Here is a 114246-nt window from a genome sequence, read left to right as displayed (position 1 = left end):
CGATAAAGGCCGGCCCGCGCCGCCCGGCCGGCATCATCAGATAGCCTTCGCCGCGCAGTTCGTGGTCGGGAAACGCCTTGCCGCCCACGCGGGTCACACCCAGCGCGGCCCAATCGGCGATACGCCGCCCGCGATCGGGGCCTTCCAGCGCGCAGGAAACATTCTGAGGCACCATCACCTCGAAGCCCCAGTCGCGCCCTTGTTGCCATCCATGGATAGCCAGGTAATTGGCGATCGAGGCCAGCGTGTCGGGCACCGAGTTCCAGATGTCGGCGCGCCCGTCGCCGTCGAAATCGACGGCATATTTCAGATAGGAGGAAGGCAGGAACTGCGGCTGGCCCAGAGCGCCTGCCCAGGAAGAGCGCATCATGCGCGGCGCCACGCCCCGCTTCTCCACCATTTCGAGCGCCGCCAGGACCTCCTCGCGGAACATTTCCTTGCGCGTGGCGAGGAAGGCCTTCGTGCCCAAGACCGCAAAGGCGTCGTGCGGGATGTCCGCATTGCCGAAGCCCGACTCGCGCCCCCAGACCGCCACCACGATGCCGCGCGGCACGCCGTAGCGCTTCTCGATCGCCGAGAGCGTCCCGGAATGCTCTTTTGCCAGCCTTCTGCCGCCGGAGACGACGCCGCCGATGTGGTCGAAATAGGCGGCCGGCGCGCGGAACTCGGCCTGATGCTGCCGCGTCGCTCTCGGCGCGCTTTCGCCGGGCATCACCAGGTCAGGCAGTTTCAGGTTGGGGGATACGCCATCGAACGCGGCGTTGAAGGTTTCTGCCGAGATGCCGCGCGAACGCGCGGCAGGCCAGAGGTCGGATCGAAGCCATTGCGCGAAGAGGTCGTTCACATTCTGCGCGGTGGCCGGGAAGGGGAGGAGAAGGAGCAGTACGCAGGGCACCGCGAAGGCAAGCCGTATCAATTTCCAAACTCCCCTCAAAACGCCGTCCGTGACTTCAGAGCCGCGGCAAGCGTGCCCTCGTCGAGATAATCCAACTCGCCGCCCACGGGAACGCCGTGCGCAAGCCGCGTCACCTTCACGTCCAACCCCGCCAGCTGGTCGGTTATATAATGCGCCGTCGTCTGGCCCTCGACCGTCGCGTTCACCGCCAGGATGATCTCCGAAACCCCCCCTTCGGCCACCCGGGTGACCAGCCCGGCGATGTTGATGTCGTCGGGTCCGATGCCGTCGAGCGGCGAAAGCGTGCCACCGAGAACGTGATAGCGCACGTTCATGGCCGCCGCCCGCTCCAGTGCCCAGAGATCCGCGACATCCTCCACCACGATCAGCGTCGCCGAATCGCGGCGCGGATCCGTGCACACGGTGCAGGGATCGGCGGTATCCACATTGCCGCACACCGAGCACACCCGCACCTTCTCCAGCGCCTCGTCCATCGCAGCCGAGAGCGGAGCGAAGAGCTGTTCCTTCTTCTTGATCAGGTGAAGTGCGGCGCGCCGGGCCGAGCGCGGCCCCAGCCCCGGCACCTTGGCGAGAAGCTGTATCAGGCGTTCGATTTCGGGGCCGGCAGTGTGCTTGGACATGGCAGGATTTACCGGAAACGTACGAATTGGATGGCGGCTGCGCCACGCGTGTTAATATGAGCAGGCACAGCCGATCAGAGTATCTCCGCTATGCCTGAAATTGCGATTCGTGTCGCCACGCCTGACGATTTCGAGATGTTGTCAGGCCTCATCGCGGCTTCCTATGCAACGCTTGCCGACGGATCCTACGACCCCGGAAAGCTGGCACGTGCTCTACCCACTATATCTCGCGCAAACTCGAAGCTGCTTTCAAGTGGTACCTATTTCGTCGCCGAAGCGAACGGTGAGCTGGCCGGCTGCGGCGGATGGGCATTCGAAAAGCCCGGTACCGGCGAAGTCGAGAAGCATGTGGCGCATATCCGCCATTTCGCGACCCACCCGAAGCACCTCCGCAAAGGCATCGCGCGGCTGATACTCGAGCGTTGCCTTACCGAGGCCGTCGCGGCGGGCGCACGCCTCATGGAAAGCCGGGCCACCCTGCAGGCGGAAAGATTCTACGCATCGGCCGGTTTTTGACGCGTCGGCTTGGTGGAAGTCGAGTTCATACCCGGCGTTCTCCTGCCGGCTGTCGAGATGGAACCGAAGCTTCCGTAGCATTCAGAACGGCAATTTCATCCCCGGCGGGATGGGCAGGCCGGCCGTCATTTCCTGCGTCTTCTGCTGCATCGCCGCCTCGAGCTTCGCCTTGGCGTCGTTGTGGGCGGCCAGGATCAGGTCTTCCAGGATCTCGACATCGTCCTCCTTGAAGAGAGACGGGTCGATGTCGAGCTTCTTCATCTCGAACCTGCCCGACAGCGTCACCTTCACGGCACCGCCGCCGGCCTGGCCGTCGATCTCCAACGCGGCGATTTCTTCCTGCACGGCCTGGAATTTTTCCTGCATCTCCTTGGCCTTGCCCAACATGCCCATCAGGTCACGCATTGTCGTCTCCAATCAAGCTCAAATGTCGTCGTCGTCATCCGCGTCGGGCTCGGGCAGCGCGTCGGCGCCGGGCACCTCTTCCACCGCGTCCGGGATGCGCACGTCGAGAATGCGCGCACCAGGGAATTTCTCGAGAATGGCCGCCACGGCCGGGTCGGCGCGCGCGTCGGCTAGCGCCATCTCGCGGCGGCCGCTTTCTTCCTCCGCCAGCGTCTTGCCGCCGCCTTCGCGCGAGAGGGAGACCATCCAGCGCCGGCCGGTCCACTTCTGCAGCCGGTTGGTCACGTCGTTCAGAAGCGTCTTCGGCGCATCCTCGGTCAGGTTCACCGTCAGCCGCCCAGGCTCGATACGCACCAGACGGACGCAACGCTTGAACTGCACCTTGAAGGCCATGTCGCGGTGTTTTTCGGCAAGCTGCGCGATATCGGCCAGCGAGGCGAGGGGGACGGCGTCCACCGCCGCTTCTGCCTCGGGCGCAGCCTGCGGCATCGCCGCTTCGTGCTCGCCGGGGGTCGGCTGCACGAGGCGCATGGTCTGCCCGCCGCCGCCGCTTGCCGGCATCTGCGCCGAGGCGACCGCCCGCGCCCCGTCATTGCCGGAGGGCGCAGCGCCCGGCCCGTTGGCGGAGGCCCCGCCCGCCGTCCCGGCGGGCATATTCTCGAGCGCCTTCAGCGCTTCGTCCGGTGTCGGCAGATTGGCCGCATGCGCCATGCGGATCAGCACCATCTCGCCCGCGGCAACCGGTCTTGCAGACGATTGCACCTCCTGGATGCCCTTGAGCAGCATCTGCCAGGCACGCGAAAGCACGCGCACCGAAAGCGCCTTGGAGAATTCAAGCCCTCGCGTGCGCTCGGCTTCCGAAAGGGAGGCGTCGTTCGCCGCATCGGGTACGAAGCGCAGCCTTGTGACCAGATGATTGAACTCGGCGAGATCCGTCAGCACCGTGGCCGGATCCGCACCCGTATCGTACTGGGCGCGGAATTCGGCGAGCGTGGCGGCGACATCGCCCTTCATCAGGTGCTCGAAAAGGTCGATCACGCGTGCCCGGTCGGCAAGGCCCAGCATGTCGCGAACGGTCGCGGCCGTCACATTGCCCGACGAGTGGGCGATCGCCTGGTCGAGAATAGAAAGCGAATCGCGCACCGAGCCTTCCGCCGCCCGCGCGATCATGGCGAGCGCCTCGTCTTCGACGCCGACACTTTCCTTGTCGGCGATAGCCCGCAGATGCTCTGTCAGCACGCCGGCGTCCACCCGGCGCAGGTCGAAACGCTGACAGCGCGACAGCACCGTGATGGGCACCTTGCGGATCTCGGTGGTGGCGAAGATGAACTTCACATGCGGGGGCGGCTCCTCGAGCGTCTTCAGCAGGCCGTTGAAGGCCTGGTTCGACAGCATGTGAACCTCGTCGATGATGTAGACCTTGTAGCGGGCCGAGACCGGCGCATAGCGCACCTGCTCGATGATGTCGCGGATATCGTCGATGCCCGTATGGGATGCGGCGTCCATCTCGACCACGTCGACATGGCGCCCTTCCATGATCGCTTCGCAATGTTCGCCCGGGGTGCCGAGCTCGATGGTGGGCTGGTCGACGGTATCGGTCTCGTAGTTCAGCGCGCGCGCCAGAATCCGTGCCGTCGTGGTCTTGCCGACGCCACGCACGCCGGTCAGCATCCAGGCTTGGGCGATGCGCCCCGATGAAAAGGCGTTGGTCAGCGTGCGCACCATCGGCTCCTGGCCGATGAGGGCGGTAAAGTCGCGCGGGCGGTACTTGCGCGCCAGAACCCGGTAGGCGCCGGCCTTGGCCTGTTGCATCTGCCCGGCGTCGTTCATCTGGTCGTCGCGCTCCCTTGGTCGGCGTTGCGGAGAAATATCCGCCGCCAGTACGCCGAGTTTCCTCTTCGAGGCGGCGCCGCGTCAATGGTGCAGCGGGGAAAAAGGTGGGAGGCTGGCACGATGACCCGTGCCTGGCTCGTTAGGGCTGCTTCCTTCCGGACCTGACCCAGTTGGCGAGTGGCGCGTCCACCACCAACCTCCCGTCCCCCATATCGTCAATCGCATGCCCAAATGCAAGTGGGGTTTCCTTGAAGGAAACGCTTGCAGCAGCTCCGCCCACAATCTAGCTTTCCGCAAATATGAGGAAAGACGCCATGCTGCCCGGCGGCAAGGGAGGATTCGAGCTCGACCCGCGCCTGGAGACCGAAAGCATTCCGGTCGCGTGGCTGGGCCTTTGCGAGTTGCGCCTGCGCGATGATCGGCGCTGGCCGTGGCTGCTGCTCATCCCGCAGCGTCCGGAGATCGAGGAACTGCACGACCTGACCCCCCTTGACCAGGCGATGCTGAGCTTCGAAACAAACCTGGTCTCCAAGGCGCTGAAGGAAATGACCGGCTGCACGAAGATCAATTGCGCGGCCCTCGGAAACGTCGTGCGCCAGCTCCATGTGCACGTGATCGCCCGCAACGAGGGCGATCCTGGCTGGCCCGGTCCCATCTGGGGACATGGGGTGCGCGAGCCGTACCGCCCGGAGGAGTTGCGCCGCTTCGCCGAGAAGATACGCAGGCGCTTGTGAGGCAGGCCGCAGCAAACGAGGACTGGATGGACTCCATCACCCACGGACAAGCCGCAAACGAAGGCGAGCCGATCGCCTTCACCCGCAATCTCATCGATCCCCAATCGGAAAGGCGCCCCGACGATGCGGCCGAGACCGCACTGAAGAGCCCGCATGCGCGGCTCTTGCTCGTGCGGGAGAACAGGCTGTGCCTCAAAGCGGGCGAGGAGCGATTCGCGTCGTATTTTTCGCGCCAAGAGGCCGAAGACCTCGAAGCGCGTTTCACCGAGGCGGTACTTCTCGGCCAATCGGTCGAAGGGCCGATCCTTGCCTTGCCTTACGACCGTGCGCCCGAGGCGCTGCCGGAAACTCTCAAGGCCGTCGATTTCCGCTCCATTTATATTCAGGGCCTTCTCGCTCCGGAGGATCTCGGCGCGCTGGCGCAGGGTGCGGCCCTCCTGTCCTGGCACAACAACCACCGCTTCTGCGGCCGCTGCGGCAGCGAAACGGTGATGCGCGCGGGCGGCTACCGGCGCTACTGCGCGGAATGCGATCGCGAGCATTTCCCGCGAACCGATCCCGTCGCCATCATGCTGGCGGTGCGCGGCGACCATTGTCTTCTCGGGCGAAGCCCGCACTTTGCACCGGGCATGTATTCCTGCCTCGCCGGCTTCATCGAGCCCGGCGAAACCATCGAGGCGGCGGTGCGGCGAGAGACCTTCGAGGAGTCGGGCGTCCGGATCGGCCAGGTCACCTACCGCGCAAGCCAGCCCTGGCCCTTTCCCTATTCGCTGATGATCGGCTGCATCGCCGAGGCCGTCACGGAAACGGTCGACCCGAACGCGGCGGAACTGGAGGACTGCCGCTGGTTTTCGCGCCGGGAGGTTCACCGGATGCTGGCAGGCGATCACGAGATGGGCCTGACCACACCGCCCAAAGGCGCCATCGCACGGCACCTGATCGCCGGCTGGGCGGGGCCGGAATAAGCGGGGCTTGCGCGAAAATGCTGTGCGTGCCTCGACCCTCATCCTGAGCTTGTCGAAGGACGAGGACGGAATGCCGCGCGCATCGCTTTGCCCCCTGCTGCTTCCACTCTTAATCCTCGTCCTCGCTCTGCATGGCGCGGAAGGGATGCGCTTCGTAGACTCCGAGAATCCGCACCTCGCGTGAGAAGAAGCGCAGTTCCTCCAGCGCCAGCGCCACGTTGCGGTCGTCGGGGTGGCCTTCGACGTCGGCATAAAAAAGCGTGGAGAAGAACTTGCCGCCGAGCTGGTAGCTCTCGAGCTTGGTCATATTGACGCCGTTGGTGGCGAAGCCGCCCATGGCCTTGTAGAGCGCGGCCGGCACGTTGCGCACGCGAAAGATGAAAGTGGTGACCATGGCCTGCTCCGGCGTGCGGCGCTCCGCCCAGTGCTTCTCCTTCGACAGCACGACGAACCGGGTCACGTTGTTGTTCGCGTCTTCGACATTCTCGGCCACGATGTCCAGCCCGTAGAGCTCCGCGGCAAGCCGCGGGGCCAGCGCCGCGCTGGCGCGTACCTTCTCTTCGGCCACCATGCGCGCCGCGCCGGCCGTGTCGCCGGCCACCATCGGCTTCCAGCGGTGCCTGCGGATGATCTTGCGGCACTGCCCGAGTGCATGGATGTGGCTGTAGACGGCCTTGATCTCCGAAGCGTCCACTCCCGGCAGGACCATGAGCTGGAAATGGATCGGCAGAAAATACTCGCCGACGATATAAAGCCGCGAATGCGGCAGCAGGTGATGGATGTCGGCCACCCGGCCCGCGATCGTGTTCTCGATCGGAATCATGGCGAGGTCCGCCTTGCCGGTCTCCACCGCATTGAAGGCGTCCTCGAAGGTGGCGCAGGGCAGGGGCTCCATCTCGGGAAGCATGTCCCTGCACGCGGTATCCGAATTTGCCCCCGGTTCGCCCTGGAAGGCGATCTTGTTGGTTCTTTTTGGCCCCATTTTCACCCCGCCTGGCTGGACAGAATTTTTCTGGCGCGCTCCAGGTCGGCCGGCGTGTCGACGCCGAGCGGGACCGAACGCACGATCTCGGCATCGATGCGCATGCCGGCTTCCAGCGCGCGCAGTTGCTCCAGCCGCTCACGCCGTTCGAGGGTGGAGGGCGCCAGCGCCACGAAGCGCTCGAGCGCGGCGCGCCGATAGGCATAGATACCGACGTGGTGATAAAGGGGCCCCCCGCCCCAGGGCGCCGTCGCGCGCGTAAAGTAGAGTGCGCGCAGCCGCACCGCCGCGGTTTCCAGCGGGGTGCCGACGATCTTCACCACGTTCGGATTGGTCTTCTCCTCCTCGTCGGTGATTTCGACGCCCAGCGTGGCGATATCCACCGCGGGATCTTCCAGCGGTCGCAGGACGGCACGGATATCTTCCGCCGGTATGGTCGGCAGGTCGCCCTGCAGATTGATCACCACCTCCGCCTCGCCTGCCGGATCGACCTTGCCCAGCGCCTCGTGAATCCGGTCGGAGCCCGATTCGTGATCGTCGCGCGTGAGCACCGCCTCGATGCCCTCGGCCTGAACGGCGGCAGCGACGTCCGGGGTGTCGGTTGCTACGACGACGCGGCCCGCCCCGCTCTCGACGGCCCGCGCGGCCACCTGCACGATCATCGGTTTTCCGGCGATTTCGGCTAGCGGCTTTCCGGGCAGACGCGTCGAAGCCAGGCGGGCGGGGATCAGGATAATGCTTTTCATGAACTGGCGTAGCGGTCTATGAGGGCGGCAAAAGTGGCAAAAGGTCTCACTCAGCCCAGTCTTATATGTGTTGCAACGCCGGAGCAAAAGACATAGTTTCCGCGCGATTTTACCGGCAGCGGTCGAACGCGGGGGACAGGCGTGCGGTAGAGGTTGCCGCCACCATGCCGCGGGCGTCCGGAAAAGGGAGCCTCTGGGCGAATGGATTCGTTCGAACTCAACAAGATCATTGGTGCGCTTCTCGGCGTTGTATTCGTCGTTTTCTCCGTCAGCATTCTGTCCGACGCGCTGTTTCATTCGCCCGCGCCGGCAACCCCTGGCTATGCCATCGCCGTGCCGGAGGATAGCGATGCGGAAGGAGCCGGTGAGGAGCCGGTCGAAGAATCGGTCCTGCCGCTGCTGGCCGAGGCCGACCCTTCCGCCGGCGAAAGCATCTTCAAGCGTTGCCAGGCATGCCACACGGTGGAGGAGGGCGGCCCGAACAAGGTCGGCCCGAATCTCTGGAACGTGGTGAACCGGCCTATCGCCAGCCACGAGGGCTTCAGCTATTCGGCGGCTTTAAAGGAATTTTCGCAAGGCGGCGAAGTGGTCTGGGACTACGAGCATCTCGACCACTTCCTGAAGGATCCGAAGGGCCTCGTGCCGGGTACGGCCATGTCCTACGCCGGCCTCAAGAATGTCGAAGACCGCGCCAATCTGATCGCCTATCTGCGCAATCTGTCCAGCGATCCGGCACCCTTGCCGGAAGTTTCGGGCGAGGATGAGACTGCCGCAGAGGGCGCGGAGAGCGAAGCCGCTCCGGCCGAAGAGGCATCCGAGCCGGCAGAGAAAGCCGCGGAAGAAACCCCGGCGCCGGAGGAAATGGAAGAAGGCGACGGTGGTGCGCCTGACACGACTGCGTCCCCCGCGTCATCCGCAAATTAGAAGCGCTCTCCGCAGGGATCACAAAAAAGCCGGGCTGCCCGGCTTTTTTGCTATTTGCGGGGATCTGGCCGTATGCTTGTCTTCAAGCCGTAATGAGCTACCTTCGCGGCAAGGCAGAGGCGAAGGATAATGAAAAGAATGACCGTATGGGAGAGAATGAACGGATATAGCCTAAACGCGGCGGCGCTGATCGCCGGCCTGACAATGGCGTTGATCACGGTCGCCCCTCCGGCCGTGGCCCAGGAATGGCGCACGGCAAGTTCCCTCATCGATCCGGATGTCGAAACGGAGACCTTCGAGCGTTTCGACTACGTCAATTCCGACGCGCCGAAGGGCGGGACGCTGAATTCCGTTGCGGTCGGCACCTTCGACAGCTTCAACCCCTTCATCGTCCGCGGCACGTCGGCAGCGGGTTTCACCAATTTCGGCGGGCTTCTCTGGGACACGCTCATGCAGCAGTCCCCCGCCGAGCCCGGCACGAGCTATCCGCTTATCGCTGAGGCGTTCAAATATCCCGAAGACTACTCATCGGCCACTTACCGGCTCGATCCTGACGCGCGCTGGCACGACGGCGAGCCGATCACGGCGGAGGACGTGGTCTGGTCGTTCAACGTGCTGAAGGAGGTCAGCCCGCTCTATAACCGCTATTTCTCCAGCGTGACCGAGGCCGTGGCGCTCTCCGACCGCGAGGTGGAGTTCCAGTTCGACCAGACCGGAAACCGCGAGCTGCCGCACATCATGGGCGACCTGACGGTGCTGCCCAAGCACTGGTGGGAAGGAACGCGCCCCGACGGAACCCAGCGCGACATTACCGAGCCGACCCTGGAGCCACCGCTCGGCAGCGGTCCCTACCGCATCGCCAGCTTCAATCCCGGTTCGGATATCGTCTGGGAGCGCGTCGAGGACTACTGGGCGGCGGATCTGCCCGTGAACATCGGCCGCCACAATTTCGACCGTCGCCGCTACACCTATGTCTTCGACGAGAACGCCGCCTGGCTCGCTTTCACAAAGGGCGGCGCCGAGGACATCCGCGTCGAGAACAGCTCGCGGCGCTGGATGACCGCCTATAATTTCCCGGCTTTCAAAGCCGGCGACGTGGTCAAGCGGGAATTTCCCAACGGTGGTCCCCACGCCATGCAGGCCTTCGTCTTCAATCTGCGGCTCCCCCGTTTCCAGGATCCCAGGGTGCGCGAGGCGCTGACCCTTGTCTACAATTTCGAGGAGCAGAACCGCACCCGCTCCTATGGTCAGTACACGCGCACCGACAGCTATTTCGAGGGCACCGAACTGGCGGCCGAGGGGCTGCCGGAGGGAAGGGAGCTCGAGATTCTCGAACAGTTCCGCGACGAGATTCCGCCGGAAGTGTTCACCGAGGAGTTCCAACTGCCGGTCTACGATGATCCGGAGGATGAGCGCCGCTACCTGCGCGAAGCCGTCTCGCTGTTCCGCGAAGCGGGCTGGGTCATCCGCGACGGCCGGATGGTGAACGAGGAGACCGGTGAGCAGTTTCGGATCGGATTCCTTGGCCGCACCGAAACCGACGAAATCATCACGAGCGGCTACATATCCAACCTGCGGCGGATCGGCATCGACGCTTCCTTGCGCATCATCGATACCTCGCAATACATCAACCGTGTCAATTCGTTCGATTTCGAGGCAATTACGAATTCGTTCCTGCAGTCGCTCTCTCCGGGCAACGAACAGCGCGAGTTCTGGGGCTCGCAGGCGGCCGACATCCCCGGATCGCGCAATCTGGCCGGGATTCAGGATCCGGTCGTCGACGCACTCGTGGAAAAGGTCGTCTATGCGGAAGACCGTGAAGATCTCGTGGCCGCCACCCGCGCCCTCGACCGGCTGCTCTTGTGGCGCTACTACATGGTGCCGCAGTACCACCGGCCGGTCCTCTGGGTGGCCTATTGGAACAAGTTCGGCGTTCCGGAGGAGCAGCCGGAAGCCGCCGGCGTCGATATCGAGTCCTGGTGGACCGATCCCGAACGTGCCGCTGCGCTGAGGCAGAAATACAGGGATCGGAACTGAGTGACGACGGGGTGTTCCCTGATCCGCAAGGCTCTTCAACATGCGATATCTTGACCATTCCGCCCTTTCGCGGCGGCATTTCGTGAAATTGGCAGGAGCGGCTGTGGCCGCGCCGCTCCTCGGCCGCCGCGCTTTTGCAGAAGTGCCGACCGGCACGTCGCTTCATGGGCTCTCGGCCTTCGGAGATCTGAAATACCCGGCCGACTTCACGCATTTCGACTATGCCAGCCCCGAGGCGCCGAAGGGTGGCACATTCGTCTTCCAGCCGGGCTACTGGCTCTACAACCAGAATGTGCAAACCTTCAACACGCTGAACAGTTTCGTGCTCACCGGCGATGCGCCGCCGCGGATGGAAATGTGCTTCGACGCGCTGATGTCGAGCGCGCTGGACGAGCCGGATGCGGTGTACGGCCTCGTCGCCGAAAGCGTCACGCTTTCGGAGGACCGCAACACCAGCACCTTCAGGCTGCGGCCCGAGGCGCGCTTTCATGACGGATCGCCGCTGACGGCCGAGGACGTCGCTTTCAGTTATCGCCTCCTGAAGGAAAAGGGCCATCCGCAGCTCTCCCTGCCGCTTGCCGAGATGGTCGCGGCGGAGGCGGTGGATCGGCACGAGTTCCGGCTTGTCTTTTCCGGCAAGCAATCCGAGCGCACGATGCTCGGCGTTCTCGGCTTTCCCATCCTTTCGCGCGCGACGCTGGAGGGGCAACCCTTCGACAGCTCCAAACTCGAGCCGTTGCTCGCCTCCGGGCCCTACAAGGTCGGCCGCTTCTCGGCCGGCCGCTACATCGAATACGAACGTGTGGAGGACTATTGGGCGCGCGATCTTTCGGTTCGGCGCGGGCTCTACCATTTCGACCGCATTCGCGTCGAATTCTACGGCGACCGCAATGTCGCCTTTGAAGCCTTCAAAAAAGGCGACGTCTTGTGGCGCCAGGAGTTCACCTCCCGCGTCTGGGCCACCAGCTATGACTTTCCCGCCCTTCAGGCAGGGCGCGTCGTCAAGCGCGAATTCCCCGACGAGTTGCGCCCCAACTTCTACTGCAAGGCGCTCAACCAGCGCCGGGAACGCTTCAGCGACCGCCGTGTGCGCGAGGCGGTTGCGCTGTGCTTCGACTTCGGGTGGACCAACCGCAACATCTTTTACGGACTCTACGAGCGCTCGCACTCCCCCTTCGAGGGCTCGCCCTACAAGGCGGAGGGCCTTCCGTCCGAGGAGGAGCTGGCGCTGCTCGAGCCGCTGCGCGGGCAGGTTCCCGATACCGCCTTCGGCGAAGCGGTGATGCAGCCGACCTCGGATGGTTCGGGGCGCGATCGGTCGAATCTGCGCCGGGCGCGTCAGCTCATGGAGGAAGCCGGCTGGCAGGCGCGTGATGGCGTCCTCCACAACGCTGCGGGCGAGCGCTTCACGCTCGAATACATGGTGAACGACCCGACATTCCTGCGGGTCGAGCCGAGCTTCATCGCGAACCTCCGCGCCATCGGCATCGACGCCCGTATGCGCCAAGTGGACCCTGCACAGTTCCAGCTGCGCCGGGTCAGCTTCGACTTCGACATGGTGGACGTTGCCGTCTCGCTCGGCGCCACACCCACCTTGGACAGCCTGATGCAGTTCTTCCATTCGCGGTCGGCGGCGCTCGACGGCTCCTATAACTTCGTCGGCATGGCCGACCCGGCGGTGGACACGCTTGTCGAGAAAACGGGTGCTGCAAGGGACCGGGAAGCGTTTACCGTTGCCATGCGGGCGCTCGACCGGGTCTTGCGCGCCCGGCTCGATTGGATTCCCAATTGGGATTCACCCAGCCATCGCGTCGCTTATTGGGACATGTTCGGCTTCAAGGAGCCGAAGCCGGATTACGCCTTCCCGGTCGAGGCGCTCTGGTGGTACGACGAGGAGAGGGCGAAGGCGATTGGCAAGGCATGAACGGCCGGCGGCGGCGAGGCAGGGCAGTTTCCCTCAGTGCCCGGGAATGCAGCATAGGATAACGGGAACCATGGCCACAGGCTCGCGATCTCTTCGGCGCGGGGAGCCCATTCGCTGATGGGCGCCTATATTCTCCGCCGGCTGCTTTTGATGATTCCGACTCTGCTCGGCATCATGGCCATTACCTTCATTATCGTGCAGTTCGCCCCCGGAGGCCCGGTCGAGCAGGTCATCGCCCAGGTTACGGGCCAGGGTGGCGGCGCCGACGCGCGGCTGGGCGGTGCCGGAGCGGATCTCGGCTCCGAAAGCTTCGATACCTCGGGCAGCGAATCGCGCTATCGCGGTGCCCAGGGGCTCGATCCGGAGTTCATCGCACAGCTCGAACGCGAATTCGGCTTTGATAAGCCGGCGCACGAGCGCTTTTTCATGATGCTGTGGAACTATATCCGCTTCGACTTCGGCGAGAGCTATTTCCGCGACATCTCCGTGGTGGATCTCATCATCGAGAAGATGCCGGTGTCGATCTCGCTCGGCATCTGGATCACGCTCATTTCCTACGGCATTTCGATCCCGCTCGGAATCCGCAAGGCGGTGAAGGACGGTTCCACCTTCGACGTCTGGACGAGCGGCGTGATCATCGTCGCCTACGCCATCCCGAGCTTCCTCTTCGCCATTTTCCTGATGGTGCTTTTCGCCGGCGGTTCCTTCTTCAACTGGTTTCCCCTGCGCGGGCTGGTGTCGGACAACTGGGCCGATCTTTCCTGGCCGCAGCGCATCCTCGACTATTTCTGGCATCTCACCCTGCCGCTGACGGCGCTGGTCCTGTCGGCGTTCGCCACGACGACGCTGCTCACGAAAAACTCCTTCCTCGATGAAATCCGCAAGCAATATGTGATCACCGCGCGGGCCAAGGGGCTGGGCGAGCGACAGGTACTCTACGGCCACGTCTTCCGCAATGCGATGCTCATCATCGTCGCCGGCTTTCCCGGCGCTTTCATCTCCTCCTTTTTCACCGGGGCGCTTCTCATCGAAAGCATCTTCTCGCTGGACGGGCTCGGCCTCCTGGGGTTCCGTTCCGTCGTCGACCGAGATTATCCGGTGGTTTTCGCCACGCTCTACATCTTTTCGCTGCTCGGACTCATCATCAGCCTGATCTCCGATCTCACCTACACGCTCATCGACCCGCGCATCGATTTCGAGCGGAGAGACGTCTAGATGTCTGAAACGCAGTCAAAGGCCCAGGTGGAGCGCGTGCGCCGGAAGGTCTCACGCCCCTGGCTCTCGCCGATCAACCAGCGGCGCTGGCAGAACTTCAAGGCCAACGGGCGCGGCTACTGGTCGCTCTGGATCTTCCTGGTCCTCTTCATCCTTTCGCTGTTCGCGGAGTTCCTCGCCAACGACAAGCCCATCCTCGTCTCCTACAAGGGCGAGGTCCTCGTGCCCGTGCTGGTCGACTATCCGGAGGAGATGTTCGGCGGCTTCCTGGCGGTCACGGACTATCGCGACCCCTTCATCCAGGAGGAGATCAAGGCCAATGGCTGGATGGTCTGGCCGCCGATCCGCTACTCCTACCGCACGGTCAACAGCGAGATCCCCGAGGCGGCACCCGCAAAGCCCTCCTGGCTTTATACGAAGGAGGAGCGCTGCCAGCGCTACACTGAGAGCGTCGACGACCCGCGCTGCACGCCGGGCAACTGGAATTGGCTCGGAACCGACGACCAGGCGCGCGACGTTCTGTCCCGCGTCATCTACGGCTTCCGCATCTCCGTGCTCTTCGGCCTGATCCTCACCGCGGCTTCCGCCGTGATCGGCGTTTCCGCGGGGGCCGTGCAGGGCTATTTCGGCGGCTGGACGGACCTTCTCTTCCAGCGCTTCATCGAGATCTGGTCGTCCATTCCCGTTCTCTACCTGATTCTCATCATCGCCGCCGTGCTGCCGCCCGGTTTCTGGATCTTGCTCGGCATCATGCTTTTGTTCTCCTGGGTCGCCTTCGTCGGCGTGGTGCGGGCGGAGTTCCTGCGCGCGCGCAATTTCGAATACGTCTCGGCCGCGCGCGCGCTCGGCGTGGCCAACCGCACGATCATGTTCCGCCACCTTTTACCCAACGCCATGGTCGCCACGCTCACCTTCCTGCCCTTCATCCTCAACGGCTCGATCACCACGCTCACCTCGCTCGACTTCCTCGGCTTCGGCCTGCCACCGGGCTCGCCCTCACTCGGCGAATTGCTCAGGCAGGGCCAGCGCAACCTTGACGCGCCCTGGCTGGGCATCACCGGCTTCCTGAGCCTGTCCATCATGCTGTCGCTCCTGATCTTCATCGGCGAAGCCGTGCGCGACGCCTTCGATCCGCGGAAGACGTTCAAATGACCGCCGCGCCCCTCCTCTCGATCCGCGATCTGTCCGTCGCCTTCCAGCAGGGCGGGGAAGAGATGCTGGCCGTCGACCGCGTCTCATTCGACATCGCCCGCGGCGAGACCGTGGCGCTGGTGGGCGAATCGGGATCGGGCAAATCGGTGACGGCGCTTTCCGTCCTCAAGCTCTTGCCCTATCCGGCGGCCAGTCACCCCTCCGGCGAGATCCTCTATGGCGGGCGCAACCTGCTTTCCGCCGACGAGACCGAGTTGCGCCGCGTGCGCGGCAACGAGATCACGATGATCTTCCAGGAGCCGATGACCTCGCTCAACCCGCTCCACACCATCGAGAAGCAGATCGGCGAGGTGTTGAAGCTGCACCAGGGCATGGGCGACAAGCGCGCCAAGGCGCGCACGCTGGAACTCTTGAACCAGGTCGGCATCCGCGAGCCGGAAAAGCGCCTCGACGCCTTCCCGCACCAGCTCTCCGGCGGCCAGCGCCAGCGCGTGATGATCGCCATGGCGCTCGCCAACGAGCCGGACCTCCTGATCGCCGACGAGCCGACGACGGCGCTCGACGTCACCGTCCAGGCGCAGATCCTCGAACTTCTCGCCCGCCTCAGGCGCGAGAACGACATGGCCATGCTCTTCATCACCCATGATCTCGGCATCGTGCGCAAGGTCGCCGACCGGGTCTGCGTGATGACCGGCGGCAAGATCGTGGAGAGCGGGCCGACGGCGGAGATCTTCGAGAACCCGAAGCACGAATACACGCGCCACCTGCTCGCCGCCGAACCGAAGGGCGAGCCGCCGAAGGCCGACCTTTCGGCCGAGAAGGTGATGGAGGGCGACGGCGTCAAAGTCTGGTTCCCGATCAAGAAGGGCTTCCTGCGGCGCACCGTCGACCACGTGAAGGCCGTCGACGGGGTGGACGTCACCGTGCGCGCCGGCCAGACGCTCGGCGTCGTCGGCGAATCCGGCTCGGGCAAGACGACGCTCGGCCTGGCACTGTCACGCATGATCGGCTCCGAGGGCGCGATCCGCTTTTCCGGCGGGCGCATCGACGAGAAGTCGTTCCGCCAGATGCGGCCCCTGCGGCGAGAGATGCAGATCGTCTTCCAGGACCCCTTCGGTAGCTTGAGTCCGCGCATGTCGGTCGCCGAGATCATCCAGGAAGGCCTGCGCATCCACGAGCCGAAGATGTCGGACGAGGAGCGCGACGCGGAGGTGGTCGCCGTGCTCAAGGAGGTGGGGCTCGACCCCGAGGCCCGCTTCCGCTACCCGCACGAGTTCTCCGGCGGCCAGCGCCAGAGGATCGCCATCGCCCGGGCGATGGTCCTGCGGCCCCGCTTCGTCATGCTCGACGAGCCCACCTCCGCGCTCGACATGAGCGTGCAGGCGCAGGTGGTGGATCTCTTGCGCGACCTGCAGAAGCGGCACGACCTCGCATACCTCTTCATCAGCCACGACCTGAAGGTGATCCGCGCGCTCGCCAACGAGGTGATCGTGATGCGCAACGGCAAGGTGGTGGAGGCCGGCACGGCGGACCAGATCTTCCGCGCGCCGAAGACGGACTACACCAAGGCGCTGATCGCCGCCGCCTTCGAGATCCAGGCGGTGCCCGGCGGCGTCGTGAGCGAATAAGGGGGAGCGACAGATGACAGACAAGCCGGCCGCCGGCCGCGTCCTGCTTTCCATGACCGGCATGCATCCGAAGCGCTGGTACGACCTTCTGGCGAAGGAGCGCACCGTGGTGCTGGAGCCGGACGGGCCGGAAGACCCGACGATCGACTATGCGGTGGTCTGGAAGCAACCGCCCGGCCTGCTTTCCCGCCTGCCCAACCTCAAGGCGATCTTCTCCATCGGCGCCGGCGTCGACCACATCCTCGCCGACCCGCACCTGCCCGACGCGCCGATCGTGCGCGTGGTGGCGGAGAACCTGACGCAATACATGGTCGAATATGTCTCCTGGCGCGTGCTCGACCATCACCGGCAAGGCATCACCTACCGCGCCCAGCAGGCGGAAAAGCGCTGGCACGAGCCGCCCCAGCCGCCGGCAAACGAGGTCGCGGTCGGCATCATGGGCCTCGGCGTGCTCGGCCGCGCGGCGGCCACGGCGCTGAAAGCGCTGGGCTTCACCGTCAATGGCTGGAGCCGGCGCGAAAGGCGCCTCGACGGCGTGAACGGCTTTTCCGGCGAAGCGGGGCTCACCCCCTTCCTCGCCGCCACCGACATCCTGGTGGTGCTCCTGCCGCTGACGCCGGCGACGACCGGCATCATCGACCACGGCCTCCTTTCCCGGTTGAGGCAGGACGGCCCGCTCGGCGGCCCGTGCCTCATCAATGCCGGGCGCGGGCCGCTGCAGAAGGAGGCGGACATCCTGCGCGCGCTGGAGGAGGGAACGCTCAAGGAGGCGAGCCTCGACGTCTTCGAGCGCGAGCCGCTCGACAAGCAGAGCCGGCTTTGGACGCACCCACGCGTCTTCCTCACCCCGCACGCCGCCGCCAGCTCCGACCCCGCGCATCTGGTGCCGCCCATGCTCGCCCAGATGGCCGCCTTCGAGCGCGGCGAGCCGCTGAAAAACCTCGTCGACCGCGAAGCGGGGTATTGAGGCGGGCGGCGCGCCTTCTCCCCGCCCTTCCTTCCGGCCGGGCGGCAAGACCGCGCCGCGCCGGAGCCTGCCGGGTGCGCGCGGCGGGTCATTTCCGCGCCGCCTCCGCGCTTGCCGCGGCATAGGCCTTCAGCGCGCTGTCGACCTCGGCCTTGAGCGGCGCGATCACCTCTTCTTCGAGCGGGACGCAGGGCGGCACGAAAACGCCGAGCATCAGCGCCCGGTCGTGCGGGTTGCGGCGGCCCGCGCAGCGGCCCTTGCGCCGGCAAAGCCGCACACGGCAGGTGCGGTGGTGGCCGTAATAGGTGAGCATGTCCTGGAACAGGCCGAGATAGACCCCGCAGGATTCATTGTAGGTTTCGGCGTCCTCCCGGCGCCGCGCATAGGAGGCTTCCGGCTCGTCCGGCCCGCGCGGCGGGCAGGCGTAGTCGAAGACCGGCCAGGGATCCTTCTTCAGGTTCCGGGGAACGTATCCGCGCTTCTTCCTGCCTGCCATTGCCGCGCTCCTCTTCTCCGCGCCGCCCGCACGGGCGCGCACCAACCCTCCCGCGCCGCAAGGCCGGGCTTCGCCAAATCCGGGGAGACGGGCGGCCGAAGGGATCGCTCGTCAGTATGTTGTCGCGACCCTCGGGCCGCCCGTCCGGCGATTTTCGTCTCCGCCCGTTCCGCTTCCAGGGAGCCGAATCCGGAAGCGCCAAGCCTTGCGGCCCTTGCACTTCCACGACGGGCGGCCCTTCGACAAGCTCAGGACACCGCTTGCCCGTCCTTCCTCGGCTCCCCTTTAAAGTGCACCGTCCGGCACGCGCCGCTCGTAGTGGCGGCAGGGGAACCCTTGGGCGGAGCCTCCCCGGGCAAGCCGCCACGTTCGCGGCCCGCCGGAGGCGCCGGCCCATCCTCACGAGATCACCGTCGCGACCTGCGTCCCCGCGGGATGGGCTGGGGTAGAATAGGGTATCTGTAATGCGGCGTGGACAACTTAAGGCAAGTGAAATTAGGAAGGCAACTGAGATCAGTTGGTTAGCGAAATGGCCAGCGAAATTATATCCATGCGGCAACACCACATACTAACATCGACACACTCAACTGCAGAGCCGCGTCGGTACTGCCAGTCGCAACTTAGTATCCGCTGGCCTCGCCTCTTGGACTGAGCAGCAGATCGCCCTATGATGCTACACGACTGAGTGCCTCAGAATCGAGTTCCTGGTTAGAAGTATTAAAATGATAGAAGTAGTATATGGCGAAGAGTCTCTGACAGAGACCCAAAAAACACTCGTCTCCGAGATGAAAAAACTGACACTTAACGGGACTTTATTCATAGGCTATCCGATTTTAACTTCTAGCAATGGATCTGTACAGATAGACGCACTCCTTACTAGTTTGGATAAAGGTATAGTTGCATTTGATCTATCGAATTTGCACCTAAATTACGATAGCGGAATTCCGGAAAAGGTGTTTGATGCGCAGGATAGAATTTTTTCGGCGATTACCTCCAAATTAACTGAAGATAGACGTCTTGTAAGTCGTAGGCGACTTAAAATCAATATAAATATAGTAACAATTTCTGAGGATTTTGATGGAAAAGAGGAGGAGGTAATAGTCAGCACAACAAAAAATATAACAAATGCACTAAGTGAATTCCAGAAAATTGATATAAGTGAATATGAGATTTTAAATTCTGTAATTGAGCGTACAACAACACTTAGGCCAAGAAAAAATCGTTCAGATATTTCCAAGCCGAATTCAAAGGGTAGCCAGATAAAGATACTCGAAGGAAAGATAGCTAATCTTGATGCAGCACAAAAGAGAGCTGCAATAGAGTTTCCGAACGGACCCCAGCGCATCAGAGGATTGGCAGGTAGCGGTAAAACTATCGTATTAGCAATGAAAGCATCTTATATTCATCTTAAGAATCCAAGATGGCGTATTGCATTAACTTTTTATACTCGTTCGCTTTACCAACAGCTTACCGGATTAGTTCGACGATTCTCTTTTGAATTTGTGAAGGATGAGCCCGACTGGAATCGACTCACCATATTGCATGCCTGGGGGAGCTCTTATACCCGTGGAATGTATGCGGAGATGGCTGAGTCTGCTGGTGCCCCCGTGCGCACATATCAGTATGCAAGAGATCGCTTTCCGATGGGTAAGGAGTTCGAGGGAGTTATAAACGAGCTTTATGACTTTATTAAAAAGAATGGCGTCAATGTAGAGCCTATATATGACGCTGTTTTGGTAGACGAGGCACAGGATCTGCCGCAAAAGTTCTTCGAGCTTATATATTTGTTTTCAAAACCTCCTCATCGTATCGTCTATGCATACGATGAACTTCAGACCTTGAACGATACAGAGATGCCATCCCCTCAAGACTTATTTGGGCGAAAGAAAAACAATCATCCTATAGTTAATTTGGTGAACGAGGACGATCAGCCAAAACAGGATATAGTGCTTCCTGTTTGCTATAGGAACACGCAATGGGCTCTGACCACTGCGCACGGGCTCGGATTTGGGATTGAACGTGAGAAAGGTCTAGTCCAGATGTTTCAGAACCCAACTACCTGGAGGGATATCGGGTATGAATTGATGAGCGGACAACTGGAGCTTGGGAATCAAGTGGTCCTAAGGCGTTCTCCATCTGCAACGCCTTCGTTTTTTACCGATATATTGGAAGAGAGTGATGCAGTAAAATTTTCGTGTTATTCTTCTGAAGAAGAGGAATTTCGATCGTTGTCAGAAGCGATTCGCAAGAACCTGGATGAAGACGAACTCGAGCCGGATGATATTCTAATTATCGTTAGCGAAATCAGAAAAATACGATCTAAAGGCGGGGCCGTTATGCGCGCCTTGGCAGGGGCAGGAGTGCAATCACACATTGTTGGTGTTACGCAATCAACTGACGAGGTGTTTGCAAAATCGTCTGTTGCGATCACTCACATACATCGTGCAAAGGGGAATGAGGCGCCGATGGTATACGTGGTTGGCGCAGATTATTGCTTTGATGGCTTCAACATCGGCACATTGCGCAATGTATTATTTACAGCAATTACCCGGTCCAAGGCTTGGGTTAGGGTGAGCGGTTGCGGTCGCAAAATGGATGCACTGGGTGAGGAATTCAATGCAATTAGGGAAGAGGAATATGCGCTAAGCTTTAGGTACCCAACGAAGCGGGAGCTGAGCCGTATTAAGACACGATACCGCGAAGTATCAGATGCCGAAGTGCGTAATATTCAGGCAGATCTGGAAAGCCTCTCCCGTATTCTACCGCTTATAAAAGAGGGTCGCTTGTCCATCAGCGATTTACCCGATGAAGTCGCCAATGCGCTCAGGTCGCTTGTAAATGAAGCCGACGACGCTGAATGAATTTATAGGGCGCTTAGTGGAGATTGGGTTTGTTGCTCAATCAAAGCCCATTCGGACAGTTCCATTGGGACACAACCTGCTGCTGGTGGAGGTTGGGGATACTGGAAAGACATCAGCGTATATTCCTGAATACGAGAATTCGCTGCGACATTATATAGATACATTTGACGAGGGAAAGTATTCTCTTCTTCTACACGATGGAAGTATGGTGTTTATAAAATACCGTTTGAAAAATACAAAAATAACCTGGCATAGGTTTTCTTATCTACCGTCAATTAGAGATATAGATGTTCTTGAGGGAGAGGGCGTCGGTGATCTTCCGTCTCCCGATCTATATATGAACACGTCCAGAAAGGCTCTTGTGAGATTTGAGTACGCTCCGGAAGAGGCGGGTGAAAACCATCCGGCATCTCACTTGCACGTTAATATACCAAATTGCCGAATTCCGGTTACTTCACGGCTTGGGATAGCGGAGTTTCTGCATTTTGTGGTCGAACATTTTCACCCAAGATTCTACGAAGACTTCCAAAGAAAAGTCCCATCCACACCGAAATTCCACAACGATTTAGCTGAACAAGATCTTGGACGATACAGAATTGCAGTACCGCATCTATAGATTAAGACCTCAATCCCCCATCTTCAACGCCTGAATGAACGCCTCCTGCGGGATCTCCACCTTCCCGAACTGGCGCATCCGCTTCTTCCCCTCCTTCTGCTTCTCCAGAAGTTTACGCTTGCGGGTCACGTCGCCGCCGTAGCATTTGGCCGTCACGTCTTTCCTCAGCGCGCGGATCGTCTCGCGGGCGATGACGCGGCCGCCGATGGCGGCCTGGACGGGGATCTGGAACATGTGCTGGGGGATCAGCTCCTTCAGCTTCTCGCACATGGCGCGGCCGCGGCGTTCGGCCTGGGAGCGGTGGACGAGCATGGAGAGGGCGTCGACCGGCTCGGCGTTGACGAGGATGGACATCTTGACGAGATCGCCCTCGTGGTAGTCGGTGAGCTGGTAGTCGAAGCTGGCATAGCCGCGGGAGATGGATTTCAGGCGGTCGTAGAAGTCGAACACCACCTCGTTCAAGGGCAGGTCGTAGGTGAGCATGGCGCGCGTGCCGGCGTAGGACAGGTCCACCTGGACGCCGCGGCGCTCCTGGCAGAGTTTCAGGATCGCGCCCAGATGCTCGTCGGGGGTGAGGATGGTGGCGCGGATCCAGGGCTCCTCGATGGTGGCGATCCTCACCGGGTCGGGCATGTCGGCCGGGTTGTGGAGCTCGACCGTCTCGCCGTCGATCAGGTTCATGCGGTAGACGACCGAGGGCGCGGTGGCGATGAGGTCGAGGTCGAACTCGCGGGAAAGCCGCTCCTGGACGATTTCCAGGTGCAGGAGGCCGAGGAAGCCGCAGCGGAAGCCGAAGCCGAGGGCGGCGGACGTCTCCATCTCGAAGGAGAAGGAGGCATCGTTGAGGCGGAGCTTGCCCATGGCGGCGCGCAGGGCGTCGAAATCGGCGGCGTCGACCGGGAAGAGGCCGCAGAAGACCACCGGCTGGGCGGGCTTGAAGCCGGGCAGCGGCTTTTCGGTGGGGCGCTTGTCCTCGGTGATGGTGTCACCGACGCGGGTGTCGGCCACCTCCTTGATGGAGGCGGTGATGAAGCCGATCTCGCCGGGGCCGAGCGACTCGACCATGACCATCTTGGGCGTGATGACGCCGACGCGGTCGACCGGGTATCTGGCGTCCGTGCCCATCATGCGGATGGTCTGGCCCTTCTTCATCCGGCCGTCGATGATGCGCACCAGCACGATGACGCCGAGATAGGCGTCGTACCAGGAATCGACCAGGAGCGCCTTGAGCGGGGCGGCGGCGTCGCCCTCGCGCGGCGGGGGCAGGCGGGTGACGATGGCTTCCAGCACCTCGTCGACGCCCAGCCCGGTCTTGGCCGAGATCTGCAGCGCGTCGGAGGCGTCGAGGCCGATGACGTCCTCGATTTGGCTTTTGATGCGCTCGGGCTCGGCGGCGGGCAGGTCGACCTTGTTGAGGACCGGCACGATCTCGTGGTCGGCGTCGAGCGCGGCGTAGACATTGGCCAGCGTCTGCGCCTCGACGCCCTGGCTTGCGTCGACGACCAGCAGCGAGCCCTCGCAGGCGCGAAGGGAGCGGGACACCTCGTAGGCGAAGTCGACATGGCCGGGCGTGTCGATGAGGTTCAGGACGTAGTGCTGGCCGTCGCGCGCGTCATATTCGAGGCGCACCGTGTTGGCCTTGATGGTGATGCCGCGCTCGCGCTCGATGTCCATGGCGTCGAGCACCTGCTCCTTCATCTCGCGCTGTTCGAGCGAGCCGGTCATCTGGATGAGCCGGTCGGCGAGCGTCGACTTGCCGTGGTCGATATGGGCGACGATGGAGAAATTGCGGATGCGGGATGTGGGTGTTTCGGTCATGGCCGGCATGTAGCAGTGCCGTCAGGCGGCGGCAAGCGAGGATGGGGCGGAAGGCGCGGGTTTGGTCGAGGTGCGTTCAGGCCGGTTCGCCTGACGCCGTCATCCCGGAAGCCGGAGCCCAGAGGGCGAAGGCTGTCCGGGATCCATTCCGTGGCTCTTCCACGTTCCGGAATGGATCCCGGCCTTCGCTCCGCGAAGCCGGGATGACGTCGCGGAGGTGGCATGGCCTGAACGCTATGGAGCTTATTTCAGCCAGGCGGCGAGCCTTTCCGCCGCCTCCACGAGCTGGTCGGTGCGGCGGTTGAAGCAGAGGCGGAAGAAGCGCTCGCCGCCGGGGCCGAAGGCCGCACCCGGGGCAAGGCCGACGCCGGTCTCTTCGACGATGCGGATCGCCGCACGCGGGGTGTCCTCGATGCCGTCGATTGCAAAGAAGAGATAGAAGGCGCCCTCCGGCACGGCGAGCCGCGCGCGCCCGGTCTCGCGCAGGATGGCAATGATGCGGTCGCGGCCCGCGCGGGCGCGTTCCACATGCTCGGCGATGAAGGCGTCGCCCTCCTCAAGGGCGGTGACGGCGCCGCGCTGCATGAACTCGGCCACGCCCGAGGTGGAATATTGCACGAGGTTCTCGAAGACGGACTTGAGCGCCGGATGGGCGCGGATCCAGCCGATGCGCCAGCCGGTCATCGCCCAGTTCTTGGAGAAGGAGTTGACGTAGAGGATGCGGTCCTCGTCTGTGGCGATGTCGAAGAAGGAGGGGGCGCGCGGGGCGGAATAGAAGAACTTCGTGTAGATCTCGTCGGCGATGATCCAGAGGCCACGCCGGCGGGCGATGTCGAGCAGCGCTTCAAGCGTGGCGCGGTCGGCGGCCCAGCCGGTGGGGTTCGACGGCGTGTTGACGAAGAGGGCGCGGGTGTTCGGGGTGATGGCGGCCTCGACGCGGGCGGGGTCGAGGCTCCAGCCGTTTTCGGAAAAGTCGAGCGGCACGGGAACGGGCTTGCCGCCGGCAATGCCGAGGGCGGCGGAGAAGTTCGGCCAGGCGGGGCTGGCATAGACCACCTCGTCGCCCGCACCCGCCACCGCCTGGAGTGCCAGCTGGATCGCCTGCATGCCGCCGCCGGTGACGATGAATTCCTCCGGCGTAAACGCGCGGGCGAAGGTGCGTTCGTGATAGCGGGCAAGGGCGGTGCACAGCTCCGGAATGCCGCCCTGCCAGGTGTAGAAGGTGTGGCCGGCGGTAAGGCTCGCGCTGGCCGCCTCGCGGATGAAATCCGGCGTCGGCCGGTCGCCTTCGCCCACCCACAGCGGGATGAGGTCCGGGCGGCCGCGGGCATGCTCGACGACGGAGATGATGCCGCTTCTGGGCGCCGCGCGCGCTTGCCCGCGCAAGCTTTCCTGCAGGTCCATTCGTGTCATCCTGTTGAAGCGCCGCCGCCGGGACGGCGGCAGCGTAAGAACCGTGCCGCTTCTAGCGCCTTTCGGCAAGCAGGTCGCGGATTTCGGTGAGGAGCTGGACGTCCTGCGGCGGCGCCTGCGGCTCTGCCGGCGTCTCGGCCTGCTTGCGGCGCAGATTGTTCACGCCCTTGACCATGAGGAAGATGATCCAGGCGAGAATGAGGAAATTGAGGACGACGGTGAGGAAGTTGCCATAAGCGAAGACGGCGCCCTGCTCGCGCGCTTCGGCCAGGGTGGCCGCGGTAACGCCGGAGGTCAGGGGGATGAAATAGTTGGAAAAGTCGAAGCCGCCGAAGATTGCCCCGACGATCGGCATGATGATGTCTTCGGTCAGCGAGCTGACGATGAGGCCGAACGCGCCGCCGATGATGACGCCCACGGCAAGGTCCATCACGTTGCCCCGGGCAATGAATTCCTTGAACTCGCTCCACATTTTCGGTTGTTCCCTCGCTCGCGAACAGGCCGGCGCCGACACGCACGCTAACCCTCGCGGGCAAAGAATAGCAGAAGTGGCGCGGCAGGTAAGATCGCGCAGCGGAGCACCGGGCGCACTCCGAGAGCGGAGGGCGTCGGCCGTGGGCGAATTCTCGGAATACGCAGCGCGCCCTCTGTCCTGCCGGACATTGACCCCCCACTGCTCTGGCCGGGCGCGTGGTGGACGACCGGTCTCATCTTCGGGGGTGTCCGGCAGGACAGAAGTGGCACAGGTCCCAATCTCGTTCAGCGGACTGGAATGAAACAGCCTTGCGAGCACGTTGGAAGCCGCCGCCGGTGAGGCGTCGGCTTCCGATTTGCCTACTTCTCAGCGGTCAACATCGCTGAAGCCGGACTTTCCGGGTACACCGTCACCGCCGCCATTCCCTCGGCCATTGTTGCCCTGGGGGCCCTTGCCGCCGTTGCCGCCTTCGCCACCGTTGCCGCCTTCGCCACCGTTGCCGCCTTCGCCACCGTTGCCGCCTTCGCCACCGGAGCCGCCTTCGCCACCGGAGCCGCCTTCGCCACCGGAGCCGCCTTCGCCACCGGAGCCACCTTCGCCACCGGAGCCACCTTCATCGGCTTTGGCGACATCGAAGGTGACGGGTGCGGCAACTGCTCCCATCAGCGCGATCGCGGTCGAAAGGGTAAGCGCATGGATCAACTTGGACATCATTTTTCTCCGTCCTACTGTTTCGCCCCTGTCCATGTGCAATTCTACTGTAATGCTTGCCGCCCCGGCAGGAGTTCATTTCGCAGAACAGTAAGGGTTTTCCTGACTCTTGTTCGAATCCGAGGAATACCGTTTTTCCGATCGAGGGTGTAGCAGGCAGGCATTCTTTGTTTTGCGGCCTGCGTTATCGCGGCCACGCTGCCTCATCTGTTTTTGAGCGCGCAAACGCAGGTCCGGCCGCCAGAGGTGGCGGCCGGCACGATATCGAGAGCCTAATCGGCGTTGGAGGAAGGCTGCGCGCGCCGGCTCAGGCCTCGGAGGCCTTCGCCTTCGGCCCGTAGCTCTTGAACTTCTCGACCACGCGGGCGATCTCGGCGTCGTCGAGCACGACCGGCTCTCCGGCCTGCCGGGCCAGGATGTACTGGCGCGCCAGCACCTCGATCTCGCTCATCAGCCAGAATGCCTTGCGCAGATTCGGGCCGCAGGCGATGGCGCCGTGGTTGGCGAGCAGGCAGGCGAGCCGTCCTTCCAGCGCGGCGAGCGCGTTCTTCGACAGTTCATCCGTGCCGAAGGTGGCATAGGGTGCGCAGCGTATGGTGGGGCCGCCGGTGGCGGCGATCATGTAGTGCACGGCCGGGATGCCCTGCCCGGTGATGGCGATCGCCGTAGAGTGGTTGGGATGGGCGTGGACGACCGCGTTGAAGTCCGTGCGCGCCTTCAGGATGTCGCGGTGGAAGCGCCACTCGCTCGAGGGCTTGTGCGGGCCGTGCGGCGTGCCGTCCATGGAAAGGAAGATGATGTCCTCCGGCGCCATGGTCTCGTAGGCAAGTCCCGACGGCGTGATCAAAAGCCCGTCCTCCCAGCGCACGGATATATTGCCCGAGGTGCCCTGGTTGATGCCGCTCCGGTCCATGGCGATGCAGGTCGCGACGATTTCCTTGCGCAGGGCGTATTCGGCGTCTTTCATTCGGTTGTCCTTTCAGTGGTGTTCAAGCAGAGCGTGCGCGGTCTGCTGGTCGGTCACGATCCCCGTGAGCAGGCCCTTCTTCAGGATGGCAGCGAGCGCCGCCACCTTCTGCCTGCCTCCGGAAATCATGATGCGCCGCGGGATGGCGGTGAGAAACTCGGGCCGCAGTCCGATCACCCGGTCGTTCACCCGGTGATCGATCACCTGGGCGTTCTCGTCGATGTAGTAGCCGAGGAAGTTGCCCACGGCGCCCGCCTCGCGCACGTCGGCGAAATCGCGCTCGCTGACGAAGCGTGTGCGGCGGATGGTACCGCTGTCCAGCCCGCCGACGCTGACGACAGCCATGTCCGAGGAGCGGGCGCGGTCGAGCACGTCCTGCATCATCGGCTGCGCCATCAGCGTGTCGCGGCTTTCACGACTGTCGCAGAGGATCGGGCCCGGCACGTAGAAGCACTCGGCATGAAGGCGGGCCGAGATGGTGGTCGTTGCCTCGAAGGTGGCGATCGAGGAGCGGCGGGTCAGTGAGCCCAAGAGCGAGACCACCGCGGCGTTCTTGAGCGGCCGTTCCGGCAGCGCCTCGGCGAACGCCTTGAGCGTGACGCCCCAGCCGACGCCGAGCGTCACACCGTCTTGAAGCTGCCGGGAGATCCCCGCCGAGGCGGCCGCGCCCAGGATCTCCGCAAGCTCGGTCTCGTCGTCGGTCATGCCGAGCACGACCTCGGCGAAATCGAGGCCGAAACGCTCCATCAACCGGTGCTCGAGCTCGACGTTGTCGGCGAGTTTGGATTCGATGGAGATCTTGACGACGCCGCGCCGCCGCGCCTCGCCCAAAAGCCGGATGACGCGCACACGGGTGATCCCCAGCCGGGCGGCGACTTCCTGCTGTGTCATGTTGAGCGCGTAGTAGCACCACGCGGTGCGCACGGCGAGCTGCTCAGGCCAGTCGTCAGAAAGCCCTTCGACCATTTCCCGCTGCTGAGGCGGCTCCCGTTTCCGAGCCGTTTCACCGGCTTCGCGCCGCTTGGATCTCTCCTCCATCGAAACTCCCAATACAAATGTTCTTGCGACCGAACAAATATTATGTCACGTTTTCTTCCACAATAGAACCGCGGCGTTTTTTCCGCGGTCTTGTCGGGAGGAGAGAGAATTGCCCGCCTTGCTGCGAGCGACATATCCCCGTGCCGGTGTGGTGAATGTCGGCGGTTTCGCAGGCGCCGGCCATAGGCCGACCGCCCGTGGAAAGGCTAACGGCAACGACGCCGTCACTCCGGAAAGCCGAAGGCTTGTCCGGGGCCTGTTGGCCGGAAGATCATGGAGCACGGCCCGGTCCTGGTCGTCGCGGCTGCATTTCCGAATTGGCGGTTCTTTCTGCGGAGATCGGCCGCGCTGCTCAATGGGTCCCGGCTCGGCGCGGCTGCGCCGCTTGGCCGGGATGACGCGGTTGGTTTTCCATCCCGACATCCCGGAAAGCCGCAGGCTTGTCCGGGATCCATTCCGCAACAAGGGTGCCCGGCACAAGTCGTTCCGGAATGGACCCCGGTGCGCGGTCGCTTGCGCTCCCTTGGCCGGGATGACGGCGGAGAGGGTGGAATGGGAGAGCCCGGCATGAGCAGCGGTCTGCTGCGTACGTCGCGCGTGATGATCTCCGATCATCCGCTGCCCTGGCTCCTGCCGCTCCTTGCGATTCTGCTGGTGCTCGCCGTCTATCCCTTTTTCTACAATATTTGGCTCAGCTTTCACGAGTTCGTGCCGCGCTCGCGCGGCATCGAGCCGGTGGGCTGGGAAAACTGGCAGATCCTTTTCAACGATCCGCGCCTGTGGAACGCGCTGTGGGTGACGCTCTTCTACACCGCGGTGTGCCTCGCCATACAACTCGTGCTGGGGATGGGCATCGCGCTCCTGATCGATTCCGACGAGCCGGGCTATGCCTTCATCCGTGGCGTGCTGACGCTGACGCTGGTCATTCCGCCGGCGATCACCGCCATGATGTTCCTTCTCATGGAGGACGCGCAGTTCGGCATGGTGCCCTACGCGCTCCGGGTTATCGGTCTGTTCGCGTCCAACCAGACGATCCTCGCCTCGCCGCAGCTTGCGATATGGGGCGTCATCCTGGCCGACATCTGGCAATGGACGCCCTTCATGGTGCTGATCTTCGTGGCCGGCCTGCGCTCGCTTCCGCGTGATCCCTTCGAATCCGCGATGATCGACGGCGCCAGCAGCTGGCAGATGTTCACCCGCCTGACGCTTCCCATGATGGGCAAGGTGATCGCCATCGCCGTGCTCATCCGCGGCATCGATCTCTTCCGCATGTTCGACTATGTCTATGTGATGACCTCGGGCGGGCCGGGCACCGCCACCTACACGCTGTCGCTTTATGCCTGGCAGCAGACCTTCAGCTTCATCAAGTGGGGTTACGGCGCGACGATCAGTCTTTTCTCCCTGTTCATTATTCTCGTCGTGGCGAACCTCTTCGTCATCTCGACCAGGCTGCGGTGGTAGCGATGGCTCCGTCCCTCATGCAGCGGATCGTCCGTTACATCGCCGCCATCACGGCGATGGCCCTGTTCGCCTTTCCGATCTATTACTGGATCACCGTCGCCTTCAAACCGGATCGCGACATCTTCACCGTTCCGCCGAAACTCTTCAATTTCGAACCGACCATGCAGTCCTTCGAGGCGGTGTTCGGCATCTCCTTCGGGATCGAACGCGGGCTGGAGGTGCTTCCGGGCGGGGGTGATTTCTACATGCTGCCGCGACTGTGGGATTCGATCGTCGTCGCGGTCGGCTCGACGGCGCTCACCGTCGTGATCGCGGCGCTCGCCTCCTATGCGCTTTCGCGCCTGCGCTTTCGCGGCCAGCACCATTTCGTGTTCTGGATCCTGTCGACCCGCATGATGCCGCCGGTGGCGATCGCCATCCCCATGTTCTTCATCTACAAGGGCGTCGGCCTGCTCGACACCTATACCGGCATCATTCTCGTGCACACGCTGATGAACATGCCGCTGGCCGTCCTGCTCATGAAGAGCTTCTTCGACGACATCCCCGTGGAAATCGACGAGGCGGCGCTCATCGACGGTGCCTCGCGCTTCACCATCTTCCGCCGCATCGTGCTGCCGATGGCGCTCGGCGGCGTCGCCGCCACGGCGGTGCTTTGCTTCATCTTCTCCTGGACCGAGTTCCTCTTCGTGCTGACGCTGACGCAGACCTCGCTGAAGACGGTCCCCGTCGTCTCGTCGACCTTCGTCACCTCGACGGGAACGGCCTGGGGCAACATGGCGGCCCTCGGCACGGCGGCCATAATCCCAGCCTTCATCTTCATTCTCTTGGTCCAGAAGAACCTTGTTCGGGGTCTCACGCTCGGTTCGCTGAAACAGTGAGGCCCGGACGGCAATCGCCGCGTGGAGGCGCGGTGAAACAGAGGAATGCCCTGAGGGGCGAAACCGGGAGGAATATATGAGACCGAGTGACAGAAAGCTTTTCCTGGCGTCGATCGCCGACCGCTATGCGCGCGGCGGCATGGACCGGCGTGCGTTCCTGCGCAGTGCGGCCAAGCTGGGACTGGGCGCCGGCGCGCTTGGCCTGGCGGCGCAACTTCCCTTCGGCGCCCGCGGCGGCTTCATATCGCCGGCGGCCGCTCAGGGGATCGACTGGTCGCAGGACATGAGGAACTGGCTTACGGAAGTCGGCAAGCCGTTCGCCGGCCAGACCATCCGCCTGGCGACCGAATCGACGCCGCCCTCCAACGCCATCAACTCGGCGCTGAAGCCCTTCTTCGAGGAGGCGACGGGCATCAATGTCGAGATCGAGGTGCTGCCGCTGGAACAGGTGCTGCAGAAGCTGACCCTGGACGTCGCCTCCGGGCTCGGCACCTATGACCTCTACTATATCGACCAGAGCTGGATGGCCTCCTTCTCGGGCGATGTGGTGGACCCGCGCGAGCGCTACGAATCTTCCGGCGAGCTCGCCATGCCGGGATACGATTTCGACGACTTCCTGCCGGCGCTGGTGGACGGCATCTCCATGTATGACGGGATCATGGTGGGCGTGCCCTACGACATCCCGATCTTCATCCAGATGTACCGCCGCGACATCTTCGAGGAGCTGGGCCTGAACCCTGCCACGACCATGGAGGAGTTCCTGTCGAACGCCCAGGCGATCCAGGAGGCCAAGGGGCCGGAGATCTACGGCACGACCGGGCAGATGCGTTCCGGTCACTACAGCCTCGAATGCGACTGGACGGCCTGGCTCTGGGGCCATGGCGGTTCGATCTTCAGCCCGGACGGCAAGTTCGTCGGCAATGACGAGCGCGGCATGGCGGCGATGGAGTACTGGCAGAAGCTGAAGGAAAACATGCCGCCCGGCGTGGACGGCTGGACGTGGGACGGGCAGGGCCAGTCGGTCGGCCAGGGCCTCGCCGCGACCGTTCTTTCCTGGGGCGAGTTCTTCCCCTCCTGGGACGATCCGGCGAACTCGCAGGTCTCCGGCCTGATGGAGGCGACGGTGCCGCCGTCGGCGACGTCGCTCAGGACGCCGGAGGAGTGCGGCTTCAACGAGATTCCCGGCGTCGGCCATCAGGGTGGCTCCTCGCTGGCGGTGTCGAAATATGCCAAGAGCCCGGATGCGGCCTGGATCTTCGCCCAGTGGGCGACGTCGAAGGAGACGCAGGTCTACATCACCACGCTCGGCGGCGGCACCGGGCCGACGCGCTCCTCCGTCTATGACGACCCGCGCGTGAAGGAGAACGCCAAGCCGGGGATTGCCGGCACGACGCGGCACCTCGATGCCGTGCGCGAGACCATCGCCAACCATATGGGCTCCGAGCCGGACCTGCCCGAGTGGGCGGAAATCTCCAACGACGTCATCCCCGTCGAGCTCGGCCGCTTCTGGGCCGGCGAGTATGACGATCCGCAGGCGGCGATGGACGCCATCAAGGAAAAGGTCGACGCGATCACCAGCGGATGACGTCCAGTCAACCGCGACGCGCGGCGCGGCGCTTACTCCCGGCGCCGCGCCGACCGCTGCAAACGCAATTTTTTTGAGGGTCAGAAATGGACAAGCCACTGGTCGTGATCACCGGCGCGAGTTCAGGGATAGGCGAAGCGGCGGCGCGGGCGTTCTCCAAGGCCGGCCACCCGCTTCTGCTGATGGCGCGCCGGGTCGAGCGCATGGAGGCGCTGGGCCTGCCCGACACGATGTGCCGCAAGGTCGACGTGCGCGACCGCGAAGCGATCGCGGCGGCGGTCGCCGAGGCCGAAGAGAAATACGGGCCCACCGACTGCCTCTTCAACAATGCGGGCATTGCCCGGCTGGCCGATATCGGCGGCCAGGACCCGCAGGAGTGGGACGAGACGATCGACATCAACACCAAGGGCGTGATGAACGCGCTGCATCCGGTGATGGCCGGAATGAAGGAGCGGCGCCGCGGGACGATCGTCATGATGAGCTCGATCGCCGGGCGCAAGGTCTATCCCGACCACACGGTCTATTGCGGCACCAAGTTCTTCGTCCACGCGGTCTCCGAATCGATCCGCGGCTATCTCGCGCCCTATGACGTGCGGGTGGTGGTGATCTCGCCGGGGATCATCGAGACCGAGGTGCTCCACCACGTCACCGACCAAACGACGCTGAAGAACTACAAGGACAACAAGGCGCGCATCGGCGGCGGCATCGGGGCCGATCACGTGGCCGACATGGTCCTGTTCGCCTACCAGATGCCGCAGAACGTCCTTATCCAGGAAATGGTCGTCACGCCGACGCGCCAGGAATACTGATGGCCATGGCGACGGACGAAAGACTGGTTATCGGGCTCGATTCCTCGACCCAGAGCGTCAAGGCCATCGCCTGGCGCCCGGACGGCAGCGCGGCGGGCGAGGGCCGCGCGCCGATTCCCATCAGCCAAGAAGGGCTCGACTGCTTCGAGCAGGACCCGCGGGACTGGTGGCGGGCGACCGTCACGGCGCTGAAGGCGCTGCTCGATCAGGTGGATGCGGCGCGCCTCGAGGGGCTTGCCGTCTCCAACCAGCGCGAGACCATGGGCTTCTTCGATGCACAAGGGGAGGCGACGCACCCCGCCATCCTGTGGCTCGACGGACGCACGCGCGGGGAGGTGGACGAGTTCAGCCGCAGCTTCGGGGCGGAGGAGATCCACCGCATCAGCGGCCGGCCGCCGGACGTCACACCAAGCTTCTACCGCGTCATCTGGCTGCGCCGCAACAGGCCGGAAGCCTTCGCGCGAACCGCCTGCTTCGCCGATGTGCAGGCTTACCTCGTGCGGCAGTTCTGCGGGGGGTGGTTCCGTACGAGCTGGTCGAGCGCCGACCCCAGCGGCATGTTCGACCTGGTCGAGAAGCGCTGGTCTCCGGCGCTTCTCGACGCCATCGGTATTGCCGCCGGCCGCCTGCCAGAGGCCCACGCGCCGGGGGCCGAGCTCGGCCGGGTGACGGAGGCGGCGGCACGGGAGACCGGCCTGCCCGCCGGGTTGCCGGTCTTCGCCGGCGGCGGCGACGGGCAGTGCGCCGGCCTCGGCACGGGCTGCACGCGCCCCAACCGCGCCTATGTCAATCTCGGCACGGCGGTCGTCTCCGGCATCTGGACCGACACCTACCGCTACGATCCCGCCTGGCGCACCGAGATCGCCGCCCATGGCGAGGGCTATATCCTGGAGAACTGCCTGCGCTCCGGCTCCTATCTGGTCGACTGGTTCGTCAAGCAGTTCGTCGCCGGCCGCAGCACGAGCGCCGACCTCTTTGCGGAGCTGGAGGAGGAGGCGCTGAAGCTGCCCATCGGCAGCGGCGGCGTGATGGTGCAGCCCTACTGGTCCGGCGTCATGGATCCCTATTGGGACACCAAGGCGCGCGGCGTCATCGTCGGGCTCGGCACCGGGCACAAGCCGGTGCACATCCACCGCGCCATCATCGAGGGGATCACGCTCGACCTGGTGATGGGCACGGAGGCTTCGGAGGCGGCGAGTGGCCAGACGGCCGACCACTACCTGGCGATCGGCGGCGGCGCCAACAGCAAATTGTGGCGGCAGATGCTGGCGGACGCCTCCGGCAAGCCGGTTCATGTCAGCGACACGGTGGAGGCCTCGGCGCTGGGTGCCGGCATGATCGCGGCGGCCGGCGCCGGCTGGTATACGACGATCTGCGATGCGGCCGACGGCATGGCCGGCCGGACGCAGGTCTTCGCGCCCGATCACGCGAAGCGTCCGCGCTATCGGGCCCTGCTCGATATCTACCGTGACCTCTACGCGGCCAACGCCTCCATCAATCAGCGGCTCGTGGACTTCGCGGCCGGGGAGACCTCATGACACGCGACTATCTGGGCATCATCCGCGAACTCGTCGCCGGCACCTGGCGCGACCCTACGACGGGCAAGACGCACGGCATTCCGATCGAGACGATCGCCATCGAGGAAACGCTCGACGGCATGGAAGCCGATCTGGTGGCGGAGGCGCATGGCGGCAAGTCGCTGATCGTCGTCAGCGACGAGCGGACGCGTGCCGCGCTCGGAGAGCGGGTCTTCCGGGCGCTTTCCGGCCGTTTTAACGTGCGCGAGCATGTCTGGGAGAACCCGCGCTGCACGCCCGAGGGCATCGACGAATTGATGGCGGCGACAGAGGACGCGGAGGCACTGATCGCCATCGGCTCCGGAACGATCAGCGACAGCGTGAAATACGGCAGCTTCACCACCGGCCGGGAATATTCGGTCTTCGCCACCTCGCCGATGAACGCCTATACGACGCCTACCGCCTCGATCGCCTATGACGGCTTCAAGAAGTCGATCACCTGCCATTCGGCGCGCGGCGTGTTCTTCGATCTGCAGGTGTTGGCCGGCTGTCCGCGCCGGCTCGTCTCCGCTGCCTTCGCCGACGTGATCTGCCGCACCACCGCCCAGGTGGACTGGCTGATGTCGCACATCCTGTTCGACACCCCCTATTCCGAGACGGCCTATGTGTTGCTCGCCGTCGACGAGGACGACATGATCGCCGAGGCGGCCGGCATCATGTCGGGCGATTTCGATGCGCTTGCCAAGCTCACGCGCGTCTCCGCTATCATGGGGCTCGGTACCTCGTTTACCGGCACCACCCATGTCGGCTCCATGGCCGAGCATATGATCTCCCATTACATCGACATGTTCGCCGGCGCAGCACATCCCGGCACCTCGCATGGCGAGCAGGTGGGCGTGGCGACGCTGACCATGTCGGCGCTTCAGAACCGCATACTTGGCGCCGACCGGCCGCCGGAACTGCGCCCGACCGTCATCCCGGAGGCCGAGCTGCGCCGGCGCTTCGGCGACCAGACGGCTGAGACTATGATCGAGCAGACCGCCCGCAAGGCGCTGGACGAAAAGACAGCGGCGGCGTTGAATGCCCGGCTGGAGAAGGAATGGGCGGAGATCGCCGGCCGCCTGCGCGCCGTCATGCGCCCGACCGCGCAGCTTCGCGACGCCATGCGCACCGCCGGCTGCCAGCTCACCGGACGCGATCTCGGGCTCGAGCCGGAATTCTACCGCGATGCCGTGCGCTATTCACGCTACATCCGCGACCGCTTCTCCATGCTGGACGTGGCCGGCGACAGCGGACAGCTCGAAGAATTCGCCGCCACCTGCGAGTGAGCGCCAGAGCCAAGGGGTAAGTGAATGGCACGTGTGGAATATGACGGCATCGGCAAGCGCTACGGCTCTGTCGAGGTGATGAGCGACATCGACCTCGTCGTGGAGGACCGTAGCTTCGTGGTGCTTCTGGGGCCGTCGGGCTGCGGGAAGACGACGCTTCTGCGCATGACGGCGGGGCTGGAGACGATCACCGACGGCGAAATACGCATCGGCGGAAACCGCGTGAACGAGGTGCATCCACGCGACCGCGACATCGCCATGGTCTTCCAGAACTACGCGCTCTATCCGACCATGAAGGTGTACGACAACATCGCCTTCAGCCTGCAGGTCAACAGGACTCCCAAGGCGGAGATCGACGAAAAGGTGAAGTGGGCCGCCGATCTCCTCGGTCTCAGTGAATTTCTCGACCGCTATCCGAAGGCACTTTCAGGCGGCCAGCGCCAGCGTGTCGCCATGGGCCGGGCGCTGGTGCGCGATCCCGCCGTCTTCCTGTTCGACGAGCCGCTGTCGAACCTCGACGCCAAGCTGCGCGGCCAGATGCGCTATGAAATCCGGCGCATTCACGACCGGCTGGACACGACCACAGTCTACGTCACCCATGACCAGATCGAGGCCATGACCATGGCCGACCACATCGTCGTCATGCATGGCGGGGTGATCGAACAGCGCGGCACGCCGCCGGAGGTATACGACCGCCCGGCCTCGCTCTTCGTCGCCGACTTCATCGGTTCGCCGCCGATGAATTTTCTCAGCGGCAGGGTCGCGATGGCGGACGGGCAGGCGGCGATCGAGCTGGGCGGCGTGCAGTTCACGCTGCCCGCCGATGCCGCCGTCGAGGAAGGCATGGAGGTGACATGCGGCATCCGGCCGGGCGATGTCGCGGTGGCGCCCGGCGCACCGCATGGCGCCGAGATGGTGCTGTCGGAGAACACGGGGCCGGAAACCCTGCTGCATCTTCATCTGGGCGGCGAGGATCTGCGGGCGGTCGTCTCCGGCCGCCCGGTCATCGAAAAGGGAGAGACGGTGCGTTTCGGCGTCGATCCGGCGAAAATTCATGTCTTCGACGCGGCAACGGGAAAGCGGCTCTAGGACGATGGCGAACATCCTCATCATCGGCGCCGGCGTCATGGGGTCCGCGATATCGGTTCCGGCCGCCGACAACGGGCATTCGGTGCGTCTCGTCGGCACGCCGCTCGACAGTGAGATCATCGCCACGCTCAAAAAGCCGGGCGGCGTGCACCCGAAACTGGATGGTCCTTTGCCGGCAAACGTTGAGCCGCTCGACATCGACGAATTGGACACGCGCCACGGGGATGAAGCCGACCTTCTCATCGTTGGCGTCAGCAGTCCCGGCATCGAATGGGTTTGTGCCCAGCTCGACGCGCTGATCGGCAAACCGGTCCCCGTGGCCTTCGTGACCAAGGGGCTTGTGGCCGGCCGCGCGGGGATAAGGACCTATGCCCAGACGGCGCCAGAAGCCGTCGAGGCCCTTCGGCCCGACCTGTTTATCGGTATCGGCGGGCCCTGCATCGCCCGCGAGCTGGCCAACCGCAGGCCGACCGCATGTGTTTACGCCTGCCCGGATACGGCGCGCGCGGAGACGCTGGCCCGGCTGATGCGTACCAGCTACTACCGCCTCGACGTCAGCGAGGACGTGACGGGGGTCGAGGCCTGTGCCGCTCTGAAGAACTTCTACGCGATCGGCGTCAGCGCGATGCAGACGCGCTACGCCGACCGGGGCGGCAGCCAGACCAAGAACCCGACGGCAGCCGCCTTCAACCAGGCGATCCGCGAGATGCGGCTCATCGCCGGCGAGATCGGCGGCCGGCCCGAAACGGTGTTCGATCTGGCCGGGCTCGGCGATTTGCACGTGACGGTCGGCGGCGGACGCAACAGCCGCCTCGGCCACGCTCTCGGCCGCGGGTTGCGGGTCTCGCAGGTGATGAAGACCGAGCTCGCCGGTGAGACGGTGGAGGGGATCGACACCGCCCGCGCGCTTGGCCGCTGGATCCGCAGCCATTCCGAGGCCGATCTGCCGCTGGCGCGCAGCATCGTCGATGCCGTGCTGAAGGATGCGCCCTACGATTTCGACTTCCGGCTGGTGGGCCGGGCGCCCGCCTAGAGCCATCGTACACCCAAGATGAAGCGGCCCAAGAAGACCGTCATCTTTGCGGAATTGACATTTGTCGAACAACAGTTGAATATTGTCGAGTCACGGTCTGAGGACCGTAAGCGCCGGTGGGTAGGAGCCGCGCGCGTCTAAGAGGACACCATATGGCGGTCATGACCGCCGTTTCGCAGGGAGGAGTTTCAGTGACAGAGCAAAACAACCGTTCCGGGCGCCGTCTCATCGTTCCGCGCCGCACCTTTCTGAAGGGCAGCGCCGCGCTGGGGCTTTCGGGCGCCGTTTCCGCCCCCTTCATCAACAGGCTTCGCGCCCAGGAGGAGCATCCGCTCGCCGGGCAGTCGATCGAGATGAACATTCTCGGCATCGCCGGCTGGCTGCCGTCCTCGCTCGGCGTCGACATGTCGCCGCTCTTTGCCGAATATGCCAAGGAAAAGTATGGCTACGACGTGAGCTTCGGCTTCGCCGAGGCGCCGTTTGCGGACCTCTTCCAGAAGGCGGCGACCTCGCTCGCCACGCGCAGCCAGGAATACAACATCATCATTTCCGACAGCCAGTGGCTCGGGGCTCTGGCACAGCCCGGCTGGATCCTGCAGCTCGACGACGTCATCGCCAACAATCCGAACCTGCAGATCGACTGGTACTCGCAGACCGTCGTCGACACCTACATGGTCTATCCCGACGGCTCCAACAACCGCTGGGGCCTGCCGCAGGAGGGCGACACCATCGCGCTCTTCGTGCGCAAGGACCTGCTGGAGAACGAGGACGAGCGGACGGCCTTCCAGGAGAAATACGGACAGCCCCTGCCGCAGACCTTCGAGGACTTCGAAGACCTCACCATGGAGGAGTTCGAGAAGATCGCCGACTTCTTTACCCGCCCCGATCAGCAGCTGTGGGGGACCGCCTCGCAATACAGCCGCGTCTACGATTTCGTGACCTGCTACCTCTATCCCTTCATGTGGAGTCAGGGCGGCGAGGTCTGGGATCCGGAGACGGGGCAGGTCGAGGGCATTCTCAACTCAGACCTCAACGCCACGGCGATGGAGCAGTACAAGGGTTTCCTCAAGTACCAGCCGTCGGGCGCGCTGAACTACGGCATCGCCGAGATCATCGACGTGTTCACCCAGGGCAAGGTCTTCTCGGCCTTCCAGTGGGCCGCCGTCGGCCTTGCCATGATCACGGAAGAAAACCGCGACAACGTGCTCGTCGTGCCGCCGCCCAAGCACGGCAAGGGGGAAGAGGCCAAGCGTGTGTACACCATGGGCGGCCAGCCCTGGGTGCTGAACGCCTTCAACGACGACACCAAGATGCGGGTCGCCATCGACTTCCTCAACTGGTGGTACCTGCCGGAGACGACGCTGGAATTCGCCAAGCGCGGCGGCAATCCGACGGACAAGGCGACGCTGTCGAACCCCGAGTTCGACAACATCAATCCGTGGAACCGGGCGTATAAATACATGCTCGAGCCCGGCCGCTCCCGCGATTTCTGGCACCATCCGCGCTATTCGGAGATGCTCGCCGTGCAGCAGGAGGGCTTCACCTCCTACATGACCGGAACGACGGCTTCGGCGAAGCAGGCGCTGGACTATATCGCCTGCCAGCAGCAACAGATCCTTTACGACGCCGGCACGGCCTCCGAACGGCCTTCGGACGCCTGCGCGAGCACCTCGCTGTAGGTATCTCGGCATTCCGCTCCGCTCCCGGCCATGCCGGGGGCGGGCCCATGGTTTCGTTTACTGGTCTGCTCATGTCCAAAGCGTCATTCCTGCGCGTCTTCGACGACAGACGGTTCCTGACCGTCGCGTTGCTGGTGCCCGTGTTGACCTTCTTCCTGGTCTTCAACACGATTCCCGTGCTGTGGTTGCTCGGCCTGTCGTTCCACAAGTTCTCGCTGATCAGCGGCATGCCGCCGGAGTTCGTCGGCTTCCGCAACTTCGTGGACATCTACTACAACAAGAACAACATCTGGTCCGACCTGCACCGCACCTTCGTCTTCGTCGGTGTCGGCGTGGCGATCCAGACGACGCTCGGCGTGCTGCTCGGCTTTCTCTTCTGGGGGTCGAAAGACATGCCCGGCCGGCGCGTGGCGCTGACGCTTCTCTTCACGCCGATGGTGCTGACGCCGATCGCCACGGGCACTTTCTTCCGCTTCATCTACGACCCGACCTTTGGCGTCTTGAACGCCATGGCGCAGGGCACGTTCGGCACCGGGCCGATCGACTTTTTGGGCGATCCCGACATCGCCTTCTGGGCGGTGCTCGCGGTTGACTGCTGGATGTGGACGCCGTTCATGACGCTGATGACGCTGGCCGCGCTCGGTTCCGTGCCGAAGGCGGAGCTGGAGGCGGCGGAGATCGACCGGCTGCCCTGGCGCAAGCGCCTGACGCTGGTCGTCTGGCATCACGGCAAGTTCATCCTGATGCTGGGCATCCTGCTGCGTACCATCGATTCCTTCAAGACGCTGGACCTCGTCATCCCGATGACCAAGGGTGGGCCCGGCCAGACCACGCGGCTCGTCGCCGTCGAACTCAACAAGCAGAGCTTCGAGAGCTTCAACATGGGATGGTCGTCGGCCTATTCGGTGCTGCTTCTGCTCATCTCCATCGCCATGACCTCGATCTTCATCTACGTGCTGTCGCGCCGCAGGAGGAGGACCTGACCATGACCACCGCCTGGAAAAGCCGCGCCTATTACGCCGCTCTCTGGCTGGTCGCGCTGATCTTCTTCTCGCCGGTCGCCTGGATCATCCTGTCGTCCTTCAAGTCGCGCACCGACATGCTGGCGACGCCGCCCAAGCTGATCTTCTCGCCGACGCTGGCGAACTATGTGGACCTGTTCACCAACACGCGCTCCTTCTGGTTGCAGCTTGGCAATTCGCTGCTGATGTCGCTGGCGGCGGTGGTGATCGCGGTGTTCGTCTCGTTCCTCGCCGCCTTCTGCTTCTCGCGCTTCAAACCCAAGGCGACGGACTTCCTGATGTTCCTGCTCCTGTCGATCCGCATGCTGCCGGGGCCGGCGGTCATCCTGCCGGTATTCCTGATGTATGTGGCCTTCGGCTGGAAGGACAACCACATCGCGCTGACGCTGTTCTACGCCATGTTCTCGATCCCCTTCTCGGTGTGGATCCTCAAGGGCTTCCTGGACGGGGTGTCGCAGCGCTTCGACGAGACGGGCCGTGTCTATGGCGGCTCCTGGTTCCACATCATCTTCAAGGTGGTTCTGCCGCAGGTGAAGCCGGGGCTGATCGCCGCCTTCATCTTCAACCTGATCTTCGTGTGGAACGAGTATCTGTTCAACTTTATCATCGGCGGCGTGTCGACCCAGAACATTCCCTACGCGCTGGCGGTCGGCACCTATTCGGACGGCGGGTTGAACTGGACCTTCATCGCCTCGCTGACCTCGATCTACATCATCCCGCCGGTGGTCTTCATCTACCTGTTCCAGAAGTATCTGCTGGTCGGCATGACCTTCGGTACCGTGCGCGGGGAGGTCTAGACGATGCAGAAAGTGCCTTTCGCCGAACGTGCCGAGATGGTGCTGATCTTCACCATGCTCGGCGGCATCGCGCTGGTGGCGCAGCGCTGGTCGATCGACGTCTACCGCTTCGGCCTCGTCGTATTGGTGGCCGCGACCTTCCTGCAGATCGCCGTGGGCAACGTGCCGAAGCATCTGGGCTTTGCCGGCACGGCCGTTCGCACGCTGATCATCCTGGCGGTGATCGTCGCCTTGTTCTGTCTCGGCATCTTCCTGGTGCCCTTTCTCGCACAATTGGGGCGTTAAATGCCGGCGGTCGAGTTTCAATCCGTGACCAAGACCTTCGGCCGGGACAAGGCCGTGGACGATCTGTCGCTCACCGTCGAACCCGGACGGTTCACGGTGCTTTGCGGTCCGCCCAAGAGCGGGAAGTCGACGCTGTTCCGCCTGCTGGTCGGGCTGGAGAAGGCGGACGGCGGACGCATCCTGGCCGACGGGGTGGACATCACCGATCTGCCGCCGGGGGGGCGCAATTTCGGCTACGTGCCGCAGAGCTTCGCGCTCTACCCGCACATGACAGTGTTCGAGAACATCGCCTATCCGCTGCGCCTTGCGCGTGCGCCTTCCGCCGAGGTGGCCAAGCGTGTCGAGCGGTCGGCGGCCATGCTGTCGATCGGGCATCTCATGAAGAAGACGCCGGACCAGCTCTCGGGCGGTGAGAAGCAGCGCGTCGCCGTTGCCCGCGGCCTGCTCACCAACGCCTCCGTCTTCGTGCTCGACGATCCGCTGGTCGGCCTCGACTACAAGCTGCGCGAACGGCTGATGGACGACTTGAAGCATCTCTGCGAGGAGCTGCAGGCGACCTTCTTCTACGCCACGGCGGATTCGCTCGAGGCGCTCACCATGGCGCAGGACCTGGTGGTGATCGACGACGGCCGCGTGGTGGAGAAGGATGACGTCCTCGATCTCTATCGCGAACCGCGCTTCGCGCGCAGCGTTGAGCTGATCGGTTTTCCCAAGGCCAATGTCTGGAATGGCACCGCGCGCGACGGGGTCGTCGAGACCGGCGGACTGCGCTTTGCGCTCCCTCCGGATGTGCCCGACGGAACGGTGCGGTTCGGCTTGCGCCCCGAGGATGTGCGGCTCGACGGCGCGGGAGAGATGGGCGCCAAGGCCAGCGTCCGCATCGTCGAGCATCTGGGATCCGAGATCGTCGTCTATCTCGAAAGCGAGGGCATGCCGATGACGGCGGCCTTCCCTTCCGCCCATGCCGCGCTGCCGGAGATCGACGCCGAGGTCAGGATCGCGATCGACCCGGAGCGCATCATGATCTTCGACGCCGCCACCGGTGAGCGGATCGGGCGCGCTCAGCCGCATAAGGAGGCCGTGGCCCATGGTTAAGGTCGTCATCGACAACGTCACCAAGAAGTTCGGCGACTTCACTGCCGTCGATTCCCTGAGCACCACCTTCGAGGACGGCGCCGTTACCTGCCTGCTCGGGCCCTCAGGCTGCGGCAAGACCACCTTGATGCGCATGATCGTCGGGCTGGAGACGCTCACTTCGGGGCGCATCCTCTTCGGCGACAAGGACATGGGCGGCCTGCCCCCGCGCAAGCGCAGCGTCGGCATGGTTTTCCAGTATCCGGTTATGTACCCGACGCTCTCGGTCGAGGAGAACATCGCGCTGCCGCTCAACCAGGACCGCAGCATTGATGCCGCGGAACGCCGGCGGCGGATCGACGAGGTGCTCGACGTCCTCGACATGCGCGACCGCAGGGGCGCCTTCATCGGCGAGCTGGATGCGGGCAGCCGGCAGAAGGTCGCCGTCGGCCGCGCCGTGGCGCGGCGCTCGGATATCGTGCTGTTCGACGAGCCGACCACCAATGTCGAGGTGCAGGCCAAGCTTGCCCTGATCCGTGCCTTCAAGCTGGTCACGAGCCGCCTGAAGCAGACGATCATCTACGTCACCCACGACCAGACCGAGGCCATGACGCTGGCCGATCACGTGGCGCTGATGCGCGACGGGCGGATCATCCAGTACGACACGCCGCAGCATCTTTACGCGGTGCCCGAGACGGAGTTCGCCGGCTGGTTCCTCGGCAATCCCGGCATGAACTTCGTGCCGGCGCGACGGGATGGGGACGGGGTGACCAGCGCGCTGGGCGGCGGCGTCTACACCCCCGAACGTCCGCTGGATGATGCGGCCGAGATCAAGATCGGCGTACGGCCAGAACATGTGCGCGTTTCGGCGCGCCCGCGGCCGGGCGCGGTGGCAGGCAGGCTGAAGGACATGAATGTCGGCATCGCCGGGCGCTCGATCATCCGCATTGCGCTCGAGGATTTCGAGATCAAGGCCAAGGTCGACGGCCTCGACGGCGTGCGGCCGGGCGACGCGGTTTACGTTTCGGCCGATCCCGAGTGGACGAGCGTCTTCGCGAACGGTACGCGGGTCGGGGCCGCGATGAAGGAAAGCGCTGAGGGGAGGAGCACGGTCGATGGCGCATGATGTATCGGTTGTGGGGTTGTACATCCTCGACGTTCTCGGCCGTCCGGTAAACGCGATTCCCGAAGGCGGGAATGTCGAATTCATCGACGAGATCCGGCTGACGGTCGCCGGCACGGCCGGCGGGACGGTGGTGGATTGTGCCAAGCTCGGCCTCGGCTGCCTGGCGGTCGGGGCGGTGGGCGACGACGAGAAGGCGGACTGGATGCTGGCGACGATGCGCGGGCACGGCATCGATGTCTCCGCAATGCAGCGGCTTGAAGGCGTGCCGACCTCGGCGACGATCCTGAACGTGCGCGCCAATGGAGAACGGCCGGCGCTGCACGCCCGCGGCGCGTCGGACCATTTCGACGTGCCGGCTGACGCCTACGATCTCGCCCTGGGGGCGCCGATCGTGCATCTGGGCGGCACGGGGCTCCTGCGCCGGCTCGACGGCGAGCCGAGCCGCGTGCTCCTGCAGGAAGCCAAGAAGCGCGGGCGTACCGTCACCTTCGACCTCATCGCGGCCGATGCCGGGACGGCGGCGATCGTCGAGCCGCTGCTGCCGCACATCGACTATTTCATGCCTTCCATCGAGGAGGCGATGGTGATGTCCGGGCGCAAGAGCGCCCCGGAGGCCGCCGACCACTTCCTCGACAAGGGGGCGACCTGCTGTGTCTTCACCCTGGGCGGCGAGGGGGCGTTTTACGCCCATGCCGATGGGACACGCTTCACCATGCCCGCCTACCGGATCGAGGTGGTCGATACGACGGGCTGTGGCGACGCCTTCGATGCCGGGTTCATCACCGCGCTGAAGCACGAGATGAACCCGGAGGATGCCGTGCGCTTCGCGCAGGCCGCCGCCGGGCTCGTGGCGAGCGGGCTGGGCTCCGACGCGGGGATCCGATCGTTCGAGCACACGCTGGAATGCATGAACACCTGGCCGGTGCAGAGGACCGGGGCGGAAGTCTAGGAACATAACGCGTCGAACAGGCTACGGCGAGCGAGGACAGGGATGGCGACCAAGAAGATCATCAATCGTGGCGATGATGCCGTTGACGAAATGCTGGATGGCGTGATCGCTGCTCACGGCGATGTCGTGATGCGGCTTGCCGAGAACCCCCGCGCCCTCGTCGCGCGGGAGGGGCCGCGAAAGGGCAAGGTAGGCCTGGTGATCGGCGGCGGCTCCGGCCATGAGCCGACCTTCCTCGGCTTTGTCGGCAAGGGGCTCGCCGACGCCGCGGCAATCGGCAACGTCTTCGCCTCGCCGCCGCCGGACCCGGTGCTGGCCTGCACCAAGGCGGTCGATGGCGGCGCCGGCGTGCTTTACATGTACGGCAACTATGCCGGCGACGTGATGAACTTCGACATGGCCGCCGAAATGGCCGCCATGGAGGACATCGAGGTCCGCACTGTGCTGTCGACCGATGACATCGCCTCCGCCCCGGTGAGCGAGCGGGAAAAGCGGCGCGGCGTGGCCGGCAACTTCTTCATCTTCAAGGCCGCGGGCGCGGCCTGCGACATGATGCTGCCGATCGACGAATGCGAGCGCATCGCCCGCAAGGCGAACGACCACACCTATACGATCGGCGTCGCGCTCTCGCCCTGCTCTCTGCCGCAGACGCGCAAGTGGAATTTCGAGATGGGCGAGAACGACATGGAGATCGGCATGGGCATCCATGGCGAGCCCGGCATGATGCGCGAGTCGCTCCAGACGGCGGACGAGATCACCGACCGCATCATGGATTCGATCTTCGAGGAAATGGCGCCCAAAAAGGGCGACCGGGTCGCCGTGCTCGTCAATTCCCTCGGCTCCACGCCGCTGATGGAGCTCTACATCATGAACCGCCGCGTTCATCAGCGGCTGGGGGAGGCGGGGCTTTCCGCGCACAAGACCTGGGTCGGCGATTACTGCACCTCGCTGGAAATGGCCGGTGCATCGATCACGCTCATGCGTCTCGACGACGAATTGACCCGGATGATCGATCACCCCTGCGCCTGCGCGATGTTCAACGGCTGAGGAGGCGGCAATGAGCACATTCGACAGCGCACGCTTGATCGCCCTGTTCGAGGCCGTCGCCACGCGCATCGAGACCGAGAAGGACCACCTGTGCGCGCTCGACGGCCATATCGGCGACGCCGATCACGGTATCGCCATGGCCCAGGGATTCAACGCCGTGCATGCCGCCGTGACCGATCTCGATCCCGGTGCGGCGGCGCCGAGCGACGTGTTCAACACGGCCGCAAAGGCGTTTCTGAACGCCGTCGGTGCCTCGTCCGGGCCCCTTTACGCCACCGCCTTCATGCGCGCCGGCGCGGCATTGAAGGGCAAGGAGGTCGCGACGGAGGACGACATGGCGCAAGCCTTCCAGGCGATGGCACAAGGCATCGAGGATCGCGGCAAGGCCGCCGTCGGCGACAAGACAATGGTGGATGCCTGGCGCCCGGCGGCGGACGCGCTTTCGAAGGCGCGCGAAGGCGGAAGCGATCTCGCCGCCGCGCTGCACGCCGCTGAACAGGCCGCGGCAAAGGGAGCCGAGGCGACCGCCGACATGGTTGCGGCAAAGGGCCGTTCCTCCCGCCTCGGCGAACGCGCGCGCGGCCATGTCGATCCCGGTGCCGCGTCTGCCGCAATCATCATCGAGGTGATGGCGAAGAGCCTTTCGGCCACGGGTGGGGCAGGAGGAGAGGGGGCGTGAAGGTTCGCCTCCACATTGCCGGACGACATCCGAGGCAATACGTGGCTGCAATCTGTTCGACCGGGCCGTGTCTTGATCGTTTTGCAAATTGGCACCGTTCAGGCATGGATCCTCGGGCCTGACCGAGGATCCGATCCGGAGCGGTGAAGCATCAGGGCAACCGCAAGTACGCCGGATAGAGGCCAAGACATGCTGATGCGTGAATGGGTAAGGCGGTGAAGGGAAAGGGCGGCAATGCGACGGAACCGATTCCGTTGCGCTATGGCGACGATCCCTATGTGTGGGCCTGCTGGCTCTACTACGAGGACCGGCTGACCCAGGGCCAGATCGCCGAAACGATGGGTGTGTCGCGCGCCACCGTGAACGCCTATCTGGCCGAAGCGCGCGAGCGCGGCATCGTCAATATAGCGATCGACCCGGAGCGGTTTTCCGCGCTCACCATCGCTCAGGAACTGAAGCGCCATTTCGGACTCGACGACTGCCTCGTCATTCCCAGCGACGGCGGCGCCCACCCGCTGATCGAGCGGCTCGGGATCGCTGGCGCACGCGTCCTCAACCAGACGGTGCGCTCCGCCGACACGATCGCCGTCGCCTGGGGCCGCACCGTGATGGCCGTCGCCGAGCGCGCCCGGCGCGGTGACCTTCAAGACGTCTCCGTCATCCAGGCGACGGGCGGCACCACGGCGACCTTCGAATACACGCCCGAGGCTTGCGCGGCACGCCTTGCGGCCGCGCTGAATGCACGCTGCGTCAACCTGACGGCGCCGGCGCTCGTCTCTTCGGCCGAAGTTCGCGACCTCCTCTTGCGCGAGCCGGTCGTTGCCGGGCAGCTCGCGGCGATGGCGCGGGCGAACCGGCTTCTGTTCGGCATCTCCTCCCTGCGTCCCAACTCGACCATCCATACGAGCGGCTTCTTCGATTCGGTCGCCACCCAGCTCTATCTGGAGAAGAACGCCGTGGGCGTCATCGCCGGCCGTTTCATCGACGACCACGGGCGGCCGGTTTCCGGACCGCTCGACGAGCGCACCATCGGCATCACGCTGGACGGGTTCGAGGGCATCGAGACCAAGATCGCCGTGGTCGGCGGCATCGACAAGGTGGCCGCGATCCTCGGCGCTCTGCGCGGCGGCTATATCGATGTGCTCGTCACCGACGCGGCCACCGGCCGCGGCATCCTCAAGGCCGACGGGGTGGCGGAGCTGGACCGCAAGCTTGCGCCCCAGCGTGGCCCGGAGACAGGCGTCGTCAACATCCGCAGCGCGGTCAAGAAGTTCGTCAACAAGCCTGTGGACGTGATCGAGGAGATGCTCGACGGCATCGTCCATGCCCATGAGCGCTATCTGAGGCCGATCGACGGCCATCGCCGCGCGCTCGTGGCCCAGCGCGGGCCGCGCGAGGGCAAGGTGGGGCTCGTCATCGGCGGCGGCTCGGGCCACGAGCCGTGCTTTCTCGGCTATGTGGGCAAGGGGCTCGCCGACGCGGTGGCGATCGGCAACATCTTCTCGGCGCCGCCGCCGGACCCCATCTTCAAATGCGCGCGGGCCGCCTCGGGCGGCAAGGGGGTGCTCTTCGTCTACGGCAATTATGCCGGCGACATCATGAACTTCGAGATGGCGGCCGAGTTGGCGAAGGCCGAAGGCATCGAGGTTCGCACCGTGATCACCACCGATGACATCGCCTCCTCGCCCGTCGAGGACCGCGAGGGCCGACGCGGGGTCGCGGGAAACTTCTTCACTTTCAAGATCGCCGGTGCTGCCTGCGACCGCATGTGGCCGCTCGACGCCTGCGAGGCCGTCACCCGCAAGGCCAACCGCCGCACCTATACGGTCGGGATCGCGCTCGAGCCGTGCTCGCTGCCGCAGACGCGCACGCACAATTTCGAGATCGGGCCGGACGAGATGGAGATCGGCATCGGCATCCACGGCGAGCCGGGCGTAGCCCGCGACCGGCTGCGCACCGCCGACGAGGTCGTGGACGCGGTCATGGACCGCATCTTCTCCGAGATGCAGGCCGGTCCGGGCGACCGCGTCGCCGTGCTCGTCAACTCGCTGGGCGCCACGCCGCTGATGGAGCTCTACATCCTCTATCGGCGCGTGCACCAGAGGCTGGGGGCCAAGAACATCGGCGTCGTCGCCAGCTGGACCGGGCACTATTGCACGTCCCTCGACATGGCCGGCGCGTCGATCACGGTCCTGCATCTGGACGATGAACTGACGGATTTGCTGGATCATCCCTGCGATACCGCGTTCCTCACCATCAATTAGCTGCTACAATGGCGGGGTAGAACCGGGAGGAAGGTCATGTCGGGCAATCAGGCTCGCGAACTGGCGTCGATGTTCTATGCGATTTCCGAGGCGATCGAGGCCGAGAAGGACTTCCTGACCCGCCTTGACGGCGCCATCGGCGATGCCGACCACGGCATCAGCATGTCCGCCGGTTTCCTGGCGGTGAATGCAGCGCTTTCGAAACTGGACATGGACCGGTGCGCGCCGGCCGATGTGTTCGCCACGGCCGCCAATGCTTTCCTCAACGCCGTCGGCGCCTCGACCGGGCCGCTCTATGCCACTGCCTTCCTTCGGGCGGCTGCGGCAGCGCGGCAAAGCGAGCGCCTCGATGGGGCATTCCTGTGCGCGATGTTCACGGCGATCGCCGACGGGATCAGGGAGCGTGGCAAGGGAACGCGCGGTGACAAGACGATGCTCGATGCCTGGCTGCCGGCCGCCGAAGCCGCCCATGCGGCCCGCCGGCGCGGCGCTGCCCTGTCACAGATAGCGCGGGAGGCCGCGCAAGCCGCCGCCGCCGGCGCTGCCGCCACGCGCGCCATGATCGCTTCCAGGGGACGTGCCGCCCGCGTCGGCGACCGCTCGCTCGGCCATGTCGACCCGGGCGCGGCCTCGGCGAAGATCATCATCGAGGCCATCGGCGAACATTTCGGGGAGCCGGTGGAGGCCGAAAGCCGCAGCGGGGCTTAACCGCCCGATTTGGGAACGGCCAGCGGTATGACCCGCTCCGAAGCGGCGGCGGGGGTCCTCTCGCGCGAACCGAAGCCGATGCCGAGGGCTTCCCAGGTCTCCACGAGGCTGTCCCTCAATCCTTCGATCAGCGCGTCGCCGTGGAACGGCGTGGGCGTGATGCGCAGCCGCTCCGTGCCGCGCGGCACGGTGGGATAGTTGATCGGCTGGATGTAGATGCCGTGCTTTTCGAGAAGCCGGTCGGTCGCCATCTTGCAGAGTTCCGGATCGCCGACGAGGAGCGGCACGATATGTGTGGCGGACGGCACGACCGGCAGGCCGGCGGCGCCCAGCACCTCCTTGGTCCGTTGTGCCTGGCGCCGTTGCGCCTCGCGCTCGGCGGAGGAAGTCTTCAGGTGACGGATCGAAGTCGTGGCGGCACTTGCGATGGCCGGCGGCAGCGCCGTGGTGAAGATGAAGCCGGGTGCGTAGGAGCGCACCGCATCGATGATCGCCGCCGATCCGGTGATGTAGCCGCCGATGACGCCGAAGGCTTTGGCCAGCGTGCCCTCGATCACGTCGATGCGGTGGGCGAGACCGTCGCGCTCGGTGATGCCGCCGCCGCGCGCACCGTACATGCCGACCGCGTGCACCTCGTCGATATAGGTCATCGCGTTGTACTTGTCGGCAAGGTCCGCGATCTCGGCGATGGGCGCGATGTCGCCATCCATGGAGTAGACCGATTCGAAGACGATCAGCTTCGCCCGCTCGCGGCCGGCGGCCGCCAGGAGGCTCTCCAGATGGGCGAGATCGTTGTGGCGGAAGATCTTCTTCTCGGCGCCCGAGCGGCGCACGCCCTCGATCATCGAGGCGTGGTTCAACTCGTCCGAAAGGACCAGGCAGTTCGGCAGAAGCCGCGCAATGGTTGAGATGGAGGCTTCGTTGGAAATGAAGCCGGAGGTGAAGACGAGCCCGGCCTCCTTGCCGTGCAGGTCGGCCAGTTCGGCCTCAAGCTCGACCAGCGGATGATTCGTGCCGGAGATGTTGCGCGTGCCGCCCGCGCCGGAGCCCATCCGGCCCGCGGCCTCGCGCATGGCCGCAATCACGTCCGGATGCTGGCCCATGCCCAGATAGTCGTTCGAGCACCAGACGGTAATTTCCCTGGCCGTATCGCCGGAGCGCCAGATGGCGCGGGGGAAGGCGCCCGCGATCCGCTCCAGATCAGCGAAAACGCGGTAACGCCGTTCCGCATGGAGCTGATCGATTGCCTCGGAAAAAAACCGTCTATAATCCATACTGTTTTTCCTGGGTTGTGGCCCGGATCATAATGGCTTAGCGCCGACACGTCCATTGTCGCGTGTCGGGCAAAATGCCACGCTCGGATCGGAGTGAATTCAATTCGGGTCTCCCAACGCACGCCGGCACGACCGATCGCACCTCGCCTCATCTCATCTGGCGCTAAAGCAGACGGCCGTTTCTCGTTCTGGAGGCGGGTATCGCCGGCTCCATCATATCGGCCAGATCATTGAGCATTTCGATGAAGCGCAGCCGCTCCGCCGGGTCGAGGCGTTGGAAACGCCTTGCAAATCCTACGCCGAGGGGCTCCGGCGCCTCTTGCACGAGCCTGCCGCCGGTCGGCGTCAGGCGCGCATGGACCACGCGCCGGTCGCTCGGCGAGCGGTAGCGCTCCACCAGACCGCGCACTTCCAGATTGTCCAGTATGGTGACCACGGTCGCCGCGCTCAGATCCGCGTGCTCCGACAGCGCCGTCGTCGTCACCTCGCCGAGCGCGGCGATCGCCTTCAGGATGACGAGCTGGGGGGCGGTCAGCCCGATCGCCTTGACGAGGGCCTTGGACTGCAGATCACTCGCCCGCAGAATGCGGCGAATGGACTTTTCGACGAGGCGCAATTCGTCCGGTGGGAACCGGTCGAGGGTTTGCACGTTGTCCGTCGGTTGAGCCATGGGAACCAATGTCACTTATTTGACATCAAATAATCAGAACTATAACTATCGGGACATCCGGCGCAACAATCAAGGAGGGATCCCCCGCTTCTCATGTGCGGTATCTGCGGAGAGTTGAGATTCGACGGCAGCCAGCCGTCTCCCGTCACCCTTTCGAAAATGATGGAAGGACTCACCCCGCGCGGCCCCGACGGGTCCGGTGTGGTCCAGTACAACAACGCCATCTTCGGGCACCGGCGGCTGAAGATCATTGACCTGTCGGAAAGAGCCCGCCAGCCTATGGACGATCCGACGCTGGGGCTGACGATCTGCTTCAACGGCTGCATCTACAACTATCCCGAACTGCGCGCCGAACTGGAGGCCAAGGGCTACCGCTTCTTCTCCACCGGCGATACCGAGGTGATCCTGAAGGCGTGGGACGCCTGGGGCGAGACATGCGTCGAGCGTTTCCACGGCATGTTTGCCTTCGTACTGCATGAGCGCGATACCGGGCGGCTGGTGATGGTGCGCGACCGTTTCGGCATCAAGCCGCTCTATTATTCGGAAACGCCGAGCACGCTGCGCTTCGCCTCCTCCCTGCCGGCGCTGGTGGCCGCCGGCGACGTCGACACAACGATCGATCCCGTCGCTCTGCACCACTACATGACCTTCCATGCGGTCGTGCCGCCGCCGCGCACCATCCTCAGCGGCGTCAGGAAGCTTCCGCCGGCGACCATGCGCATCATCGAGGCCGACGGCAGCAAGCGTGACCGTGTCTACTGGGACCCGCCGTATGAGCGCGATCCGGCGCTTTCATCGCTGAGCCCGGAAGAATGGCGCGAGCGCGTGCTCGACGCCCTGCGCCTATCGGTGAAGCGGCGCATGGTGGCCGACGTGCCGGTGGGCGTGCTCCTTTCGGGCGGCGTCGATTCGAGCCTCATCGTCGGGCTCCTCGCCGAGGCCGGACAGACCGGGCTGATGACCTTCTCGGTGGGCTTCGAGGAAGCCAACGGGGAGAAGGGCGACGAGTTCGTCTATTCCGACCTGATCGCCGAGCGCTTCGGCACCGACCACCACAAGATCTTCGTGCCCTCCAGCGATTTGATGGACGCGCTGCCGGGCACCTTCCAGGCCATGTCGGAGCCCATGGTCTCCTACGACAATGTCGGTTTCTACCTCCTGTCGAAGGAGGTCTCCAAGCACATCAAGGTGGTGCAGTCGGGGCAGGGCGCGGACGAGGTTTTCGGCGGCTATCACTGGTATCCGCCGCTGATGAACTCCAACGACGTCGTCAGTGACTATGCCGACGTCTTCTTCGACCGCACGCATGAACGGCTGAAGGAACAGCTCGCGCCGGAGTGGATGACGGAGGAGGATGTCAGCCGCGCCCTTGTCGCCAGGCATCTGACCCGGCCCGGTGCCGATACGCCGGTGGACGCCGCGCTCCGGCTCGATTCCTCGGTGATGCTGGTCGATGATCCGGTCAAACGCGTCGACAACATGACCATGGCCTGGGGGCTGGAGGCGCGCGTGCCCTTTCTCGACCACGAGCTTGTGGAACTCGCCGCGCGCATTCCGCCGGAGGAGAAGCTCAGGGACGGCGGCAAGGGCATCCTGAAGGACGTCGCCCGTCAGGTGGTCCCGAGCGAGGTGATCGACCGCAAGAAGGGCTATTTTCCCGTGCCGCAGCTCAAATATGTGGACGGCCCCTATCTGGAGATGGTGCGCGATGCACTAAGCTCTCAGGCAGCGCGCGAGCGCGGCCTGTTCCGCCAGGACTATCTGGATACGCTCTACACCGCGCCCGCCGAGCACATCACGCCGCTGCGCGGCTCGGCCCTGTGGCAGGTCGGGCTTTTGGAACTGTGGCTTCAGACCCACGGGATTTAGTACCCACCGTCATGGATAGATGCGTCATGAGATCGCCTTTCCGCCCGCAAATGCTAGAAGCCGTGCGCAGCACGATGGAGGACATCGTGCAAGCGCGGCGACGCCGCAGGTGCGGGCGGAAAGGCGACCCCTTGGGCGTCCGGAGAAAACCCGTGGACGGCGTCGCACCACTTCGACGATGTCTCACATCGCCCTCGGCGGCGCTCCTGGCCACGGGCTTTCCCCGGACGTCTCATGATGCATCTATCCGTGATGGTGGGTACTAACAATGGGCAAGCAGGACGAGGCGGTTTCGCGAAGCCAGAGGGGGCGCACCGACAAGGCGCTCGGTCATCGTCTGAAGCGCCTGCGCAACGAGGCCATGAAACCCGCCGACGCGCGCGGCGACGGGGGGAAGGGCGGGCGGCCGACGGCCGTTGCGCTCGATCTCGGCTGGGGACGGCTGCTGTTCGCGCAGACTTTTGCCGACAACGAGCAGATCGTCGAGGCGATGCATCAGGAAGGGCCCGCCCGACGCGACATCGCCTTCTACATCCGCGATCCGCACGTGCTTCTGTCGCTGGCGCCGCAGGAACTGTTCCTCGACCCCTCCCACACCTACAGGCTCGATCTGTCCACCTACCGAACGGGCCGGCGGCAGGCGCGCGGCTACTTTATCCGAAGGCTCGCCTCGCAGGCCGACGCGGAGGCCGTCAACGCCATCTATCATAGCCGCGGCATGGTGCCGGTGCGGCCGGACTTCTTCTGGACCAACCGCGACAGCCGGGCCGTCGTCTATCTGGTCGCCGAGGACGTGGCGACCGGCGACGTGATCGGCACTGTGACCGGCGTCGACCACCACCGGGTCTTCGACGACCCGGAAAACGGCTCTTCGCTGTGGTGTCTCGCCGTCGATCCGCAATGCCCGCATGCCGGCGTCGGCGAGATGCTGGTGCGCCAGCTCGCCGAGCACTTCAAGGCGCGAGGCCGCAGCTTCATGGACCTGTCGGTCATGCACGACAACGAACAGGCCATCGCACTCTACGAGAAGCTCGGCTTTCATCGCATTCCCGTCTTCGCCGTCAAGCGCAAGAACCCCATCAACGAGAAGCTCTTCACGCACCCGCCGGCCGCCTACGACCAGCTCAATCCCTATGCGCGCATCATCGTCGACGAGGCGCACCGGCGCGGCGTGGCCGTTGACATCACCGATGCCGATGCCGGTTTCTTCCGCCTTTCCTTCGGCGGTCGCTCGATCCACTGCCGCGAGAGCCTTTCGGAGCTCACCTCCGCCGTCGCCATGTCGATCTGCGACGACAAGGCCGTGACCAGGCGCATCGTGGAGAAGGCGGGTCTGAAGGTTCCCGAGCAACTCGACGCCGCGAGCGGCCGCAAGGAGATCGAAGCGTTCCTGAAGAAGCACGGCAGCGTGGTCGTGAAGCCGGCGCGCGGCGAGCAGGGCAGCGGCGTGGCGGTCGGCCTGGAGACGGTCGAGGACGTAGAGAACGCTGTCGCTGCCGCCAAGAAGGTTTGCGACCGTGTGCTGCTGGAGTCGTTTTTCGAGGGCGAGGACCTGCGTTTGGTCGTGATCGACTATCGGCTGGTCGCCGCCGCCGTCCGCCGTTCCGCCCGTGTCGTGGGCGACGGGCGCAGCACCATCAAGAAGCTGATCGAGAACCAGTCGCGCCGCCGCGCCGCCTCGACCGGAGGCGAAAGCAGGATCCCCATCGACGACGAGACCCGCCGCTGCGTGGCCGGCGCCGGTCACACACTCGATTCCGTCCCCGCCGAAGGAAAGGAGGTGGTCGTGCGCAAGACCGCCAACCTGCATACCGGGGGCTCGATCCACGACGTGACGGAGGAGGTCCATCCCGCGCTGGTCGACGCGGCCTGCACCGCCGCGCGCGCCATAGACATTCCCGTGGTCGGGATCGACTTCATGGTGCAGTCGCCAAGTCGGCCGGAATATGTTTTTATCGAAGCGAACGAGCGGCCTGGACTGGCCAATCATGAACCGCAACCCACCGCCGAACGCTTCGTCGATCTTCTGTTTCCCCGCACGGGCCTCAAGTCAGCGAAGCAGGCGCTTGGCGCGAGGGAGTAGCCTTTGCCGCGTCTGACAATCGACGTCGACTACCTTACGAACCAACTCAAAGCCCTCCTGGCGATCGACAGCCCCACCGGATACACCGACACCATCGTGCGCCATGTCACGGAGGAATTGGAGCGGCTGGGGCTCGAACCGGAGTTGACCCGAAGGGGCGGCATCCGGGCCATCTGGCGCGGCGAGCGCCGGCGCGGTGCGCGCGCCATCATCACCCATGTCGACACGCTGGGCGCGCTGGTCAAGGGCATCAAGGACACCGGCCGGCTGGAGCTGGTGCCGATCGGGCACTGGTCGGCGCGTTTCGCCGAGGGCGCGCGGGTTACCCTGTACACGGAGAAGGGCAGCTTCCGTGGCACGATCCTGCCGCTCAAGGCCTCCGGCCATACCTATAATGACGACGTGGACGAACTGCCGATCGGCTGGAAGCACGTGGAACTGCGCCTCGATGCGCTCGCCTGGTCGCGCAAGGATACCCTGTCGCTCGGCATCGACATCGGCGACTACGTCGCCATCGACCCGCAGCCGGAATTCCTCGAAAACGGCTTCATCGTCTCCCGCCATCTCGACGACAAGGCCGGCGTGGCGATTGCGCTTGCGGCGCTGGAGGCCATGACGCGGGAAGGCGTGCGCACGCCGGTCGACACGCACTGGCTGTTCACGATCTCGGAGGAGGTCGGTGTCGGCGCGGCGGCGATCGTCACGCCCGAGATCGCCTCCATGGTGACCATCGACAACGGTACCACCGCGCCGGGGCAGAACTCTTCCGAGTTCGGCGTGACCATCGCCATGGCCGACCAGACCGGGCCCTTCGACTATCACCTGACGAAGAAGCTCGTCGACCTGTGCCGCGACGACGACATCCGTTTTCAGAAGGACATCTTCCGCTATTACCGCTCCGATTCGGCCTCCGCCCTGGAAGCCGGCCACGATGTGCGCACCGCGCTCATCGCTTTCGGCATCGATGCCTCGCACGGCTATGAGCGCATTCACATTCACGCCTTGCGCTCGGTGGCGGAGTTGACGACGGCCTATGTCATGAGTCCGATGGAAATCGAGCGCGACGTTGAGGAGGTATCCGATATTGAGGGCTTCACCGAGCAGCCGACGGAGGCCGCCGAACAGCCCACCCGGCCGCGCAAGCTGCCCGGCCGGCGGTAGAGCGTCTGCAGTAGGGAGCCGCTTTCCCGCGCGCGGATACGGCAAGAACAATGGAATAGGACGGTGCCGCCCGCGGATGCGGGCGCATTTCTCGCTGGCCAGCGCGTAGATTGATCCCGGTTTAGCGTGTACGATCCGGCTTCGTTGACGGCAAAACAGACCAACTATTGCGATCTGCTTATTTGCCGAGAACCGCCATACGGGAGATACCATGGCGCTGTGCTGAAAAGCAGGCGTACAGGAGGTGCTTCGTGTGGCGTAAACGGGATCGTATAACGACGATAGTCGCACTGCACCGCAAAACATTCGCGGTTCCGTCTTCCGGCGGGGAAACGCGATTTGCGGTGGCCGGCGTTGCGACTTCTAGCAGAATGCAGGTAGTATCATCGGGAAGGCTATGCGGGGCAGCGGCGATCAATGTATCATGAAACCGATGGTTTAGCACCGGGGCGAAGCGAGCCGAGTGAGCGTTCCCGCGCTCATTTTCTTGATGCCATTCCCGAAAGTGTCGGAAAGCGCGCCAAGACGCCACAGGGCGGATTTGTGCTTTCGATGCGTCCGCCGCATCCGCAGGACCTTTCTCCCGACGCGCATTTCGTCGCGGTGACGCTGACTTCGTCGTCGAATGCGGAAGCGGCCCCCGAAGGCGGATCCGACGAGGCGCCCTATGGCATGATCGTTGTTTGTCCGGCGGGCGCGGACCGGAGAACGCAATGGGCATCCACGCGCGAGATCGTTCTGGTGGCGCTCACGACGGACGCGCTCAAGGAACTGGCAGACAGCGAGCTCGAACGGAAACCACCCGAGCTTCTGCCGCCCCCTGACGGCACGGTCGATCTGCAGGCGGTACGAATGGCCGAGCTGATGGCGGCCGAACTGCGAAACCAGGAAGTGAACGAGCTTTATGCGGATGCGCTGGTCACCGTTTTCGGCATACACCTCCTGCGCAACTATTCACGCGCGGCGAGAACGGCCGTGCGCCCCAAGGGAGGACTGTCCACGACCGCCGCCAAGCGGGTGGAGGAATATATCGAAGAGAACTTCGCGCGCCGGCTGGGCGTCGCCGAACTTGCTGCCGTTTGCGAGCTCTCGCACGGCCATTTCATCCAGTCCTTCACCAAGTCCTTCGGTGAGCCACCGCATCGCTATCTGATCAACCGCCGGCTCGAATTCGCCGAACAGCTGCTTGTCGAAAAGGATTTGACCATCGCCGAAGTGGCTTTTCTGAGCGGTTTTTCCAGCCAAAGTCACCTGACCTCCGCGATGCGGAAGAACAGGAACATCACGCCCGCCCAATTGCGCATGCGGCGCTAAATATGTCGCGGGCGTAAAACCCCTCTCGCCGCCACGCAAACGGAAAACGGCGAGACAGAGCGGTCTCGCGAGCACAATCCGCTCCAGGCGCCAAACCGCAGCGGCCCCGCGGACCGGCAGCGCCAACCTCGCGGTGGCCGGCTGTCCCGGTGTGACATTCGTGCGACGGCGGACAAGTTCCGGTTCGACACCGACGCAGCTTTTCCCATGCAAAGGAGTTATACACAGTAGATCCACCGCCGGTTCACAATAAACCCACAGCCGGTTCGGTGGATGGGATAGGCGAAACGAGGCAAATGAGCGGGTCCGTCTTTTTCCTGCATATGGCCGGTGCCGTGGCGCTGCTTCTTTGGGCGACGCGCATGGTGCGCACCGGTGTGGAGCGCGCCTATGGCGGCGTCTTGAGGCAGCGGCTGCGCCGCGCACTCGCAAACCCGCTCATGGCCACGACGGCGGGGCTCTTGCTCGCCATCGCCCTGCAAAGCTCGACTGCGGTCACGCTCCTGGTGGGCTCATTCGCCGGCGGCGGCATGGTGACGGGCCTCTCCGGCATCCTGGCCGTCCGCGGCGCGGAAGTGGGCTCGGCGCTTCTGGTCAAGATCCTGAGCTACGACCTGTCACTCCTCGTGCCCGTCTGCCTGCTCGCCGGCACCGTCATCTTTCTGACGACGGAACGGCGCTCCTGGCGCCAGGCAGGCCGTATTCTCGTCGGCATCGGCCTCTTGCTCCTGTCGTTGGAGATGATGGACGCGGCGGCCGAGCCTTTGCGTGCGAGCCGTATCGTTCCGCTGATCGTGGGTTACCTGTCGGAAGACCCGGTCACCGCCTTCTTCCTCGCCGCGGTCATCACCTACCTGTTCCACTCGAGCATCGCCGCCGTTCTGCTCCTGGCGACCTTCGCCGCGCGTGGGGTCCTGTCGCCCGAGCTCGGCATCGTGATGGTGCTGGGCGTCAACCTGGGCTCTTCCTTCATTGCCCCGATCCTGACGCGCGCCGCGCCACCGGCCTATCGCGTGGTGCCGCTCGGCAACCTCCTGATGCGCGGGCTGGGATCGGTCGTGCTGCTCGTGCTCTTCGTCTATTTCAACCCCCCGACTTCGCTGTTGGGCGCGGGTACCGCCGATCGCGTGATCCATGCGCATATCGCCTTCAACGTCCTCATTCTTTTCGCCGGCATTCCGCTGTCGCGGCTGATCCTGAAGGCCACGCGGGGGATCGTCGCCCTGAGCGCCGGCGCGAAAACGCCGGAGGAAGAACGCCGCGCCGCCATCGAGGCGACGAGCGCCCTGGATGCAGCCGCGCTCGGCAACCCTGCCCAGGCGCTGGCCAACGTCACGCGCGAGGCGGTGCGCATGTGCGAGACCGTCGAGTTCATGCTGCGCCGCGTTCTGGAGCTCTACGAGGATCCCGACAAGCAGTCGATCAACGCGCTGGCCGTACTCGACGACACGGTGGACAAACGCCACGCGGCCATCAAGCTCTACCTCGCCCGCATCACCGAACACGGCATGTCTGACGAGGAGGCGCGCCGCTGCCAGGAACTTCTGGGCGTATGCATCAAGCTGGAGCAGGTGGGCGACATCATCGTGCGCAACCTGCTTTCGCACGTGCAAAAGAAGATGGATCGCGATCTCGAGTTCACGCCGGAAGGCTGGCGCGAGCTTTCGAGCCTCCATGCCTCCGTGCTCGCCAATGCCCGGCTCGCCTTCAACCTCCTGGTGACCCAGGACCCCGAGACGGCCCGGCAGCTCGTCGCCGAGAAAGACCGGCTGCGCGACCTCGAGAGGATCTCCAGCGAGCGTCACTTCGATCGGCTGCGCCGCGGCTCGGAGCGGAGCGTGGAGACCAGCTCCATCCATCTCGACACGATCCGTGACCTGAAGCAGATCAACTCACTGCTGGCCACCCTGGCCTACCCGGTGCTGGAGCGGCACGGCATGCTGAGCGGCACGCGGCTGAAATCCGCGTGAGGGGACGGGGCGAGTGGGATCGAATGTCGGCACGCCTTGGCGCCCCAGAAGGGGCGCCAAGGGGGCAGGGGTCTCCGAACAGACCTGCTTCGAGCTAACCCATCCCCTCCGCTTGTGACGCCTTCACCAGATGGCCGTGCAGCCACGCCTTGGCCGTGCGGACGCTCTCTTCCAAGTCATGGCCCGCCGCTAGACCGGCGCTCGCCGCGCTGGCCAGCATGCAGCCGGTTCCGCGCATGTGCGCTTCAAGACGCGGCGCTTCGAAGCGGACGGGCGTGCGCGCGGGTTGCAGAAGGATGTCCGTCGCATCGCCGCCGCCGGCGTGGCCGCCCTTGATCAGGACCGCCCGGGCGCCCTCTTCGAGCAGGGCCTCGCCCTGGCGCACGGCGGCATTCTCATCCGCAGCCGGGGTGCCGCCGGTGAGGGTCGCCAGTTCGGGCAGGTTCGGTGTGACGAGATGGCAGAGCGGCATCAGGCGCGCCTTCAGCGCCGCAACGGCGTCCGTTTCCAGCAGCGCACCGCCGGACGTGGCGGCCAGCACCGGGTCGAGCACGGCGGGGACGCCGCCATGCGCCTCGAGAACCGAGGCGACCGCCTCAATGGTCTGCCGCGTGGCGAGCATGCCGATCTTGACGGCGCCGATGGGAGCGGCTTCGAACGCGGCCTTCATCTGCGCGGCGACAAGGGCGGATGGCGTCGGCTCGACCCGCAAGACCTGCCCGTGCGTCTGCACCGTCACCGCCGTGACGGCGACTGCCGCCTTGAGGCCGAAGGCCGCGACCGTCTCGATATCGCGGGCGAGGCCGGCGCCGCCCGTCGGGTCGCTGCCGGCGATGACGAGCACGTGCGTGTCCGGGATGGGGCTGCTCAGCGCCATCGGCCCGTCGCCGCGATCCATTCGCGCGTGCGCGCCTCGGGATCGGCGTTCATGAGAATGTCCGTGACCACGGCGGCGGAGGCCGCACCCTTTTCGAACACGCCCGGGATGCGCTCCGGCGTCAGCCCGCCGATGGCGACGAGCGGCAGCGGCGCGACCGTTTCAGTCCACGCCGCGATCCGGTCCAGCCCCTGCGGTGCCCACTTCATCTTCTTGAGCAGCGTCGGATAGACGGGGCCGAGCGCGACATAGTCCGGTTCGGCCGCGAGAGCGGTCTTCAGTTCACTTTCGTCGTGGGTGCTGATGCCGAGCTTGAGCCCCGCGCGCTTGATCGCCCGGGTGTCGGCGGCGGCGAGGTCCTCCTGGCCGAGATGGACATAGTCACAGCCCTCCTCGATGGCGAGCCGCCAATAGTCGTTGACGATGAGCTGGCAGCCGTGCCGGGCGCAGGTCTCCCGTGCGCGGCGGATCTCCTGGCGCAGTGCTGCCTCGTCCTTGTCCTTGACGCGCAACTGCACGAGCTTGACGCCAAGCGGCACCAGCCGGTCGATCCATGCCGTGCTGTCGACGATGAGATAGAAGGGATCGAGCGTCATGAGAAGACCGCCTGCCCGATGACCGGCGTCGATGGCACGGCCATGTCGCGCGGCTCCAGGACACCGGCATGGAAGGCGGCGTGGCCGGCCTCCACGGCTTTTGCGAAGGCGCCGGCCATGGCGGCGGGATCGCCCGCCTTGGCGACCGCGGTGTTGAGCAGGATGCCGTCATATCCGAGCTCCATCACCGCCGCTGCATGGGAGGGGCGGCCGAGCCCGGCGTCGACGATCAGGGGCACGTCGGGGAAATGTGCACGCAGGGCGCGCAAGGCGTCGACGTCGATCGGCCCCTTGGCCGAGCCGATCGGCGCGCACCAGGGCATGAGCACCGCACAACCTGCCTCGATCAGCCTTTCGGCCACGACGAGGTCGTCGGTGGTGTAGGGGAAGACCGAGAAACCCTCTTCCGAGAGGATGCGCGCCGCTTCGACGAGGCCGAAGACGTCCGGCTGCAGCGTGTCGTGGTGGCCGATCACCTCGAGCTTCACCCAGTCGGTGCGGAAGACCTCGCGCGCCATCTTCGCCGTCGTCACCGCCTCCTTCACGGTATGGCAGCCGGCGGTGTTGGGAAGGACATGCACCCCGAACTCGCGCACCAGCGACCAGAAGCCGGCCCCGGTCCCGCCCTCGGCACCTTCGCGGCGCAGCGACACGGTAACCACCGCGGTGCCGGACGTCTTGACCGCTTCGGCGAGGACGGCCGGCGAGGGGTATTGCGCCGTCCCGAGCAAGAGGCGGGAGGACAGCGTGGTTCCGTAGACGGTCAGCCCCATCATTCAGCCTCCCTGCCGCGGCGTGAGGATTTCCACGCGATCGCCGTCCGAAAGCCGTATCTGTTCGCGCTCCTCGCCCGGCACGAACTCGGCATTGACGGCGGTCGCGTACCAGTCGCCCTCGTAGCCGAGTTCGGCAAGCAGGGCGGCGAGGCTTTGCGCCTCCGCCTCCAGCGTCTGCCCGTTGACGATGAGTTTCATCGCTCTTCCTTCCCTCGCATGAGCCGTGGTCTCCGCTTGGTTGCGCGGGGTCTCGAACCAGTTCCGGGAAAGGATGAGGGAGAGGCTTTCGGGTATTCGGCGGGTTGCCGGCGGCAGTCCTTGAAAGCCATCGCACCATCCCTACGCCAGTATGAACTGGATCAGGTTCTAAGGGTCACCGCGCTGCCTTCAGGCCAGCGGTATCTCAGCCCGTTGTCCGGGCCCCCCTGGTGAAAGTCGAAGTTTAGAGGAAATGGTGCGGGTTTTGTCAAGCGCCGGGCGTTGTGGTGGGGCAAACTGCGAGGAGAGGGCGGGTATGTCTCCCATGCCCCGTCCCGTCATTCCGGCGCGCGGTCGCTTGCGCTCCCTTTGCCGGGATGACGAAGGGCTTGGAGGAGAAGCCGCTACCTCACCGCCGCGAAATCCAGCCCGATGTCGAGGGTGGGCGCGCTGTGAGTCAGCCAGCCGGCCGAGATAAGGTCGACGCCCGTTGCCGCGATGGCCGGCGCGGTTTCCGGCGTCACCCGGCCCGATGCCTCCGTGATCGCGCGGCCGTTCACGCGCGTGACGGCTTTCGCAAGCTGGTCGAGGCTCATGTTGTCGAGCAGCACGGCATCCACGCCGAGGGCCAGCGCTTCGTCCAGCTGGGTAAGCGTGTCCACCTCCACCTCGATCTTCACCATGTGGCCTGCGCCGCCCCGCGCCCGCTCGACCGCCGACCGGATGCCGCCGGCCACGGCGATGTGGTTGTCCTTGATGAGCACGGCATCGTTCAGGCCGAAACGGTGGTTCGACCCGCCGCCGGCGCGGACGGCATATTTCTCCACGGCGCGCAGGCCGGGGGTCGTCTTGCGGGTGCAGACGATCTCGGCCTTGTGGCCCTTCACCGCCTCGACCATCGCGGCCGTGGCGCTGGCGATGCCACTCAGCCGGCACAGAAAGTTGAGCGCGGTGCGCTCGCCGGTGAGCAGGCCGCGCGCTGGCCCGTTCACCGTGGCGATCACGTCACCCGGTGAAACCGCACTGCCGTCCGGGTGCCCGATCTCGATGACGCTTGCGGGGGCGATAAGGCGGAAGGCGAGGGTCGCAAGGTCGAGGCCTGCCACCACGCCTGCCTGCCGTGCGGTGAGCGTCATCGTGGCCTGAAGCTCCGGCGGCACGATCGCGTCGCTCGTCAGGTCGCCGGCCTGCCCGAGGTCCTCGGCGAGTGCGGCGCGGATCAGCGGTTCCGTCATGACCGGGGAAAGGGGCGGCACGGGTCTCATGTCAGGCGCTCCGGGCGAAGGGCGGGGCAGGCGCGCATGCGGCTTCGCGTGCCGTTGCGAGCGCCTCGGCGAATGTCAGGCGTGAGGATTGCGCCTTTTCGGCCTTGTGCGGAAAATCGGTCCGGAAGTGCGCGCCGCGGCTTTCCCGGCGTTGAAGTGCTGCCACGGCAAGCATGAGGGCGACGATGGCGGGATCGGCTTCAGGGCTTTCGCTTGTGGCGCGCGGAAGGAGTTCGGCAATCGCCTGCCGCAAGTCCTCTTCGGTGCGCACGAGGCCCAGCGCCCGCGAAACGATCGGGCGCAAGGGGGTGGGATCCGGCCGCGCGGTTTCAACGCGATGCTGTCGGGAGCCGCGGGCTGCCGGCGCGCCAGCCACGCTCTCGGCCACTGAACGGGCGAAGACTGCGGCCTCCAGCAGCGAGTTGCTGGCGAGCCGGTTGGCGCCGTGCAGGCCGGTGCAGGCGGCCTCGCCGCAGGCCCAGAGCCCTTCGAACGTACTGCGGCCGTGAAGGTCCACGGCGATGCCGCCCATGTGGTAGTGCACCGCCGGCCGCACAGGGATCGGCTCCAAGGCGGGATCGAAGCCGGCAGCCTCGCAGAGCGCGTCGATGCCGGGAAAGCGCGTGGCGAAGGCCGCGCCCGGCCGTCTTCGCGCGTCCAGAAAGACGCAATGGCCCCCGGCGAGATGGTTCCAGACGGCGCGGGCGACGACGTCGCGTGGCGCCAGTTCGGCACCGTCTACATTCTGTAGAAAGCGCCGACCCGTCTCGTCGATCAGCACCGCGCCGTCGCCGCGCACGGCTTCGCTGATGAGCCGCATCGGCCGCTCGGGCGAGTCGAGCGCGGTCGGGTGAAACTGGATGAATTCGAGATCGGCGAGTTCGGCGCCCGCGCGGGCGGCAAGCGCCAGCCCGTGCCCGAACGAGCCCTGCGGCGTCGTGGCATCAAGGAAGAGTCCGCCGATGCCGCCCGTGGCGATCACCACCCGGCCGGTGGCAAGGAAGGCGGTCTCGGTTCCGCCGGCGAGCACGAGCCCCGTCACCCGGCTGTCCTCTGTGGTGAGCCGGCGCGCCTCCACGCCTTCGAGCACGGTGATCGAGGGCGTCAGGCGGACGGCCTCCGCGAGCGCGCGCACGATTTCCCGGCCGGACCCGTCACCGCCGGCGTGCAGAATCCGCCGCCTGCTATGGGCGGCTTCCAGGCCGAGGAGCGGTGCTCCGTCACTGCCGCAGTCGAAGCGCACGCCGTGGTGCATCAGGCTTTCGATTGCCGCGGGCGCCGCGGCGACGACGTGGCGGACGACCTCGGGGTCGTTGAGCCCGTCGCCGGCCTTCATCGTGTCGGCATAGTGCAGCGCCGGACTGTCATCATCGCTGAGGCTTGCCGCGATGCCGCCCTGGGCGAGCATGCTCGACGATTCCTGCCCAAGCGGTGCCTTGGACAAGAGCACGACGGGTTCCGGCGCAAGCTCGAGCGCCGTCATCAGCCCCGCCAGCCCTGCCCCGACGATGACGGGCCGGCCTTCGAGCGCTCGGAGGTCAGGTGTCATATGGCGAGCATACGCTCGACGGCCTGCCGGGCGCGGCCGGCGACCTGCGGGTCGATCTCCACCGCGTAGCGGTTTTCCTCCAGCGCAGTGCGGATGTTGCCGAGCGTGATCCGCTTCATATGCGGGCACAGGTTGCACGGGCGGATGAATTCGACCTCGGGATGGTGCACCGCCACGTTGTCGCTCATGGAGCACTCGGTCATCAGCACCACGCGCCGCGGCTTCGCCTGGCCCACATAGTCCGACATGGCGGCCGTGGAGCCGGCGAAATCGGCCTCGGCGACCACCTCCGGCGGGCATTCGGGATGGGCCAGAACGCTTACGCCGGGGTGCGCCTCGCGCAGTTCGCGGATATCTGTGGGGGTAAAGCGCTCATGCACCTCGCAATGACCCTTCCACGCGATGATCTCGACGTCCGTTTCGGCGGCGATATTCTGCGCCAGATACTCGTCCGGCAGCATGATCACGCGCGGCACGCCGAGCGATTCCACGACCTGGCGGGCGTTGCCCGAGGTGCAGCAGATGTCGGATTCCGCCTTCACGGCGGCCGAGGTGTTGACATAGGTGACGACCGGCACGCCCGGATAGCGCGCCCGCATCAGGCGCACGTCCTCGGCGGTGATCGAATCGGCCAGCGAGCAGCCGGCGCCCGTGTCGGGGATCAGCACCGTCTTTTCCGGATTGAGGAGCTTCGCCGTTTCCGCCATGAAGTGCACGCCGGCGAGAACGATCACCTCGGCTTCCGCTTCCACCGCCTTCCGCGCGAGGGCCAGGCTGTCGCCGACGATGTCGGCCACACAGTGGAAGATCTCCGGCGTCTGGTAGTTGTGCGCGAGGATGACCGCGTCGCGCTTCTCCTTGAGGTCGAGAATGGCGTCAATGTCCGCCGAGAACGCCGCCCATTCCATGGGAGGGACGACCTTGCGCACGCGGCCGTAGAGCGCTGCGGTGCGGGTGGGCATGTCGAGCATGGGATCCTCGCTTATGCTTAGTTTGAGCATATCTATGATATGCTTACATTGAGCATAAGGGGTCGTCAAGTCCGTGAAAGCGGCAACCGTGTTCCCGCGGCCGTGCGCTCGGCCAGGATGGCGTGACGGAACCGGAACAGCTTGGCCGGCCGCCCGCCGGTGTCGGTGGCGGTCTCGCCGGTCTCCTCCACCAGCTCCTGCTGCTCGATGAGGCGGCGGAAATTCTGCTTGTGCACCAGCCGGCCGGCCAGGGCCTCGACGGTCCGCTGGAGGTGCAGGAGAGTGAATGACTCCGGCATCAGTTCGAAGACGACCGGGCGGTACTTGATCTTGGTGCGCAGGCGGGCAATGCCGGTGGCGAGGATGCGGCGGTGGTCGGCATCCATGGCCCTGCCGGGAACGAGTTCCTGATCGGAAGAAGCCGGGTGCTTGCGCGTGGCCTCCTTCACCAGCCCGGCTCCGAAAAGCAACTCGTAGCGCTGCAGCACCAGCTCCTCGTTCCATTCCCTGCCTTCCGTGCCGAAGGCGACGGCCACGCGCTGGCGCCGAGCATCTTTGTCCGCCTTGCCGGGTGCGGCCGCGATCCATGCCGCAAGCCGTGGCAGGATGGTATCCGTGAGCACGGCCGGCGGTCCGTCGCGGTGATCCTCCCAGGGAAAGTAGTGATACCAGCTTCTCCAGCCGCTCGAAAAAAGCGGCTGCTCCTTGCGCGTGAGCCCGAGATAACTGATCGAGATCACCCGCTCGTCGCTTTCCTCGTCGAAGCGGTCGCGGTCGGCGAAGGTATAGAGCTGTTCGATATAGCCGACCGGGTGCCCGGTCTGCTTCTCCACCCAGTCGCGCAGGCCCGCCTGCAAGGAGCGGTGTTCGAGCGCGAAGGGACCGGAGGGCAGCGCGCTGCCCGTCTGGATGGTCAGCACGGAAGGCGAACCTTCGAAGACCGCGACCAGCACCGCAATCAAGTCCACCTTCATGCCAAAGCCATTGTTTCCGTGTTTTCTAAGGCGCCCGGAGCCGGGAGAAGATGGACCGCCCCCTTGCGTTGGTCAACGCGACATCACCGCAGCCGGCGCGCCGTTCCCGAACAAAGGGATTGATCTCCCGTCCTTCCTGGACGAAGTGGAACGCGGAAGGCGGGCGCTGAAGCCGCATTGCATGCGCTCGTGCCGTAATGCACGTTCGGGCGATTGTCGAGGACAGGATGACTGAGAAGCGGATTGTGATCGTCGGCGCGGGGCAGGCCGGTCTTGAAACCGCGACGGCGCTCCGACAGCGCGGCTTCGAGGGGCAGGTGACCATCGTCGGCGAGGAGGAGCACGAACCTTACCAGCGGCCGCCCCTGTCCAAGGATTTTCTGAAGAGCGGCGGCAGCACCACGACCGGCGTGTTCCTGCGGGCGCCGTCCTTCTTCACGGAAAAGCGGATCGACCTGCGGCTCGGCGCGCGCGCAGAGCGCATCGACCGCGAAGAGCACCGGCTGATCCTGCGGGGCGGCGAGGCGCTTTCCTACGATCATCTGGTTCTGGCGACCGGGGCCACCAACCGCCGCTTGCCCGTTCCGGGCCTCGATCATCCGGACGTGCTGGAACTGCGCGGGCTCGACCACGCCCGGCGGCTGCTCGACCGCCTGCCCCGATTCGGCCATGTCTGCATCATCGGTGGCGGTTTCATCGGGCTCGAGATCGCCAGCTTCCTGCGCGAGAAGGACGTGGCGGTCACCGTGGTGGAAGCGACGGCGCGCCTGATGGGGCGCGTCGTGTCCAAGCAGATGTCGCGATTCTTCCGCGATTTTCACGAACGGTCGGGCGTCGCGTTCCGCTTCGAGGCGCCGGTGACGGAGGTCGCTCACGGCGCGCAAGGCTCTACGGTGCGGCTGACCGACGGCGGGGTTATCGAGGCGGATGCGGTGCTGCTCGCCGCCGGTGTTGTGCCAGACGACGCGCTCGCCCGCGCGGCGGGGCTGGCGGTGGACGACGGTATCGTGGTGGACGAGCTGCTTCTCACCAGCGACCCCGCTATCTCCGCCATCGGCGACTGCGCGGCGCATCCCAGCCGGTTCGCGACGGGGCGCGTCCGGCTGGAATCGGTCCAGAACGCGCTGGACCAGGCAAAGTGCGTGGCGGCGCGGCTGACCGGCGCGCCGCACCCTTATGACAGCGTTCCCTGGTTCTGGTCGACGCAAGGCACGGCGCGCCTGCAGATCGCCGGTCTCGCGACGGACGCCGACGACGACATTCTGCGCGGCGACCCGGCGAGCGGCAGATTTTCGGTCTACCGCTACAAGTGCGAGGTGCTTCGCGCCGTCGAAACGGTCAACAATCCCGGTGAGCACATGCTGGCACGCCGGTTGATCGCGGCAGGTGTGCCGGTTGCCAGGGAACAGGTGCGCGATCCCGATTTCGACCTGAAGAGGCTGCTGCCGAAGGAGGCTTGAGCGGGCCTGATTTATAGGCCCGCTCTGTCGCCGATCAGTATCACTGGGCCGTGTCGTCCTCGACCGCATCGGCATCGGCCGCGGAGCCCTCCGCCGTGTCGGCACCTGCCGTGGAATCCGCATCGGCATTGGCGTCTGCGTCCGCCGCAGCCGGCTCGGTGTCGCCGCCGGTGACCTCCTGGAGCTTGTCCCCGAGCGAATCGAGCTGTTCGCCGACTGCGTCCTTTGCCGAATCGATCGCCGAATTCACCGAGTTCCCCTCGGTATCGGTGGCGCCGCCGGTCGCGTCGTGGATCGTATCCTTGACCGAGTCCAGCGTATCGCCGGCCTCCTGCTTGGCGTTGTCCAGAAGGGAACCGGCCGCATCCTCCGACGTGCCGGTCTCCTCCTGCGCCTCGGTTGCCGTATCCGTGACCTCGTCGGTAGCCGAGTCCGATTCCGCCTCGGTCATGCCGTCTTCAGCGTCGGCCGTACCGGATTCGGCGGTGCTTTCGTCGGCCGGCTTTTCCGCCGTCTCGCTCTCGTTCAGCGCTTCGGCCTCCACCTCTTCAGCGCTTTCATCGGCTGTCCCGGTTGCGGTCTGCTCCTGTTGACTCTCCGTCGCCTCGGATGCGCTTTCATCCTCGGAGCCGCAACCTGCCACGGAAAGCAGGGCGAGAATGGATATGGCGGCAATCAGCTTGGAACGCATTTGAAATCCCTCTCTGCAAATTGAAACCGGGTTCGGGTGGGGGCTGAATGCGGCGAAGGCAAGGCTAACGACAAATCTTCCACATAGAGAGGGTATTGGTTTCAAAAAAATATGACAGCTATAAATAGAAATCGTAAGTTTATGAAAAAAAGAGGTGCAAATACAAGTCGCCTGATTATTGCGCTGGCGGCTCGTCTTCTTCGTCATCCGGCCGGCCTGGGATGACATAGGTGCCCGAAAGCCACCGATTGAGGTCGATATCCTTGCAGCGCTTGGAGCAGAACGGATAGAGCTCGCGCGCGGACGGCTTGCCGCACTCGGGGCATGGCCTTCTGGGCCTGAGTGGCGTGACCTTTTCGGGAGTGTCGCTCGGCATCGGTCAGACGCTGGTTCCTGCGAGCCAGTTGAAATGCACTTTGTAGCCGTCGGCGGTCAAGAGGCTGACGGTCTCGTAAAGCGGCAGCCCCACCACGTTGGTATAGGAGCCGACGAGCTTGACGACGAAGGTGCCGGCCAAGCCCTGGATGGCATAACCGCCCGCCTTGCCGCGCCATTCGCCCGAGGCGAGATAGCTTTCCAGCTCCTCGCGCGAAAGGCGTTTGAACCGCACGCGCGTCTCCACAAGCCGATGGCGCAGCTTGCCCGCCGGGGTGAAAAGGCAGATGCCGGTATAGACCCGGTGCGCACGGCCCGACAAGAGGCGCAGGCAGTTCGATGCCTCGTCCGCATACTCCGCCTTCGGCAGGATACGCCGGCCGACGGCGACCACCGTGTCGGCGGCCAGCACGAACGACTCCTCCGCCTGGCCGTCCTTCTTCAGCCGCTCGAGCGCCTTCTCCGCCTTGGCCCGCGAAAGCCGCTTGGCGAGCGAGCGCGGGTGCTCGGCCTTCTGCGGTGTCTCGTCGATCTCGGCGGGGATAAGCCGGTCGGGCTCGATGCCCGCCTGCTGCAGAAGCGCCACACGCCGTGGAGAGCCGGAGGCAAGAACGAGTTTCTTGAGTGCGCTCATCGCCCTTCCCGTCGCGGCCGCGGCTTCAGCCGGCTATTTGAAACGGTAGGTGATACGACCCTTCGTCAGGTCGTAGGGCGTCATCTCCACCAGCACCTTGTCACCGGTCAGCACGCGGATGCGATTCTTGCGCATCCGGCCCGCCGTGTGTGCGATGATTTCGTGCTCGTTTTCCAGCTTGACGCGAAACATGGCGTTGGGCAGCAACTCCGTGACCACGCCTGGAAATTCCAGAACCTCTTCCTTCGGCATCCGATACCTTCTTCATGACAGCTACGGCCAACCGCGCCCGGATCTTCTCGTGAACGCGCAAGGAGACCCACGACTGGTTGGGATTGGCGCGGAACCTAGCCCATTCGCCCTCTGGTATGCAAGCTTGTTCAAGGCATGTTCTGCGCCGCCCTCTGCGCGCCGAAACGACCGGCGATCTGCCGGGCCAATCCGTCGCGGACGTCGCGGTAGGCCGTCAGGATCTGTTCGCGCGTCCCCTCTACCACGGAAGGGTCGAGCGTCGGCCAATACTCCACGTCGACCGCCATGGTGCGCGTCAGTTCCAGCGCCCGGTGGTGTGCCTCCGGCGCCAGGGTAACGATCAGATCGAAATAGGTGTCTTCCAGATCTTCCAGGGTGCGCGGCTGCCGCTCGCCGAGCGACAGCCCGCTTTCGGCCAGCACCGCGTCGACGAAGGGGTCGCGTACCCCGGCGCGCACGCCGGCCGAGGCGACGAAGATCGATCCGGGAAGAACTTGGCGGGCCAGCAGTTCGGCCATGGGCGAGCGGATGGCGTTGCGGCCGCATAGAAACAGCACCGAGCCGGGCCCGGTACGCTCGCCTTTCGGTTTGTGCGGCTCCGTGCTCACGGGTCCCGCCAAAAGGTGCGGTCGGACATCGCCGTCACCCCCGCCAATGCAACACGCAGACAAGAGTGAACAGGCGCCGCGCGGTGTCGAAATCGACCTCGATCTTGCCGGCCAGTCGGTCCATCAGCGTCTGCGATCCTTCGTTGTGGAGGCCGCGCCGGCCCATGTCGATCGCCTCGATCTGGCTCGGCGAGGCCGAGCGGATCGCCTCGTAATAGCTTTCGCAGATCAGGAAGTAGTCCTTGACGATGCGCCGGAAGGGCGTGAGCGACAGGATGTGCGTGGCGACAGCTTCGCCGCTTTCGCGTGTCACGTTGAGCACGAGGCGGGAATCGACGAGCGATATCTTCAGCCGGTACGGCCCGCCCGCCTCGTCGCCCACCGGCTGGAAGCTGTTTTCCTCCACCAGGTCGAAAATGGCGACGGCGCGCTCGTGCTCGATATCCGGCGTGGCGCGGCCGACGGTCTCGTCGAGCTCGACATCGACCAGGCAACCCTTGCCGGAGGTTCGATCGGCCATGCCGCCCCTACATGTTCAACCGTATCGAAACAGACCGGCCGTGCGCCTCCAGGCCCTCCGCCTCGGCAAGCTTCACTGCTGCCGGTCCCAGTTCGCGCAGCTGCTCCGTATCCAGCCGCAGAATGGACATGCGCTTGAGGAAGTCCGTCACCGAAAGCCCGGAGGAGAAGCGCGCCGAGCGCGCCGTCGGCAGCACGTGGTTCGAGCCGCCGACATAGTCGCCGATCACCTCCGGCGTGTGTGCGCCGAGGAAGACGGCGCCGGCGTTGCGGATGCGGGCAAGAAGGCTTTCGGCTTCCGCCGTCGCAAGTTCCAGATGCTCCGGCGCGATGCGGTCGATGAGCCTCGGCGCTTCCTCCAGGCTCTCGACCAGGATCGTCGCGCCGAAGTCGCGCCAGCTGGCCGAGGCGATCTCGCCGCGCGACAATGTCTTCAACTGCCGCTCGACGGCCGCCTCCACCGCATCGGCGAAGGCCGGGGCGTCGGTCAGCAGGATCGACTGCGCCGCCGTGTCGTGCTCGGCCTGGGCCAGGAGGTCGGCGGCGATCCAGTCGGGGTCGTTGCCGCTGTCGGCCACCACCAGAACTTCCGACGGTCCGGCGATCATGTCGATGCCGACCTGGCCGAAGACCTGGCGCTTGGCCGCCGCCACATAAGCGTTGCCGGGACCGACGATCTTGTCCACCGCCGGTACCGTTTCCGTACCGTAGGCGAGCGCGGCGATCGCCTGCGCGCCGCCAATGCGGAAGATTTCGCCGACGCCGGCGATGTCGGCGGCCACCAGCACGAGCGGGTTTAGCCTGCCGTCGGGCGCCGGCACCACCATGGCGATCCGCTCCACGCCGGCCACTTGCGCGGGAACGGCGTTCATCAAAACCGAACTTGGATAGCTCGCCAGCCCGCCCGGGACGTAGAGCCCGACCGCCGAGACGGGTGTCCAGCGCCAGCCGAGTTCGACCCCCAGCGGGTCCGTGTAGCGCAAATCGGCGGGCATCTGCCGGCCGTGGTGCGCCTCGATGCGCTCGCGGGCGAGCCTGAGCGCGGAGACCGTGTCCGCGTCGGTTTCGCCATAGGCCGCCTCGATTTCCCGGCGTGAGACACGCATGCCGGCCTTTTCCACGTCGAAGCGGTCGAAGCGCAGCGTGTAGTCGGCCACGGCCGCGTCACCCTCCGCCCGCACGCGGGCGATGATGTCGCGCACCGTGTCGTCGACTTCCTGCGAGGCTTCGCGCTTGGTGGAAAGAAAGGCCGAGAAGCGGGCCTCGAAATCGGCGTCCGCGGTGGAAAGCCTGGTGGTCATCGCATTTCCCTCATACGCCGTGGCGCGGACGCGCCGGTGTCTGCCAGGCCGCTTCCGTGTCTGCCAGCCGCGCCTCGATGCATTCTACATCCAGGGAGAGGACGGCCCCACCGGAGAAGATGAGCTCCACCGTGCCCGCCGGCGCTTCGCCCGGCACGAAATGAATGGCCAGCAGCGACAGCACGTCCTCCGGCTTCTGCCGGTCGATGCCGGTCGAGTGGACCGACAGCACCCGGTCGAAATGCAGGATGCTCAGACGCCGCTCATGCGGCCCTTTCCGGAAAAGGCCGCGCTTTTCCTTCTCCCAGGCGAAGCGCCGCAACGGCAGGACGAAGCGCTTCTCTCGCTTCAGCAGCGTCAGGTCGCCGACCTTCATCACGGCGTCCTGGACATGCGCAGAAAGAATCTGCAGGTCTTCCTCGTCGAGCGCGACCAGCTTCAGAAGGTCCATTTCCTTGACTCGCATTTCGTGCCGCCTGATGAGGGCCCGTGGGAAGCTTTCCGCGTCATCACCGCGAATTCAACCGGAAATGCGCTCGATCTCCGCACCGCAGCCGGAGAGTTTCTCCTCCAGCCGCTCGAAGCCGCGGTCGAGGTGGTAGACGCGGTTGACCTGCGTTTCGCCTTCCGCCGCCAGTCCGGCGATCACGAGCGAGACGGAAGCGCGCAGGTCCGTGGCCATCACCGGCGCTGCCTTGAGGCGCTCCACGCCTTCGACGATCGCCGTCTGGCCCTCGAGCGATATGTGCGCCCCGAGGCGCGCCAGCTCCTGCACGTGCATGAAGCGGTTCTCGAATATGGTCTCGGTGATCCGCGAGCGGCCCTTGGCCATGGTCATCAGCGCCATGAACTGCGCCTGAAGGTCTGTGGGAAAGCCGGGAAAGGGCTGCGTCTCCACATCCACCGACGCGATGCCGGCCCCGTTGCGCCTGACCCGGATGCCGGAGTTGGTGCGGGTGATCTCGGTTCCCGTCTGCTCGATGACGGAGAGCGCCGATTCCAGAAGGTCCGCGCGCGCGCCTTCCAGAAGCACGTCGCCGCCGGTCATGGCCACGGCCAGCGCGTAGGTGCCCGTCTCGATGCGGTCGGGGATGATGCGGTGCCGGGCGCCCGAGAGCGAGGACACGCCGTCGATGGCGATGGTGGGCGTGCCGGCGCCGGAGATCTTCGCACCCATGGCATTGAGGCAGTCGGCCAGGTTCACCACCTCGGGCTCGCGCGCGGCGTTTTCCAGCACCGTGGTGCCGTCGGCGAGCGCCGCCGCCATCATGAGCACATGTGTGGCGCCGACGGAGACCTTCGGAAAGCGGTGATGCGCGCCCTTGAGCCCGTTCTTCGTTCTGGCGACCGCGTAGCCGCCTTCGATGTCGATCTGCGCGCCGAGCGCCCTCAGGCCGTCGATGAACAGGTCGACCGGGCGCGTGCCGATGGCGCAGCCGCCGGGCAGAGAGACCCGCGCCTCTCCCATGCGCGCGAGAAGCGGGCCGATGACCCAGAAGCTCGCCCGCATCTTGGAAACCAGATCGTAGGGTGCGGTGGTGTCGACGATCGAGCGCGCGGTGAAGTGGATCGTGCGCGAATAGCCCTTGTCCTGGTTCTCGCGCCGGCCGTTGACGGAATAGTCCACGCCGTGATTGCCGAGGATGCGGATGAGCTGCTCGACATCGGCCAGGTGCGGCACGTTTTCGAGCGTCAGCGTATCGTCCGTCAGGAGCGAGGCGATCATCAGCGGCAGCGCCGCGTTCTTGGCGCCGGAGACCGGAATCGTGCCGTTGAGCGCGCTGCCTCCGCGAATGCGTATGCGGTCCATGATCTCTTTTCCCCGGGCCCTGCCCGGCCTTGGTGTCGCAGGTTCGATTGTCCTAGAACAAGGCTGCTGCCGGTTCAAGCGGATGCGCGCCGCTCCACCGGCTCCTTCAGTCGCGCCGCTCCCGCCCGGCGGGCGGTATCCCTTCGTCGCGCCGGTCGGTGTCTCCGGTCTGGCGCGAGCGTGCCTGCGCCTTGCGCCTAGTCAGATTGGCCCTAAGCTCGGCCGCCAGCCGCTTCTCGCGTTCGCTCTTGCCTTCGCCGTCTTTCTTACGCGCGGGCATGTACCATCTCCCCAAACTTCATGACTGCCTGCGCACCCCTTAGCGCGCGGCGTTTGCATGCCGCGATCCTATAGCACGGCGTGGCGACCGGCCATATGAGTACGAGGCCCGGGCTTGCCGAAGGCGGCGCTGGGCACGAGCCAACTCCTGCACGCGCTGCTCCAACGGCTCGTAATATATAATAATGATATAGCATAGAATTTTTAAAGTAATTATGATTCCTATATAGTTAAGAATTCATACCGTTAATGTGAAAAACAAAAATATTTATTTATCTCTAACAGTAAAACTCCATTTGCCCCTCTCTCTCGTCTGCGGCAGAAGCGCGCTGTTTTACTATGACAGACCGCATGAGCGGACGCAGCGCAGAAGACCAGCCGATGGCGCGGGAATAAAAGGAAGATCACGATGAACGTAGAAGCGAAGATTCTCGATACGAACGCGACGAACGCCACCACAATGCGCTTAAGCGGCAACGCTTCCGCGGTGAACGTAGACCATGCCTCGCGGGTCGAATTGAATCTCACGGCCAACCAGATCGCCTGCTACGAGCGGGATGGCGACGACCTCGTCATCGTCTTGAACACCGGAGAGCGCGTTTACTTGAAGGGTTACTTCGATGAACAGGGAGATGGGACCCCGGTGCTCTGGATTCTGGACATCGATGTTTCCTATAGCGACACCGCACATCCGTCCGCAGGCGATGGTGCCGCTCGTTCGAGCTCCGGCAGCGAGTCGCCCAGCCAGGTTCATGTGACGCTCACGGACGACGGCAGCGGCAGTGGTTGCCTCGTGCCGGCCTATGCCGGAGTCGCTGCTGCCGGCGCTGGCGGAGGATTAGGTGCGCTGGGTCTTCTGCCCCTTGCCGCCGCCGGGCTGGCCAGTATCGGGGTTGCTGTCGCCAGTGACGACAACTCTGACGGTGGGTCCCATGGTGCCGGCAACGGGATCGGCAACATCTTCGGCGGTTACGGTGGCGACGACGACGGGGACGGAAACGGTGACGACGACGGGGACGGAAACGGCGACGGAGATGGCGACGGCGATGACAAGACGGCACCGAAGGCGCCGACGATCACGGTCGACGACGGCGACAGCGACGGGAAGCCGGAGGCCAGCGGCACGGGCGAGGCCGGTTCCAAGGTGACGGTGACCTGGCCGGACGGGACGACGTCGACGACGACGGCCGGCCCTGAGGGCAAATGGAAAGTCGAAAGCGAGACGGTGCAGAAGAACGGCAAGGTGAAAGCCACCGCTACCGACCCCAACGGCAACGAGAGCGAGGGGGCGACGACGGACTACACCGACAAGACGGCCCCGAAGGCGCCGACGATCACGGTCGACGACGGCGATGGCGACGGGAAGCCGGAGGCCAGCGGCACGGGCGAGGCCGGTTCCAAGGTGACGGTGACCTGGCCGGACGGGACGACCTCGACGACGACGGCCGGCCCCAAGGGGAAGTGGTCCGTCGAAAGCGAGACGGTGCAGAAGAACGGCAAGGTGAAGGCCACCGCTACCGACCCCAACGGCAACGAGAGCGAGGGGGCGACGACGGACTACACCGACAAGACGGCCCCGAAGGCGCCGACGATCACGGTCGACGACGGCGATGGCGACGGAAAGCCGGAGGCCAGCGGCACGGGCGAGACCGGTTCCAAGGTGACGGTGACCTGGCCGGACGGGACGACGTCGACGACGACGGCCGACAACAACGGCAAGTGGAAGGTCGAAAGCGAGACCGTTTTGAAGAACGGCAAGGTAAAGGCCACGGCCACCGACATCAACGGCAACGAGAGCGATTCGGCGTCGGCGAACTATGCCAATGGCGACACAGATAGATTGCGCCCCGACCTGGTGCACGCCGAAGACAATGGCTTCACGACGGTCATACGCTCCTACCATTGGAACGGCTCGTCCTATGACGCTCCGAAAACGACTAAGGTGAACGGAGACCTCGCCGGCAGTCACATCTACGATGGCGGTCAGGCCACACGCCTTGTGGATCTGAACAATGATGGCGTGCTCGACTACGTCTCCTCGAAAAACGGCAAGCTTTCGGCCCTGTTCGGCAACGGAGACGGTACGTTCTCCACCAACCCGGTGACCACCAATTTCGGTGCAACGAAGTCGGGAGACGATGCCTATGAAACAACGGAACTGGTCGATATCAACAACGACGGCAATCTGGACTATGTGTATGCCAACGACAATCTTTTCCAGACCAACATAGCCGTGCATTTCGGCAATGGCGACGGGACGTTCTCCGGTCAGAAAACGACCAAACTGACAGGGGACTTTGCCGGCGACTTTTGGGACCAGACCACGCGCTTCGCCGATCTGAACAACGACGGCAACCTCGACTACATACATGCCGGTCGCGGTGAGATCGCCGTCTTCCTCGGCGACGGTAAAGGTGGTTTTTCCACTAGCCGCATCACCAGCCCTTCGAAGGGACTGGAGGGGAAGTGGACCGACAAGACGACGCAGATCGCCGACCTCAACGGCGACGGGAATGCGGATTACTTGTTCGCCAAGGACAACGGCGCCCAGACGACCGTTCATGTCCTCCTCGGCAACGGTGACGGAACCTTCTCCGGACAGGAAAAAACGACAACTCTCAAGGGCGACTGGGCTGGGTACCACGATCTGTTTGGAGGCCAGACCACGAACCTTGTCGACGCCGACGGCGACGGCATCCTTGACTATGTCAGCCTCATGCACGGCAAGATGGCGATCTTCCACGGCTCGGGCGACGGAACGTTTTCCACCGACCCGACGGTGGTCTCCGTGCCGGCGGGCGAGATGGCGAACGCTACGACCAAATCGACCCTTCTGGGGGCCGTATTCAACGAAAGGAAAGGTGCGAGCGCTCCGTCGGCCGACGACGACACGCCGAGCCTGCAGGAACTGTTGGACGAAGCGTTGGGCGGGGTCCATGCCGGAGGCGCGAATGCAGCCCACGACACGGCGATGCAGGACGCGGGCCCCGGCGGACGTTCCAACCCTCTGTTCGACGAGTTGCAGCAGGTCACGGGCGTGTTGTAGGTCTCGCGAGACCTCGCACGAAGGACAAGAGATCTCCCCCCCTTCCGGAGGAGATCTTATTTGGGAGCCGCTTTGGTACATTGTTCCCGGAAGGTGCCGGCCTGTTCGACCGCTGGCCCCGGCGAGCAAAGGTCTTGCGACCCGCAAAGAAGTAAGGCAGCGGCCGGTGCAAAGACGCTCGCCGAAAGCGCATCGCCGTTCGAGGTAGCGCTTGCGCTCGGCGGATCGATATGGCAGAACGCCGCCCGACTCCCGGCGCTGCGGTAGCTCAGTGGTAGAGCACTCCCTTGGTAAGGGAGAGGTCGCGAGTTCAATCCTCGCTCGCAGCACCATCCTTTCTGTTTCTCCTCATCGCTTCGCCCAGTGGCTTTTCCTCTCACGTCGAGGGAGGGAGCGTGATCAGCGCGACGGCCATGATGGCGAGGACGAGGCCGGCGCCCTGCAGGCCGGTTACACGCTCGCCGAAGACGAGAAGGGCCACGGCGTTCACCGCGATCAACTGCACGACGGCCGACAGGCTGAGCGCGATACCCATGCCCACATCGCGGATCAGCCGCAGCATCACGAGATTGCCGATCGTGTAGAGGCCGAGCGTCAGCGCCAGCCAACCCAAGCTGTTATTCGAGAGCGCCCAGTTCTTGGCTGCGCTCGCGGCGGCGATGAACGCCGCGGTGGAGGTCAGCAGGAAAAGCAGGTTCGTGAGTGTCATCGGGCCCCACACTTTTCATCAATCGCCACGCTTGCACCCGACCGCCGCCGCGGCAATCGGCAATTCGTGCCCGCCGCTCTTATTTGCGCATAAGACCGGCCCGGTTCATCTCCATGCCAGTACGATGCTTTTGCGGACACTGCCATGGCCGCCATGCCGGAAATCATCGGCTTCGCGCTTTATCCCGCGGCGGGCAGCCATGGCGTATGATCCGTTTCCCGGAATCCCGATCGGGGAGAATACCGGGCGCATGTCGCGTTGGCTGGCCGAGGATGAGACGATCAGCACACACGAGCTGGGATGTCTGCTTCTCAAGATCGACCGGTCGTGCAGGGATCTGGAGCGCCTGAGAGCGCCGATTCCGATCCGGCTTGTCTATGCACGCCGGCTTGTTTTGCGCGCGTTGAACATTCGTAAGGGACTGTCGAGAAAAGGGCGACGATAGGGTCGGGAGTAGAGCCGCCGCAGGGCTGCCGTGCTTGCGCCGCGTATCCACGCGCGGGCACGGAGGCGAGAAAACGAAACAAGAGCTCCAAGGCATCCTGGCAAGCATGAACGGCCTCACATCAACGACTGACGACGACAAGAATCCGCAACGCGAGAACAATCACTCCGGGAAGGCGAAAGCACCCTCTTCAGGGACCGGCGACTATCGCCTCGAGGCGCTGGGCAAGCTGCTGGCCAGCGAGCACTTCCGTGCTTCGGAACGCAACAAGCGCTTTCTCAAATTCGTCGTCGAGGAGACGGTGGCCGGCCGCGCGGCCCGCATCAAGGCCTTTACCGTCGCCGTCGACGTCTTTGGGCGCGATTCCAACTTCGACGCTTCCGTCGATCCGATCGTCCGCATCGCCGCCGGGCATCTGCGCCGTGCCCTCGACGAATATTATGCCACGCACGGGCGGGACGATCCGGTGCGCATAGCCCTGCCGCTGGGCACCTATGTGCCGACCTTCACCATCCGGGAAAGCCTGCCGCGGCGGGCCGTCAGGCGCCTGCAATTGCTGGCGGCCGACAGGCGCCGGCGGCTGCAGAGCGGTGCCGTCGGAGCGGTCATGGCGCTGTCGGCAGCGGCAGCGGCACTCGTCTATGTTTCCCTCCCGCCGCAGGCTTCCGCCCCGCAAAAGCCCGTCGTCGTGGTCGACCACGCCCGGGCGCAGGGCACGGATGCGGGCACCGGCGGACTGGCCGACCTTTTCACCCAGTCGCTGTGGATCGCGCTCAGCCGGCAGGAGGCCGTCCGCATGGTCGGCGTGCGGCCGGAGGAGGAGTTCGGCACGGTGCTGGCGCACGCGCGCGCCCGTTTCGGCGTGAACGCCCCGGTTCTCCAGCTCCTGACGACAGTCGCCGCCGACGAGAGCGAACTGCGTGTCTACTGGCACGTGCTCGACGGTCGCTCCAACGAAACTTACCTCTCCGCTTCGGCGGCCATGGAATTGGCGCCCGGCCAGCGGCAGGCGGTACATGCAGAGGTGGCGCGCCAGGTCGCGGCATCGCTGGCGCGCCTCGAGGCCGGCACGAAGGCGGGGCAGGCCGTCGGCGAAGGCGCATCGGCGAGTTCGTCGAGAAGTCGCAGGATAATGGTCTTATCGATCAGCGGGCTGGCTGGCACGGTCCTGTCCACGCATGGGATCACGGATAACCGGCTGTCACGCGTACCCATGCACTTGCAGGGGGCCCAAGACCCCACCTGCGACACACGGGGCGTAGCAGGCGGGGCCCTGGGTTAAGCCGGTCCGGGGGGCGGGAGGACCGGCTATTTCTTTGCCGCCGGCCGCCGGGGCGACGCGTCGGCTGGAGCGTTCGCGGGACCGCGGCGGGAGGTCATGCCGGCTGCGGCCGAACAACCACGGCCCCGCTGAAGCCTTCCCGGGCGGCGAACGGGGGAAGGGGGCCTTTCGTCATCTGCCCACGATCCCTGGCTCACTTTCGTCTGTGCATGTGTTTTGCCCCGGCCCGGCACTTATGGACAAATAGGGCGCCGCTGTTCGGTTGATTTTTTTCGCAAAGGCGCTGCGTTTCAGCGCCGGGCGAGCAGCGTCTCCAGCAAGACCGGGCGGTAGTCCCGCGCGTCCACGCCGACATCATATTGCCGGGTGACGGGCTTCAACCGGCCATGGGAGTGGCCGTGCAGGTTGACCGACTTGTTGCCCATCCGGTTCCAGGTGCGAAAGGGATAGTGGCAAAGGACGAGCATCACGCCATTCACGGTGAGCTCGGCATAATGCTGCACGCTCGCCCAGCCGCCGGCCGCGACGGTGGCCGCATCGTCATTGTTGCCGATGATGAGTTGCTTGCGCCCGTTGAGCGCCTCGAGAAGGGAATCGGGATCCCGCCGCGTGAAGTCGCCCAGGTGCCAGACCTCGTCCTCGGGGCCCACCACCGCGTTCCAGTTTTCCACCAGAGCCTCGTCGTGCTCCAAGAGCGAGCCGAAGGGCCGGCGGTCGATGCGCAGCACGCGGGGATCGCCGAAATGAGTATCGCCGGTGAAGAAGAGCATGCCGCAAACCCGTTCCTTTCTCGAAAAGGTTCACCGCGATATGGCCGGCCGGCAGTCGTTCGGCAAGGACGCCGAAAGCGAAAGTGTGGCACGCGGCATGGGCGCACGCGCCGCGCCCGTCATGCACCGCGGCCTCGGCATATCATGAAACTGAATCCGGATTCATGGATATGCCACTGGCAGTGGTTTCCATAGAACATTCTGCGGGCAAAGTTATACCGGCCCGCCGGTAGCGGGCCGGTGCCTTGCAAAAAGCCGGTTTACTGTGCGGGCGTCGGTGCCGGTGCCCGCCCGTCGTCGTCTCGATCCGGGCCACCGTCCCTCACCGCTGGTGGTGGACCGGAAAGTGCAGTCTCGCCGACGAAGGCGCTGGGAAGATTGTGCTCGGCTTCCTGCTCCGTCACGAACCACTGCTTGTAGCGGTAAAGCACCAGATGGTCGCGGCCGAGCGCGCGCAGAAGACCGTACATCATCACCAGGATCACGAAGGCGAAGGGAAAGCCGGCCACCACGGCCGCCGCCTGCAGGGCCGCCAGTCCGCCCGCAGCGAGAAGAATGGCGGCGATGATTCCTTCGGTCACCGCCCAGAAGAGGCGCTGCACCTTCGGCGGATCGATATGACCGCCGGCAGTCAGCATGTCGATGACGAAGCTGCCGCTGTCGGAAGAGGTCACGAACCACACCACGATCATCACGATGACGACCGCCGTCACCAGCCGCGTGAGCGGGAAATAGTCGAGCAGCCTGAAGATGGCGTTGCCGTAGCCCTGCTGCGTTGCCTCGATCAGGCCCGGATTGCCGGCAAGCTCCATGTGAATCGCCACGCCGCCGAAGGCGGTGAACCAGAAGAACAGGATGATGACCGGGATGAAGAGGACACCCAGCGTGAATTCGCGCACCGTGCGCCCGCGCGAGATGCGGGCGATGAAGATGCCGACGAAGGGCGACCAGGAAATCCACCAGGCCCAGTAGAAGATCGTCCAGTTCACCTGCCAGTTGGTGCCCGAATAGGCCTCGCTCCAGAAACTGAAGTAGACGAGATTGCTGATGTAGTTGCCGACATTCTCGACGAAGCTGTCGAAGATGTAGAGCGTCGGCCCCGTGATCAGGATGAACGCGAGCAGCACGAAGCTGAGCTGGATGTTGAAGTTGCTGACGCGCTTGATCCCGCTGTCGAGGCCGAGCATCACCGAGGCGGTGGCAAAGGCGGTGATGACGGCGATCAGCACGATCTGGACGAACAAATTGTCCGGAATGCCGAACAGGCCGTTGAGCCCGGCGCTGATCTGCATCACACCCAGCCCCAGCGTGGTGACGATGCCGAACATGGTGCCGAAGACCGCCAGAATGTCCACCGCGTGGCCCCACGGCCCGTAGATGCGCTCGCCGATCAGCGGGTAGAGCGCGGAGCGTATCGAGAGCGGCAGACCCTTGCGGTAGTGGAAATAGGCGAGCGACAGGCCGACGATGCAGTAGAGCGCCCAGCCGTGAATGCCCCAGTGCAGGAATGACAGCACCATGGCCTGCTCGGCCGCCGCGACGCTTTCGGCTTCGGCGATCGGCGGTGAGAAGAAGTGGAACAGGGGTTCCGCCACCGCCCAGTAGAGCAGGCCGATGCCGATGCCGGCGCTGAACAGCATCGCCGTCCAGGAGAAGAGCCCGTATTCCGGCGCTTCCGTCTGTCCCCCGAGACGGATCCGGCCATAGGGCCCGAGCGCCAGGTAAAGGCTTACAAGGACCGCCAAGTTTGTGACGATGATCAGAAACCAGCCGAAATAGTCGGCGATCGCCGTCTGCGCGCCCGTGAACAGGGCCGCCGCCGTTTCGGTGAAGACGGCGCCGAGGATGATGAAACCCACGATCAACAGCGCCGAGATGGAAAATACCGGCCTGTTCACATGGGGAAAAGGCCCCAGCGGACCTGTTTCTACTTGTCGGGTCATGTCGATCCCTCCGTGCCGGGTATGTCGCTTCGTGCGGCTTTAGCCTCCGTAGACCGCGCCGTCGGGAAGGTCCCGAGGACCGGCGCGGCAAAGGATGTGCGGTCCGCACCCGAAACGGATCGCGAGGCGTGTTGTCGGTTCCCCTTCATCACGTTTTCAGCACCCGGATGTTTCCGGGCGCCGCCGGCGTGATGGGCCGGCAGAGAGCAGCATAGGTCATTCATTCTCCGCGCGGAAAGCGCTGGCTCTCCTCAAGCAGGTTGAGGTCCATATGGTTGCGCATGTAGCGCTCCGACGCCTTCTGGAGAGGCTGGTGATCCCAGGGGAAATAGGCGCCGTTCCTGAGCGCCTCGTAAACCACCCGTCGACGCGCCTGGCTCTCGCGCACGGCGGCGTCGAACGCATCCATGTCCCAGCGTGCGGCGCGCTGCTCGCGAAAAGCGGCGAGCCGGGCGGCATGGGCGGGATCGTTCGCCAGATTGCGCGTCTCGTGCGGGTCGGCCGCAAGGTCGTAGAGCTGCTCCGGATCGAGGGCGCAATGGACGTATTTCCACCGGCCCTGGCGGATGGCGACGAGCGGCGCACAGGAACCTTCGGCCGCATATTCCATCAGCACCGGGGTTTCGCGTTCCCCGCCCGCGAAGCAGGGTAGAAGGCTTTCCCCGTCCGTCCACGGCAGGACCTCCTCAAGCGAAATGCCGGCGAGATCGGCAAGCGTGGGTGTCACGTCGAGCGTGGAGACGGGCTGGGCGACGAGGCCCGGCCGTATGCCCGGCCCGGCCATCATCAGCGGCACTCGCGCGGAGCCCTCGAAGAAGCTCATCTTGAACCACAATCCCCGCTCGCCCAGCATGTCCCCGTGATCGGAGCAGAACACGACGATCGTGTCCTCGGCCATGCGCGTTCGCTCGAGCGTGTCGAGCAGCATGCCGATCTTTTGATCCAGATAGGAGATATTGGCGAAATAGGCGCGGCGGGAACGGCGCACGTCCTCTTCCGTGATAGCGAACTTTTCGTAGTCGTTGGCGACGTAGAGACGCTGCGAGTGCGGATCCTGCGCGTGATAGGGGATTTCCTCGAGCCGCGGCTCGAGATGCGGACAATCTTCGTAGAGATCCCAGAACTTGCGCCGCGCCACGTACGGGTCGTGCGGGTGGCTGAAGGACACCGTCAGTGCCCAGGGGCGGCGGTCCGGGGCGTCCTCGATGCGCGCGAGCTGGTAGAGCTTCTGCTCGGCGAAGAAGGCGACCTCGTCGTCATATTCCATCTGGTTGGAGATTTCGGCCACGCCCGCACCGGTGACCGAGCCGAGATTGTGGTACCACCAGTCGATGCGCTCGCCGGGCCTGCGGTAGTCCGGGGTCCAGCCGAAGTCGGCCGGATAGATGTCCGTCGTCAGTCTTTCCTCGAAGCCGTGCATCTGGTCCGGCCCCACGAAATGCATCTTGCCCGACAGGCCGGTGTAGTAGCCGGCGCGGCGCAGGTGATGCGCGTAGGTCGGAATGTCGGAGCAGAACTCGGCCGCGTTGTCGTAGACGCGTGTGTGGCTCGGCAACTGCCCGGCCATGAAGGAGGCGCGCCCCGGCGCGCACAGCGGTGAGGCCGTGTAGCAGTTCTGGAATCGCGCCGAACGCGCTGCGAGCGCCCTAAGGTTCGGCGTATGCAGCCATTCCGCCGGCCCGTCGGGGAAGAGCGTACCGTTCAGCTGATCGGCCATGATGATAAGGATGTTCGGTCGTGTCTTCGTCATCTCGAGCGCCTTCCGGATATGTGTTGTCTGCATGGGACGGCTCGCGAGCCGGTGCTGGACGGCACGCATGCGCCGGCGACGGCGCACGTCACCGACCGGAACTGCCGTCGTCCAGCATCCCCGAAATTCCCCGTGTGCGACGCCGAAGGCCGGCACCGCGCCCGAACGTCGGCGCGTTCGGATTGTTCTTGTTGTCATACATGGCGCTTGACCGAAGCGTTTCCGCGGCGCCATCATACATTCACCCATTTGATGCGCTTTTTCAGGGTCTGTGAAGAAGCGCTCTCCTGATGGCTGCCATAAAGAGAATTTATGTCTTCCAATCCACTCGACGTCGGCTGCCTGCGCCTGTTCGCGTTGACCGCGCGCCATCAGAACCTCACCCGCGCAGCCGCCGCGCTCGGCATGACGCAGCCGGCCTTGTCCTATCGGATCCGGCAGATCGAGGAGCTTCTGGGCGTCCGCCTCTTCCACCGCCGCCATCGCGGCCTGACGCTCACGCGCGAGGGCGAGGCGCTGCAGCGGGCGGTGCGCCAGGGGCTCGAGCAGATCGATGAGGCGGTCCAGTCCATCCGCAGCCGCGCCGCGACGCCGGTGGTTCGCCTGATCACGGACTTCGCCTTCGCCACCTTTCGGCTGATGCCGCTGATGGCGCGCTTTCGCCGTGAGCACCCGGGGATCGACGTGCAGATCGTCGCCACGCAATCGCTGCTGCCTGGCCTGGAGAACGAGAACGACCTGGCGATCCTGTTCGGCAACCGCGACGACATGGGTGGTCAGGCGCGGCTTCTCGTTCCCGAGCGCGTGACGACCGTCTGCGCACCCGGTTTTCGCGACCGCTTCGGGCCGTTCGATCATCCCCGACGGCTCCTCGACATGCCGCTCATCCATCTGGAGGGGGATGACGGCAGTCGCTGGTTCACCTGGCAAAGCTGGCTTGCGGCCGCCGGCGTGACCGACCTTGCGACGGTCGGTTCACTGAGCTTCAACACCTATACGCTCGCCCTCCAGGCGGCCCAGTCCGGCCAGGGCGTTGCGCTCGGCTGGCGCGGACTGGTCGACGATCTGCTCGCCGCCGGCGTTCTCGTGCCGGCCTGTGACCTCACGCTCGAGACCGATCGCGGCTACTGGCTCGTTCAGCACAAGTCCCCGCCGCCGGAAACGGACCTGGTGGCGCGCTCGCTTGCGCGGGACATGCAGGTGGGAATTTAAATCACCGGGGCTGCAGGTGGTGCATATTCGCTGGCTAATATTCAGCTGGAAGGAGCGGTCGACCCCCTCTCTTGCAAATTCTAAGGACTTGGCTCTGCCAAGCCCGAGAATTTGCTTTCTCCCCCACCAAGGGGGAGATAGGCGCATTGCGTGTTTGACTCCGCCAAATCCACAACGTGGCGATTGGCTGATGTGGGTGATGCCGGCGGTATCTCCCCCTTGGTGGGGGAGAAGGCGATTTCAACAGCTTAGCTGGAGCGAAGCGGAGGCTAAGTGTTAGAAATCGCAAGAGAGGGGGGCACTGTCCCCACCATAGTTCGACTTTCGAGGCACCTCAAAACAGCGAGCCCTGCTTGCCCGGCTCCTTCGGCGCCGCGGCAGGCTTGCTGCGGGCGGGAGCGGCCGGCTTGCCGGTGGCGATGGCTCCGGCGCTGCCGTCGCTGAACTGCAGGCGCAGTTCCTGGCCCTTCTTCAATTCGGCCGCGTGCTTGAGCGGCCTGTCCTCGGCGTCACGCACCAGCGCGAAGCCGCGCTCCAGCACCCCCTCGTAGGAAAGTGAGCGGGCGAGCCGGGCCGCCTGGTCGCTCGCCGTGCGCGACTTGTCCAGGCGCGCATGGATCGCCCGGTCGGCGCGCTCCCCGGCATCCGCAAGGCGCGCGTGATATCGGCGGATGCGTTCCAGATGGGTGTACGGGCTGATGCGCGCGGCATCGCGGTCGAGGCGAGCGCGACGGTTGCGCAGCACCCCCTGGAAGACGATCGGCAGGCGCTCGCCGCACTGGATTGACTGGCGCCGCGCCTCGGCCAGGCGCCGGTCGAGCATGGAAAGCGAAAGCCGCAGGCCGTCGTGGCGCAGGCGCTTGCGCTGGGTGGCGGCCTGCAGGGCGCGCACGAGCCGGCCCGACGCCTCGTCAAAGCGCCGGCGCGGCAGCGCGAAGAGCTGGTCGGGCGAGGGCAGTGCGCGCGCCATGGCGCGCAAGCCCTGCCGCCGCCGCTCCAGGTCGCGCGAGGCCGCGCCCTTGAGCCGGGCCGAGAGGCGCGAAAGGCCGGCTTCCAGCTCCGCCTTCACGGGCACGGCCATCTCCGCCGCGCCGGTCGGCGTCGGCGCGCGCCGGTCGGCGGCGAGATCGATCAGCGTCCAGTCCGTCTCGTGGCCGACGGCGGAGATGACCGGAATGTTCGAGGCGGCGACGGCGCGCACCACCGCCTCGTCGTTGAAGCCCCAGAGGTCCTCCAGGCTGCCGCCGCCGCGCGCGACGATGATGACGTCCGGCCGGGCGATGCCGCCTTCCGGCGAAAGCGCGTTGAGGCCGGTGAGCGCGGCCGCCACCTCCTCGCCCGTCGTCTCGCCCTGCACGCGCACCGGCCAGACAACCACGTGGACGGGGAACCGGTCGGTGATGCGGTGGATGATGTCGCGGATCACCGCACCCGTCGGCGAGGTGACGACGCCGATGACGCGCGGCATGAAGGGCAATGGCCGCTTGCGCTCTTCCGCGAACAGGCCCTCGGCGGCAAGCTTGCGCTTGCGCTCTTCCAGAAGCGCCATCAGCGCGCCGGCGCCCGCCGGCTCGATCGAATCGATGACGATCTGGTATTTCGAGGAGCCGGGATAGGTGGTCAGCCGGCCGGTGGCGACCACCTCCAGCCCCTCCTGCGGCAGGAATTTCAGCTTCGAGAACGTGCCGCGCCAGATCACCGCCTCGATGCGCGCGCGTTCGTCCTTGAGCGAGAAATAGCAATGGCCGGAGGCATGCGGCCCCCGGTAGCCCGAGACCTCTCCGCGCACGCGCACATGGCCGAAGGCTTCCTCCACCGTGCGCTTGAGCGCGACCGAGATCTCGCTCACCGAGAACTCGGCGACGTTGGTCAGCGAATCGTTGCGTGCGGGATCTGCCATGGGACGATAGAGCCGGTTGGAGGGCGTCGGGTCAAGCCGGGGGACCGTGAGGGCGGTGGACTTTGTCCGAACCGGGTCCCGCATGCGCTCTTCTCCGCTCTTCAAGGATTGCTTGACGGATTAGGACATATGACCTAATCACCCTCTAGGACAAGCGTCTTAGTTGGCGCTGTCATTCCACGGAGACGCTTAAGTGACCGCCAGGACGACCCGCGAGCAGATTGTCGATGCCGCCGATAAGCTGTTTTACCAGCAGGGCTACGCGCACACCTCGTTCGCCGACATCGCCGATGTCGTGCAGATCTCCCGGGGGAACTTCTACTATCATTTCAAGACGAAGGACGAGATCCTCGATGCTGTGATCGCCCTGCGTCTGGCCAATACGCGCAGGATGCTCGAGCGTTGGGAAGACGAGGGGGAGGGGCCGGCCGAGCGGATTCGCAGCTTCATCCGTATCCTGATCGCGAACCGCACAAAGATCATGGCCTATGGCTGCCCTGTCGGAACGCTGTGCGCGGAACTGGCCAAGCTGGAGCACGTCGCCCAGGAGGACGCCAACGGGATCTTCACGTTGTTTCGGGACTGGCTGCGCCGCCAGTTCGTGCTGCTCGGTCGGGAGGCGGACGCCGACGCCCTCGCCATGCATGTCCTTGCCCGCAGCCAGGGCGTGGCCACGCTGGCCAACGCCTTTCATGACGAGGATTTCATCCGTCACGAGGTCGACCAGATGTGCGCATGGCTGGAGACCAACGCCGAAGGGGCCGCGTCATCGTAGACGCTGTCCTCTGTTCAACAAACGCAAAGGATGCTCGATTTCATGTTTGTCGTTCTACTCAGATTTTCCGAGAACAAAGCGCAAGCCCCCCGCTTCATGGAAGGGCACAAGGCGTGGATCCAGCGCGGCGTCGACGACGGTATCTTTCTCCTCGTCGGAAGCCTGAGGCCCGATGGGGGCGGTGCGGTCCTGGCGCATGGCGCAACGCGTCCCGAGCTTGAGGCGCGGGTGAAGGAAGATCCGTTCGTCGAGGAGAACGTGGTGCGCGCCGAAATCCTCGAAATCGAGCCCAACCGCACTGACGAGCGGCTGAGCTTTCTCAAGGGGTGAACGCGCCGTCCGCCTGCCCGGACTTCTCGCCGTTCGCCACCCCTCAGCCGCCGGTCTGCCACCGCGAAACGGCATCCACGGGATGGATCAGCTGGAGGATGTTGAGGGTCAGGTTGTCCCTGATCGCATAGGCAAGAACGAGTTCGACGGCGACCACCACGAGGACGCTCATCCATACCGGCCAGGCTCGGGCGAGGAAGAACCCGATGACGGCGGCGAGGGTGTCGGACAGGGAATTGACGATGCTGTCGCCGAAATAGCCCTGCGCAAGCGCGGTCTGGCGGTAGCGGTCGATGACCATTGGCGTGTTCTCGGCGATTTCCCAGCCCGCCTCCAGCGCCACCGCCAGAATGAGCCTGGTGCCGAAGGACGCCCGCGGGGCGAGCAGCCAGAAAAGGAAGTAGAAGATCAGACCGTGGAGGAGATGGCTGAAGCTGTACCAGTCCGCGATGTGCTGGGAGGTCTGCGGGCCCGAGGATTCCGGATACCACCACGCTATATATCCGCAACTGCAGATCGCCGGCTGCCCCAACAGGTGCAAAACGATCGCCTGAACGGCAATGATACCGGCCACGGCAAGCGTGCACAGGGCAAGGAAGCGCCGTCGTGCCGCCGTATCGGGCGAGAATTGCGCGTTTTCCGTCATCTGGTTTCCAGCGTTCTCTCGGTGTTCGTGTCTTTTGTCAGCGACGCGGACTCGCGCCGCGAATCGCGCGCTCGATCAACCACCACTTGAAGGCGTAATTTCGGCAAGGAACACCTGTTATGCTGGCAATCGGCTGCACGGTGCCCGATGGGCGGTCCCATCGCACCGGCAGGATCAACGCAAGGACAAGGCGCGGACTACGGGTAAAGGATGCCGTCCGGGCGGGCTCCGCGGGTCTGCCGCAGGTCCTTGTGCATTTCGAGCGCCGGCGCAAACGTGGTCATGGCCGTCCCGATGACACGATAGCCGCAGGCTTCGTAAAAGGGGCGCGCCCGCTCGCCGGCGACGACCCTTACGAAGCGCGCCCCGCGCGCGACGGCGCGCGACTCGGCTTCGTCAAGAAGCTGCCTGCCGACGCCCTTGCGCCATGCCGCGGGTGCAACGAACATGTCTTCCAGTTCGGCCTGGAAATCCTCGTTTTCCGGCAGGATGGTTGCGAAACCGACGACCTTCCCGGCAAGCTCCGCCACGACGATGAACGGCAGATGCGCCGCCGGGACTTGCCGCGCCTCGGGAAGCGCAAGCAATTCATCGATGTGATCGCCCCATGCGAGCGACGACCGCAGCTTGAGTGCGCCGAGTGCGTCCCTGTCTTCTGGAGATGCGGGGCGGAGGCGAAGCTGGGGCGTCATCGCGAAGGATTCCCTTGAACACCGCAACGGCCTCTTTCGTCCGCCGCGAACATACCGGTCATCTCACCACCCAGGCAGGATTTGGCTCGGGCGCAGCCTTTTGCTGCGGCGGGCGCGGTGGGGGAGCGAGGCGAAGTCGAAGCCTTCCGCCTCGTTGACCGCCATGGGCACGGAGATGTTGTCGAGGCTCTCGATGATGTGGCGGGCGAGCGCGTCGGCCACCTCGACCTGGCTGGTGCGCCCGCGCATCATGCCGATCCGGCACTCGGGCAGCGCCGGCAGGCCCTCGTTCTCGCCCAGCACCCGCATGCCCGGGCGCAGCGCGCATTCGGGCAGCACTGAAACCGCCACGCCGGAGAGCACGGCCGCCGAGATCACCGTGGCCGAGAAGCTGGTGAAGAGGATACGGTACTCACGGTTCGTCCGTGAAAGCGTCTCGCAGGCGGCGCGGCGCCAGGAGCAGGTCGGCCGGCCGAAGGCCATCGGCAGGACCGGGCGCTCGTGCGTGGAATGGTTGGCCGAACCCACCCATAGAAGCGGCTCGCGGCGCACGATGTCGGAAGCGTCCTCGTCCGTGACGAGCGCCAGGTCGAGGTTCCCCTGGCGCACGTGCTGCACGAGATTCGCCGTCGGCTCGCACAGCACCGACAGTTCCACGCGCGGATTGGAGCGCGAGAAGCGGGCCATGATCTCCGGCAGGAAACGCTCGGCATAATCGTCCGGCATGCCGATGCGGATGTGGCCCTCCAGGCATTCGTCGTCGAAGGCGGCCAGCGTCTCCCGGTTGAGCCGCAGCATCTGCCGCGCATAGGGCAGGAGCTTCTCGCCCTCTTCCGTGAGGCGGTTGGTGCGCCCGTCCTTCTCGAAGAGCGGCTTGCCGACGCGCTCCTCCAGGCGGCGCATCTGCATGGAGACGGCCGATTGTGTGCGGTGCACCTCCTCGGCCGCCCGCGTGAAGCTGCCCGTGTCGGCGATGGCGACGAAGGTTGCAAGCTGGTCGAGATCGAGTGGTGCGGCCATGGCAGGCCCCTTACATCATGATAATTGATGCAAAAGATTAAAAACATTCGTTCGACTAATCAATGTTTTCATGGGACAAATTTGCATGAAACGGGGCGGGCGCAGGCCGACTGACCGCCGAGGAGCTTTGCCATGCAAGTCCAACAGACCGTCGCACAGACCGCAGCCACCGGCCGGGTGGGCCTGGCCGTGCGCCTGGTGCGCCTTGCTGGCGAAACCTGGCGGCTGATGAAAAACCGCCACGCCATGCGCCGGCTCGATGAACTGACCGACTGGGAGCTTCGCGACATCGGCCTGACGCGCGAGGATGTCGCGCGCGCCCAGGAAGGGCCGATCCTCGACGATCCCATTCGCCGCCTGATGCGGGTCAGGCAGGATCGCGAAAGGGCCGAGAGCGCGATGCGCCGCCGAGCCTGACCCGACAGATCTCCCATGCAGGCATTTTACTCCCATCACGCCGGTTTCCCCCCGGCTGCCTGCAGATTGCCCGGTTCCTCGTGAACCGGGCTTTTTTTGCCATGCGCTTCCCGAGCGGACAGGGCCGCCCGCCGGTCTGGCCATGTCAATCTGCCCTTTATTCTTCCGCCGCTCTCGGCTACAAGCGCGGCCATGATGACGGGCGCCGGTTTCCTTCCGACCTGCCACGGCCAAGCCTCCACGGCGCCGCGCCGGCAGGTGACAATACGAATTATCGGCCCGGCCTTCCGCGCGGCGTGAGCCTGCGGGAAGGTCCGGGTTTTCTTGCGCCTTGAAAGGGCGCCATCCGCCTCCTGAGCCTGTCGAAGGATGATATTGTGATCGGCGAGGCCAATTCCGCTTCGCATTTGCACGGCGAAATGATGACCGACACTTCCGAAAAGCTGGACTATTCCAAGACCCTCTATCTGCCGCAGACAAGCTTCCCCATGCGGGCGGGCCTGCCCAAGAAGGAGCCCGAGATCGTCTCGCGCTGGCAGGAGATGAACCTCTACAAGCGCCTGCGCGAGGATGCCGAGGGCCGGCCGCGCTTCGTCCTCCACGATGGCCCGCCCTATGCCAACGGCAACATCCATATCGGCCACGCGCTGAACAAGGTTCTGAAGGACGTCATCACGCGCTCCTTCCAGATGCGCGGCTACGATTCCAATTACGTCCCCGGCTGGGACTGCCACGGCCTGCCGATCGAGTGGAAGATCGAGGAGCAGTACCGCGCCAAGGGCCGCAACAAGGACGAGGTGCCCGTCAACGAGTTCCGCAAGGAATGCCGCGACTTCGCCGAGCACTGGATCAAGGTGCAGACGGAGGAGTTCGAGCGCCTCGGCGTGATCGGCGATTTCGAGAACCCGTATCTCACCATGGCCTATCACGCGGAGGCCCGCATCGCCGGCGAGCTTCTGAAATTCGCCATGTCCGGCCAGCTCTACCGCGGGTCGAAGCCGGTGATGTGGTCCGTGGTGGAAAGGACGGCGCTGGCGGAGGCGGAGGTCGAGTATCACGACCATGAGTCGGATACGGTCTGGGTGAAGTTTCCGATCCGCCGTGCACATGGACCCACTCAAGAGGATATATCAGACCTGACGGGTGCATATGTCGTCATCTGGACGACGACGCCATGGACCATCCCCGGCAACCGCGCGATCTCATTCTCGCCGCGCATCGCCTACGGCCTTTACGAAGTCACGGCGGCGGAGAACGATTTCGGACCTCAAGCTGGTGAGAAGCTAATTTTTGCTGATGCGCTGGCGGAGGAATCCTTTGCTAAGGCGAAGCTGAAATACCAGCGCCTGCGCGAGGTAAGTCCTGGTGAGCTCTTTCCCCAGGTTTGCACCCACCCCCTCAAGGGCCTTGGCGGCGGCTATGAATTCCCCGTCCCGCTCCTTCCCGGTGAGCACGTCACCGACGAAGCCGGCACCGGCTTCGTCCATACGGCACCCGGTCATGGCCGTGAGGACTTTGACGCGTGGATGGACGCGCGCGCGAAGCTGGAGGCGCGCGGCGTCGATACGACGATCCCGTTCACCGTGGACGACGGCGGCTTCTTCACCAAGGATGCGCCGGGCTTCGGCCCCGACCGCGAAGGCGGGCCGGCGCGCGTGATCGACGATAAGGGCAAGAAGGGCGACGCCAACAAGGCCGTCATCGAAGCGCTGATTGAAAAGGACATGCTCTTCGCGCGCGGGCGGCTGAAGCATTCCTACCCGCATTCCTGGCGCTCGAAGAAGCCGGTCATCTTCCGCAACACGCCGCAATGGTTCGTCCATATGGACAAGGGGCTGGGCGACGGCACCACGCTGCGCACCCGTGCCCTCAAGGCCATCGACGACACCCGCTTCGTGCCGGCCGCCGGCCAGACGCGGCTGCGCTCCATGATCGAGGAGCGGCCCGACTGGGTGCTCTCGCGCCAGCGTGCCTGGGGCGTGCCGATCTGCATCTTCGTCGACGAGGATGGCGCAATCCTCAAGGACGAGGCAGTCAATGCCCGCGTTCTCGAGGCTTTCGAGAAGGAAGGCGCCGACGCCTGGTTCGCCGAGGGCGCAAGGGAGCGCTTCCTGGGTTCCCGCGCCAACGAGCCGTGGCAGCCGGTCATGGACATCCTGGATGTCTGGTTCGATTCCGGCTCGACCCATACCTTTACCCTGGAAGACCGGCCGGACCTGAAATGGCCCGCCGACGTCTATCTCGAAGGCTCCGACCAGCACCGCGGCTGGTTCCATTCCTCGCTTCTGGAAAGCTGCGCCACGCGCGGCCGCGCGCCCTACGATACGGTCATCACCCATGGCTTCACCATGGACGAAGAAGGCCGCAAGATGTCGAAGTCGCTCGGCAACACGGTGGTGCCGCAGGACGTGATGGCGAAATCGGGCGCCGACATACTGCGCCTGTGGGTGGTCACCACAGACTACTGGGAGGACCAGCGCCTCGGCCAGAACGTCCTGCAGACCAACATCGATGCCTATCGCAAGCTGAGAAACACCGTCCGCTGGATGCTGGGCACGCTCGCCCATGACGCTGGCGAGACGGTGCCGCACGAGGAGATGCCGGAGTTGGAGCGGCTGATGCTGCACCGGCTGGCCGAGCTCGATGCGCTGGTGCACAAGAGCTACGACAATTTCGACTTCAAGCGCGTTATGCGCGCGCTGCTCGATTTCATGGTCGTGGAGCTGTCCGCCTTCTACTTCGACGTGCGCAAGGACACGCTTTACTGCGACCCGCCTTCGAGCACGCGGCGCAAGGCGGCGATCCAGGTCATCCGCCGGCTCTTCGATTGCCTGGTCACCTGGATGGCACCGATGCTGCCCTTCACGACGGAGGAGGCCTGGCTGGAGCGTCACCCGGACGCGGCGTCGGTGCATCTGGCCCAGTTCCCCGAGGTGCCTGCCGACTGGCGCGACGACCATCTGGCGGAGAAATGGCGCAAGGTTCGCCAGGTGCGCCGGGTGGTCATGGGCGCGCTGGAGATCGAGCGCCGCGAAAAGACCATCGGTGCCTCGCTTGAGGCGGCGCCGATCGTCCATGTGACGGATCCCGACCTGCGCGCGGCGATCGCCGACCGCGACATGGCGGAGATCTGCATCACCAGCGGAATGGAGATCCGCGACGATGCACCGCCGGCCGACGCCTTCACCCTCGACGACGTCAAGGGCGTGGGCGTGGTGTTCAAGCGCGCCTCCGGCATCAAATGTGCGCGTTCCTGGCGCTATACGGAAGATGTGGGCTCGGATCCCGAGTTCCCCGACGTTTCCGCCCGCGATGCCGCCGCGCTGCGCGAGTTGAAGGCGCTGGGCCGGCTTTGAGCCTGGTGCATCGGTTCAAGGCGCGATGCACGGAGGGAAAGGCCGTTAGCGCCCTCCCTCCGCCACGTGAGGCGCGGTGTTGAACGGTGCGCGCCGGCGGGGCCGTTGCGTCCGGCCGGCACGTCCGGTAAAAGGCCGGCATGAACGCGCCATCATCTCGTCGGATTCGGCGGCGAGAAGGCATGGCATGGGGCCGCGATCGTCGGGTCCCAGGCGCTGAGGAGAGTTGGACGTGAGCAGGCTGCACACTGGCATGCGCATCGGCCGCGGAGGACCGCGCACGGCATCGCTGATGGCCCGAGCGGGTCTGCTCGCCGCCGTCGCCGCCCTTTCCGCATGCGGCGGCACCACCTACGGCACCGGAACCACCGCGGAAAAGCAACTGGTGGAGGACCTGACCGGCGCCCTGTCGCTCAAGCCGGATAGGCAGAAGCCGATCAATTACGTGCCGCGCGCCGGCCTCGTGAAGCCGCCCTCCACCGAGGTGCTGCCGCCACCCCAGGAGGATGCGGCGCGCGAGAACCCGGCCTGGCCCGAATCGCCCGAGGAGCGCCTGGCGCGTGTTCGTGCGGAGGCGACGGCGAACCAGGACAATCCGTACTACCGCCCGAACGTCATCCGCGACATTCACCATAGCGAAAACCAGCCCGAGGGCCTCTCGGCCGATCGTCAGAAGCGGGAAGAGCAGCGCAAGGAATTCCAGCGCCGCAAGCAGATGGCGCGGCAGGGCAGCCCCAATACCCGGCGCTATCTGAGCGACCCGCCGGTGGAATACCGCCAGCCCGCGGAGACCGCGCCGGCCGACGAACTCGGCGAGGATGAGTGGAAGAAAAAGCGCCAGGCCGCGAGCGAGGAGTCGGGTGGCGGCCTGCGCAAGCTCATCCCCTGGCTGAACTGAAGCCGGGAATCAGCCGTCCTCGGATGCGGCACGCCTGAGCGAAAAGAAATCCTTGAGCAACTGCGCCGCCGCGCGCTCGCCGAGACCTTCGTAGACCTCCGGCGCGTGGTGGCAGGTGGGCTGGCCGAAGAAGCGCCCGCCATGGATGACGCCGCCCCCTTTTTCGTCTCCAGCGGCGAAATAGAGCCGGCGGATGCGCGCAAAGGAGATGGCCGCCGCGCACATGGCGCAGGGCTCGAGCGTGACGTAGAGGTTGGCGCCGGGAAGCCGCTCGGAGGCCTCGGCCCGGCAGGCGGCCCTCAGCGCCAGGATCTCGGCATGCGCCGTCGGATCGCTGTATTCGCGCGTGCGGTTGCCCGCCCGCGCAAGCACAGCACCCTCGCGCACGATCACCGCCCCGACGGGAACCTCGCCGCGCTCGCCTGCCATGCGCGCCTCGTCGAGCGCCATGTCCATGAAGGGCGGGTAGCTGTTCGACTGTTTTGGGGTCACGCTTTTTGCTCGCAAGATCCGGGACGAATTGATACCTAGCCCCTGGCGGCCCTGAAAGGCAAACACCACCATGAAGAACGACAAGAAGAAGGAAAGGGCCGGCGCGAAGCGCCCGTCGAAGCCGGCCGGCAAGCCGCGGTCTCCGGCGGCTTCCGCTGCTGCGTCATCGAAGGCGCACGGGCCCGCCGGTCCTGATGCGCCGGGAGAGCGCATCGCCAAGAGGCTGGCGCGCGCCGGTGTCGCCTCGCGGCGCGATGCGGAAGCGATGATCGCCGAGGGCCGGGTGAAGGTGAACGGCCGCGTGCTCGACACGCCCGCCTTCAACGTGCGGCCCTCCGACCGCATCGAGGTCGACGGCACGCCCATTCCGCAGATGGAGCGCACCCGGCTTTTCCTCCTGCACAAGCCGGCCGGCGTCGTCACCACCAGCCGCGACCCGGAGGGCCGCCGGACGGTGTTCGACATCCTGCCCGCCGGCCTTCCCCGGCTGGTGGCGGTCGGACGGCTCGACATCAACACGGAAGGGCTGCTGCTGCTGACCAATGACGGCGGCCTTGCCCGTGTCCTGGAATTGCCGTCCACCGGTTGGCTGCGCCGCTATCGCGTGCGCGTACACGGCAGCGTCGATCCACTGGCGCTGGCCGAGCTGGAGAAGGGAATCGCCGTCGACGGCGTCTTCTACGGCGCCATCGAAGCCACGCTCGACCGCAAGCAGGGTTCGAACGCGTGGCTGACGCTCGGCCTGCGCGAGGGCAAGAACCGCGAGGTGAAGAAGGTCCTGGGCACGCTGGGGCTCGAGGTGACCCGCCTTATCCGTATCTCCTACGGCCCCTTCCAGCTTGGCGTGCTGCCGGAAGGCGCGGTTCAGGAGATAAAGGGGCGCATGCTGCGCGACCAACTCGGCGAGCGTCTGCTCTCCGAGGCCGGCGCCAATTTCGATGCACCGATCGCCCGGCCTTTCCCCAACCGGCCCCTGCGTGCCGGCGACGTCGCGGCCAGCCAGCCGGCGGAGGAGCCGAAGAAGCGCGCCGGCACGCCGGAGGAGCCCGTCCGGCCACCGCGGCACGACCGCAAAAGGACGCGCGAGGAGAAGCGCGAGGAGGCGCGCGACCGCCTGCAGACGAAGCCTCCCTCGACCGGCAAGGGCAGCCGAGGCGGACAACGCGGCAAGGGCGATGAAAAAACCAGCAAGGCGGGCCGGACGGCCGGCCAGCCAGCCCGCCCCGTCGAGCGCCGCTCGCGCGCGGCCAATGTCTGGATGGCACCGGGGGCACGGCCCGTCGGCCCAAAAAAGGCCGCCGATCAACGGGACGACGGCGGTGATCACAAGGCGGGACGCGGTTCCGGGACCGGCGGCCAGGCCAGCGGGCGCACCGGGCGCACCGAGCGCCGCCCCAAGGGCGGCAAGCCCCGGTCCGGCGAGCGACGGTAGCGGGAATGCGCGTCGTTGGCGGAAGGCTGCGTGGACGGCGGCTCGCCTCGCCGCGGTCCGATGCCATCCGGCCCACCACGGACCGTGCCCGCGAGGCGCTGTTCAACATCCTGGAGCACGGATATCCCGGCAGCATCGAGGGGCGGCGCGTGCTCGATCTCTTCTCTGGCAGTGGGGCGCTGGGCATCGAAGCGCTTTCGCGCGGCGCAAAGTACTGCCTTTTCGTGGAACAGGATGCCGCCGCCCGCGCTTTGATCCGCGAAAATGTGGAGAGCCTCGGCCTTCAGGGCGTGACGCGCCTCTTCCGCCGCGACGCCACGCGCCTGGGGCCGGTCGGTACAATGGAGCCGTTCGGGCTCGTCTTTGCCGATCCGCCCTATGGCCGTGGGCTCGGCGAGCGGGCGCTCGCTTCCGCCATGGAAGGCGGTTGGCTCGTTGCCGATGCGCTGGTCGTCGTGGAGGAGGCTGCCGCCACCCCCTTCGCTCCGCCGGCTGGACTTGTGCTCCACGAGCGGCGCGTCTACACCGGCACGACACTGGCTTTTTGCGGCCTTGCCTGACTTTGGCCACGGTGAGGCCCTAGGCGGACTGCACGGGAAAGTTGCTGCTCGTCGCCCCTGCGGGCCGAGGTCACGTCAAAGAGGATTTTTCATGAGGCCGCTGTCCGTCTTCGCCCTGATCGTTCTACTGGTGTTTCCCGCTCTTAACCAGGCTGCGGCTCAGGCCCCGCAGCCGGTCGAGGTGGAAACCTTCGTCCTCGACAACGGACTGAAAGTCGTCGTCGTCCCAGAGCGGCGCGTACCGGTGGTCACGCATATGCTCTGGTACAAGGTGGGCAGCGCCGACGAGGAGCGCGGCGAGTCCGGCATCGCGCATTTCTTCGAGCATCTCATGTTCAAGCGCACCGAGACCCGTGAGGAGGGCGCCTTCGATGCGGCGGTGAAGGCGGTCGGCGGAAATCAGAACGCCTTCACCACCCAGGACTACACTGCCTATTTCCAGCAGGTGCCGCCGGACGCGCTGGGCGAGATGATGGCCTTCGAGGCCGACCGTATGGAAAACCTCATTCTCGACGAGCAGGCGATCGAGACCGAACGCCGGGTGGTGATGGAGGAGCGCCTTCAGCGCGTCGACAACAGGCCCTTCGGCATCCTCAACGAGGCCGTCGACGCGACACTTTACAAGAACCATCCCTACGGCATTCCGGTGATCGGCTGGATGCACGAGATCGAGGCGTTGGACCGGGATGAGCTCGTCGCCTTCTACGAACGCTACTACACGCCCAACAATGCCGTTCTCGTGGTGGCCGGCGACATTGACGCGGAGACCGTGCGTAGGCTCGCCTCGGAGACCTACGGCAGGATCCCGCCAGGCCCCGATCTGCCGCCGCGCGTCCGGCCGATGGAGCCGGAACCGAGGACGGTCCGCAGCGTGACCCTGCATGATCCGCGTGCCAGCCTGCCGAGCTTCATACGCCAGTGGTTCGCACCCGCCTATTTTTCCGAGCAGGGGAAGACGGCGGATGCCCTGCAGGTGCTGACGGAAATCCTCGGTGGCGGTTCGCGCAGCCGCCTCTATCAGGAGCTGGTGGTCAAGAGTCAGATCGCTTCCGCCGTCAGCGCCTGGACCGGTGTCGGGCGGCTCGATTATTCCAGCGTCGGCATTTACGCGCAATCGAACGACACTGCCGAACTTGACGAGGTGGAGCGCGTGATCGAGGCCGAAATTGCGAAGATCGCCGCCGAGGGCGTTTCCGAAAAGGAGCTCGAGACGGCAAAGAATGTGCTGGCAAGCCGGCTCATCCTCAACAACAACGATCAGATGTCGCGCGCCATGGAATACGGCGTCACGCTGGTGACCGGCGGTACGGTCGATGATCTGGGCAAGACGCGGGAGCGCATAGAGGCGGTGACCGTCGAGGACGTCCGCGCCGCCGCACGCGCCTATCTCGGGAACCGGCGTGGCGTTACCGGCTATCTGCTGCCCGAAGAAGCGGACACGGCAAGCGAGCAGGAGGATCCCGCATGAGGCCGATCAGCGCAATGTGTTTCCGGTGCGATGGCGATCACGCAAGGGTGTTGACGCGTCTCGGGCTCGCCGGGCTGACGGCTCTCCTGATGACCGTTCTGCCCGTCCGGGCAGCCAGCCTGGATATCGTCGAGGTCACGTCCGAAACGGGCGTGACCGCCTGGCTGGTGGAAGACCAGACGGACCCGACCGTGGCCCTCTCCTTCGCTTTTGCCAGCGGCAGCAACCAGGAGCCGGCCGGCAAGGAAGGCATGGCGGATCTGCTGGTCTCGCTGCTTGACGAAGGTGCGGGCGAACTGGATTCGGAAGCCTTCCAGCAACGGCTCTACGAGACGGGTGCGCAGCTTTCCTTCCGCGCCACCGGCAATCGCATCACCGGCGAGTTGAACATGCTGGCTGACGAGATCGAGGAGCCGCTTGAACTCCTGTCGCTCGCGCTCACCGCGCCGCGCTTCGACGAACAGCCCGTCGAGCGCATGCGCTCCGTCCTCCTTTCGCAAATCAGGGCGGAGAGCAACGACCCGGACGAGCAGGGCCAGCGGGCGCTGGCCGCCGCCCTTTACGGCGACCATCCCCTTGCCCGGCAGCCGACGCTGGAATCCCTTCAGGCGGTCTCGCGCGAGGACCTCGAGGGCTTTCACCGCAGGACCTTCGCGCGCTCGAACCTTTTCATCGGCGTCGTCGGCGCCATAGATCCGGAGACCCTGCGCAGCGTTCTCGACGAGGTGTTCGCAGAACTTCCGGCCGAAGCCGATTTGAAGGAAGTTCCTCCGCCGGATCTCAATTTCGGCGAGGAGGTTGCGCAGGTCTACGACCGTCCGCAATCCTCGATCAGCCTCGTCTATCCCGGCGTCGCCGCGACGAATGACGACATCTATGCCGCCTCCGTCGTCGCCGAGGTTATCGGCGGCGACGGGCTGGTCTCGCGGCTCTTCACCGAGGTGCGGGAGCGGCGCGGTCTGGCCTATGGCGCGGGCGCCTTCCTCGACAGCGACGTCGATTGGGGACGACTGGTCGTCTATACATCGACCAGCGCCGACCAGACCGGAGAGGCCCTGGGGGCGGTCCGCGAGGTCGTGCAGAACATGGCCGAGGAAGGGCCGACGGCTGAGGAACTCGAAAGCGCGAAGCGCTATCTCATCGGTTCCTATGCCGTTGGGAACCTCAGTTCGACCACCAGCATCGCCCGCACTCTTGTCAGCCTGCAGCGTCTCGGCCGGGGACGGGATTATCTCGAGCGGCGTGATGCCCTCTTCAACGCCGTCACGCTTGAAGACGCCCGGGACATGGCAAGCAGGCTGCTTTCCGTCGAGCCGACAATGCTCATCGTCGGGCCCGAGGTCGAGGAAACCGCGGACCAGGACGGCTGAAGGCTAGGGGCTGTCAGTTCCTGACGGCCTCTGGAGCCCGGCCGGCAAAAGTGATACCGCTTGCCCCGGCGCAACGATGAAGTGCGGCGGCAATGACTGATCGCAGCGATGCGGCCGCCACCCTGGTGGACCGCAAGCCTCCTGCAGGACCCACCTTCGCGATCGCCTTCGGCGGTGGCGGTGCCCGCGGGCTCGCGCATATTCACGCCATCGAGGCGCTCGACGAGCTCGGGATCCGGCCGGTGGCGATCTCGGGGTCGTCCATCGGCGCGCTCATGGGGGCGGGCATGGCCGCCGGCATGAGTGGAAAGGAGATCCGCGCCTATGCGAGCGGCGTGCTCGCCAGCCGCGCGGAAGTGGCGAGCCGTCTCTGGCGCGCCCGCCCGGCGAAGTTTTCCGAGATGATGGAGGGCGGCCTGCGGCTCGGCCAGTTCAATGCCGAACGCATCATCAAGGCGTTCCTTCCGGCACAGATCCCCCACAGTTTCGAGGAACTGCAAATCCCCCTCCATGTGACGGCGACCGACTACTACGGCCACCGGCTGGCCGTTTTCAAACAGGGGGATCTGCGTTCGGCCCTCGCCGCCTCCGCCGCCCTGCCGGCCGTCTTTCGGCCCGTGCGGCGCGACGGCATGACGCTGATCGACGGCGGGATCTACAATCCCGTGCCCTTCGACGTTCTGGAAGGCGCGGCCGACGTTCTGATCGCCATCGATGTGGTCGGCGCGCCGACCGTGCGCTCGCCCAAGGTGCCGAGCACCATCGAGATGATGTTCGGCGCCACCCAGCTCATGATGCAGTCGATCATCGCCCTGAAGCTGCAGAACAAGCGCCCGGACATCCTGCTGCGCCCGGCCGTCGAGCGCTTCCGTGTCCTCGATTTCCTCAAGGTAGACGCCATCATGGAGGAGACCGCCTCCATCAAGGACGAGCTGAAGCGGGCGGTCGAGGCCGCGCTCGAGGGATCGGCGCGGTAGCCGGTCATCGAACGGCCGCTCAGCTTTCGCTCGTCTCCGTCGTTCGGTCCAGCCGCCGCGCCTCGCGGGAGGGCTTGATCAGCGGCTCCGGTGTCACGGGCCGGACATGCATCCTGTCCTGGCCGGCCGCAAAGCCTTCGACCGCCTGGATGGCCAGCCGTTCCTCGTCGCGTCGGCGTACGTCCTCCTGGATTGCCCGGGCCAGGTCTTCCTCGACGTCGAGTGCCTCGAGCGACTTGCGCCCGAACAGAAGGGCGGACTCGAAGGTCTCGCGGACCTCGTATTCGACGCCGCGTGCCATGAGCGCCAGCGTGTGGGCGCGGTCGTAGGAGCGCACGTAGAGCTTCACATGCGGAAACTCCGACCGGATCATGTCGACGATCGCGTCCGTCACCGAGCGCGCATTGGTGCACACGGCCACCACCCGGGCGCGCCTGATTCCGGCGGCCTCCAGCACCTCCTTGCGTCGGCCGTCGCCGAAATAGATGCGGAAGCCGAATTTCTCCACCGCCCGTACACGGATCGCCGAATGGTCGATGATCGTCACGTCCTTGCCGCCGGCCAGAAGGATTTGCGAGGCGATCTGACCGAACCGGGAAAAGCCGATCATCAGCACATCGGCCTCCGCGCCCTGGAAATCCTCGTCGATCTCCTCCTCCGTCTCGGTTTGAAGGAGCATTTCGCCGAGCCGCACCGAGAGCGGAGTGGCGGCCATCGACAGCGTCACCACCGCCGTCAGCAGCGAGGCGGTCGCGGGGGAGAGGATCAGCGCCGAAGAAGCGGCGGTGAAGAGCACGAATCCGAACTCGCCGCCCTGCGGAAGAAGTGCGGCAATCCGCACCGCGTCGTTGTGGTTGCAGCCGGAGATCCGGCACAGGCCGTAGATCAGGATGCCCTTGACGGCCATCAGCGCGGGGACGGCCAGAAGCACGACGAGCCAGTTGGCGATGATCACGTCGACCTTCAGGGAAAGGCCGACAGCCATGAAGAACAGGCCCAGAAGGATACCGCGAAACGGTTCGATGTCGGCTTCGAGTTCGTGCCGGAAGGCCGAGTCGGCCAGGAGCACGCCGGCGATGAAGGCCCCGAGCGCCATCGACAGCCCGGCCATCTGCATGAGGCTTGCCGAGCCCAGCACCACCAGGAGCGCAGCCGCCAGCATCGCCTCGCGTGCGCCGGTGGTGGCGATCAGGCGGAAGAGCGGGTTGATGAGATAGCGCCCGGCCACCACCAGGGCGGCGACGCTGGCGAGCGCCAGAAGAAAGCGCGCGCCGCTGATGGCCTCGGCGCCCTCGCCGCCCGGCGAAAGGAGTGGCACGAGCGCGAGCAGCGGCGCGATTGCCATGTCCTGGAAAAGCAGGATCGAAAAGGCGGTCTGGCCGAAACGCCGGTTGAGCGCCCCTTGCGCTTCCATGGTCTGCACGGCGAAGGCGGTGGAGGAGAGCGCGAGCCCGAAACCGATGATGACCGCTGCGGCAAGGGAGAAGCCGAGCGCCAGCCAGACGGCCGCCGCCAGCGCGACACCCGTCGCCAGCACCTGGGCGAGACCCATGCCGAAGATGTCGCGCCGCATCGCCCACAGCCGCGAGGGATTGAGTTCCAGCCCGATGATGAAGAGCAGGAAGACGATGCCGAGCTCCGCCACGTGCAGCAGTTCCTCGCCGCCGGAAATCAGCCGTGCGGCGGGACCGATTGCCACGCCGGCCGCCAGATAGCCGAGGATGGTGCCGAGGCCGAGGCGCTTGAAAAGGGGGGCTGCGATCACCGCGCCACCGAGGAGCAGCAGCGGCTCGTAATAGACTACGGCGTTTCCTTCCATTCCTTCCCCTTCGGCCGTTCCGCTCGTGCCGTCCGTGCGGGCCGGCATTGCCCTGTCGCCCCCGGCACCATAAATGGTTGGTGTCACCATGTCTGTTGACTTTTTTCGTGTATTTCGCCGAAGCAGGGCTTACGGCCCGAAACCCTGAAGGCTTCTCATGACCGCATCCGACCAGAAGACTCTCCTCGACCGCGTCGCCGCCCTGGTGGAGATGGCCGAACGTGCCGGCGCCGATGCCGCCGATGCGGTGGTGATGCGCTCGCGCTCGAGCAGTGTGGCCGTCCGGCTGGGCAAGGTGGAGGGCACGGAATCGGCCGAAAGCGACGACATGTCCCTGCGTGTCTTCATCGGCAATCGCGTGGCCGCCGTCTCCGCGACCGTCGGCGCCGACCTGGCCGCGCTCGCCGAGCGTGCCATCGCGATGGCCCGGGTTTCGCCGGAAGACCCCTATCAGGGCCTGGCCGATCCGGCGCGGCTGGCGCGCGACATCGCGGACCTCGATCTGGTCGACGACACCGAGATTCCCGCCGATCGGCTGAAGGAGGACGCGCTCGCCATGGAGGAGGCCGCGCTGGCGGTTCCGGGTGTGACCAATTCCTCCGGCGCTGCCGCCAGCGCCGGCTCGGGCGGGCTGGTGCTTGCCACCTCGCACGGTTTCGTCGGCCAGTATGCGGCCACGCGCTTCTCCCGCTCCGCCGCCGTGATCGCCGGTGAAGGCACGGCCATGGAGCGCGACTATGATTTTTCCTCCCGCCTTCATTTCGCCGATCTGGAGGAGACGGAGAAGATCGGCCGCACCGCCGGTGAACGGGCGGTAAAAAGGCTCAACGCACGCAAGGTAAAGACCGGTGTTTTCCCCGTCGTCTACGACCCGCGCGTGGCGCGCGGCATCGCCAGCCATCTGGCTGCCGCGATCAACGGCGCGTCCGTCGCGCGCAAGACCAGCTTCCTGCGTGACCGGATGGGCAAGGCGGTCGCCGCGCCGGGCGTGACCGTGACCGACGATCCCGTGAAGAAGCGCGGGCAGGCTTCGCGCCCCTTCGACGGGGAGGGCGTGGCGGGCGAGCGCCTTGTTCCGGTGGACGATGGTGTGCTGACGGCCTGGCTTCTGTCGACGGCAATTGCCCGCGAACTGGGGCTTGAGACGAACGGCCGCGGCGTGCGCGCCGCCTCGTCCGTCAATCCGTCGGCGACGAATTTCGCCATCGAGCCGGGTGAGGCCGCGCCGGAGGCGCTGATCGCCGGCATCAAGAATGGCTTCTACGTCACCGAGTTGTTCGGCCAGGGCGTCAATCTGGTGACCGGCGAATACAGCCGCGGCGCTTCCGGTTTCTGGATCGAGAACGGCGAGATCGCCTATCCCGTCTCCGAGGTGACGATCGCCTCCAATCTCAAGGACATGTTCCTGCGCATGACGCCGGCGAACGACCTCGACCGTAATTTCGGCACGGCGGCACCGACGCTGCTCATCGAAGGAATGACCGTTGCCGGTGAATGATGCCTCGGGCCAGGCTCTGGCGGACGATCGGTCGCTGATCGCGCGCGCGGCGCGGGAAGCCGGCCGGATCGCCATGCATTATTTCCGCAACGATCCCGAGGTCTGGTGGAAGGAAGGCAATTCGCCCGTCAGCAAGGCCGATCTGGAGGTTGATCTGTTCCTGCGCCGGACCCTCACGGAAGCGCGCCCCGACTACGGCTGGCTGTCGGAGGAGACCGTCGACAGCAAGGAGCGCCTGAGTGCCGCCCGCACTTTCGTCGTCGATCCCATCGACGGCACCCGCGCCTTCATCGAGGGGCGCCGGGTCTGGTGCGTCAGCGTTGCCGTGGTCGAGGACGGACGCGCCATTGCCGGAGTCTTGGAGTGCCCTGCCAGCGGCGAGACCTTCAGCGCCGCCCTGGGTGCCGGTGCCCGGCGTGACGGAGAGGCGATCACCGTGCGCAAGCCGGGACGCGAACTCCTCATGGCCGGTCCCAAGCCGATGATCAAGGCGCTGCCGGCGGAGGTTTTCGCACGGGTGGCGCCGCACCCTTACGTGCATTCGCTCGCCTATCGCTTGGCCATGGTGGCGGAAGGCCGGATGGACGCCACCTTCGTGCGACCGGCCTCCCATGACTGGGATGTGGCAGCGGCCGACATCATCCTCGCCGAGGCGGGCGGGCTGATCGTCGACGCCACGGGCGGCCGCCCGCGCTATGGCGGGCCGAACCCGCGCCTCGGACCGCTGGCGGCCGGCAGCGGGCACCTTTTGGAGTCCATGGCGGGTGTGTTGTCGGGCATTCGTGTGTAATGGGCGGTGGGCGCCGCTCCGCGCGGGGTTGCCTGCCGCTCAGAATGGATTCAAAAAGGGCGGGAACCGCTTCGCGGCATGCCGGCATTCCGGCATTCCGTCACAAAACCTCCCAATTGGGGTAGAATGACTGCCATGGCCGAGGAAACAGACAAGAGCCAGCTTCTTCATCTCGTCTTCGGTGGGGAGCTGAAGTCGCTGACGGGCACCGAATTCCGGGACCTCGAGGCGCTCGATATCGTCGGGATCTACGGGGACTACAAATCCGCCGAGGCAACCTGGCGGGCCAAGGCACAGGAAACGGTGGACAATGCCCACATGCGCTACTTCATTGTCCACCTCCATCGCCTGCTCGATCCGGATGCAGGCAAGGCAGGTCGGGACTGATTCCATGGGCGACAGGGCAATGGCGCCTTCGTCTCGGGTGGAGGCGAAACCACGCCCGCGCGCCCGCGCAGGGGTGATGAAGACGCTCTGGCGCCGTGTCCGCAAGCCCCTGGCGCGTTCCCACCACGTCAAGAAAGCCCTGGCATTCCTCATGGCAGCGGGAATCCGCTTCATAGAGCGGACCAACCGTCGGGTCGAAGGCTCGCACGACATGGAGGAGGTGATGGAGGCCCACGGGCCGGCCATTGCCGGGTTGTGGCATGGCCAGCACCTCCTGGCGCCCGCAGTCAATCCCCGCACGCATCCCGTCGTGGCCTTGTTTTCGCGCAGTGCCGATGCCGAGCTCAATGCGCTCGTGGCCCAGAGGCTGGGTTTCGACATCGTGCGCGGTTCCGGCGGGCGCGAGGGTAAGCACAAGGTCAGAAAGGGTGGTGCGGCCGCGCTCATCCAGCTGAAGCGCAAGATCGAGGCCGGTTTCAGCGTCGCCATGATCGCCGACATTCCCCACGGCACGCCGCGCCAGGCCGGCCTCGGCATCGTGACGCTCGCCCGGCTTTCAGGCCGGCCGATCGTGCCGATGGCAATCGCCACCAGCCGCCGCAAAGTCCTGAAGAACACGTGGGACAAGACGACGGTGAATCTGCCCTTCGGCCGCCTTGCCCTCATCCTCGGGGAACCGATCTTCGTGGCGGCCGACGCGGACGACCATGAAATGGAGGAGAAGCGCCGGCAGGTCACCGACGCGATCGATGAGGTCACCGGCAAGGCCTACCAGCTCGTCGATGGCCGAGAATGAGCGAACGCTGGGCGCGAGCCATCCTTGCCACGTATCGCTGGACAGGCGCGGCTGCCTATCCGCTCATCGGCGGCTACATCGCCTGGCGTGTCAGCAAGGGCAAGGAAGACCGCATCCGCCGCCACGAGCGCTACGGCAAACCGAGCCGCGAGCGGCCCTCCGGCCCGCTGGTCTGGATGCATGCGGCGAGCGTCGGCGAGACGATCGCCGTTCTGGGACTGGTCGAGCATCTGCTGACAAGCCGCATCAACGTGGTGCTGACGACCGGAACGGTGACCTCGGCGAGTGTCGCTGAGGAGCGGCTGGGCGACCGCGTCGTTCACCAGTATGTACCGCTCGATCTGAAGCCGGCCGTCAGCCGCTTTCTCAGCCATTGGACGCCCGATCTCGCCATCATGGCCGAATCGGAGATCTGGCCCGTCACCATCCTGGAGCTCGGCGTTCGGCACGTGCCCCAGGTGCTCGTCAACGGACGCATGTCCGACCGTTCCTTCGCGCGCTGGCGCAGGCGTCCCTACCTGGCCGAGGCGCTGTTCGAGAATCTCGCCCACGTGGTCGCCCAATCCGAAGTGGACGGCGAGCGTTTCCGGGCACTCGGTGCACGGCCGGTCACCGTCTCGGGAAATCTGAAGGTGGACACGCCGATGCCGCCGGTCGACGCGGACATGCTTGCCCGGTTGAAAGGGATGCTGGGCACCCGCCCGGTGTGGGCGGCGGTCTCCACCCATCCGGGGGAAGAGGAAGCGGCGGCGGATGTTCACAAGATGCTGCGCCGGCGCCGTCCCGATCTCATTACCATCATCGTGCCTCGACATCCCGAGCGCGCCCCGGCAATCAAGGCCGCCCTCGCCGAAAAGGGGCTCAGTGTCGCCTGTCGCAGCGATAATGGGGCTATAACAGCGCAGACGGATATCCTTTTGGGCGATACGATCGGAGAGATGGGACTTTACTTGCGGTTGACCGAGATTGCCTTCATGGGACGTTCGCTCACGGGCGAGGGCGGACAGAACCCGATTGAGCCCGCCATGCTGGGCACGGCGGTCCTTTCGGGCGTTCACGTCCAGAACTTCCGCGATCCTTACGCCCGCCTGCTTGATCGCGGCGGGGCGCGGCTGGTGCGCGACACGCAGATGCTGGCCGGCGCGGTGAACTTTCTGCTCAACAATGATGCGATGCGCGGCGCGATGATTGCCGCCGGCCGGCGGGCGGTGCACGAAATGTCGGGTGCCTTGTCGCATACGCTGGTGGCGCTCGAACCTTTCGTCCATCCGCTCATCGTCAAGAGCCGTCTGCAGGGTAGCGGCGGCGGGCGGGGTTGAGCGATGGCGACGAGCGAGGCGCCCCCCTTCTGGTGGGAGAGGTCGGACTGGCGCGCCTGGGCCCTGTGGCCCTTCTCGACGGCATACGGGCTGGTCGCCCGCGCGCGGCTGGGCGCGGCGCGGCGGGAAAGGATCCCCGCGGCGGTGCTTTGCGTCGGCAATCTCACCGTCGGCGGCGAGGGCAAGACGCCGATCGCCATCGCGCTCGCCAGGGAGGCCAAGCGCCAGAAGCTGAAGATCGGCTTCCTTTCGCGTGGCTATGGAGGCAGCCTTTCCGAGCCGCACCTGGTGGATGCCAGGCAGGACACGGCACGCCTCGTCGGCGACGAGCCGCTGCTGCTCGCACGCCACGCACCCACCGTAGTCACGCCCGACCGGGCTGCCGGGGCCCGGCGTCTTGTGGAAGCTGGCTGTGATTTCATCATCATGGATGACGGGTTCCAGAGTGCACGCGTTCACATGGATTTCGCGCTGATCGTCGTCGACGCCCGGCGCGGCCTGGGCAATGGCCATGTCATCCCCGCAGGCCCGCTGCGTGCGCCTCTGATCGACCAGCTGCGCCATGCAGACGGCGTCGTGACCATGGGAGAGGGGGACGCTGCAGAGATCGTCGTGCGCCGCGCCTCCCGCGCCGGCAAGCCGGTCTTCGCCGCGCGGGTGAAGCCGCGCAAGGTGCGCGGGCTGAAGGATGTGCGCGTCCTTGCCTTCGCCGGTATCGGCAATCCCGAGAAGTTCTATGACACGCTGCGCAACACGGGTGCCGAGGTCGTCGCCACGCGTTCCTTTCCAGACCACTATCCCTATGGCGAGGACGACGTGGCTGAACTGGCCGCCCAGGCCGAGGCGGAGGGCCTGCAGCTCGTGACCACGGAAAAGGACCTGGTGCGTCTCGACGATGGGCCGGGCCCCGTCCGGGAGTTCGCCGCCAACGTGCGGGCGCTCCCCGTCGAAGCGGTGTTCGAAAGTGCCGCTGCGCCGGAACGCATCATCGCTGAAACGCTGACCGCCTGGCGCGAACGCATGCTGCAGCGCTGAGGAATTGGCTTTGCCAGATCCTTGGAATTTAGCTCCCGATTTAGCCGTTGGCCAAGTGTCGGAAGCCGCCAGAGAGCGGGTGAAAGCGCGGAATGCTACACACTCACGCTCCCGTCCAGCCGAAGGCGGCAAAGGCGGTTTCGAAGCGGTTTGCCATCCATGATGCGGCGGGGCCGTACGGCTTGTCGTTCGTGCGGATGGCGAACATGGAATAGGTCGACGGCGGATAGGGCTCGAGCGAGAGCTCGACCAGCCGGCCTTCCTCGAGGTCGTCCCTGACGAGCCAGAGCGGCATGCCGCCCCAGCCGAGCCCGGCGGAAATCAAGGCATGCTTCGTGGTGAGGTCGCTGACGTGCCAGGTGTTGAGCGCATGGACATGGAAGTTGCGGCCTTCCGTCCGCCTGCTGAGATCGCTGATGACGATCTGGAAGTGCTCGCGGACGACTGCGATCGGGACGGAGCTTCCCGCATGCGCAAGCGGGTGTGACGGCGCAGCGACGGGCAGGACCTGGTTTTCGCCCACTTTTCGGCTGACAAGGTCCGGATGGGGGATCATCACGCCGCCGACGATCCCGATGTCGGCGTCATGGTTCAAGACGGCTTCCGCACTTGTGCCGAGCGCCCCGGTGAGAAGACGCACGCCCACAGTCGGAAAGGCCTCCCGGAAGGAGTCCAGCACCGCGGTAAGCACCGGCATGGGAACGAGCAGATCCGCCACCAGCCGGACTTCCCCCTCGAGCCCCTGGGCGAGCCCGCGTGCGCGGGCGCGCAGCATCTGCAAACCACCGATCATCCGCCGTGCATCCTCCAGCAGGCTGGTGCCGGCTTCCGTCAGCCGGGGCTGGCGCGTGCCGGCGCGTTCGAACAGTTTCAGCCCGAGCTGTGCTTCGAGGTTGGAGATCGCGTAGCTTATCACCGACTGCGCCCGATTGAGCTTCCGCGCAGCAGCCGAGAAGCCGCCTTCCTCCACCACGGTCAGAAAGATTTCGAGCTGGTCGAGGGTCGGGTGGGCGTCCATCTCAACTCATCCATTTTCTCGATAAAAATGCTCGATATTTTACCAGTTTTCACGATTGGCTTCGATCGTCAAATTTCACCTCGGCAAACAGGCATGAGCCCACCGAGGAGACACGCAATGACATCGATCCTACTCGTTACATCCAGCCCGCGCGGTGCCGCGTCGCATTCGACCCGCGTTGCCAAGCAGCTCGTCCGCAATCTGGCCGCCGCCGATCCGGCGTCCGAAGTCGTTCATCGCGATCTCGTCCGCACACCGCTGCCGCATATCGATCCGGACTTCGCCGCGGGGATCTACCGGCCGGAGGAAGAGCGCACGGCGGAACAGGCCCGCGCTGTCACCCGTTCCGATGCGGTGGTGGACGAGGTGCTCGCCGCCGATGCGATCATCATCGCCAGCGGCTTCATCAATTTCGGCATCAGCTCCACGCTGAAGGCATGGATCGACCACCTGCTGCGCGCCGGCCGCACCTTCCGCTACACGAACGAGGGGCCGGAAGGCCTGATCCAAGGCAAGAAGGTCTATCTCGTCGTCGCTTCCGGCGGTGTCTATTCGGACGGTCCGGCCGCCCAGTTCGACCATGCCGTCCCTTATCTGAAGTCAGCGCTTTCCTTCGTCGGTTTGACCGACATGGAGGTCATCCGCGTGGAGGGCGTGGCCATGGGGGCCGAGGCCGAGCAGGCCGCCCTGTCGCGGGCCGAGACCCGCATCGCGGCACTCGCCGCCGCCTGAAAATAAAGGAAACCGGCCCGAACGGTATTTGGCGGGAACCCCCGGCGCGGAGGTTCCCGCGTTCCATTTCGGATCATTCGCCGAAGCCGGCGATTATGACGCCTTGCGTTCCTGCATGGTCAGAATTTCGATCATGTCCGGCAACCACTCCGCCAGCGTGCGGTTGCGGCCGGCGCTCTTGGCCGCGTAGAGCGCCTTGTCGGCGCGGCTGAGCGTGATTCCGAACGGCTCTCCGGGGCGGATCCTGGCAAGCCCGAAACTGCAGGTGATCGATTTCCGCCCGACCGAGGCGCCGAAGCTGGTGTTCTCGATCGCCGTGCGCACGCGCTCGGTCAGGGCGAAAGCCTGATCCTCCTCCATATCCTTGAGGATCAGGACGAACTCCTCGCCGCCGAACCGCGCGACGATGTCGTGGCGCCGCGTGTTGTCGCGAATGACGGCGGCGAACCTTTTCAGCACGGTGTCGCCGAAGCCGTGGCCGAACATGTCGTTGACGGCCTTGAACTTGTCGATGTCGCAGACCGCCACGACGCCTGACTGCCCGGCATGCCCCATCCCCCACAACCGTCCTACCCGGCGTTCCAGCCCGCGGCGGTTGAGCACGCCGGTCAGCGGATCGAGATCGCGCTCGTGCCTGAGCTTGGTGACGATGTCGACGACGAGGACGCCGAGGATGCTCAAGCCCGCGAAGGCGCCGAGAATGGGGGTGGTCAGAAGGATCGTCTTCCAGAAAACCGATTGCTCGAACTCGCCCGGCGTCGTGCCCGGGGCGACCGAATTGATCGTCAGAAGTGTTCTGGGCAGGAAATGCCCGCCGAAGCCGGCCAGAAGCCAGAACAGCGCCCTGTCAGTCCGCGTCCCCACGGCCAGGAAACGCGCCAGGAAACAGGCGTTGAGCAGGATCAGCCCCAGGCCGAAATTCAGGACATAGATGCGGCCGATGAGGTTCGGATAGACATAGTAGAAGTACCACAGCCCGCCGACGATGCCGACGAGATAAAGGGCCGCCAGCCAGGAGGGAAAGCGGCGGTCGGAACGTTCGAGAATGCCGTTGGAGACCAGGAGCATGCCGACCGTGTAAAGAAGGCCGGCGGTCAGGCTGTTGTGGCCGACATTCGCCGGGATTTCCGCCACCTGGGACAGCATGGCGAACGCCAGGAGGCAAAAGCCGGTGGCGAGGCTCATTGCGAACCAGATTTTCCGTTCCAGGGCACGTATGCCGAAGAATGCGGCTCCGAAGAGGAGGAGGACAGCGGGTGGGACGAATTCCATGCGATGCCGGGCCAGATACATGGGGGCATTTGAGATTTTTACGAAGCGAGGCCGGTCCCGGGAATGTCAGCCAACCGGGGCGCGCATTCGCACAATCCTGATGCCCCCTCAAACGATTATGCGAGCGAATAACAACTACGCCTAGTTATCACACTTTCACACGACAAGCATAGCGGGCAGCAGGCCTTCCATCGAAATTTTCGGATTCTTCTCAAATTGTTGCGGCAGGGACCCACCTTTGGCCGCGTCAGCGCGGTTTCTTGAGATCCGGATCGCATTCCAGTTCGCGTACCAGCGAGGCCTGCACGTCCCGATAGGGCTCCTGGCGGGCGACGCTCCAGTACTTCAGGTCTTCCAGCAGTATGGAATCGCCTGTGACGGCGCAGCGCACGAAGGTGCCCGGCGCCAACACCTGGAAATCGCCGTCCAGATATCGAATGCGTGCTTCCCGGGCGCCCGGCCCCTCGAAACGGTTCATGCCAATTGCCTCTTCTCCATCCGCTTTGCGCCAAACACGGCCGGTTCGTCAAGCGGCTCGCCCGGGACGCCGGCGCGGCTGTGCGCTTAAACCCGGACCGTCTTTAGCGCCGCCCGAACAGCCGCTCGATGTCGGCCAGTTTCAGTTCGATATAGGTCGGCCGCCCGTGATTGCACGTGCCCGAGCCTGGCGTCGCTTCCATCTCGCGCAAAAGCGCGTTCATCTCCTCCGGCTTCAGCCGCCGGCCAGCGCGTACCGAGCCGTGGCAGGCCATGGTGGCGGCTATCTGATCGATCCGTTCCTTGAGACCGGCCGCCGTGTCGCTCTCGGCGATCTCGTCGGCGAGATCGCGCACGAGGCTCTTCGCATCCACCTCGCCAAGCATCGCCGGCGTCTCGCGCACGGCGACGGCCCCCGGCCCGAAGCGCTCCAGATGCAGACCGAGCGTTGCGAGAAACTCCGCATGCGCCTCGAGGCGCGCCACATCCTCTTCCGGCAGGTCGACGATTTCGGGCATCAGCAATCCCTGCGAGGGGAGCGCGCGCGAATGGATGGCCTGCTTGAGCGCTTCGTAGACGAGCCGCTCGTGCGCGGCGTGCTGGTCGACGATGACCAGCGAATCCGCCGTCTGCGCGACGATATAGTTCTCGTGCACCTGGGCGCGCGCAGCGCCGAGCGGATGGTTCCTGAGCCGGACATCCTCGCCTTCGGATGCGGGCCGGGCATCGGCGCTCACCGCCGCGCCGACGTCGAAGGCCGCCTGTTCCGCTTCGGCAAAGCCCGCCGGCGCTGCGGGCGCAGGCGTCATAGGCTCGAGCGGCCGGTTGGGCGAGGTCTCAAGGCTCCA

At 65.1% G+C, this 114246-nt stretch carries 105 protein-coding genes, 1 tRNA gene, 1 other RNA gene and 1 riboswitch (2 of these 108 cut by a window edge); of the genes, 59 read left to right on the top strand and 48 right to left on the bottom strand.

Features of this window, described 5'->3' with window-relative positions:
• Positions 1-916, bottom strand: partial view of a lytic murein transglycosylase gene (locus SIN08_RS23285; protein ID WP_416208123.1) — the 5' portion only. 311 nt of this gene lie to the left of the window's left edge; only the first 916 of its 1227 coding nucleotides appear in the window; it begins with the start codon at positions 914-916; its stop codon lies off the left edge, out of view.
• A 14-nt stretch (positions 917-930) separates the two neighbouring features.
• A complete protein-coding gene (recR, locus tag SIN08_RS23280) occupies positions 931-1536 on the bottom strand; it encodes a recombination mediator RecR (RefSeq protein ID WP_322454005.1) in 606 nt (201 codons plus the stop codon).
• Positions 1537-1626: 90 nt separating this feature from the next.
• Between recR and SIN08_RS23275 the strand changes: the two genes are divergently transcribed.
• On the top strand, positions 1627-2052 hold the full coding sequence (locus SIN08_RS23275) for a GNAT family N-acetyltransferase (RefSeq protein ID WP_322454004.1): 426 nt from the start codon (positions 1627-1629) through the stop codon (positions 2050-2052).
• A gap of 81 nt (positions 2053-2133) precedes the next feature.
• Here the strand turns inward: SIN08_RS23275 and SIN08_RS23270 are convergent, their stop codons facing one another.
• The 3 genes from SIN08_RS23270 to ffs all read right to left on the bottom strand — a co-directional run bounded on the left by SIN08_RS23270 (position 2134) and on the right by ffs (position 4491).
• Positions 2134-2457, bottom strand: coding sequence for a YbaB/EbfC family nucleoid-associated protein (locus SIN08_RS23270; protein WP_322454003.1), 324 nt, complete (start codon positions 2455-2457; stop codon positions 2134-2136).
• Between the two features lie 18 nt (positions 2458-2475).
• A complete protein-coding gene (locus tag SIN08_RS23265) occupies positions 2476-4287 on the bottom strand; it encodes a DNA polymerase III subunit gamma/tau (RefSeq protein WP_322454002.1) in 1812 nt (603 codons plus the stop codon).
• Between the two features lie 107 nt (positions 4288-4394).
• Positions 4395-4491: signal recognition particle sRNA small type (gene ffs, locus SIN08_RS23260), an RNA gene on the bottom strand.
• 113 nt (positions 4492-4604) lie between these two features.
• On the opposite strand from ffs, the gene SIN08_RS23255 reads away from it, so the two are divergent.
• Together SIN08_RS23255 and nudC are read left to right on the top strand one after the other, a co-directional pair.
• Positions 4605-5024, top strand: a complete 420-nt coding sequence (locus tag SIN08_RS23255) for an HIT family protein (RefSeq protein ID WP_322454001.1) — start codon at positions 4605-4607, stop codon at positions 5022-5024.
• A 26-nt stretch (positions 5025-5050) separates the two neighbouring features.
• Positions 5051-5989, top strand: coding sequence for an NAD(+) diphosphatase (gene nudC, locus SIN08_RS23250; RefSeq protein WP_322454000.1), 939 nt, complete (start codon positions 5051-5053; stop codon positions 5987-5989).
• Between the two features lie 109 nt (positions 5990-6098).
• Here the strand turns inward: nudC and SIN08_RS23245 are convergent, their stop codons facing one another.
• Together SIN08_RS23245 and SIN08_RS23240 are read right to left on the bottom strand one after the other, a co-directional pair.
• On the bottom strand, positions 6099-6971 hold the full coding sequence (locus tag SIN08_RS23245) for a prephenate dehydratase (protein ID WP_322453999.1): 873 nt from the start codon (positions 6969-6971) through the stop codon (positions 6099-6101).
• 2 nt (positions 6972-6973) lie between these two features.
• Positions 6974-7717, bottom strand: coding sequence for a 3-deoxy-manno-octulosonate cytidylyltransferase (locus tag SIN08_RS23240; RefSeq protein ID WP_322453998.1), 744 nt, complete (start codon positions 7715-7717; stop codon positions 6974-6976).
• A gap of 201 nt (positions 7718-7918) precedes the next feature.
• Here SIN08_RS23240 and SIN08_RS23235 point away from each other — a divergent pair, with 201 nt between their 5' ends.
• The 7 genes from SIN08_RS23235 to SIN08_RS23205 all read left to right on the top strand — a co-directional run bounded on the left by SIN08_RS23235 (position 7919) and on the right by SIN08_RS23205 (position 17564).
• Positions 7919-8641, top strand: a complete 723-nt coding sequence (locus SIN08_RS23235) for a cytochrome c family protein (RefSeq protein WP_322453997.1) — start codon at positions 7919-7921, stop codon at positions 8639-8641.
• Positions 8642-8797: 156 nt separating this feature from the next.
• Entirely contained in the window at positions 8798-10678 is a 1881-nt protein-coding gene (locus SIN08_RS23230) for an extracellular solute-binding protein (RefSeq protein WP_416208122.1), read from the top strand.
• Positions 10679-10718: 40 nt separating this feature from the next.
• Entirely contained in the window at positions 10719-12602 is a 1884-nt protein-coding gene (locus SIN08_RS23225; RefSeq protein ID WP_322453996.1) for an extracellular solute-binding protein, read from the top strand.
• A 117-nt stretch (positions 12603-12719) separates the two neighbouring features.
• Positions 12720-13817 carry a microcin C ABC transporter permease YejB gene (locus SIN08_RS23220; protein ID WP_322453995.1) on the top strand — a complete coding sequence of 366 codons (1098 nt, stop codon included), beginning with the start codon at positions 12720-12722 and terminating at the stop codon, positions 13815-13817.
• Complete coding sequence (locus SIN08_RS23215) at positions 13818-14969, top strand: ABC transporter permease (protein WP_322453994.1); 1152 nt, start codon at positions 13818-13820, stop codon at positions 14967-14969.
• Complete coding sequence (locus tag SIN08_RS23210) at positions 14966-16597, top strand: ABC transporter ATP-binding protein (RefSeq protein ID WP_322453993.1); 1632 nt, start codon at positions 14966-14968, stop codon at positions 16595-16597. Before SIN08_RS23215 ends, SIN08_RS23210 begins: the two co-directional genes overlap by 4 nt.
• 13 nt (positions 16598-16610) lie before the next feature.
• Positions 16611-17564, top strand: coding sequence for a glyoxylate/hydroxypyruvate reductase A (locus tag SIN08_RS23205; RefSeq protein ID WP_322453992.1), 954 nt, complete (start codon positions 16611-16613; stop codon positions 17562-17564).
• 88 nt (positions 17565-17652) lie between these two features.
• Here the strand turns inward: SIN08_RS23205 and SIN08_RS23200 are convergent, their stop codons facing one another.
• On the bottom strand, positions 17653-18060 hold the full coding sequence (locus SIN08_RS23200) for a hypothetical protein (protein WP_322453991.1): 408 nt from the start codon (positions 18058-18060) through the stop codon (positions 17653-17655).
• A 722-nt stretch (positions 18061-18782) separates the two neighbouring features.
• Between SIN08_RS23200 and SIN08_RS23195 the strand changes: the two genes are divergently transcribed.
• Together SIN08_RS23195 and SIN08_RS23190 are read left to right on the top strand one after the other, a co-directional pair.
• Positions 18783-20921, top strand: a complete 2139-nt coding sequence (locus SIN08_RS23195; RefSeq protein ID WP_322453990.1) for a DEAD/DEAH box helicase — start codon at positions 18783-18785, stop codon at positions 20919-20921.
• Positions 20899-21537 (top strand): DUF2290 domain-containing protein, encoded by a 639-nt coding sequence (locus SIN08_RS23190; protein ID WP_322453989.1) that lies wholly within the window; start codon positions 20899-20901, stop codon positions 21535-21537. The genes SIN08_RS23195 and SIN08_RS23190 overlap by 23 nt, the downstream gene beginning before the upstream one ends.
• A 9-nt stretch (positions 21538-21546) precedes the next feature.
• Here the strand turns inward: SIN08_RS23190 and lepA are convergent, their stop codons facing one another.
• The 6 genes from lepA to SIN08_RS23160 all read right to left on the bottom strand — a co-directional run bounded on the left by lepA (position 21547) and on the right by SIN08_RS23160 (position 27959).
• Complete coding sequence (gene lepA / locus SIN08_RS23185) at positions 21547-23355, bottom strand: translation elongation factor 4 (protein WP_322453988.1); 1809 nt, start codon at positions 23353-23355, stop codon at positions 21547-21549.
• A gap of 243 nt (positions 23356-23598) precedes the next feature.
• Positions 23599-24759 (bottom strand): pyridoxal phosphate-dependent aminotransferase, encoded by a 1161-nt coding sequence (locus tag SIN08_RS23180; RefSeq protein ID WP_322453987.1) that lies wholly within the window; start codon positions 24757-24759, stop codon positions 23599-23601.
• Positions 24760-24820: 61 nt separating this feature from the next.
• A complete protein-coding gene (gene mscL, locus SIN08_RS23175; RefSeq protein ID WP_322453986.1) occupies positions 24821-25240 on the bottom strand; it encodes a large conductance mechanosensitive channel protein MscL in 420 nt (139 codons plus the stop codon).
• 369 nt (positions 25241-25609) lie between these two features.
• The gene (locus SIN08_RS23170; protein WP_322453985.1) at positions 25610-25954 is read right to left on the bottom strand and encodes a hypothetical protein; all 345 of its coding nucleotides are present in this window, start codon (positions 25952-25954) and stop codon (positions 25610-25612) included.
• Between the two features lie 307 nt (positions 25955-26261).
• Positions 26262-26921 (bottom strand): class II aldolase/adducin family protein, encoded by a 660-nt coding sequence (locus SIN08_RS23165; protein WP_322453984.1) that lies wholly within the window; start codon positions 26919-26921, stop codon positions 26262-26264.
• A gap of 12 nt (positions 26922-26933) precedes the next feature.
• Positions 26934-27959: a sugar-binding transcriptional regulator gene (locus SIN08_RS23160; protein WP_322453983.1), complete on the bottom strand. Its 1026-nt coding sequence runs from the start codon at positions 27957-27959 to the stop codon at positions 26934-26936.
• A 567-nt stretch (positions 27960-28526) separates the two neighbouring features.
• On the opposite strand from SIN08_RS23160, the gene SIN08_RS23155 reads away from it, so the two are divergent.
• The 19 genes from SIN08_RS23155 (at position 28527) to dhaL (SIN08_RS23065) (ending at position 49289) form a co-directional block, all read left to right on the top strand.
• A complete protein-coding gene (locus SIN08_RS23155) occupies positions 28527-29420 on the top strand; it encodes a sugar ABC transporter permease (protein ID WP_322453982.1) in 894 nt (297 codons plus the stop codon).
• A gap of 17 nt (positions 29421-29437) precedes the next feature.
• Entirely contained in the window at positions 29438-30298 is an 861-nt protein-coding gene (locus SIN08_RS23150; RefSeq protein WP_322454067.1) for a carbohydrate ABC transporter permease, read from the top strand.
• 76 nt (positions 30299-30374) lie between these two features.
• Entirely contained in the window at positions 30375-31883 is a 1509-nt protein-coding gene (locus SIN08_RS23145; RefSeq protein ID WP_322453981.1) for an ABC transporter substrate-binding protein, read from the top strand.
• Between the two features lie 86 nt (positions 31884-31969).
• Complete coding sequence (locus SIN08_RS23140; protein WP_322453980.1) at positions 31970-32692, top strand: SDR family oxidoreductase; 723 nt, start codon at positions 31970-31972, stop codon at positions 32690-32692.
• Complete coding sequence (locus tag SIN08_RS23135; RefSeq protein WP_322453979.1) at positions 32692-34230, top strand: xylulokinase; 1539 nt, start codon at positions 32692-32694, stop codon at positions 34228-34230. The genes SIN08_RS23140 and SIN08_RS23135 overlap by 1 nt, the downstream gene beginning before the upstream one ends.
• The gene (locus tag SIN08_RS23130) at positions 34227-35537 is read left to right on the top strand and encodes an iron-containing alcohol dehydrogenase (RefSeq protein ID WP_322453978.1); all 1311 of its coding nucleotides are present in this window, start codon (positions 34227-34229) and stop codon (positions 35535-35537) included. Before SIN08_RS23135 ends, SIN08_RS23130 begins: the two co-directional genes overlap by 4 nt.
• Before the next feature lie 24 nt (positions 35538-35561).
• Positions 35562-36626 carry a sn-glycerol-3-phosphate ABC transporter ATP-binding protein UgpC gene (locus SIN08_RS23125; protein ID WP_322453977.1) on the top strand — a complete coding sequence of 355 codons (1065 nt, stop codon included), beginning with the start codon at positions 35562-35564 and terminating at the stop codon, positions 36624-36626.
• 4 nt (positions 36627-36630) lie between these two features.
• A complete protein-coding gene (locus SIN08_RS23120; protein ID WP_322453976.1) occupies positions 36631-37659 on the top strand; it encodes an NAD(P)H-dependent glycerol-3-phosphate dehydrogenase in 1029 nt (342 codons plus the stop codon).
• A gap of 191 nt (positions 37660-37850) precedes the next feature.
• Positions 37851-39338, top strand: coding sequence for an extracellular solute-binding protein (locus SIN08_RS23115; protein WP_322453975.1), 1488 nt, complete (start codon positions 37851-37853; stop codon positions 39336-39338).
• Positions 39339-39385: 47 nt separating this feature from the next.
• On the top strand, positions 39386-40321 hold the full coding sequence (locus SIN08_RS23110) for a sugar ABC transporter permease (protein WP_322453974.1): 936 nt from the start codon (positions 39386-39388) through the stop codon (positions 40319-40321).
• 2 nt (positions 40322-40323) lie between these two features.
• A complete protein-coding gene (locus SIN08_RS23105) occupies positions 40324-41157 on the top strand; it encodes a carbohydrate ABC transporter permease (protein ID WP_322453973.1) in 834 nt (277 codons plus the stop codon).
• A gap of 3 nt (positions 41158-41160) precedes the next feature.
• Positions 41161-41442, top strand: coding sequence for a hypothetical protein (locus SIN08_RS23100; RefSeq protein ID WP_322453972.1), 282 nt, complete (start codon positions 41161-41163; stop codon positions 41440-41442).
• A 24-nt stretch (positions 41443-41466) separates the two neighbouring features.
• Entirely contained in the window at positions 41467-42537 is a 1071-nt protein-coding gene (locus tag SIN08_RS23095; RefSeq protein ID WP_322453971.1) for an ABC transporter ATP-binding protein, read from the top strand.
• Entirely contained in the window at positions 42530-43642 is a 1113-nt protein-coding gene (locus tag SIN08_RS23090; protein WP_322453970.1) for an ABC transporter ATP-binding protein, read from the top strand. Before SIN08_RS23095 ends, SIN08_RS23090 begins: the two co-directional genes overlap by 8 nt.
• A complete protein-coding gene (locus SIN08_RS23085) occupies positions 43632-44591 on the top strand; it encodes a sugar kinase (RefSeq protein WP_322453969.1) in 960 nt (319 codons plus the stop codon). The genes SIN08_RS23090 and SIN08_RS23085 overlap by 11 nt, the downstream gene beginning before the upstream one ends.
• A 42-nt stretch (positions 44592-44633) precedes the next feature.
• Positions 44634-45638 (top strand): dihydroxyacetone kinase subunit DhaK, encoded by a 1005-nt coding sequence (locus SIN08_RS23080; protein WP_322453968.1) that lies wholly within the window; start codon positions 44634-44636, stop codon positions 45636-45638.
• A gap of 10 nt (positions 45639-45648) precedes the next feature.
• Positions 45649-46317 (top strand): dihydroxyacetone kinase subunit DhaL, encoded by a 669-nt coding sequence (dhaL, locus tag SIN08_RS23075; RefSeq protein ID WP_322453967.1) that lies wholly within the window; start codon positions 45649-45651, stop codon positions 46315-46317.
• Positions 46318-46520: 203 nt separating this feature from the next.
• The gene (locus tag SIN08_RS23070; RefSeq protein ID WP_322453966.1) at positions 46521-48581 is read left to right on the top strand and encodes a bifunctional sugar-binding transcriptional regulator/dihydroxyacetone kinase subunit DhaK; all 2061 of its coding nucleotides are present in this window, start codon (positions 46521-46523) and stop codon (positions 48579-48581) included.
• A 36-nt stretch (positions 48582-48617) separates the two neighbouring features.
• Positions 48618-49289: a dihydroxyacetone kinase subunit DhaL gene (gene dhaL, locus SIN08_RS23065; protein WP_322453965.1), complete on the top strand. Its 672-nt coding sequence runs from the start codon at positions 48618-48620 to the stop codon at positions 49287-49289.
• On the opposite strand, the gene hemA is transcribed toward dhaL (SIN08_RS23065), so the two are convergent.
• Complete coding sequence (gene hemA / locus SIN08_RS23060; protein ID WP_322453964.1) at positions 49286-50563, bottom strand: 5-aminolevulinate synthase; 1278 nt, start codon at positions 50561-50563, stop codon at positions 49286-49288. The two genes, dhaL (SIN08_RS23065) and hemA, sit on opposite strands and share 4 nt — an antisense overlap.
• 163 nt (positions 50564-50726) lie before the next feature.
• Positions 50727-51233: a MarR family transcriptional regulator gene (locus SIN08_RS23055; RefSeq protein WP_322453963.1), complete on the bottom strand. Its 507-nt coding sequence runs from the start codon at positions 51231-51233 to the stop codon at positions 50727-50729.
• 93 nt (positions 51234-51326) lie between these two features.
• Between SIN08_RS23055 and SIN08_RS23050 the strand changes: the two genes are divergently transcribed.
• The 5 genes from SIN08_RS23050 to SIN08_RS23030 all read left to right on the top strand — a co-directional run bounded on the left by SIN08_RS23050 (position 51327) and on the right by SIN08_RS23030 (position 59630).
• On the top strand, positions 51327-53102 hold the full coding sequence (locus SIN08_RS23050; protein ID WP_322453962.1) for an N-acetylglutaminylglutamine amidotransferase: 1776 nt from the start codon (positions 51327-51329) through the stop codon (positions 53100-53102).
• Between the two features lie 268 nt (positions 53103-53370).
• Positions 53371-55185 (top strand): N-acetylglutaminylglutamine synthetase, encoded by a 1815-nt coding sequence (gene ngg, locus SIN08_RS23045; protein ID WP_322453961.1) that lies wholly within the window; start codon positions 53371-53373, stop codon positions 55183-55185.
• Between the two features lie 3 nt (positions 55186-55188).
• Positions 55189-56346 (top strand): osmoprotectant NAGGN system M42 family peptidase, encoded by a 1158-nt coding sequence (locus tag SIN08_RS23040; protein ID WP_322453960.1) that lies wholly within the window; start codon positions 55189-55191, stop codon positions 56344-56346.
• Between the two features lie 552 nt (positions 56347-56898).
• Positions 56899-57660: an AraC family transcriptional regulator gene (locus tag SIN08_RS23035; protein ID WP_322453959.1), complete on the top strand. Its 762-nt coding sequence runs from the start codon at positions 56899-56901 to the stop codon at positions 57658-57660.
• A gap of 296 nt (positions 57661-57956) precedes the next feature.
• Positions 57957-59630: a Na/Pi cotransporter family protein gene (locus SIN08_RS23030; RefSeq protein ID WP_322453958.1), complete on the top strand. Its 1674-nt coding sequence runs from the start codon at positions 57957-57959 to the stop codon at positions 59628-59630.
• A 94-nt stretch (positions 59631-59724) separates the two neighbouring features.
• Here SIN08_RS23030 and SIN08_RS23025 read toward each other — a convergent pair whose 3' ends face one another.
• The 8 genes from SIN08_RS23025 to SIN08_RS22990 all read right to left on the bottom strand — a co-directional run bounded on the left by SIN08_RS23025 (position 59725) and on the right by SIN08_RS22990 (position 66836).
• A complete protein-coding gene (locus tag SIN08_RS23025; protein ID WP_322453957.1) occupies positions 59725-60528 on the bottom strand; it encodes a hydroxymethylpyrimidine/phosphomethylpyrimidine kinase in 804 nt (267 codons plus the stop codon).
• Positions 60498-61103, bottom strand: a complete 606-nt coding sequence (locus SIN08_RS23020; protein WP_322453956.1) for a thiamine phosphate synthase — start codon at positions 61101-61103, stop codon at positions 60498-60500. The genes SIN08_RS23025 and SIN08_RS23020 overlap by 31 nt, the downstream gene beginning before the upstream one ends.
• On the bottom strand, positions 61100-61876 hold the full coding sequence (locus SIN08_RS23015; protein WP_322454066.1) for a thiazole synthase: 777 nt from the start codon (positions 61874-61876) through the stop codon (positions 61100-61102). The genes SIN08_RS23020 and SIN08_RS23015 overlap by 4 nt, the downstream gene beginning before the upstream one ends.
• A gap of 3 nt (positions 61877-61879) precedes the next feature.
• Positions 61880-62077, bottom strand: a complete 198-nt coding sequence (gene thiS, locus SIN08_RS23010) for a sulfur carrier protein ThiS (RefSeq protein ID WP_322453955.1) — start codon at positions 62075-62077, stop codon at positions 61880-61882.
• A gap of 120 nt (positions 62078-62197) precedes the next feature.
• A riboswitch (TPP riboswitch) is annotated at positions 62198-62316 on the bottom strand.
• Positions 62317-62481: 165 nt separating this feature from the next.
• Positions 62482-63342, bottom strand: coding sequence for a carboxylating nicotinate-nucleotide diphosphorylase (gene nadC, locus SIN08_RS23005; RefSeq protein ID WP_322453954.1), 861 nt, complete (start codon positions 63340-63342; stop codon positions 62482-62484).
• Position 63343: 1 nt separating this feature from the next.
• On the bottom strand, positions 63344-64891 hold the full coding sequence (locus SIN08_RS23000; RefSeq protein ID WP_322453953.1) for an L-aspartate oxidase: 1548 nt from the start codon (positions 64889-64891) through the stop codon (positions 63344-63346).
• Entirely contained in the window at positions 64888-65862 is a 975-nt protein-coding gene (gene nadA / locus SIN08_RS22995; RefSeq protein WP_322453952.1) for a quinolinate synthase NadA, read from the bottom strand. The genes SIN08_RS23000 and nadA overlap by 4 nt, the downstream gene beginning before the upstream one ends.
• Before the next feature lie 65 nt (positions 65863-65927).
• Positions 65928-66836: an NUDIX hydrolase gene (locus SIN08_RS22990; protein WP_322453951.1), complete on the bottom strand. Its 909-nt coding sequence runs from the start codon at positions 66834-66836 to the stop codon at positions 65928-65930.
• A gap of 227 nt (positions 66837-67063) precedes the next feature.
• Here SIN08_RS22990 and SIN08_RS22985 point away from each other — a divergent pair, with 227 nt between their 5' ends.
• The gene (locus tag SIN08_RS22985; RefSeq protein ID WP_322453950.1) at positions 67064-68296 is read left to right on the top strand and encodes an NAD(P)/FAD-dependent oxidoreductase; all 1233 of its coding nucleotides are present in this window, start codon (positions 67064-67066) and stop codon (positions 68294-68296) included.
• A 40-nt stretch (positions 68297-68336) separates the two neighbouring features.
• On the opposite strand, the gene SIN08_RS22980 is transcribed toward SIN08_RS22985, so the two are convergent.
• The 10 genes from SIN08_RS22980 to SIN08_RS22935 form a co-directional block, all read right to left on the bottom strand.
• On the bottom strand, positions 68337-68987 hold the full coding sequence (locus SIN08_RS22980; RefSeq protein WP_322453949.1) for a hypothetical protein: 651 nt from the start codon (positions 68985-68987) through the stop codon (positions 68337-68339).
• A 175-nt stretch (positions 68988-69162) separates the two neighbouring features.
• Positions 69163-69363, bottom strand: a complete 201-nt coding sequence (gene yacG / locus SIN08_RS22975) for a DNA gyrase inhibitor YacG (protein WP_322453948.1) — start codon at positions 69361-69363, stop codon at positions 69163-69165.
• Positions 69364-69366: 3 nt separating this feature from the next.
• Positions 69367-69996 (bottom strand): Maf-like protein, encoded by a 630-nt coding sequence (locus tag SIN08_RS22970; protein WP_322453947.1) that lies wholly within the window; start codon positions 69994-69996, stop codon positions 69367-69369.
• Between the two features lie 33 nt (positions 69997-70029).
• Positions 70030-70248, bottom strand: a complete 219-nt coding sequence (gene infA, locus SIN08_RS22965) for a translation initiation factor IF-1 (protein WP_006200926.1) — start codon at positions 70246-70248, stop codon at positions 70030-70032.
• Positions 70249-70376: 128 nt separating this feature from the next.
• Positions 70377-70856, bottom strand: a complete 480-nt coding sequence (locus SIN08_RS22960; RefSeq protein ID WP_322453946.1) for a low molecular weight phosphatase family protein — start codon at positions 70854-70856, stop codon at positions 70377-70379.
• Positions 70857-70890: 34 nt separating this feature from the next.
• Positions 70891-71376: a UPF0262 family protein gene (locus SIN08_RS22955; protein WP_322453945.1), complete on the bottom strand. Its 486-nt coding sequence runs from the start codon at positions 71374-71376 to the stop codon at positions 70891-70893.
• A gap of 7 nt (positions 71377-71383) precedes the next feature.
• Positions 71384-72676, bottom strand: a complete 1293-nt coding sequence (hisD, locus tag SIN08_RS22950) for a histidinol dehydrogenase (protein ID WP_322453944.1) — start codon at positions 72674-72676, stop codon at positions 71384-71386.
• A gap of 10 nt (positions 72677-72686) precedes the next feature.
• Positions 72687-73127 (bottom strand): DUF2948 family protein, encoded by a 441-nt coding sequence (locus SIN08_RS22945; protein WP_322454065.1) that lies wholly within the window; start codon positions 73125-73127, stop codon positions 72687-72689.
• 69 nt (positions 73128-73196) lie between these two features.
• Positions 73197-74486: a UDP-N-acetylglucosamine 1-carboxyvinyltransferase gene (murA, locus tag SIN08_RS22940; RefSeq protein ID WP_322453943.1), complete on the bottom strand. Its 1290-nt coding sequence runs from the start codon at positions 74484-74486 to the stop codon at positions 73197-73199.
• A gap of 106 nt (positions 74487-74592) precedes the next feature.
• Positions 74593-74766: a hypothetical protein gene (locus tag SIN08_RS22935; RefSeq protein WP_322453942.1), complete on the bottom strand. Its 174-nt coding sequence runs from the start codon at positions 74764-74766 to the stop codon at positions 74593-74595.
• 408 nt (positions 74767-75174) lie between these two features.
• On the opposite strand from SIN08_RS22935, the gene SIN08_RS22930 reads away from it, so the two are divergent.
• Both SIN08_RS22930 and SIN08_RS22925 read left to right on the top strand, forming a co-directional pair.
• Complete coding sequence (locus tag SIN08_RS22930) at positions 75175-77811, top strand: Ig-like domain-containing protein (RefSeq protein ID WP_322453941.1); 2637 nt, start codon at positions 75175-75177, stop codon at positions 77809-77811.
• 257 nt (positions 77812-78068) lie between these two features.
• A tRNA-Thr gene (locus SIN08_RS22925) sits at positions 78069-78143 on the top strand.
• A gap of 44 nt (positions 78144-78187) precedes the next feature.
• Here the strand turns inward: SIN08_RS22925 and SIN08_RS22920 are convergent.
• A complete protein-coding gene (locus SIN08_RS22920; protein ID WP_322453940.1) occupies positions 78188-78520 on the bottom strand; it encodes a hypothetical protein in 333 nt (110 codons plus the stop codon).
• Between the two features lie 551 nt (positions 78521-79071).
• Between SIN08_RS22920 and SIN08_RS22915 the strand changes: the two genes are divergently transcribed.
• A complete protein-coding gene (locus SIN08_RS22915; protein WP_322453939.1) occupies positions 79072-80247 on the top strand; it encodes a hypothetical protein in 1176 nt (391 codons plus the stop codon).
• A gap of 290 nt (positions 80248-80537) precedes the next feature.
• On the opposite strand, the gene SIN08_RS22910 is transcribed toward SIN08_RS22915, so the two are convergent.
• Complete coding sequence (locus SIN08_RS22910) at positions 80538-81017, bottom strand: metallophosphoesterase family protein (RefSeq protein WP_322453938.1); 480 nt, start codon at positions 81015-81017, stop codon at positions 80538-80540.
• On the opposite strand from SIN08_RS22910, the gene SIN08_RS22905 reads away from it, so the two are divergent.
• Positions 81016-81165, top strand: coding sequence for a hypothetical protein (locus tag SIN08_RS22905; protein WP_322453937.1), 150 nt, complete (start codon positions 81016-81018; stop codon positions 81163-81165). The genes SIN08_RS22910 and SIN08_RS22905 overlap by 2 nt on opposite strands.
• A 112-nt stretch (positions 81166-81277) precedes the next feature.
• On the opposite strand, the gene SIN08_RS22900 is transcribed toward SIN08_RS22905, so the two are convergent.
• Together SIN08_RS22900 and betC are read right to left on the bottom strand one after the other, a co-directional pair.
• On the bottom strand, positions 81278-82960 hold the full coding sequence (locus SIN08_RS22900) for a BCCT family transporter (RefSeq protein ID WP_322453936.1): 1683 nt from the start codon (positions 82958-82960) through the stop codon (positions 81278-81280).
• A 220-nt stretch (positions 82961-83180) separates the two neighbouring features.
• Positions 83181-84710 (bottom strand): choline-sulfatase, encoded by a 1530-nt coding sequence (gene betC, locus SIN08_RS22895; protein ID WP_322453935.1) that lies wholly within the window; start codon positions 84708-84710, stop codon positions 83181-83183.
• Positions 84711-85022: 312 nt separating this feature from the next.
• On the opposite strand from betC, the gene SIN08_RS22890 reads away from it, so the two are divergent.
• Positions 85023-85922: a LysR substrate-binding domain-containing protein gene (locus SIN08_RS22890; RefSeq protein WP_322453934.1), complete on the top strand. Its 900-nt coding sequence runs from the start codon at positions 85023-85025 to the stop codon at positions 85920-85922.
• Between the two features lie 334 nt (positions 85923-86256).
• Here SIN08_RS22890 and xseA read toward each other — a convergent pair whose 3' ends face one another.
• Positions 86257-87822 carry an exodeoxyribonuclease VII large subunit gene (xseA, locus tag SIN08_RS22885; protein ID WP_322454064.1) on the bottom strand — a complete coding sequence of 522 codons (1566 nt, stop codon included), beginning with the start codon at positions 87820-87822 and terminating at the stop codon, positions 86257-86259.
• A 193-nt stretch (positions 87823-88015) separates the two neighbouring features.
• Here xseA and SIN08_RS22880 point away from each other — a divergent pair, with 193 nt between their 5' ends.
• Both SIN08_RS22880 and SIN08_RS22875 read left to right on the top strand, forming a co-directional pair.
• A complete protein-coding gene (locus SIN08_RS22880; protein WP_322453933.1) occupies positions 88016-88597 on the top strand; it encodes a TetR/AcrR family transcriptional regulator in 582 nt (193 codons plus the stop codon).
• 42 nt (positions 88598-88639) lie between these two features.
• A complete protein-coding gene (locus tag SIN08_RS22875) occupies positions 88640-88927 on the top strand; it encodes a hypothetical protein (protein ID WP_322453932.1) in 288 nt (95 codons plus the stop codon).
• A 43-nt stretch (positions 88928-88970) separates the two neighbouring features.
• Here SIN08_RS22875 and SIN08_RS22870 read toward each other — a convergent pair whose 3' ends face one another.
• The 3 genes from SIN08_RS22870 to SIN08_RS22860 form a co-directional block, all read right to left on the bottom strand.
• Positions 88971-89573: a DUF2585 family protein gene (locus SIN08_RS22870; RefSeq protein WP_322453931.1), complete on the bottom strand. Its 603-nt coding sequence runs from the start codon at positions 89571-89573 to the stop codon at positions 88971-88973.
• 197 nt (positions 89574-89770) lie between these two features.
• Positions 89771-90265 carry a GNAT family N-acetyltransferase gene (locus SIN08_RS22865; RefSeq protein ID WP_322453930.1) on the bottom strand — a complete coding sequence of 165 codons (495 nt, stop codon included), beginning with the start codon at positions 90263-90265 and terminating at the stop codon, positions 89771-89773.
• 63 nt (positions 90266-90328) lie between these two features.
• Positions 90329-91285 (bottom strand): LysR family transcriptional regulator, encoded by a 957-nt coding sequence (locus SIN08_RS22860; RefSeq protein ID WP_322453929.1) that lies wholly within the window; start codon positions 91283-91285, stop codon positions 90329-90331.
• Positions 91286-91417: 132 nt separating this feature from the next.
• On the opposite strand from SIN08_RS22860, the gene SIN08_RS22855 reads away from it, so the two are divergent.
• The 3 genes from SIN08_RS22855 (at position 91418) to SIN08_RS22845 (ending at position 95956) form a co-directional block, all read left to right on the top strand.
• Positions 91418-91702 carry a DUF1127 domain-containing protein gene (locus tag SIN08_RS22855; RefSeq protein ID WP_322453928.1) on the top strand — a complete coding sequence of 95 codons (285 nt, stop codon included), beginning with the start codon at positions 91418-91420 and terminating at the stop codon, positions 91700-91702.
• Positions 91703-92124: 422 nt separating this feature from the next.
• Positions 92125-95058: an isoleucine--tRNA ligase gene (gene ileS, locus SIN08_RS22850; RefSeq protein WP_322453927.1), complete on the top strand. Its 2934-nt coding sequence runs from the start codon at positions 92125-92127 to the stop codon at positions 95056-95058.
• A 232-nt stretch (positions 95059-95290) separates the two neighbouring features.
• Positions 95291-95956, top strand: coding sequence for a hypothetical protein (locus tag SIN08_RS22845; RefSeq protein ID WP_322453926.1), 666 nt, complete (start codon positions 95291-95293; stop codon positions 95954-95956).
• Positions 95957-95965: 9 nt separating this feature from the next.
• On the opposite strand, the gene SIN08_RS22840 is transcribed toward SIN08_RS22845, so the two are convergent.
• Entirely contained in the window at positions 95966-96412 is a 447-nt protein-coding gene (locus SIN08_RS22840) for a nucleoside deaminase (RefSeq protein ID WP_322454063.1), read from the bottom strand.
• A gap of 106 nt (positions 96413-96518) precedes the next feature.
• Between SIN08_RS22840 and SIN08_RS22835 the strand changes: the two genes are divergently transcribed.
• The 5 genes from SIN08_RS22835 (at position 96519) to SIN08_RS22815 (ending at position 102255) form a co-directional block, all read left to right on the top strand.
• Positions 96519-97880: a pseudouridine synthase gene (locus SIN08_RS22835; RefSeq protein WP_322453925.1), complete on the top strand. Its 1362-nt coding sequence runs from the start codon at positions 96519-96521 to the stop codon at positions 97878-97880.
• A 5-nt stretch (positions 97881-97885) separates the two neighbouring features.
• Positions 97886-98440 (top strand): 16S rRNA (guanine(966)-N(2))-methyltransferase RsmD, encoded by a 555-nt coding sequence (gene rsmD, locus SIN08_RS22830; protein ID WP_322453924.1) that lies wholly within the window; start codon positions 97886-97888, stop codon positions 98438-98440.
• Positions 98441-98531: 91 nt separating this feature from the next.
• Positions 98532-99908 carry a pitrilysin family protein gene (locus tag SIN08_RS22825; protein ID WP_322453923.1) on the top strand — a complete coding sequence of 459 codons (1377 nt, stop codon included), beginning with the start codon at positions 98532-98534 and terminating at the stop codon, positions 99906-99908.
• Positions 99905-101278: a pitrilysin family protein gene (locus SIN08_RS22820; protein ID WP_322453922.1), complete on the top strand. Its 1374-nt coding sequence runs from the start codon at positions 99905-99907 to the stop codon at positions 101276-101278. Before SIN08_RS22825 ends, SIN08_RS22820 begins: the two co-directional genes overlap by 4 nt.
• 92 nt (positions 101279-101370) lie before the next feature.
• A complete protein-coding gene (locus SIN08_RS22815) occupies positions 101371-102255 on the top strand; it encodes a patatin-like phospholipase family protein (RefSeq protein ID WP_322453921.1) in 885 nt (294 codons plus the stop codon).
• A gap of 19 nt (positions 102256-102274) precedes the next feature.
• On the opposite strand, the gene SIN08_RS22810 is transcribed toward SIN08_RS22815, so the two are convergent.
• A complete protein-coding gene (locus tag SIN08_RS22810) occupies positions 102275-104074 on the bottom strand; it encodes a monovalent cation:proton antiporter-2 (CPA2) family protein (protein WP_322454062.1) in 1800 nt (599 codons plus the stop codon).
• Positions 104075-104231: 157 nt separating this feature from the next.
• Here SIN08_RS22810 and SIN08_RS22805 point away from each other — a divergent pair, with 157 nt between their 5' ends.
• From SIN08_RS22805 to lpxK, 6 genes are all read left to right on the top strand, one after another.
• Positions 104232-105572 (top strand): TldD/PmbA family protein, encoded by a 1341-nt coding sequence (locus tag SIN08_RS22805; RefSeq protein WP_322453920.1) that lies wholly within the window; start codon positions 104232-104234, stop codon positions 105570-105572.
• Positions 105559-106362, top strand: coding sequence for a 3'(2'),5'-bisphosphate nucleotidase CysQ (locus SIN08_RS22800; RefSeq protein WP_416208121.1), 804 nt, complete (start codon positions 105559-105561; stop codon positions 106360-106362). Before SIN08_RS22805 ends, SIN08_RS22800 begins: the two co-directional genes overlap by 14 nt.
• Positions 106363-106497: 135 nt before the next feature.
• Positions 106498-106749 (top strand): DUF4170 domain-containing protein, encoded by a 252-nt coding sequence (locus tag SIN08_RS22795; protein ID WP_322453919.1) that lies wholly within the window; start codon positions 106498-106500, stop codon positions 106747-106749.
• 4 nt (positions 106750-106753) lie between these two features.
• Complete coding sequence (locus tag SIN08_RS22790) at positions 106754-107545, top strand: lysophospholipid acyltransferase family protein (RefSeq protein ID WP_322453918.1); 792 nt, start codon at positions 106754-106756, stop codon at positions 107543-107545.
• Complete coding sequence (waaA, locus tag SIN08_RS22785) at positions 107542-108864, top strand: lipid IV(A) 3-deoxy-D-manno-octulosonic acid transferase (RefSeq protein ID WP_322453917.1); 1323 nt, start codon at positions 107542-107544, stop codon at positions 108862-108864. The genes SIN08_RS22790 and waaA overlap by 4 nt, the downstream gene beginning before the upstream one ends.
• Positions 108865-108867: 3 nt before the next feature.
• Complete coding sequence (lpxK, locus tag SIN08_RS22780; protein WP_322453916.1) at positions 108868-109899, top strand: tetraacyldisaccharide 4'-kinase; 1032 nt, start codon at positions 108868-108870, stop codon at positions 109897-109899.
• A gap of 103 nt (positions 109900-110002) precedes the next feature.
• Here lpxK and SIN08_RS22775 read toward each other — a convergent pair whose 3' ends face one another.
• Complete coding sequence (locus SIN08_RS22775) at positions 110003-110917, bottom strand: LysR family transcriptional regulator (RefSeq protein WP_322453915.1); 915 nt, start codon at positions 110915-110917, stop codon at positions 110003-110005.
• A 117-nt stretch (positions 110918-111034) separates the two neighbouring features.
• Here SIN08_RS22775 and SIN08_RS22770 point away from each other — a divergent pair, with 117 nt between their 5' ends.
• Positions 111035-111649 (top strand): FMN-dependent NADH-azoreductase, encoded by a 615-nt coding sequence (locus SIN08_RS22770; RefSeq protein ID WP_322453914.1) that lies wholly within the window; start codon positions 111035-111037, stop codon positions 111647-111649.
• 93 nt (positions 111650-111742) lie between these two features.
• On the opposite strand, the gene SIN08_RS22765 is transcribed toward SIN08_RS22770, so the two are convergent.
• The 3 genes from SIN08_RS22765 to mutL all read right to left on the bottom strand — a co-directional run.
• Positions 111743-112834: a GGDEF domain-containing protein gene (locus SIN08_RS22765; RefSeq protein ID WP_322453913.1), complete on the bottom strand. Its 1092-nt coding sequence runs from the start codon at positions 112832-112834 to the stop codon at positions 111743-111745.
• Between the two features lie 334 nt (positions 112835-113168).
• Positions 113169-113399 (bottom strand): DUF2093 domain-containing protein, encoded by a 231-nt coding sequence (locus SIN08_RS22760; protein WP_322453912.1) that lies wholly within the window; start codon positions 113397-113399, stop codon positions 113169-113171.
• 103 nt (positions 113400-113502) lie between these two features.
• Positions 113503-114246 carry the end of a DNA mismatch repair endonuclease MutL gene (gene mutL, locus SIN08_RS22755; protein ID WP_322453911.1) on the bottom strand. The gene runs 1107 nt beyond the window's last position, so 744 of the gene's 1851 nt are visible here — the last part of the coding sequence; the start codon falls outside the window, past its right edge; it ends in the stop codon at positions 113503-113505.

It is taken from the genome of Chelativorans sp. M5D2P16 (assembly GCF_034427935.1).
Classification (GTDB): Bacteria; Pseudomonadota; Alphaproteobacteria; order Rhizobiales; family Rhizobiaceae; genus Chelativorans.
The sequence above is the reverse complement of the archived record's forward strand: the minus strand, read 5'-3'. Positions and strand labels throughout refer to the sequence as shown.

Bases quoted from the DNA above. Each gene is read 5' to 3' on its own strand.
- recR (WP_322454005.1), bottom strand. From the start codon at position 1,536: ATGTCCAAGCACACTGCCGGCCCCGAAATCGAACGCCTGATACAGCTT.
- SIN08_RS23275 (WP_322454004.1), top strand. From the start codon at position 1,627: ATGCCTGAAATTGCGATTCGTGTCGCCACGCCTGACGATTTCGAGATG.
- SIN08_RS23270 (WP_322454003.1), bottom strand. From the start codon at position 2,457: ATGCGTGACCTGATGGGCATGTTGGGCAAGGCCAAGGAGATGCAGGAA.
- SIN08_RS23265 (WP_322454002.1), bottom strand. From the start codon at position 4,287: ATGAACGACGCCGGGCAGATGCAACAGGCCAAGGCCGGCGCCTACCGG.
- SIN08_RS23255 (WP_322454001.1), top strand. From the start codon at position 4,605: ATGCTGCCCGGCGGCAAGGGAGGATTCGAGCTCGACCCGCGCCTGGAG.
- nudC (WP_322454000.1), top strand. From the start codon at position 5,051: ATGGACTCCATCACCCACGGACAAGCCGCAAACGAAGGCGAGCCGATC.
- SIN08_RS23245 (WP_322453999.1), bottom strand. From the start codon at position 6,971: ATGGGGCCAAAAAGAACCAACAAGATCGCCTTCCAGGGCGAACCGGGG.
- SIN08_RS23240 (WP_322453998.1), bottom strand. From the start codon at position 7,717: ATGAAAAGCATTATCCTGATCCCCGCCCGCCTGGCTTCGACGCGTCTG.
- SIN08_RS23235 (WP_322453997.1), top strand. From the start codon at position 7,919: ATGGATTCGTTCGAACTCAACAAGATCATTGGTGCGCTTCTCGGCGTT.
- SIN08_RS23230 (WP_416208122.1), top strand. From the start codon at position 8,798: ATGAACGGATATAGCCTAAACGCGGCGGCGCTGATCGCCGGCCTGACA.
- SIN08_RS23225 (WP_322453996.1), top strand. From the start codon at position 10,719: ATGCGATATCTTGACCATTCCGCCCTTTCGCGGCGGCATTTCGTGAAA.
- SIN08_RS23220 (WP_322453995.1), top strand. From the start codon at position 12,720: ATGGGCGCCTATATTCTCCGCCGGCTGCTTTTGATGATTCCGACTCTG.
- SIN08_RS23215 (WP_322453994.1), top strand. From the start codon at position 13,818: ATGTCTGAAACGCAGTCAAAGGCCCAGGTGGAGCGCGTGCGCCGGAAG.
- SIN08_RS23210 (WP_322453993.1), top strand. From the start codon at position 14,966: ATGACCGCCGCGCCCCTCCTCTCGATCCGCGATCTGTCCGTCGCCTTC.
- SIN08_RS23205 (WP_322453992.1), top strand. From the start codon at position 16,611: ATGACAGACAAGCCGGCCGCCGGCCGCGTCCTGCTTTCCATGACCGGC.
- SIN08_RS23200 (WP_322453991.1), bottom strand. From the start codon at position 18,060: ATGGCAGGCAGGAAGAAGCGCGGATACGTTCCCCGGAACCTGAAGAAG.
- SIN08_RS23195 (WP_322453990.1), top strand. From the start codon at position 18,783: ATGATAGAAGTAGTATATGGCGAAGAGTCTCTGACAGAGACCCAAAAA.
- SIN08_RS23190 (WP_322453989.1), top strand. From the start codon at position 20,899: ATGAAGCCGACGACGCTGAATGAATTTATAGGGCGCTTAGTGGAGATT.
- lepA (WP_322453988.1), bottom strand. From the start codon at position 23,355: ATGACCGAAACACCCACATCCCGCATCCGCAATTTCTCCATCGTCGCC.
- SIN08_RS23180 (WP_322453987.1), bottom strand. From the start codon at position 24,759: ATGGACCTGCAGGAAAGCTTGCGCGGGCAAGCGCGCGCGGCGCCCAGA.
- mscL (WP_322453986.1), bottom strand. From the start codon at position 25,240: ATGTGGAGCGAGTTCAAGGAATTCATTGCCCGGGGCAACGTGATGGAC.
- SIN08_RS23170 (WP_322453985.1), bottom strand. From the start codon at position 25,954: ATGTCCAAGTTGATCCATGCGCTTACCCTTTCGACCGCGATCGCGCTG.
- SIN08_RS23165 (WP_322453984.1), bottom strand. From the start codon at position 26,921: ATGAAAGACGCCGAATACGCCCTGCGCAAGGAAATCGTCGCGACCTGC.
- SIN08_RS23160 (WP_322453983.1), bottom strand. From the start codon at position 27,959: ATGGAGGAGAGATCCAAGCGGCGCGAAGCCGGTGAAACGGCTCGGAAA.
- SIN08_RS23155 (WP_322453982.1), top strand. From the start codon at position 28,527: ATGAGCAGCGGTCTGCTGCGTACGTCGCGCGTGATGATCTCCGATCAT.
- SIN08_RS23150 (WP_322454067.1), top strand. From the start codon at position 29,438: ATGCAGCGGATCGTCCGTTACATCGCCGCCATCACGGCGATGGCCCTG.
- SIN08_RS23145 (WP_322453981.1), top strand. From the start codon at position 30,375: ATGAGACCGAGTGACAGAAAGCTTTTCCTGGCGTCGATCGCCGACCGC.
- SIN08_RS23140 (WP_322453980.1), top strand. From the start codon at position 31,970: ATGGACAAGCCACTGGTCGTGATCACCGGCGCGAGTTCAGGGATAGGC.
- SIN08_RS23135 (WP_322453979.1), top strand. From the start codon at position 32,692: ATGGCCATGGCGACGGACGAAAGACTGGTTATCGGGCTCGATTCCTCG.
- SIN08_RS23130 (WP_322453978.1), top strand. From the start codon at position 34,227: ATGACACGCGACTATCTGGGCATCATCCGCGAACTCGTCGCCGGCACC.
- SIN08_RS23125 (WP_322453977.1), top strand. From the start codon at position 35,562: ATGGCACGTGTGGAATATGACGGCATCGGCAAGCGCTACGGCTCTGTC.
- SIN08_RS23120 (WP_322453976.1), top strand. From the start codon at position 36,631: ATGGCGAACATCCTCATCATCGGCGCCGGCGTCATGGGGTCCGCGATA.
- SIN08_RS23110 (WP_322453974.1), top strand. From the start codon at position 39,386: ATGGTTTCGTTTACTGGTCTGCTCATGTCCAAAGCGTCATTCCTGCGC.
- SIN08_RS23105 (WP_322453973.1), top strand. From the start codon at position 40,324: ATGACCACCGCCTGGAAAAGCCGCGCCTATTACGCCGCTCTCTGGCTG.
- SIN08_RS23100 (WP_322453972.1), top strand. From the start codon at position 41,161: ATGCAGAAAGTGCCTTTCGCCGAACGTGCCGAGATGGTGCTGATCTTC.
- SIN08_RS23090 (WP_322453970.1), top strand. From the start codon at position 42,530: ATGGTTAAGGTCGTCATCGACAACGTCACCAAGAAGTTCGGCGACTTC.
- SIN08_RS23085 (WP_322453969.1), top strand. From the start codon at position 43,632: ATGGCGCATGATGTATCGGTTGTGGGGTTGTACATCCTCGACGTTCTC.
- SIN08_RS23080 (WP_322453968.1), top strand. From the start codon at position 44,634: ATGGCGACCAAGAAGATCATCAATCGTGGCGATGATGCCGTTGACGAA.
- dhaL (WP_322453967.1), top strand. From the start codon at position 45,649: ATGAGCACATTCGACAGCGCACGCTTGATCGCCCTGTTCGAGGCCGTC.
- SIN08_RS23070 (WP_322453966.1), top strand. From the start codon at position 46,521: ATGGGTAAGGCGGTGAAGGGAAAGGGCGGCAATGCGACGGAACCGATT.
- dhaL (WP_322453965.1), top strand. From the start codon at position 48,618: ATGTCGGGCAATCAGGCTCGCGAACTGGCGTCGATGTTCTATGCGATT.
- hemA (WP_322453964.1), bottom strand. From the start codon at position 50,563: ATGGATTATAGACGGTTTTTTTCCGAGGCAATCGATCAGCTCCATGCG.
- SIN08_RS23055 (WP_322453963.1), bottom strand. From the start codon at position 51,233: ATGGCTCAACCGACGGACAACGTGCAAACCCTCGACCGGTTCCCACCG.
- SIN08_RS23050 (WP_322453962.1), top strand. From the start codon at position 51,327: ATGTGCGGTATCTGCGGAGAGTTGAGATTCGACGGCAGCCAGCCGTCT.
- ngg (WP_322453961.1), top strand. From the start codon at position 53,371: ATGGGCAAGCAGGACGAGGCGGTTTCGCGAAGCCAGAGGGGGCGCACC.
- SIN08_RS23035 (WP_322453959.1), top strand. From the start codon at position 56,899: ATGCGTCCGCCGCATCCGCAGGACCTTTCTCCCGACGCGCATTTCGTC.
- SIN08_RS23030 (WP_322453958.1), top strand. From the start codon at position 57,957: ATGAGCGGGTCCGTCTTTTTCCTGCATATGGCCGGTGCCGTGGCGCTG.
- SIN08_RS23025 (WP_322453957.1), bottom strand. From the start codon at position 60,528: ATGGATCGCGGCGACGGGCCGATGGCGCTGAGCAGCCCCATCCCGGAC.
- SIN08_RS23020 (WP_322453956.1), bottom strand. From the start codon at position 61,103: ATGACGCTCGATCCCTTCTATCTCATCGTCGACAGCACGGCATGGATC.
- SIN08_RS23015 (WP_322454066.1), bottom strand. From the start codon at position 61,876: ATGGGGCTGACCGTCTACGGAACCACGCTGTCCTCCCGCCTCTTGCTC.
- thiS (WP_322453955.1), bottom strand. From the start codon at position 62,077: ATGAAACTCATCGTCAACGGGCAGACGCTGGAGGCGGAGGCGCAAAGC.
- nadC (WP_322453954.1), bottom strand. From the start codon at position 63,342: ATGAGACCCGTGCCGCCCCTTTCCCCGGTCATGACGGAACCGCTGATC.
- SIN08_RS23000 (WP_322453953.1), bottom strand. From the start codon at position 64,891: ATGACACCTGACCTCCGAGCGCTCGAAGGCCGGCCCGTCATCGTCGGG.
- nadA (WP_322453952.1), bottom strand. From the start codon at position 65,862: ATGCTCGACATGCCCACCCGCACCGCAGCGCTCTACGGCCGCGTGCGC.
- SIN08_RS22990 (WP_322453951.1), bottom strand. From the start codon at position 66,836: ATGAAGGTGGACTTGATTGCGGTGCTGGTCGCGGTCTTCGAAGGTTCG.
- SIN08_RS22985 (WP_322453950.1), top strand. From the start codon at position 67,064: ATGACTGAGAAGCGGATTGTGATCGTCGGCGCGGGGCAGGCCGGTCTT.
- SIN08_RS22980 (WP_322453949.1), bottom strand. From the start codon at position 68,987: ATGCGTTCCAAGCTGATTGCCGCCATATCCATTCTCGCCCTGCTTTCC.
- yacG (WP_322453948.1), bottom strand. From the start codon at position 69,363: ATGCCGAGCGACACTCCCGAAAAGGTCACGCCACTCAGGCCCAGAAGG.
- SIN08_RS22970 (WP_322453947.1), bottom strand. From the start codon at position 69,996: ATGAGCGCACTCAAGAAACTCGTTCTTGCCTCCGGCTCTCCACGGCGT.
- infA (WP_006200926.1), bottom strand. From the start codon at position 70,248: ATGCCGAAGGAAGAGGTTCTGGAATTTCCAGGCGTGGTCACGGAGTTG.
- SIN08_RS22955 (WP_322453945.1), bottom strand. From the start codon at position 71,376: ATGGCCGATCGAACCTCCGGCAAGGGTTGCCTGGTCGATGTCGAGCTC.
- hisD (WP_322453944.1), bottom strand. From the start codon at position 72,676: ATGACCACCAGGCTTTCCACCGCGGACGCCGATTTCGAGGCCCGCTTC.
- SIN08_RS22945 (WP_322454065.1), bottom strand. From the start codon at position 73,127: ATGGACCTTCTGAAGCTGGTCGCGCTCGACGAGGAAGACCTGCAGATT.
- murA (WP_322453943.1), bottom strand. From the start codon at position 74,486: ATGGACCGCATACGCATTCGCGGAGGCAGCGCGCTCAACGGCACGATT.
- SIN08_RS22935 (WP_322453942.1), bottom strand. From the start codon at position 74,766: ATGCCCGCGCGTAAGAAAGACGGCGAAGGCAAGAGCGAACGCGAGAAG.
- SIN08_RS22930 (WP_322453941.1), top strand. From the start codon at position 75,175: ATGAACGTAGAAGCGAAGATTCTCGATACGAACGCGACGAACGCCACC.
- SIN08_RS22920 (WP_322453940.1), bottom strand. From the start codon at position 78,520: ATGACACTCACGAACCTGCTTTTCCTGCTGACCTCCACCGCGGCGTTC.
- SIN08_RS22915 (WP_322453939.1), top strand. From the start codon at position 79,072: ATGAACGGCCTCACATCAACGACTGACGACGACAAGAATCCGCAACGC.
- SIN08_RS22905 (WP_322453937.1), top strand. From the start codon at position 81,016: ATGCCGCAAACCCGTTCCTTTCTCGAAAAGGTTCACCGCGATATGGCC.
- SIN08_RS22910 (WP_322453938.1), bottom strand. From the start codon at position 81,017: ATGCTCTTCTTCACCGGCGATACTCATTTCGGCGATCCCCGCGTGCTG.
- SIN08_RS22900 (WP_322453936.1), bottom strand. From the start codon at position 82,960: ATGACCCGACAAGTAGAAACAGGTCCGCTGGGGCCTTTTCCCCATGTG.
- betC (WP_322453935.1), bottom strand. From the start codon at position 84,710: ATGACGAAGACACGACCGAACATCCTTATCATCATGGCCGATCAGCTG.
- SIN08_RS22890 (WP_322453934.1), top strand. From the start codon at position 85,023: ATGTCTTCCAATCCACTCGACGTCGGCTGCCTGCGCCTGTTCGCGTTG.
- xseA (WP_322454064.1), bottom strand. From the start codon at position 87,822: ATGGCAGATCCCGCACGCAACGATTCGCTGACCAACGTCGCCGAGTTC.
- SIN08_RS22875 (WP_322453932.1), top strand. From the start codon at position 88,640: ATGTTTGTCGTTCTACTCAGATTTTCCGAGAACAAAGCGCAAGCCCCC.
- SIN08_RS22870 (WP_322453931.1), bottom strand. From the start codon at position 89,573: ATGACGGAAAACGCGCAATTCTCGCCCGATACGGCGGCACGACGGCGC.
- SIN08_RS22865 (WP_322453930.1), bottom strand. From the start codon at position 90,265: ATGACGCCCCAGCTTCGCCTCCGCCCCGCATCTCCAGAAGACAGGGAC.
- SIN08_RS22860 (WP_322453929.1), bottom strand. From the start codon at position 91,285: ATGGCCGCACCACTCGATCTCGACCAGCTTGCAACCTTCGTCGCCATC.
- SIN08_RS22855 (WP_322453928.1), top strand. From the start codon at position 91,418: ATGCAAGTCCAACAGACCGTCGCACAGACCGCAGCCACCGGCCGGGTG.
- ileS (WP_322453927.1), top strand. From the start codon at position 92,125: ATGACCGACACTTCCGAAAAGCTGGACTATTCCAAGACCCTCTATCTG.
- SIN08_RS22840 (WP_322454063.1), bottom strand. From the start codon at position 96,412: ATGGACATGGCGCTCGACGAGGCGCGCATGGCAGGCGAGCGCGGCGAG.
- SIN08_RS22835 (WP_322453925.1), top strand. From the start codon at position 96,519: ATGAAGAACGACAAGAAGAAGGAAAGGGCCGGCGCGAAGCGCCCGTCG.
- rsmD (WP_322453924.1), top strand. From the start codon at position 97,886: ATGCGCGTCGTTGGCGGAAGGCTGCGTGGACGGCGGCTCGCCTCGCCG.
- SIN08_RS22825 (WP_322453923.1), top strand. From the start codon at position 98,532: ATGAGGCCGCTGTCCGTCTTCGCCCTGATCGTTCTACTGGTGTTTCCC.
- SIN08_RS22820 (WP_322453922.1), top strand. From the start codon at position 99,905: ATGAGGCCGATCAGCGCAATGTGTTTCCGGTGCGATGGCGATCACGCA.
- SIN08_RS22815 (WP_322453921.1), top strand. From the start codon at position 101,371: ATGACTGATCGCAGCGATGCGGCCGCCACCCTGGTGGACCGCAAGCCT.
- SIN08_RS22810 (WP_322454062.1), bottom strand. From the start codon at position 104,074: ATGGAAGGAAACGCCGTAGTCTATTACGAGCCGCTGCTGCTCCTCGGT.
- SIN08_RS22805 (WP_322453920.1), top strand. From the start codon at position 104,232: ATGACCGCATCCGACCAGAAGACTCTCCTCGACCGCGTCGCCGCCCTG.
- SIN08_RS22795 (WP_322453919.1), top strand. From the start codon at position 106,498: ATGGCCGAGGAAACAGACAAGAGCCAGCTTCTTCATCTCGTCTTCGGT.
- SIN08_RS22790 (WP_322453918.1), top strand. From the start codon at position 106,754: ATGGGCGACAGGGCAATGGCGCCTTCGTCTCGGGTGGAGGCGAAACCA.
- waaA (WP_322453917.1), top strand. From the start codon at position 107,542: ATGAGCGAACGCTGGGCGCGAGCCATCCTTGCCACGTATCGCTGGACA.
- lpxK (WP_322453916.1), top strand. From the start codon at position 108,868: ATGGCGACGAGCGAGGCGCCCCCCTTCTGGTGGGAGAGGTCGGACTGG.
- SIN08_RS22775 (WP_322453915.1), bottom strand. From the start codon at position 110,917: ATGGACGCCCACCCGACCCTCGACCAGCTCGAAATCTTTCTGACCGTG.
- SIN08_RS22770 (WP_322453914.1), top strand. From the start codon at position 111,035: ATGACATCGATCCTACTCGTTACATCCAGCCCGCGCGGTGCCGCGTCG.
- SIN08_RS22765 (WP_322453913.1), bottom strand. From the start codon at position 112,834: ATGAGCCTCGCCACCGGCTTTTGCCTCCTGGCGTTCGCCATGCTGTCC.
- SIN08_RS22760 (WP_322453912.1), bottom strand. From the start codon at position 113,399: ATGAACCGTTTCGAGGGGCCGGGCGCCCGGGAAGCACGCATTCGATAT.